99 protein-coding genes, 2 tRNA genes and 1 pseudogene are annotated in these 99,941 nt (G+C 63.0%); 40 read left to right on the top strand and 62 right to left on the bottom strand.

Annotated features, from left to right (window positions below; all coding sequences use genetic code 11):
- Positions 1-422 precede the first annotated feature (422 nt).
- The gene (locus JQ629_RS22490; RefSeq protein ID WP_212414495.1) at positions 423-833 is read right to left on the bottom strand and encodes a (deoxy)nucleoside triphosphate pyrophosphohydrolase; all 411 of its coding nucleotides are present in this window, start codon (positions 831-833) and stop codon (positions 423-425) included.
- Positions 834-985: 152 nt separating this feature from the next.
- Between JQ629_RS22490 and JQ629_RS22485 the strand changes: the two genes are divergently transcribed.
- Entirely contained in the window at positions 986-2,311 is a 1,326-nt protein-coding gene (locus JQ629_RS22485) for a TadE/TadG family type IV pilus assembly protein (RefSeq protein ID WP_212414494.1), read from the top strand.
- A gap of 113 nt (positions 2,312-2,424) precedes the next feature.
- On the opposite strand, the gene argJ is transcribed toward JQ629_RS22485, so the two are convergent.
- The gene (argJ, locus tag JQ629_RS22480; protein WP_212414493.1) at positions 2,425-3,666 is read right to left on the bottom strand and encodes a bifunctional glutamate N-acetyltransferase/amino-acid acetyltransferase ArgJ; all 1,242 of its coding nucleotides are present in this window, start codon (positions 3,664-3,666) and stop codon (positions 2,425-2,427) included.
- A gap of 163 nt (positions 3,667-3,829) precedes the next feature.
- Positions 3,830-4,744, bottom strand: coding sequence for a peptidylprolyl isomerase (locus tag JQ629_RS22475; RefSeq protein ID WP_212414492.1), 915 nt, complete (start codon positions 4,742-4,744; stop codon positions 3,830-3,832).
- A gap of 363 nt (positions 4,745-5,107) precedes the next feature.
- Here JQ629_RS22475 and secA point away from each other — a divergent pair, with 363 nt between their 5' ends.
- Positions 5,108-7,945, top strand: coding sequence for a preprotein translocase subunit SecA (gene secA / locus JQ629_RS22470; RefSeq protein ID WP_212414491.1), 2,838 nt, complete (start codon positions 5,108-5,110; stop codon positions 7,943-7,945).
- A gap of 164 nt (positions 7,946-8,109) precedes the next feature.
- On the opposite strand, the gene JQ629_RS22465 is transcribed toward secA, so the two are convergent.
- From JQ629_RS22465 to JQ629_RS22450, 4 genes are all read right to left on the bottom strand, one after another.
- A complete protein-coding gene (locus JQ629_RS22465) occupies positions 8,110-9,618 on the bottom strand; it encodes a L,D-transpeptidase family protein (protein ID WP_212414490.1) in 1,509 nt (502 codons plus the stop codon).
- A gap of 289 nt (positions 9,619-9,907) precedes the next feature.
- Complete coding sequence (locus JQ629_RS22460) at positions 9,908-10,870, bottom strand: acetyl-CoA carboxylase carboxyltransferase subunit alpha (RefSeq protein WP_212270154.1); 963 nt, start codon at positions 10,868-10,870, stop codon at positions 9,908-9,910.
- Between the two features lie 187 nt (positions 10,871-11,057).
- Positions 11,058-12,053, bottom strand: coding sequence for a site-specific tyrosine recombinase XerD (gene xerD, locus JQ629_RS22455; RefSeq protein WP_212414499.1), 996 nt, complete (start codon positions 12,051-12,053; stop codon positions 11,058-11,060).
- Positions 12,054-12,070: 17 nt separating this feature from the next.
- Positions 12,071-12,217, bottom strand: a complete 147-nt coding sequence (locus JQ629_RS22450) for a histidine kinase (RefSeq protein ID WP_209839018.1) — start codon at positions 12,215-12,217, stop codon at positions 12,071-12,073.
- A 189-nt stretch (positions 12,218-12,406) separates the two neighbouring features.
- Between JQ629_RS22450 and JQ629_RS22445 the strand changes: the two genes are divergently transcribed.
- The 3 genes from JQ629_RS22445 (at position 12,407) to JQ629_RS22435 (ending at position 15,634) form a co-directional block, all read left to right on the top strand.
- Entirely contained in the window at positions 12,407-13,084 is a 678-nt protein-coding gene (locus tag JQ629_RS22445) for a shikimate kinase (RefSeq protein WP_212414489.1), read from the top strand.
- Complete coding sequence (gene aroB, locus JQ629_RS22440) at positions 13,081-14,223, top strand: 3-dehydroquinate synthase (RefSeq protein WP_212414488.1); 1,143 nt, start codon at positions 13,081-13,083, stop codon at positions 14,221-14,223. The genes JQ629_RS22445 and aroB overlap by 4 nt, the downstream gene beginning before the upstream one ends.
- 64 nt (positions 14,224-14,287) lie before the next feature.
- On the top strand, positions 14,288-15,634 hold the full coding sequence (locus JQ629_RS22435; protein WP_212270157.1) for a hemolysin family protein: 1,347 nt from the start codon (positions 14,288-14,290) through the stop codon (positions 15,632-15,634).
- A 130-nt stretch (positions 15,635-15,764) separates the two neighbouring features.
- On the opposite strand, the gene JQ629_RS22430 is transcribed toward JQ629_RS22435, so the two are convergent.
- From JQ629_RS22430 to JQ629_RS22420, 3 genes are all read right to left on the bottom strand, one after another.
- Positions 15,765-16,208, bottom strand: a complete 444-nt coding sequence (locus tag JQ629_RS22430) for a hypothetical protein (protein WP_249135211.1) — start codon at positions 16,206-16,208, stop codon at positions 15,765-15,767.
- 148 nt (positions 16,209-16,356) lie between these two features.
- Positions 16,357-16,872: a P-loop nucleotide/nucleoside kinase family protein gene (locus JQ629_RS22425; protein ID WP_212414487.1), complete on the bottom strand. Its 516-nt coding sequence runs from the start codon at positions 16,870-16,872 to the stop codon at positions 16,357-16,359.
- 33 nt (positions 16,873-16,905) lie between these two features.
- Positions 16,906-17,184, bottom strand: coding sequence for a BolA family protein (locus JQ629_RS22420; RefSeq protein WP_212414486.1), 279 nt, complete (start codon positions 17,182-17,184; stop codon positions 16,906-16,908).
- Between the two features lie 108 nt (positions 17,185-17,292).
- On the opposite strand from JQ629_RS22420, the gene JQ629_RS22415 reads away from it, so the two are divergent.
- On the top strand, positions 17,293-17,949 hold the full coding sequence (locus JQ629_RS22415; protein ID WP_212037041.1) for a J domain-containing protein: 657 nt from the start codon (positions 17,293-17,295) through the stop codon (positions 17,947-17,949).
- A 140-nt stretch (positions 17,950-18,089) separates the two neighbouring features.
- Here the strand turns inward: JQ629_RS22415 and JQ629_RS22410 are convergent, their stop codons facing one another.
- Positions 18,090-19,181, bottom strand: coding sequence for a citrate synthase/methylcitrate synthase (locus JQ629_RS22410; RefSeq protein ID WP_212414485.1), 1,092 nt, complete (start codon positions 19,179-19,181; stop codon positions 18,090-18,092).
- Between the two features lie 74 nt (positions 19,182-19,255).
- On the opposite strand from JQ629_RS22410, the gene JQ629_RS22405 reads away from it, so the two are divergent.
- Positions 19,256-20,470, top strand: coding sequence for a citrate synthase family protein (locus tag JQ629_RS22405; RefSeq protein WP_212270163.1), 1,215 nt, complete (start codon positions 19,256-19,258; stop codon positions 20,468-20,470).
- Here JQ629_RS22405 and JQ629_RS22400 read toward each other — a convergent pair.
- Positions 20,463-21,125 carry a DedA family protein gene (locus JQ629_RS22400; protein ID WP_212270164.1) on the bottom strand — a complete coding sequence of 221 codons (663 nt, stop codon included), beginning with the start codon at positions 21,123-21,125 and terminating at the stop codon, positions 20,463-20,465. The two genes, JQ629_RS22405 and JQ629_RS22400, sit on opposite strands and share 8 nt — an antisense overlap.
- A 311-nt stretch (positions 21,126-21,436) precedes the next feature.
- Between JQ629_RS22400 and cobS the strand changes: the two genes are divergently transcribed.
- The 6 genes from cobS to JQ629_RS22370 all read left to right on the top strand — a co-directional run bounded on the left by cobS (position 21,437) and on the right by JQ629_RS22370 (position 28,069).
- Positions 21,437-22,435 carry a cobaltochelatase subunit CobS gene (gene cobS / locus JQ629_RS22395; protein WP_212270165.1) on the top strand — a complete coding sequence of 333 codons (999 nt, stop codon included), beginning with the start codon at positions 21,437-21,439 and terminating at the stop codon, positions 22,433-22,435.
- Positions 22,436-22,438: 3 nt separating this feature from the next.
- Complete coding sequence (locus tag JQ629_RS22390; RefSeq protein ID WP_212414484.1) at positions 22,439-22,849, top strand: GNAT family N-acetyltransferase; 411 nt, start codon at positions 22,439-22,441, stop codon at positions 22,847-22,849.
- Positions 22,846-24,747: a cobaltochelatase subunit CobT gene (cobT, locus tag JQ629_RS22385; protein ID WP_212414483.1), complete on the top strand. Its 1,902-nt coding sequence runs from the start codon at positions 22,846-22,848 to the stop codon at positions 24,745-24,747. Before JQ629_RS22390 ends, cobT begins: the two co-directional genes overlap by 4 nt.
- Before the next feature lie 4 nt (positions 24,748-24,751).
- The gene (locus JQ629_RS22380) at positions 24,752-25,822 is read left to right on the top strand and encodes an esterase-like activity of phytase family protein (protein WP_212414482.1); all 1,071 of its coding nucleotides are present in this window, start codon (positions 24,752-24,754) and stop codon (positions 25,820-25,822) included.
- Positions 25,823-25,900: 78 nt separating this feature from the next.
- Positions 25,901-26,863, top strand: a complete 963-nt coding sequence (locus tag JQ629_RS22375; protein WP_212414481.1) for a Bug family tripartite tricarboxylate transporter substrate binding protein — start codon at positions 25,901-25,903, stop codon at positions 26,861-26,863.
- 93 nt (positions 26,864-26,956) lie between these two features.
- Complete coding sequence (locus tag JQ629_RS22370; protein WP_212414480.1) at positions 26,957-28,069, top strand: NADH:flavin oxidoreductase/NADH oxidase; 1,113 nt, start codon at positions 26,957-26,959, stop codon at positions 28,067-28,069.
- Positions 28,070-28,381: 312 nt separating this feature from the next.
- Here the strand turns inward: JQ629_RS22370 and JQ629_RS22365 are convergent, their stop codons facing one another.
- A complete protein-coding gene (locus JQ629_RS22365; protein WP_212414479.1) occupies positions 28,382-29,506 on the bottom strand; it encodes a DUF2336 domain-containing protein in 1,125 nt (374 codons plus the stop codon).
- Between the two features lie 1,279 nt (positions 29,507-30,785).
- On the opposite strand from JQ629_RS22365, the gene JQ629_RS22360 reads away from it, so the two are divergent.
- The gene (locus JQ629_RS22360; RefSeq protein ID WP_212414478.1) at positions 30,786-31,451 is read left to right on the top strand and encodes a hypothetical protein; all 666 of its coding nucleotides are present in this window, start codon (positions 30,786-30,788) and stop codon (positions 31,449-31,451) included.
- A gap of 248 nt (positions 31,452-31,699) precedes the next feature.
- Here the strand turns inward: JQ629_RS22360 and JQ629_RS22355 are convergent, their stop codons facing one another.
- The 4 genes from JQ629_RS22355 to JQ629_RS22340 all read right to left on the bottom strand — a co-directional run bounded on the left by JQ629_RS22355 (position 31,700) and on the right by JQ629_RS22340 (position 35,695).
- Entirely contained in the window at positions 31,700-32,377 is a 678-nt protein-coding gene (locus JQ629_RS22355; protein ID WP_212414477.1) for a nitroreductase, read from the bottom strand.
- Between the two features lie 219 nt (positions 32,378-32,596).
- The gene (locus JQ629_RS22350; protein ID WP_212414476.1) at positions 32,597-33,418 is read right to left on the bottom strand and encodes a universal stress protein; all 822 of its coding nucleotides are present in this window, start codon (positions 33,416-33,418) and stop codon (positions 32,597-32,599) included.
- Positions 33,419-33,986: 568 nt separating this feature from the next.
- A complete protein-coding gene (gene tolA / locus JQ629_RS22345; RefSeq protein WP_212414475.1) occupies positions 33,987-34,826 on the bottom strand; it encodes a cell envelope integrity protein TolA in 840 nt (279 codons plus the stop codon).
- Positions 34,827-34,876: 50 nt separating this feature from the next.
- Complete coding sequence (locus JQ629_RS22340; RefSeq protein ID WP_212414474.1) at positions 34,877-35,695, bottom strand: aldo/keto reductase; 819 nt, start codon at positions 35,693-35,695, stop codon at positions 34,877-34,879.
- A gap of 476 nt (positions 35,696-36,171) precedes the next feature.
- Here JQ629_RS22340 and JQ629_RS22335 point away from each other — a divergent pair, with 476 nt between their 5' ends.
- Entirely contained in the window at positions 36,172-36,468 is a 297-nt protein-coding gene (locus JQ629_RS22335; protein ID WP_212414473.1) for a DUF1127 domain-containing protein, read from the top strand.
- A 277-nt stretch (positions 36,469-36,745) separates the two neighbouring features.
- Here JQ629_RS22335 and JQ629_RS22330 read toward each other — a convergent pair.
- A pseudogene (locus JQ629_RS22330) lies at positions 36,746-37,057 on the bottom strand (helix-turn-helix domain-containing protein); the annotation flags it as partial.
- Positions 37,058-37,185: 128 nt separating this feature from the next.
- Complete coding sequence (mgtE, locus tag JQ629_RS22325) at positions 37,186-38,619, bottom strand: magnesium transporter (protein WP_212266185.1); 1,434 nt, start codon at positions 38,617-38,619, stop codon at positions 37,186-37,188.
- Positions 38,620-38,720: 101 nt separating this feature from the next.
- Between mgtE and JQ629_RS22320 the strand changes: the two genes are divergently transcribed.
- Both JQ629_RS22320 and JQ629_RS22315 read left to right on the top strand, forming a co-directional pair.
- Complete coding sequence (locus JQ629_RS22320; RefSeq protein ID WP_212414472.1) at positions 38,721-39,545, top strand: polysaccharide deacetylase family protein; 825 nt, start codon at positions 38,721-38,723, stop codon at positions 39,543-39,545.
- Positions 39,546-39,735: 190 nt separating this feature from the next.
- Positions 39,736-40,953, top strand: a complete 1,218-nt coding sequence (locus tag JQ629_RS22315) for a polysaccharide deacetylase family protein (protein WP_249135210.1) — start codon at positions 39,736-39,738, stop codon at positions 40,951-40,953.
- A 36-nt stretch (positions 40,954-40,989) separates the two neighbouring features.
- Here JQ629_RS22315 and JQ629_RS22310 read toward each other — a convergent pair whose 3' ends face one another.
- From JQ629_RS22310 to JQ629_RS22290, 5 genes are all read right to left on the bottom strand, one after another.
- The gene (locus tag JQ629_RS22310) at positions 40,990-42,396 is read right to left on the bottom strand and encodes an aspartate aminotransferase family protein (RefSeq protein ID WP_212414470.1); all 1,407 of its coding nucleotides are present in this window, start codon (positions 42,394-42,396) and stop codon (positions 40,990-40,992) included.
- 180 nt (positions 42,397-42,576) lie between these two features.
- Positions 42,577-43,611 (bottom strand): histone deacetylase family protein, encoded by a 1,035-nt coding sequence (locus tag JQ629_RS22305; RefSeq protein WP_212414469.1) that lies wholly within the window; start codon positions 43,609-43,611, stop codon positions 42,577-42,579.
- A gap of 185 nt (positions 43,612-43,796) precedes the next feature.
- The gene (locus tag JQ629_RS22300) at positions 43,797-44,183 is read right to left on the bottom strand and encodes a hypothetical protein (RefSeq protein ID WP_212414468.1); all 387 of its coding nucleotides are present in this window, start codon (positions 44,181-44,183) and stop codon (positions 43,797-43,799) included.
- 209 nt (positions 44,184-44,392) lie between these two features.
- Positions 44,393-44,477 (bottom strand) — tRNA-Leu (locus JQ629_RS22295).
- A gap of 98 nt (positions 44,478-44,575) precedes the next feature.
- Complete coding sequence (locus JQ629_RS22290) at positions 44,576-44,818, bottom strand: FliM/FliN family flagellar motor switch protein (protein WP_074276133.1); 243 nt, start codon at positions 44,816-44,818, stop codon at positions 44,576-44,578.
- A 73-nt stretch (positions 44,819-44,891) separates the two neighbouring features.
- On the opposite strand from JQ629_RS22290, the gene lipB reads away from it, so the two are divergent.
- The gene (lipB, locus tag JQ629_RS22285) at positions 44,892-45,620 is read left to right on the top strand and encodes a lipoyl(octanoyl) transferase LipB (RefSeq protein ID WP_212414467.1); all 729 of its coding nucleotides are present in this window, start codon (positions 44,892-44,894) and stop codon (positions 45,618-45,620) included.
- 3 nt (positions 45,621-45,623) lie between these two features.
- On the opposite strand, the gene JQ629_RS22280 is transcribed toward lipB, so the two are convergent.
- A complete protein-coding gene (locus JQ629_RS22280; RefSeq protein ID WP_212414466.1) occupies positions 45,624-46,052 on the bottom strand; it encodes a tautomerase family protein in 429 nt (142 codons plus the stop codon).
- A gap of 106 nt (positions 46,053-46,158) precedes the next feature.
- Between JQ629_RS22280 and JQ629_RS22275 the strand changes: the two genes are divergently transcribed.
- Positions 46,159-47,025: a LysR family transcriptional regulator gene (locus tag JQ629_RS22275; RefSeq protein WP_212414465.1), complete on the top strand. Its 867-nt coding sequence runs from the start codon at positions 46,159-46,161 to the stop codon at positions 47,023-47,025.
- Between the two features lie 13 nt (positions 47,026-47,038).
- Here the strand turns inward: JQ629_RS22275 and JQ629_RS22270 are convergent, their stop codons facing one another.
- From JQ629_RS22270 to JQ629_RS22260, 3 genes are read right to left on the bottom strand one after another with little or no spacing between them, the layout of a single operon-like run.
- Positions 47,039-48,472: a TIGR01777 family oxidoreductase gene (locus JQ629_RS22270; protein ID WP_212414464.1), complete on the bottom strand. Its 1,434-nt coding sequence runs from the start codon at positions 48,470-48,472 to the stop codon at positions 47,039-47,041.
- Complete coding sequence (locus tag JQ629_RS22265; RefSeq protein WP_212414463.1) at positions 48,469-49,149, bottom strand: DUF4166 domain-containing protein; 681 nt, start codon at positions 49,147-49,149, stop codon at positions 48,469-48,471. Before JQ629_RS22265 ends, JQ629_RS22270 begins: the two co-directional genes overlap by 4 nt.
- Positions 49,150-49,183: 34 nt before the next feature.
- Positions 49,184-49,741, bottom strand: a complete 558-nt coding sequence (locus JQ629_RS22260; RefSeq protein WP_212388073.1) for a GbsR/MarR family transcriptional regulator — start codon at positions 49,739-49,741, stop codon at positions 49,184-49,186.
- A gap of 175 nt (positions 49,742-49,916) precedes the next feature.
- Between JQ629_RS22260 and JQ629_RS22255 the strand changes: the two genes are divergently transcribed.
- The 4 genes from JQ629_RS22255 (at position 49,917) to JQ629_RS22240 (ending at position 54,878) form a co-directional block, all read left to right on the top strand.
- Complete coding sequence (locus tag JQ629_RS22255) at positions 49,917-51,440, top strand: PAS domain-containing hybrid sensor histidine kinase/response regulator family protein (RefSeq protein ID WP_249135209.1); 1,524 nt, start codon at positions 49,917-49,919, stop codon at positions 51,438-51,440.
- Between the two features lie 172 nt (positions 51,441-51,612).
- Entirely contained in the window at positions 51,613-53,565 is a 1,953-nt protein-coding gene (locus JQ629_RS22250) for a diguanylate cyclase (protein ID WP_212414462.1), read from the top strand.
- Between the two features lie 190 nt (positions 53,566-53,755).
- On the top strand, positions 53,756-53,980 hold the full coding sequence (locus tag JQ629_RS22245) for a zinc-ribbon domain-containing protein (RefSeq protein WP_212414461.1): 225 nt from the start codon (positions 53,756-53,758) through the stop codon (positions 53,978-53,980).
- A 76-nt stretch (positions 53,981-54,056) separates the two neighbouring features.
- The gene (locus JQ629_RS22240) at positions 54,057-54,878 is read left to right on the top strand and encodes an RMD1 family protein (RefSeq protein ID WP_212414460.1); all 822 of its coding nucleotides are present in this window, start codon (positions 54,057-54,059) and stop codon (positions 54,876-54,878) included.
- A gap of 27 nt (positions 54,879-54,905) precedes the next feature.
- Here JQ629_RS22240 and JQ629_RS22235 read toward each other — a convergent pair whose 3' ends face one another.
- The 5 genes from JQ629_RS22235 to JQ629_RS22215 all read right to left on the bottom strand — a co-directional run bounded on the left by JQ629_RS22235 (position 54,906) and on the right by JQ629_RS22215 (position 58,792).
- Positions 54,906-55,046, bottom strand: a complete 141-nt coding sequence (locus JQ629_RS22235; protein ID WP_212414459.1) for a hypothetical protein — start codon at positions 55,044-55,046, stop codon at positions 54,906-54,908.
- A gap of 65 nt (positions 55,047-55,111) precedes the next feature.
- On the bottom strand, positions 55,112-55,411 hold the full coding sequence (locus tag JQ629_RS22230) for an acylphosphatase (protein ID WP_212414458.1): 300 nt from the start codon (positions 55,409-55,411) through the stop codon (positions 55,112-55,114).
- Positions 55,412-56,290: an isocitrate lyase/PEP mutase family protein gene (locus JQ629_RS22225; protein ID WP_212414457.1), complete on the bottom strand. Its 879-nt coding sequence runs from the start codon at positions 56,288-56,290 to the stop codon at positions 55,412-55,414.
- Positions 56,291-56,405: 115 nt separating this feature from the next.
- Entirely contained in the window at positions 56,406-58,421 is a 2,016-nt protein-coding gene (locus JQ629_RS22220; RefSeq protein WP_212414456.1) for an acetyl-CoA carboxylase biotin carboxylase subunit, read from the bottom strand.
- A gap of 161 nt (positions 58,422-58,582) precedes the next feature.
- Positions 58,583-58,792 carry a hypothetical protein gene (locus JQ629_RS22215; RefSeq protein ID WP_212414455.1) on the bottom strand — a complete coding sequence of 70 codons (210 nt, stop codon included), beginning with the start codon at positions 58,790-58,792 and terminating at the stop codon, positions 58,583-58,585.
- Between the two features lie 153 nt (positions 58,793-58,945).
- On the opposite strand from JQ629_RS22215, the gene JQ629_RS22210 reads away from it, so the two are divergent.
- From JQ629_RS22210 to JQ629_RS22195, 4 genes are all read left to right on the top strand, one after another.
- The gene (locus JQ629_RS22210; RefSeq protein ID WP_212414454.1) at positions 58,946-59,497 is read left to right on the top strand and encodes an HD domain-containing protein; all 552 of its coding nucleotides are present in this window, start codon (positions 58,946-58,948) and stop codon (positions 59,495-59,497) included.
- Positions 59,498-59,637: 140 nt separating this feature from the next.
- Positions 59,638-59,895, top strand: a complete 258-nt coding sequence (locus tag JQ629_RS22205; protein WP_212414453.1) for a hypothetical protein — start codon at positions 59,638-59,640, stop codon at positions 59,893-59,895.
- A gap of 68 nt (positions 59,896-59,963) precedes the next feature.
- Positions 59,964-60,731: a thermonuclease family protein gene (locus JQ629_RS22200; protein WP_212414452.1), complete on the top strand. Its 768-nt coding sequence runs from the start codon at positions 59,964-59,966 to the stop codon at positions 60,729-60,731.
- 67 nt (positions 60,732-60,798) lie between these two features.
- A complete protein-coding gene (locus tag JQ629_RS22195) occupies positions 60,799-63,252 on the top strand; it encodes a hybrid sensor histidine kinase/response regulator (protein WP_249135208.1) in 2,454 nt (817 codons plus the stop codon).
- A 16-nt stretch (positions 63,253-63,268) separates the two neighbouring features.
- On the opposite strand, the gene JQ629_RS22190 is transcribed toward JQ629_RS22195, so the two are convergent.
- From JQ629_RS22190 to JQ629_RS22170, 5 genes are all read right to left on the bottom strand, one after another.
- On the bottom strand, positions 63,269-65,983 hold the full coding sequence (locus JQ629_RS22190) for a bifunctional diguanylate cyclase/phosphodiesterase (protein ID WP_212414450.1): 2,715 nt from the start codon (positions 65,981-65,983) through the stop codon (positions 63,269-63,271).
- 93 nt (positions 65,984-66,076) lie between these two features.
- Positions 66,077-66,586 carry a hypothetical protein gene (locus tag JQ629_RS22185; RefSeq protein ID WP_212266157.1) on the bottom strand — a complete coding sequence of 170 codons (510 nt, stop codon included), beginning with the start codon at positions 66,584-66,586 and terminating at the stop codon, positions 66,077-66,079.
- 142 nt (positions 66,587-66,728) lie between these two features.
- Complete coding sequence (locus tag JQ629_RS22180; RefSeq protein ID WP_192733778.1) at positions 66,729-67,169, bottom strand: PPC domain-containing DNA-binding protein; 441 nt, start codon at positions 67,167-67,169, stop codon at positions 66,729-66,731.
- A gap of 90 nt (positions 67,170-67,259) precedes the next feature.
- Entirely contained in the window at positions 67,260-67,535 is a 276-nt protein-coding gene (locus tag JQ629_RS22175; protein WP_212414449.1) for a hypothetical protein, read from the bottom strand.
- 126 nt (positions 67,536-67,661) lie between these two features.
- Positions 67,662-68,039, bottom strand: a complete 378-nt coding sequence (locus JQ629_RS22170) for a tautomerase family protein (RefSeq protein WP_212266152.1) — start codon at positions 68,037-68,039, stop codon at positions 67,662-67,664.
- A gap of 93 nt (positions 68,040-68,132) precedes the next feature.
- On the opposite strand from JQ629_RS22170, the gene JQ629_RS22165 reads away from it, so the two are divergent.
- Positions 68,133-68,990: a LysR family transcriptional regulator gene (locus JQ629_RS22165; RefSeq protein ID WP_212414448.1), complete on the top strand. Its 858-nt coding sequence runs from the start codon at positions 68,133-68,135 to the stop codon at positions 68,988-68,990.
- Here JQ629_RS22165 and JQ629_RS22160 read toward each other — a convergent pair.
- The 3 genes from JQ629_RS22160 to JQ629_RS22150 all read right to left on the bottom strand — a co-directional run bounded on the left by JQ629_RS22160 (position 68,968) and on the right by JQ629_RS22150 (position 70,387).
- On the bottom strand, positions 68,968-69,186 hold the full coding sequence (locus JQ629_RS22160) for a hypothetical protein (RefSeq protein ID WP_349631307.1): 219 nt from the start codon (positions 69,184-69,186) through the stop codon (positions 68,968-68,970). The genes JQ629_RS22165 and JQ629_RS22160 overlap by 23 nt on opposite strands.
- Before the next feature lie 160 nt (positions 69,187-69,346).
- Positions 69,347-69,958 (bottom strand): LabA-like NYN domain-containing protein, encoded by a 612-nt coding sequence (locus JQ629_RS22155; protein ID WP_212414447.1) that lies wholly within the window; start codon positions 69,956-69,958, stop codon positions 69,347-69,349.
- Positions 69,959-70,123: 165 nt separating this feature from the next.
- Positions 70,124-70,387, bottom strand: a complete 264-nt coding sequence (locus tag JQ629_RS22150; RefSeq protein WP_212414446.1) for a hypothetical protein — start codon at positions 70,385-70,387, stop codon at positions 70,124-70,126.
- Between the two features lie 516 nt (positions 70,388-70,903).
- Here JQ629_RS22150 and JQ629_RS22145 point away from each other — a divergent pair.
- The 3 genes from JQ629_RS22145 (at position 70,904) to JQ629_RS22135 (ending at position 73,829) form a co-directional block, all read left to right on the top strand.
- Positions 70,904-72,655: a PAS domain-containing sensor histidine kinase gene (locus JQ629_RS22145; protein WP_212414445.1), complete on the top strand. Its 1,752-nt coding sequence runs from the start codon at positions 70,904-70,906 to the stop codon at positions 72,653-72,655.
- Entirely contained in the window at positions 72,652-73,317 is a 666-nt protein-coding gene (locus JQ629_RS22140; RefSeq protein WP_212414444.1) for a response regulator transcription factor, read from the top strand. Before JQ629_RS22145 ends, JQ629_RS22140 begins: the two co-directional genes overlap by 4 nt.
- A gap of 149 nt (positions 73,318-73,466) precedes the next feature.
- The gene (locus JQ629_RS22135) at positions 73,467-73,829 is read left to right on the top strand and encodes a response regulator transcription factor (RefSeq protein ID WP_212414497.1); all 363 of its coding nucleotides are present in this window, start codon (positions 73,467-73,469) and stop codon (positions 73,827-73,829) included.
- A gap of 916 nt (positions 73,830-74,745) precedes the next feature.
- Here JQ629_RS22135 and JQ629_RS22130 read toward each other — a convergent pair.
- The 4 genes from JQ629_RS22130 to JQ629_RS22115 all read right to left on the bottom strand — a co-directional run bounded on the left by JQ629_RS22130 (position 74,746) and on the right by JQ629_RS22115 (position 76,494).
- A complete protein-coding gene (locus tag JQ629_RS22130; protein ID WP_192733787.1) occupies positions 74,746-74,925 on the bottom strand; it encodes a helix-turn-helix domain-containing protein in 180 nt (59 codons plus the stop codon).
- Between the two features lie 145 nt (positions 74,926-75,070).
- Positions 75,071-75,307 carry a hypothetical protein gene (locus tag JQ629_RS22125; protein WP_212414443.1) on the bottom strand — a complete coding sequence of 79 codons (237 nt, stop codon included), beginning with the start codon at positions 75,305-75,307 and terminating at the stop codon, positions 75,071-75,073.
- A gap of 80 nt (positions 75,308-75,387) precedes the next feature.
- Positions 75,388-75,537, bottom strand: coding sequence for a hypothetical protein (locus JQ629_RS22120; protein WP_212414442.1), 150 nt, complete (start codon positions 75,535-75,537; stop codon positions 75,388-75,390).
- 378 nt (positions 75,538-75,915) lie between these two features.
- Entirely contained in the window at positions 75,916-76,494 is a 579-nt protein-coding gene (locus JQ629_RS22115) for a hypothetical protein (RefSeq protein ID WP_212414441.1), read from the bottom strand.
- A gap of 413 nt (positions 76,495-76,907) precedes the next feature.
- Between JQ629_RS22115 and JQ629_RS22110 the strand changes: the two genes are divergently transcribed.
- Positions 76,908-77,570 carry a peroxiredoxin gene (locus JQ629_RS22110; protein WP_212266143.1) on the top strand — a complete coding sequence of 221 codons (663 nt, stop codon included), beginning with the start codon at positions 76,908-76,910 and terminating at the stop codon, positions 77,568-77,570.
- Positions 77,571-77,692: 122 nt separating this feature from the next.
- Here the strand turns inward: JQ629_RS22110 and JQ629_RS22105 are convergent, their stop codons facing one another.
- The gene (locus JQ629_RS22105; RefSeq protein WP_502753234.1) at positions 77,693-79,429 is read right to left on the bottom strand and encodes a methyl-accepting chemotaxis protein; all 1,737 of its coding nucleotides are present in this window, start codon (positions 79,427-79,429) and stop codon (positions 77,693-77,695) included.
- 109 nt (positions 79,430-79,538) lie between these two features.
- On the opposite strand from JQ629_RS22105, the gene JQ629_RS22100 reads away from it, so the two are divergent.
- A complete protein-coding gene (locus tag JQ629_RS22100) occupies positions 79,539-80,978 on the top strand; it encodes a cryptochrome/photolyase family protein (RefSeq protein ID WP_212414440.1) in 1,440 nt (479 codons plus the stop codon).
- Between the two features lie 101 nt (positions 80,979-81,079).
- Here JQ629_RS22100 and JQ629_RS22095 read toward each other — a convergent pair whose 3' ends face one another.
- Positions 81,080-81,955, bottom strand: a complete 876-nt coding sequence (locus JQ629_RS22095) for a DMT family transporter (protein ID WP_212414439.1) — start codon at positions 81,953-81,955, stop codon at positions 81,080-81,082.
- A gap of 109 nt (positions 81,956-82,064) precedes the next feature.
- On the opposite strand from JQ629_RS22095, the gene JQ629_RS22090 reads away from it, so the two are divergent.
- Positions 82,065-83,192, top strand: coding sequence for an S-(hydroxymethyl)glutathione dehydrogenase/class III alcohol dehydrogenase (locus JQ629_RS22090; RefSeq protein WP_212414438.1), 1,128 nt, complete (start codon positions 82,065-82,067; stop codon positions 83,190-83,192).
- 40 nt (positions 83,193-83,232) lie between these two features.
- On the opposite strand, the gene JQ629_RS22085 is transcribed toward JQ629_RS22090, so the two are convergent.
- Positions 83,233-83,679 carry a hypothetical protein gene (locus tag JQ629_RS22085; RefSeq protein WP_212266139.1) on the bottom strand — a complete coding sequence of 149 codons (447 nt, stop codon included), beginning with the start codon at positions 83,677-83,679 and terminating at the stop codon, positions 83,233-83,235.
- A 232-nt stretch (positions 83,680-83,911) separates the two neighbouring features.
- On the opposite strand from JQ629_RS22085, the gene JQ629_RS22080 reads away from it, so the two are divergent.
- From JQ629_RS22080 to JQ629_RS22070, 3 genes are all read left to right on the top strand, one after another.
- Entirely contained in the window at positions 83,912-84,166 is a 255-nt protein-coding gene (locus JQ629_RS22080) for a hypothetical protein (protein WP_212266138.1), read from the top strand.
- Positions 84,167-84,219: 53 nt separating this feature from the next.
- Positions 84,220-84,296, top strand: a tRNA-Arg gene (locus tag JQ629_RS22075).
- A 57-nt stretch (positions 84,297-84,353) separates the two neighbouring features.
- The gene (locus JQ629_RS22070) at positions 84,354-84,743 is read left to right on the top strand and encodes a hypothetical protein (protein WP_409363289.1); all 390 of its coding nucleotides are present in this window, start codon (positions 84,354-84,356) and stop codon (positions 84,741-84,743) included.
- A gap of 55 nt (positions 84,744-84,798) precedes the next feature.
- Here the strand turns inward: JQ629_RS22070 and JQ629_RS22065 are convergent, their stop codons facing one another.
- Complete coding sequence (locus JQ629_RS22065) at positions 84,799-85,236, bottom strand: hypothetical protein (protein ID WP_212414437.1); 438 nt, start codon at positions 85,234-85,236, stop codon at positions 84,799-84,801.
- Positions 85,237-85,368: 132 nt separating this feature from the next.
- On the bottom strand, positions 85,369-85,944 hold the full coding sequence (locus JQ629_RS22060) for a hypothetical protein (RefSeq protein ID WP_212414436.1): 576 nt from the start codon (positions 85,942-85,944) through the stop codon (positions 85,369-85,371).
- Positions 85,945-86,191: 247 nt separating this feature from the next.
- Here JQ629_RS22060 and JQ629_RS22055 point away from each other — a divergent pair, with 247 nt between their 5' ends.
- Positions 86,192-86,575 (top strand): VOC family protein, encoded by a 384-nt coding sequence (locus tag JQ629_RS22055; protein ID WP_192733798.1) that lies wholly within the window; start codon positions 86,192-86,194, stop codon positions 86,573-86,575.
- A gap of 9 nt (positions 86,576-86,584) precedes the next feature.
- On the opposite strand, the gene JQ629_RS37780 is transcribed toward JQ629_RS22055, so the two are convergent.
- Positions 86,585-87,031, bottom strand: coding sequence for a hypothetical protein (locus JQ629_RS37780; RefSeq protein WP_212414435.1), 447 nt, complete (start codon positions 87,029-87,031; stop codon positions 86,585-86,587).
- A 228-nt stretch (positions 87,032-87,259) separates the two neighbouring features.
- Between JQ629_RS37780 and JQ629_RS22045 the strand changes: the two genes are divergently transcribed.
- Positions 87,260-87,607, top strand: a complete 348-nt coding sequence (locus tag JQ629_RS22045) for a GrlR family regulatory protein (protein ID WP_192733799.1) — start codon at positions 87,260-87,262, stop codon at positions 87,605-87,607.
- 26 nt (positions 87,608-87,633) lie between these two features.
- Here JQ629_RS22045 and JQ629_RS22040 read toward each other — a convergent pair whose 3' ends face one another.
- From JQ629_RS22040 to JQ629_RS22030, 3 genes are all read right to left on the bottom strand, one after another.
- Positions 87,634-87,987, bottom strand: coding sequence for a cupin domain-containing protein (locus JQ629_RS22040; protein ID WP_212414434.1), 354 nt, complete (start codon positions 87,985-87,987; stop codon positions 87,634-87,636).
- A 16-nt stretch (positions 87,988-88,003) separates the two neighbouring features.
- A complete protein-coding gene (locus JQ629_RS22035) occupies positions 88,004-90,685 on the bottom strand; it encodes a PAS domain S-box protein (RefSeq protein ID WP_212414433.1) in 2,682 nt (893 codons plus the stop codon).
- A 292-nt stretch (positions 90,686-90,977) separates the two neighbouring features.
- The gene (locus JQ629_RS22030; RefSeq protein ID WP_212414432.1) at positions 90,978-91,748 is read right to left on the bottom strand and encodes a helix-turn-helix domain-containing protein; all 771 of its coding nucleotides are present in this window, start codon (positions 91,746-91,748) and stop codon (positions 90,978-90,980) included.
- A 69-nt stretch (positions 91,749-91,817) separates the two neighbouring features.
- On the opposite strand from JQ629_RS22030, the gene JQ629_RS22025 reads away from it, so the two are divergent.
- Complete coding sequence (locus tag JQ629_RS22025) at positions 91,818-92,240, top strand: nuclear transport factor 2 family protein (protein ID WP_212387991.1); 423 nt, start codon at positions 91,818-91,820, stop codon at positions 92,238-92,240.
- Between the two features lies 1 nt (position 92,241).
- Here JQ629_RS22025 and JQ629_RS22020 read toward each other — a convergent pair whose 3' ends face one another.
- The 8 genes from JQ629_RS22020 to JQ629_RS21985 all read right to left on the bottom strand — a co-directional run bounded on the left by JQ629_RS22020 (position 92,242) and on the right by JQ629_RS21985 (position 99,297).
- Complete coding sequence (locus JQ629_RS22020) at positions 92,242-93,159, bottom strand: DMT family transporter (protein WP_212414431.1); 918 nt, start codon at positions 93,157-93,159, stop codon at positions 92,242-92,244.
- A 94-nt stretch (positions 93,160-93,253) separates the two neighbouring features.
- Positions 93,254-94,078, bottom strand: a complete 825-nt coding sequence (locus JQ629_RS22015) for an NUDIX hydrolase (RefSeq protein ID WP_212414430.1) — start codon at positions 94,076-94,078, stop codon at positions 93,254-93,256.
- Positions 94,079-94,205: 127 nt separating this feature from the next.
- Positions 94,206-95,159 (bottom strand): dihydrodipicolinate synthase family protein, encoded by a 954-nt coding sequence (locus JQ629_RS22010; protein WP_212414429.1) that lies wholly within the window; start codon positions 95,157-95,159, stop codon positions 94,206-94,208.
- A 71-nt stretch (positions 95,160-95,230) separates the two neighbouring features.
- Positions 95,231-95,683, bottom strand: a complete 453-nt coding sequence (locus JQ629_RS22005) for a GNAT family N-acetyltransferase (RefSeq protein WP_212414428.1) — start codon at positions 95,681-95,683, stop codon at positions 95,231-95,233.
- A gap of 28 nt (positions 95,684-95,711) precedes the next feature.
- A complete protein-coding gene (locus tag JQ629_RS22000; RefSeq protein WP_212414427.1) occupies positions 95,712-96,590 on the bottom strand; it encodes an SDR family oxidoreductase in 879 nt (292 codons plus the stop codon).
- Positions 96,591-96,699: 109 nt separating this feature from the next.
- The gene (locus tag JQ629_RS21995; protein WP_212414426.1) at positions 96,700-97,560 is read right to left on the bottom strand and encodes a MaoC/PaaZ C-terminal domain-containing protein; all 861 of its coding nucleotides are present in this window, start codon (positions 97,558-97,560) and stop codon (positions 96,700-96,702) included.
- A 199-nt stretch (positions 97,561-97,759) separates the two neighbouring features.
- A complete protein-coding gene (locus JQ629_RS21990) occupies positions 97,760-98,149 on the bottom strand; it encodes a Zn-ribbon domain-containing OB-fold protein (protein ID WP_212414425.1) in 390 nt (129 codons plus the stop codon).
- Entirely contained in the window at positions 98,149-99,297 is a 1,149-nt protein-coding gene (locus JQ629_RS21985) for a thiolase family protein (RefSeq protein WP_212414424.1), read from the bottom strand. The genes JQ629_RS21990 and JQ629_RS21985 overlap by 1 nt, the downstream gene beginning before the upstream one ends.
- Positions 99,298-99,941 lie beyond the last annotated feature (644 nt).

The raw sequence follows: 99,941 nt of genomic DNA, 5'->3' as shown, positions 1-99,941 counted from the left end.
CACCGGGGAGAGCGCGTTATAAGCCGTAAAGCCATTGCGCAGGGAATGTCGGATGCTCTCCGCTGCCCTGTATGCTCATGTGCAGCATTCTTATGCACAATCGCACATGAGACCGCGGGTGCAGCGCGCATCCGGCATTCCCTGCGCCCTCTGATTGGAGGGCAAGGAATTTCTGGCAAAGCTCGGGCGCAATGCGTCGCGAGAATGCGAAGGTGCGTTTGGAGCGCGGTGCAGCTACAAATACGCTGTCGTCCCGGCCTTGAGCTCAGATGCGCAATTGCGCATCGGGGGACCCATACGCCGCGGCCCATCGGTTGGAGCGCTGGCATTAGAGACCTTCGGTTACCACGGCCGCCGCGGCGTATGGGTCCCGGCGTTCGCCGGGACGACGAGAGAATTATGTATGAGCTCGCTCGCTCACCTCACAACAGCAAGTCCAGCAGATGCGGGATCAGCGGAATGTCCGCGGGCGGCATCGGGTAGGCGCGCAGTTTGCCCGCGCGCACCCAGGCCAGTTGCTGGCCTTCGCGTGCGATCACCTGGCCTTCCCAGCGCCGGCAGATGTAGAGCGGCATCAAGAGATGGAAGGTCTCGTAGGCGTGGCTCGCAAAGGTCAGCGGCGCCAGGCATGGCTCGCTGACATCGATGCCGATCTCCTCATGCAGTTCGCGGATCAGCGTCTGTTCGGGGCGTTCGCCGGGCTCGACCTTGCCGCCGGGAAATTCCCACAAGCCCGCGAGCGCTTTGCCTTCCGGACGCTGCGCCAGCAGCACCCGTTTGTCGGCGTCGACCAGCGCGCAGGCAACCACGAGGGTTAGTTTGATGTCGGCCATGAGGGGCTGTTTGCAAGATTTTTGGGCAGGCGTGGAAGATTTCATTAACGAGCCAACCTCATGTCGCCAAACGATTTGTTTGCGGCTCGGGAACCCAAATTTAATCTGATGTTGGCAGGGTGTGTCCAGTTCGGGCCCAGAACAGGCATCCTATGCGCGCTTTTACTTCTCTGCTCAACCGCTTTCGTCGCGACCGCTCCGGCAATATCGCCGTGATATTTGCGATCGCGGCGCTGCCCATCATATCGGCGGTCGGATGTGCGGTCGACTATTCGCGGGCCACCCAGTTGCGCAGCAAATTGCAGGCGGCGATCGACGCGGCCAGCGTGGGCTCGGTCGCCAAGAGCGCGCCCGGCTTCATCGCCGCGGGATCGATGACCTCGGATGGGCCGATCCCGGCCGGCGTCACCGATGCCACCAACATCTTCAACGCCAACATGAACGGCGTCACCGGCTACACGCTCAACAGCATGACGCCGGCAATGACCAAGGCCGGGAGCGTCATCACCTCGACGGTTCAGTTCTCCGCCACGGTTCCGATGTTGTTCCTCGGCGTGATAGGCAAGACCAGTGTCACCGTGACCGGCGCGTCGACCGCCACCACCAGCATGCCGCTCTATATCGATTTCTATCTGCTGATGGACAATTCGCCATCGATGGGCGTCGGCGCGACGCCGGCCGATGTAAGCAAGATGGTCAACAATACGTCGGACAAGTGTGCGTTTGCCTGTCACGATCTCAATAACAACAATAACTACTACAAGCTTGCAAAAACCCTCGGCGTGACTACGCGGATCGACGTGCTGCGCAGCGCGACCGAGCAGTTGATGGACACCGCGGCCGCTACCCAGACCTATTCGAGCCAGTTCCGGATGGCGATCTACGATTTTGGCGCATCTGCGGGCTCGGCCGGGCTAAGAGCTCTGTTTTCGCTGTCGTCCAGCCTGTCGAGCGCCAAGAGCGCGGCCGGCAACATCGACTTGATGACCGTCAACGGTCAGAACCAGAACAACGATCAGGACACCCAGTTCACCAGCATCATACCCGCGATCAACAGCGCGATCAGCGCGCCCGGCGCCGGCACGTCCTCGGCGCCGCTGAAGTATCTGTTCTTCGTGTCTGACGGCGTCGCCGACGAGTACAATCCGGGAACGTGCATCAAGCCGACCACCAGCAGCGGACGCTGCCAGTCGCCGCTCAACGCGGCGCTCTGCACGGCGATCAAGTCTCGCGGCATCAAGATCGCGGTGCTCTACACCACCTATCTCGCGCTGCCGACCAACGCCTGGTACAACTCGTGGATCGCGCCGTTCAATACCGGGCCCTACGGGCCGTCGCCGAACAGCCAGATCGCGCAGAACATGCAGAGCTGCGCCTCGACCGGATTGTATTTCGAGGTCAGCCCGACGCAGGGCATTGCGGAAGCGATGAACGCGCTGTTCAAGAAGGCCATCGCCGACGCCCGGATCAGCGGCTAGGACACGCTCAACTAGTTAATCCCGTCATTGCGAGCGAAGCGAAGCAATCCATGGCGCGGCATAGCGACTGTGGATTGCTTCGTCGCTTTGCTCCTCGCAATGACGAAACGCGCCTACGACCGGTAGTCGCCGTTGATGGCGACGTATTCCTTGGTGAGGTCGCAAGTCAGCACGCGGTCGCGGCCCTTGCCGAGGCCGAGGGAGACCTTGATCTGAATCTTCGGGCTCTTCATCGCCTCGGAAACCTCCGCCTCGTTGTAGGACGGATCGCGCGCGCCGCTTTTGGCGACGCGGATGCCGTTGAACGAGATCGACAGCTTGTCGCGGTTGGCGGGCTCGCCGGCCTTGCCGACCGCCATCACCACGCGGCCCCAATTGGCGTCCTCACCGGCGATCGCGGTCTTGACCAGCGGCGAATTCGCAATCGACATCGCGATCCGGCGCGCCGAAATGCTGGTGGTCGCGCCCTCGACGATGACCTCGACCAGTTTTCGCGCGCCTTCGCCGTCGCGGGCGACTTGCTCGGCAAGATCGGCGAGCACCGCGCGGAACGCCTTGGTGAAGGCTTTCAGCCTCGGATCGCTGGCGCGCGTGATTTTTGGGGCGCCGTGGGCGGCGGCCGTTCCGGTGGCGAACGCCAGCAGCGTGTCCGATGTCGAGGTGTCGCTGTCGATGGTGAGGGCGTTGAAGGTATCCTGGACGCCGCTCTTGAGCAGCGATTGCAGCACGGCCGACGACAGCGGCGCGTCGGTAAACACGAAGGACAGCATGGTCGCCATGTCGGGCGCGATCATGCCGGCGCCCTTGGCCATGCCGTTGATGGTGACCTTCGCCTTGCCGAGTTTCACGGTCGCGGTCGCGACCTTCGGGAAGGTGTCGGTGGTCATGATCGCCCGGGCCGCGCCCATCCAGTCCGCAGGCGCAGCGCTGTCGGCCAGCGTGCCCAGCACGCCGTCGAATTTGGTGGCGTCAAGCGGCTCGCCGATCACGCCGGTGGAGGCGAGAAACACCTCATTTGGTTTGCATCCGACCGCCTTGGCGGCAATCGACGCCGTCAAGGTCGTGGCCTGCCGCCCGGTCTTGCCGGTGAAGGCATTGGCATTGCCGGAATTCACCACCAGCGCGCGCGCTGCTCCGCCTTTGAGTTGGGCGCGGCACCATTCCACCGGGGCGCTCGGGCATTTCGATTGGGTGAAGACACCGGCCGCATTCGTTCCCTTGTCCATGATCGCGAGCAGCACGTCGGTGCGTCCCTTGTAGCGGATGCCGGCGGCGGCCGTGGCAAGCCGCACGCCCGCGATCACGGGCATGTCGGGGACTTCGGTTGGTGCGAGGGGGGAAACGGCTGATGACATGGGGGCGCATCCGGGAAGAGAAAAATGGATCGTCATGGCCGGGCTTGTCCCGGCCATCCACGCCCTTGTCTCGCTCAGCGATGCCTAAAGACGTAGATGGCCGGGACAAGCCCGGCCATGACGACTTTAGATACTATTGGCTTCACCGAAGTGACAGCGAATTTTACTTTTTCGCCGGCGCCATCTTGGAGGCGTCCGGCTTGGCAGCCTCGGCAGGCTTCGCCGCCGGCTCGGCCGTCTTGTCCATGCGCTCGACCTTGGCGGCTTCGCGCAGCTTCGCCACGTAATCGGCCTGCGCCTTGCGCGTCACGTAGGTTTCGATCTGGGGCTTGACCTGCTCGAAGTCGGGCGCCTTGCGGTTGCGCTTTTCCTCGACCTTGATGATGTGCCAGCCGAACTGCGATTTGACGGGATCGGAAATCTTGCCGGGCTCGAGCACGAACGCCACCGCCGAGAATTCCGGCACCATCTGCTCCTTGGTGAAGAAGCCGAGGTCGCCGCCGTCGGAGGCGCCGGGGTCCTTGGACTTTTTCTTGGCGAGATCCGCGAAATCGGCGCCCTTTTTCAGCTCTTCGGCGATCGCCTTGGCCTCGTCCTCGGTCTCGACCAGGATGTGCCGGGCGTGGACTTCGGCTTCGCCGGTGATCTGCTTGGAGGCCTCCTCATAGACCTTCTTCATGGCCTCGTCGGTGGTTGCCGCCTTGCCTTCGGTGGCCAGCAGGCTGTCCATCAAAAGACGGTTGCGCGCGAACGCTATGCGCCGCTTGAAGTCCTCGGAATTCTCGACCTTTTTATCCTCGGCGGCCTTGGCGACGATCTTGAGGTCGATCAGGAACGCCAGCACGTTGTCCTTCTTGGTCGCCGGGTCCATCTGGGCGAGGCTGGGGCCAAGTTCCTCTTCGGCCAGCGCGACGTCGCTCTGACGGATTTCCACGCCGTTAACCTTCGCCAGAACGGGGTTGTCCTGGGCGCGGGCCGGCAGGCCGGCGGCCAGAACCGCAGCCAGGCAGGTCGTCAGGGCCAGGGAGGCCAAGCCGAAGCGCAGGCCGGTTTTCGTTTCCGGGAACGGGAAGGTCATGCAAAATCCTTGTCTTGAAGATGGGAATGCCAAAGGCGGCGGGACACTCGCCCAATCATGGCACCTTGGCAACGCGAAAAGTCTGTCAAAATGATGAATTCCTTGACATCTTGGCGACGTTGACAAGCCTGTGGCCCAGCCATATCTCTGCCGGAACCAATCGATGGCGATAGCGCTTATTTTACTGGGCTTTTTGCCGTTGAACCTTAGCTTGCCTGAATCCCACTCACTTGGCGGATGACCCCCGGATCGGGGCGTTTGCCGCGACGCGTCACGGTGAGTTGATAGGCAACTTGGTGGATCACGTCACGGCTGCAACGCAAGACACGGCTTAGCAAGACACGGCATAGACAGGAACTCGGCATGATCGGCGCGCTCGCCCGCAAGTTTTTCGGCTCCGCAAATGACCGGCGGGTGAAGGGATACCAGTCCCGTGTCAACGCCATCAACGCGCTCGAGCCCACGCTCGCCGCGCTGTCGGACGAGGCGCTGAAGGCCCGCACCGCCGAGTTCCGCGAGCAACTCGCCAACGGCAAGACGCTCGACGAACTCCTGGTTCCGGCCTTTGCCACCGTGCGCGAGGCGGCCAAGCGCACCCTCGGCCAGCGCCATTTCGACGTCCAGCTGATCGGCGGCATGGTTCTGCACGAGGGCGACATCGCCGAGATGAAGACCGGCGAAGGCAAGACGCTGGTCGCGACGCTTGCGGTCTATCTCAACGCGCTGGCGGCTAAGGGCGTCCACGTCGTCACCGTCAACGACTACCTCGCCCGCCGCGACTCCGAATGGATGGGGCAGATCTATAATTTCCTCGGACTGAGCGTCGGCGTGATCGTCCACGGCCTCGACGATGCCGAGCGCAAGGAAGCCTATTCGCGCGACATCACCTACGGCACCAACAACGAATACGGTTTCGACTATCTGCGCGACAACATGAAGTACCGCCTGGAGGACATGGTCCAGCGCAGCCACTTCTACGCCATCGTCGACGAAGTCGACTCGATCCTGATCGACGAGGCGCGTACGCCCCTGATCATCTCCGGCCCGCTCGACGACCGCTCGGAGTTCTACAACACCATCGACACCTTCCTGCCCAAGCTCGACAAGACCGATTACGACGTCGACGAGAAGCAGCGCACGGTGACGCTGACCGAAGCCGGCATGGAGAAGATCGAAACCCTGCTGCGTGACGCCGGCCAGCTCAAGGGCGAGTCGCTCTACGACGTCGAGAACGTCTCGGTGGTTCACCACATCAATCAGGCGCTGCGCGCCCATTCGCTGTTCAACCGCGACAAGGACTACATCGTCCGCGACGGCGAGGTCATCATCATCGACGAATTCACCGGCCGCATGATGCAGGGCCGGCGCTATTCCGAAGGCCTGCACCAGGCGCTGGAAGCCAAGGAGCATGTCCAGGTCCAGCCGGAAAACCAGACGCTGGCCTCGATCACTTTCCAGAACTATTTCCGGATGTACGCCAAGCTCGCCGGCATGACCGGCACCGCGCTGACCGAAGCCGACGAATTGTTCGACATCTACAAGCTCGAGGTCGTCGAAATCCCGACCAACGTGCCGGTGGCGCGCCTCGACGAGGACGACGAGGTCTACCGCACCCAGACCGAGAAATACGCCGCGATCCTTGCCGAGATCGAACGCGCCAACGCGCGGCTGCAGCCGGTGCTGGTCGGCACCGCCTCGATCGAGAAGTCGGAAGTGCTGGCCGAGTACCTGAAGAACCACGGCTACAAGCAGATCGATTTCGGCTCGGAATCCGGTATGGAGAAGCTCTATGCCGCGGCGCGCGCGGGCAAGCCTGCGAAACTGTTCGCAGTGCTGAACGCGCGCTTCCACGAACAGGAAGCCTATATCGTCGCGGAAGCCGGCGTCCCCGGCGCGATCACGATCGCGACCAACATGGCCGGCCGTGGTACCGACATCAAGCTCGGCGGTTCGCTCGAGATGCGGATCCTGCAGGAGACCGCGCACATCACCGACGAGGCCGAGAAGGCCGCCAAGATCGAACTCATCAAGGCCGACATCGAGCGTTTCCGCGAGATCGTGCTGAAGGCTGAAGACGTCGTCGAAATCGAACCCGCCAAGGGTTCGAAGCCGGCCAAGACCATCACCAAGCCCGGCGGGCTCTACATCATGGGTTCGGAACGCCATGAATCGCGGCGCATCGACAACCAGCTGCGCGGCCGCTCCGGCCGTCAGGGCGACCCCGGACGCTCGAAATTCTTCCTGTCGCTGGAAGACGATTTGATGCGGATCTTCGGATCCGACCGGCTCGATACCATGCTGACGCGGCTCGGCCTCAAGGAGGGCGAGGCGATCATCCATCCCTGGATCAACAAGGCGCTGGAGAAGGCGCAGCAGAAGGTCGAGGCGCGCAACTTCGACATCCGCAAGAATTTGCTCAAATTCGACAACGTCCAGAACGACCAGCGCAAGGTGATCTTCGACCAGCGCGTCGACCTGATGAAGGACGACAGCGTCGCCGAGACCGTCGCCGACATGCGCCACGCCTTCGTCGAGGATGTCGTGACCAAGCACGTGCCCGAGCATGCCTATGCCGAGCAGTGGGACGTCACCGGCCTCAAGGACGAATTGAAGCGCGTGCTCGACGTCGACCTGCCGGTCGATGAATGGGCCAAGGAAGAGGGCATCGCCGACGAGGAATTGCTGGCGCGCATCGAGAGGCATGTCGACGAGCACATGGCGGCCAAGGTCGCGCAATGGGGCCCCGACGTGATGCGCTACGTCGAAAAGACCATTCTGCTGCAGACGCTGGATCATCTCTGGCGCGAGCATCTGGTGATGCTCGACCATCTGCGCCAGGTGATCGGCCTACGCGGCTACGGCCAGCGCGATCCGTTGCAGGAATACAAGTCGGAAGCCTTCAGCCTGTTCGAGGCGATGATCGCGCATCTGCGCGAGGCGGTGACGGCGCAGTTGATGCGGGTCGAGATCGTTCCGCCGGAAGAAGCGCAGCCGGCGTTGCCGGTGATGGAAGCGCACAAGCTCAATCCGGACACCGGCGAAGACGAGATGGCGTTCGCCAATGCCTCGCTGGTGCCCGAGGTCAGCGCCGCCGACCGCGATCCCAAAAATCCCGCCACCTGGGGCAAGGTCGGCCGCAACGAGGATTGTCCCTGCGGCTCCGGCAAGAAGTTCAAGCACTGCCACGGGAAGTACGGCTGAGCTGCTCGTGATCGTGCGCTGACGGCGCCTCTATCGTCGTCCCGGCGAAGGCCGGGACCCATAACCACGAATGTTGGTTATGGATGGGACCAAAGCCCCACTAATTTCGCGCAACATTGAGATCGGTGGCTATGGGTCCCGGCCTTCGCCGGGACGACAGCGATTTACTTCACCGCCCCGAAGCGGCTGTCGAACGAGTTCGACGAGACGATCGGCGCCGATCCGGCGACCTGCGCGGGAGCGGCCGGAGCCGGGGTATCGGTCACCGACGGTTTCAGCGGCGGCCGGGTTGCGGCTTGCTTTGGTTCGGCCTTCGGCGCTGACGTCTTCGGTACCGCAGCCTCTGCGCGGGGCGCAGGCTCGGACCGCTTGGCCTCGATAACTTTCGGCTTCGCGGGTGCGGGCGGCGGTGTGCTTGAGGTGCTCGCGGTTGCATCGCCGCCGCCAATGCCGACCTTGCGGGCCAGGCTGGAGAACCATCCGTCGGATTGTGCGGCCGGCGCGGCGTTGGCGACCCGTGTCGGGGCCGGGGTCGAGGCTGTCGGTCCGGCTGTTGGCGCGCTGGCGACCGCAGCAAGCTTCGGCTCCTGCGGCGCGCCGAGCAGGAGATTGTCGGAAGGCGCGCGCGGCGGGTTGACGTGGGAGGGGATGGTGCCGGGGGCGCGGGCCAGCGAGAGCGCCGCCAGTCCCTGGCTGTCGCCGCCTTCCGAGAGCCCGGTGCTGGCTTCAGGAACGCGCGCGGCGAATATCTTGTGCATGCCGCCGTCGATGCCGGTGTTGAGCCGCGCGACCGGCGTGCCCTTGGAAATCAGCTTGGCGGTTTCCGCGGCCTCGGTCTGCTGCTTCTCGCGCACAGCGTCGGCGACTCCCTCGGGGATTGCATAGGCCGGGCATTTGCCCGACGCGTCGAACACCGGGTCGCGCGTGGCGTTGGGCGCCCTGATGGCGTCGAACACGTATTTCTTCTCGCAGAAATCGACCTTCGGCTCGTGCTTCGTCACCTCGAAATGATCGTAGCCTTGCTTGATCATTCTCCAGAACGGCATGTTCGGATTGTTGCGATGCTTCGCCATGTTGATTGGCGTCATCTTGAACGGATAGGCCTGCAGCTGGAACGATTTCTGGCCGCCGAAGAAGGATTCGCGGCCCAGCGAATAGATTTCCGCGATCTGCTCGTCGGTCATCGCGTAGCAGCCGCGCGAGGAGCAGTCGCCATGCACCATCAGCTGCGATCCGGTGCGGCCGAGCGCCTTGTCGAATGCGTTGGGATAGCCGGTGTTGAACGACAGATAGTAGGCCGACTGCGGATTCATCTGCGCCGGCGAGATCGAATAGAAGCCTTCCGGCGCCTGGCGGTCGCCCTCTTTGATCTTCGGTCCGAGATCGCCCGACCAGCGGCAGATCGGATAGGTCTTCAGCAGCGCGAAGCGGCCGGAACGATCCTGCTTCCAGATTTCGAGTTCGGCTTCCTGCTTGAACAGCCGGACCAGGATCGGAGAATTCAGGTCCATATCCTTGGCGACCATGTCCGCGATCAGTTTCGGCGGAACCGGCTGGTTGGCCTTGGCATTGTTGGCCAGCGAAATCTCGTCGCTATTGCAGCCGGCCAGCATGACGCTGGCCGCGAGGGCAGCCGACGTGATGAGCGCGCGAACCAGCGAGCGATAAATCAAAAGCTAAGCTCCACACCCATCGGGCAATTTTCGCACCCCAACCACAGCGTCATGCCCTGAAGCCGATGTATAAAATCTTACCCTTTAGGCCGATTTGTCGCAACTCGAACCCGCCGCACAAGCCAGTACCTTGGCGGGCATGGTCAACAGACCTTAAAGAACGCGGTCGGGGCATAATTGCGGCTAAATTCAACGATTTGGCGAAAAATCGGCGATTTTGCGATCGGGCCTGCCGCTTTAGCGGCTCGCAACCGCTTGATCTCCCCAAAAGGCAGGGAATCGAGCCCGTTCAGCCCAGTTTGCGGCCGATATCGAGGAATTTCTGCCGCCGCTGCTTGCGCACCGCATCCGCATCGAGGTTGCGGAGGTCGTTGAAGGCCTGGGCGATGGCATCGCCGGTGGAGGCGATGATGGCGGCGGGGTCGCGATGGGCGCCGCCCGGGGGCTCTTTCAGGATCTGGTCGATGACGCCGAATCGCAGCATGTCCTGGGCGGTGATCTTCATGCTGGTGGCGGCTTCCTGGGCCTTGGTGCCGTCCCGCCACAGGATCGAGGACGCCGCTTCAGGCGAGATCACGCTGTAGATCGCGTGTTCGAACATCAGCACGCGGTTGGCGGTGGTGATCGCAATCGCCCCGCCGGACATGCCTTCGCCGGTGATGATCGCGACATTGGGCACGCCGAGCGACAGGCAGGCGTCGGTGGACCGCGCGATGGCTTCCGCCTGTCCGCGTTCCTCAGCGCCGATGCCGGGATAGGCGCCGGCCGAATCAACGATCGACAGCACGGGGATGCCGAACCGGTCGGCCAACTCCATCAGGCGAACGGCTTTACGATACCCTTCAGGGCGCGCCATGCCGAAATTGTGCTTGATGCGGCTTTCGGTGGTGGCGCCCTTTTCCTGGCCGACCACGCAGATGGCTTCGCCGCGGAAGCGGCCGAAGCCACCCATCAGCGCTTCGTCCTCGCCGAACTTGCGGTCGCCCGCCATCGGCGTGAATTCCGTGATCAGCGTGTTGATGAAATCGGTGAAGTGCGGCCGCTGCGGATGGCGCGCCACCAGCGTCTTCTGCCATGGCGTCAGGCTGGCATAGAGGTCGGTCAGCGCCTGCGACGCCTTGTCCTCGATTCGCGCAATCTCATCGCCGATGTCGCTGCCGGTCGCAGCCAGCGCGCGCAACTCGTCGACCTTGGCCTCGAGTTCGGCGACGGGTTTTTCGAAGTCGAGGTAGCTGCGCATCTGATCCGGCATCAAACCAATATAGGGAGGAACTTAGCTGCGGGCGAAGTGGTTTCGTCTTTGAGAAAGAAGATTAGTCTCTTCAACGATTTAGCTGACGTTCTGGGCGGAGGCCCATGGCGGGTAGCGATAGAGTGAGGCTGTTTCGGGGGAGAAGGCGTCGAAGTCAAGGCGGCATACTTGCTGGATACGCGGAAGTCTACTTCTCCGCCAGCGGATGCAGGTCGCGCACCAGGCTCTTGAGCCGCTCCTCGACCACATGGGTATAGATCTGCGTGGTTGAAATATCGGTGTGGCCGAGCAGCGTTTGCACGATGCGCAGGTCGGCGCCGTTGTGCAGGAGGTGGCTGGCGAAGGCGTGACGCAGCACATGCGGTGAGACCAGCCGCGGCGCCAGCCCCGAGGCGGATGCAAGCTCTTTGAGGTCGCGCGCGAAATGCTGTCGCGTCAGATGTCCGCTTTCGCCGAAGGAGGGAAACAGCCATTTCGAGGCGGGGGCGTTTTTCTTCTTCTCGGGCTTCAGTGCTTCCATCGCGGCGAGGTAATCGGCCATCGCCTGCCGCGACGCCTCGTTCAGCGGTACCAGCCGTTCCTTGTTGCCCTTGCCGCGCACCACGATCATGCGGGCGTCGCGGCGCGCCGCCGACAGCGGCAACGCCACCAGTTCGGAAACGCGCAGGCCGGTGGCGTAGAGCACTTCGAGCAGGCAATGCAGCCGCAGCGCGCGAAGCCGCTGCTGAGGCGAGGCGTCGGTTTCGGTGAGCTCCTTGGACCGCGTCAGCATGCGGTCGACGTCCGCGATCGACAGTACCTTGGGCAGGCTGCGGCCGCGTTTCGGACCGGACAGAATCGCCGCAGGATCATCGCTGCGGATTCGCTCGTTGAGCAGGAAGCGGAACAGATGCCGCAGCGCGGAGAGACGCCGCGCGACGGTAGTGGATTTGAAGCCGCGGGAATCGAGATCAGCGAGATAGTCCCGCAGCGTCTGGGTCTCGGCACCGGCAAAACTTTGGCCGGCGCGGCCCAAAAATTCGGAAAAATCCGTGAGGTCGCGGCGATAGGCGTCGAGCGTATTGTCGCCCGCCCCCTGTTCCGCCGCGAGCATGTCGAGGAACAGGTTGGTCAGCTTTGGGTCTGAATTCGTCTTCGAAGTGGTCTTGCTCGAAGTGGTCTTGGAAGTGTTCCTGGGGCCCATCCTTGAGACCATAGCGCCTATTTCTTGAGGAACTTATCCGGAGGGATCGTCACGATCATTTCCCGTGGCTTCGGATTGACGAAATTCGCCAGGGCGAAGACCACGCCATAGCCGATCCCGGCGATAATGCCGACGACCGTCAAAAAGCGGAACAGACTGGGCATCAGGGCGCCTTGAGGGCGGGCTTGAGAGTGACCTTGGGCCGCGAATTAACCATTGAAATCATCGGGGTTGGACGCACCTGACTACCTACATGTTCCCCTTGGCGTTGCAAGAGTCTCTGGCATGGGTATCGGCGGCGGTAGTATAGGTGGCGCAGAAACGCGGAAAATCCGCAGCTGACAGAGTTTGGGATGCCCGAGACCGCCATACCGGCACCAGCAAGCACCCCCCAGGAGGCCGAGATCGCGGCGGCGCTGGGGCGGCGTTCGATCGTGCTTGTCGGCATGATGGGCGCCGGCAAATCCACCATTGGCCGTCGGCTGGCGGCGCGGCTGCGGCTGCCGTTTTTCGACGCCGATATCGAGATCGAGGCCGCGGCGGGCATGTCGATACCGGACATTTTCGCGGCCCATGGCGAGCTCTATTTCAGGGATGGCGAGGCCCGGGTGATCGCGCGGCTGCTCGACAGTGGGCCGGCCGTGATCGCGACTGGCGGCGGCGCCTTCACGGAGCGCGAGGAAACCCGCAAGAGGATCGCCGACAAGGCGGTGTCGATCTGGCTCAAGGCAGACATCGACGTGATCATGAAGCGCGTCAAGCGTCGCGCAGACCGGCCGCTGCTCCAGACCGAGGATCCGGTTGCGACGGTCGCCCGCCTGCTCGAAGCCCGCGAGCCGCTCTATCAGGGGGCTGATCTGACGATCCTGTCGCGCGACGTGCCGCATGACCGGATTGTCGATGAATGCATGGACGCCCTGCGCGGCAGGTTGTGTGGCCACGCCGCGCCGCCAGCCCAGGAGTCAACGACTGAAGAGTCAACGACGACAGCAACGACGGCACCAACGGACGGGATAAGCGCTACCTCATGACGGCACCCCTGAAACACTCTGACCCCATCACCGTCGACGTCGCACTCGGCGACCGCGCCTATGATATTATCATCGGCCGCGACGTACTGCAGACTCTGGGCGCGCGGATCGCCGCGCTGCGGCCGGGCGTGCGCACCGCCATCGTCACCGACCGCACCGTTGCCAAACACTGGCTCGAACCAGCGCAAGCGTCGCTGGCCGCGGCCGGCATCCCGACGTCGCATGTCATCGTGGAGGAAGGCGAGGGGTCGAAAACCTATGCCGGACTGGAGAAGGTCTCCGAGGCGCTGATCGCAGCCAAAATCGAGCGCAACGACCTCGTGGTCGCGCTCGGCGGCGGCGTCGTCGGCGACCTTGCGGGATTCGCCGCGGCGATCCTGCGACGCGGGGTTGATTTCGTGCAGGTGCCGACCTCGCTGCTGGCGCAGGTGGATTCCTCCGTCGGCGGCAAGACCGGGATCAACTCGCCGCAGGGAAAAAATCTGCTCGGCGCGTTTCATCAGCCGGTGCTCGTTATCGCCGACACCTCCGTCCTGGACTCGCTGTCGCCGCGCCAGTTCCGCTCCGGCTATGCCGAAGTCGCCAAATATGGCGTGCTCGGTGATGAAGCCTTCTTCGCCTGGCTCGAGACCAGTCACTCCGGCATCTTCTCCGGCAGCGCGGCGCGCGAGCATGCGATTGCCACCTCGTGCCGCGCCAAGGCCGCGATCGTGTCGCGCGACGAGCGCGAAACCGGCGAACGCGCGCTGCTCAATCTCGGCCATACCTTCGGCCATGCGCTGGAAGCCGCAACCGGCTTTTCCGATCGCCTGTTCCACGGCGAGGGCGTTGCCATCGGCACGGTGCTGGCGGCGGAATTTTCAGCCACGCTCGGCATGATCTCGCCAGCCGACGCCGCACGCGTCGAGCGTCATCTGGCTTCGGTGGGCCTGCCGACCCGGTTACAGGACGTCGCCGGCTTCGCCCAGGAAGGGCTGGCGGATGCCGATACGCTGATGGCGCTGATGGCGCAGGACAAGAAGGTCAAGCGCGGCAAGCTCACCTTCATCCTGCTGGAGGCTGTCGGCCGCGCGGTGATCGCAAACGACGTCGAACCGGCATCGGTTCGCGACTTCCTGCAACAGAAGCTGTCGGAATGAGAACGGGACTGTCAGGGCGCATCATGGAGCCGTCGCGCGGGCTTGGTGCCGTCGCGAGGCAGTCATGAGTTCGACCGCGTTCAATCTGCTGCTTGCGTTCCTCCTGCTCGCCGCCAACGCGTTCTACGTGGCGGCCGAGTTTGCGCTGGTGAAGAGCCGGGGGTTTCGCATCAGGGCGATGGTCGAGCAGGACCGGTTCGGCGCGCGCCTGCTGCAGGGCATGATGGGCAACATCGAGGCCTATCTCGCGTGCTGCCAGCTCGGCATTACCATGGCCTCGCTCGGCCTCGGCTGGGTCGGCGAGCCCACCGTTTCGGCGCTGCTCGAGCCGTTGCTGATCCCGCTCGGAATGTCGCAAGCCACGTTGCACTTCGTGTCGTTCATCGCCGGGTTCCTGGTGTTCTCCTCGCTGCACATCGTGATCGGCGAGCAGGTGCCGAAGACGCTGGCGATCAGGCAGCCGATGCCGGTTTCGCAATGGATCGCGTATCCGCTCTATTTGTCCTATCTGGTTTTCTGGCCGCTGAACTGGCTCCTCAACAGCGCGTCACGCGGAATTTTGCGCCTGCTCGGCGTGCAGGAATCCTCACAGCATGAGATCCTCACCGACTCCGAGATCGAGGGGCTGGTGGAGGAATCGGCCGTGCACGGCGGCATCGAAAGCGGCGAGGCCGAATACATCCACAATGTTTTCCGCTTTGGCGACCTCGCCGTGTCTGACGTCATGGTCCACCGCACCGCCATGGTGATGATCAATGCCGATCTGCCGCCGGACGAACTGGTGCGCGAGGTGCTGGCGACCGAATACACCCGCATCCCGCTGTGGCGCGACAAGCCGGAAAACATCATCGGCGTGCTGCACGCCAAGGATCTGCTGCGCGCGATCCGCGCCTCCGACGGCGATACCTCGCGTATCAACGTTGCGGCCATCATGCTGCCGCCATGGTTCGTGCCGGAGATGCGGCCTCTGTCCGAACAGCTCAAGGCGTTCCGCCGCCGCAAAACCCACTTTGCGCTCGTCGTCGACGAGTATGGCGAAGTCGAAGGCATGGTGACGCTGGAAGACGTCCTGGAAGAAATCGTCGGCGACATTTCCGATGAGCACGACGTGGTCGTGGCCGGCGTCCGCGCCCAGCCCGACGGCTCCGTGGTGGTCGATGGTTCGGTGCCGATCCGCGATCTCAACCGTGCCATGAACTGGCATCTGCCCGACGAGGAGGCGACCACGATCGCCGGTCTCGTGATTCACGAGGCGCGTTCAATCCCCGAGCGCGGCCAGAGTTTTACGTTTCATGGCTTCCGCTTCCGCGTGTTGCGCCGCGAGCGCAACCGCATCACCGCCCTGCGGATCGTGCCGGTGCCGCGCGAGGCCGAAGAACAGAAGCCGAGGCGGGCGGGTACGGCGTTCTAGAGCGTTTTCGAGCGAAGTGGATACCGGTTCGCATAGCAATCAAGTTTACGCAGATTGCGTAGACTTATCTGCGGTAGAAAACGCGTCAAACAAAGGAATCTTGAGCGCCACGCGCCGCCTTCAGGCATTTCTATTCAATATCGATTGATACGCCGCTGAGCTTCCACGTCCCTTCGGATTCGATGAAGCCAAGCTGGTATTTGACCTGCTTGGGGGCCGTCTGGAAACGGCCTTTCAGTTTCAACACGCCCTGTTCGTCGATCCTGGCGTCTTCGTCGGGAATCAATTTTTGCGCCACCACGGCGTCGAACACGGCGTGCTTTTCGACCAGGTCCTTGAACACGGCCCGCAGCTTTTCCGGCGGGAACTGCTCGCGAAACGGTTTTGAGATCTTGGCGTGGAGAATGGTGAAATTGTCAGCGGCGACCGCGTCGTTCAGCGTCACCAGGATGCTTTTCACCAGCACCTCCTGGGCGGCGGGACCGGGCATGTCGAGCGCGAAAGCCTCGATGGGACACGTGGCCAGCAACGCCGCAACGGCTGCCGCCAACCCCTGATGTGCCCAATAGCGCATCGGACGACCCCATCACATGGCGATGGCATCGGGGTCAGTCCGACCCCGCGGACTCATGGAAACCGCACCATCGCGCGACTGATTGTCTCACAAAGATGAAAGCGCTGCCACCGTCCTGCGTCGATCTTCGCGTCGGCATGGCGTACGCTCAGGCCAGATAGCGGGTCGCTTCCGCGAGCAACCGTTCCGGCGGCTCCGCCGAGGTATCCAGCGTCAGCCTTGCATCGGTCCAGGCCTCATATTCGGCACGCCGTTGTTCGACCCTGGCCCATTCGATCTCGGCCATCCCGTCAATATTGCGGATACGGGCGTCGATACGGCGGCGGTGGATCGCCTGGTCGACGCAGATGCATTCGATGATCTTCAAATCCGCGCGATATTTTGCCGCAAGCTTTCGCCACGCCGCGCGCGGGGCCTTGACCGGATTGACCGCGTCGATCAGGACGGAATGATTGAGCCGCAATTGTTCTGCTGCCAGAGCTTGTGCGACCTCATAGGTCGCGATCCCCGTTTGATCCCGGGAGAGGCCGCCGCGCCACATCGCCGCCTCGATCGGATCGACCGACAATAGCGGCAGCGAAAAATGCCGGGAAAGGCCTTCCGCCAGCGTGCTCTTCCCGGAACCGGGAAGCCCGGCCAAAACAATGAGCTTCAGCGTGGTCATCGGACGCTTATATCTGTGGCAGGGGTGATAAAATCAGCGGCCCGTAGTTTCCCCGGGTGCCTGCGCCTTGATCGCCAGCGCGTGCACGGACCCCTTCAGTTCCGCCTCGAGCGTCGCATTGACCATGCGATGACGTTCGATCCGGCTCTTCCCTTCGAAGGCCGGCGACACAATATATACCCGAAAATGCGTCTCGCCGCCCGGCCTGTGGCCGGCATGGCCCTCATGCAGATGTGATTCGTCCGTTACGTCGAGGCTTTCGGGTGCGAAAGCTTCACTCAACTTGTTTATGATATCGTCCTTGGTGCTCATGACGGCGGCATTACGTCCGGGACAGTTTTTCGTCAATGCCGGATCGGAACAGAGGTATTCGCAATGTCAAGACTTGAAGCCATGGGCATTGCGTAGTCAAAGTCAGCCATGCCAATCGATTCATCCAAATTCTTCGACTCCATTCGCATCAAGCCCAACAAGCTGAGCGCGAAGCAGCAGGCTGCGGCGCGCGAAGAATCCGCCATGTGCGAATGGCCGGAGTGCAAGAACAAGGGCCCGCACCGCGCGCCCAAGGGCCGCGAGAACTCGAAAGAGTACTGGCACTTCTGTCTCAACCACGTCCGCGAATACAATCAGGGCTACAATTTCTTCCAGGGCATGAGCGCCGACTCGGTCGCGCGCTATCAAAAGGATGCGCTGACCGGCCATCGCCCGACCTGGAAGATGGGCGCCAACGGCGGCAAGAAGGGCAAGGCCGGCGCCGAGCCCGATATCGACGCCGCTTCCGATCCGTTCAGCATGTTCTCGGAGCTCAACGGCCGCGGCCGTTGGCGGCCCGGTCCGGGAGGCGCTGCCGGCGAGACCAAGCCCGAAACCCGAAAAGTGATGAACGCCGAGCGCAAGGCGCTGCAGGTGATGGGGCTCGGCCCCGATGCGACGCTGGAAACGGTGAAGGCAAAATACAAGCTGCTGGTGAAGCAGCACCATCCCGACGCCAATGGCGGCGACCGCTCCACCGAGGATCGCCTGATCGAGATCATCAAGGCGTATAATTATCTCAAGACGGTCGTGCGCGGCGCGTAGTCATCGTCGTCCCGGCGAACGCCGGGACCCATAGCCACCAGCGGTCCTTGTTTTGCACGCTGGTCGTTATCTTCTTTTTCCACAAATGCCGGCCGCGGCGTATGGGTCCCGGCCTTCGCCGGGACGACGCGTGGTTAGAGTCACGCCGGCATCGGCCCGATATAAGCCGAACTCGGCCGGATCAGCCGCCCGGTGCGCTGCTGCTCGCGGGCGTGCGCGGTCCAGCCGGCGGCGCGCGCCACCGCAAATATGGGCGTAAATGCCTGGCGCGGGATTTTCAGCGCGTCGAGCAGGATCGCGGTGAAGAACTCCACATTGGTGTCGAGCGGCCGGTCCGGATTTTTGCGCTTCAAGGCGTCGCGGATATAGGCCTCGACTTCGCCCGCGAACGGCAGATCCATGCCGCCGCCGGCGAGCCGTTCGATGGCGCCCTTGAGTACGTCGGCGCGGGGATCGCGTACCCGATAGACGCGGTGACCAAAGCCCATCAGCCGCTCGCCGCGCGCCAGTGCGCTGTCGACCCACGGCTTGATGCGTTCGCTCGAGCCGATGGCGTCGAGCATTTCCAGCACCGGCTCCGGCGCGCCGCCATGCAGCGGCCCCGTCAGCGCACAATAGCCGCCCGTCACCGCCGCAAACAGATCGGCATGGGTCGAGGCAATGACGCGCGTCGTGAAGGTCGAGGCGTTCATGCCGTGGTCGCACACGGTGACGAAATAGGCGTCGAGCGCCGCGGCTTCGCGCGCGTCGGGCTTGCGGCCGAGCATCATCGCCAGCGTGTCGGCGGCATGGCTGGCGGTCGGGTCGGGCATCACGGGATCATTGCCTTTGGCGCGCTGCACCAGCGCGGCTGCGATGACAGGAAATGCGCCGACAATGGTGGCCTCGTGCGTCAATCCCGCTTCCGCGCGCAGACCCGCGATGGCTGCGCGGAAACCATCGACGATCGACAGGCCTTGTGTGATTCCGAGCAACTCCGGCAGCCGGGTGAAGGCGCGTTCGCGCCCGGCGCCAAGCGCGGCACGCACCGCGGCCTCGCCGACCGGCTGGCCGGTACCGCCGCTCCACAGCCGGGCGGTCACCCCCTCGAACCCGGTCTTGCGGGCCAGTTCGCCGACGCGCTCGCCGGCAATGATCAGTTCGCCGCGCTCACCATCGACGTGGCTCAGCACGGTTTCGGCGGCGGGGACGCCATCGAGGCCGATCGGGGTCTTTGAAAGCTGAATGTTCATGGTCGGATCTCCTTTGTGCACCGCAAAGGTGGGTCCTCTCGACAGATTGATCAATCTTGATTATGTAAATCAATATGAAAAAATCCGCCGGCCTTTATCTCTCGGCCCGCGAGGCCTCCGCCGAACTCGCGATCTCGCAGGCGACGCTCTACGCCTATGTCAGCCGCGGCCTGATCCGCTCCGAGCCGTCGGCCGATTCGCGCAGCCATCGCTACCGGGCCGAGGACGTCCGCACGCTCAAGGAGCGGCGGGCGCCGGCGCCGGAGCCGCGCGGGATGCGCAGTTTCGATGCGGATTTGCCCGTGATGGATTCGGCGATCGCGACCATCACCGAGGACGGCCCGATCTATCGCGGCGTCAACTGCGTCGATCTCGCCGAGCGCGATACGCTCGAACACGCCGCGACGCTGTTGTGGGACGTCACCGGCGTCGATCCGTTTGCTCCGGACAATTGCCCGTCGATCTCGGATGAAATGCGCGCGGTGGCCGAGGCCGCCCGCGGCGCCAACGCGATCGATCGCGCCATTGCGGTGCTGGCGCTCGCGGCCGTTGCCGATCCACGCGCCTTTACCCGCGCGCCCGAGGGCCGCGCGATGGTCGGCGGCCGCATCCTGCGTCTGGTGGTCGCAACCATGCTGAACGCAAAGACCTCGCCGCAGCCGCTGCACCTGCAGATCGCCAGGGCCTGGGCGCCCGATCACAAGCACGCCGCCGATCTGATCCGCCGCGCGCTGGTGCTGCTGGCGGATCATGAATTGAACGCCTCGACCTTCACCGTGCGCTGCGCGGCCTCGACGGGCCTCAATCTCTACGACGCGATGATTGCAGGCCTCGTTGCCCTGAAAGGTCCCAAGCATGGCGGCGCCGGCGTGCTGGCGGCGCAGCTGCTCAAGACGCTGGCGAAGGGCGACGTCGCGCCCCTGATTCGCGAGCGGGTGGCGTTGGGCGAGCGTTTCGCGGGCTTCGGCCACGGCGTCTACAAGCTCGGTGATCCCCGCGCGCAGGCCTTGCTGGAGGCTTTGGCGCGCTCGGGCGCAGAGCGCAAACTGACTCACGAAATCCCGGAACGCATTGCGGAAGCGACCGGCGAATTCGTCAATATCGACTATGCGCTGGCGGTGCTCGTGCACACGCTGGGCCTGCCGCCGGGCCATGAACTGGTGCTGTTTTCGATGGCCCGCACGGTCGGATGGATCGCGCATGCGAGCGAACAATTGCGCCAGGAGCGGCTGATTCGCCCGCGTGCGCGCTATGTCGGCCCCGCCCCGGGACGCGCCCGGATTACTTGACCGGCTTGGCCGGCTCGATGACGCCGCCGCCCTGGCGACGGCGGATGATCCAGATCGCAAGCGCTGCAACCAGCGCACCGCCCAGCACCGCGAGCATCCAGAGATGCTTGGCCGTGCCGTGATGATGCGGCAGCCCGAAATATTCGTGCAGCACGGAGATCGCGAATACGCCCGGCAGCACATGCGCCATCGCCCAGACCAGGATGGCCGGAATATTCACGCCGTAAAACCGCAGCGGCGGCATGCCCAGCGCGCCCGCCGTGACCGGTACGAAGGCGCGGATCGGCGGCACAAAGCGCGCAAAGAACACCGCAAGCGCGCCACGGCTTTGGAAGAAGGCTTCGCTTTGCGCCACCACGGCGGGGTAGTTCTTCAGCGGCCAGACGCTGAGAATCTCGCGCTGCGAACGATGGCCAACCCAGAACGCGGTGCCGTCCCCGAGTGCGGCCCCGGCAATCGCCGCCGCCAGCACCGCCCACAATTTCAGTTCGCCGCCGGGCACCAGCGCGCTCAAGGCGAGGATGATGGTTGATCCCGGCACCAGCGAGCCGACCACCGGAACAGCTTCCAGCAGGGCGGCGAGGAACAGCGTCAGGTAAGCAAGCCACGGATGGGCCGAGACAAATGCGATCAGAGGGTCGAGGAAGGAGGCCACAAAATTCCCGTTTCAGCCGCGTGGGTTGCCTGTTTCCCAGACCTAACAACTCGCCAAGGGGGCGGGAAGGGCCGTCCCGAGGTGTCGGTTCCGCGGCGGGCTGGCCCGGCCGCCGGGCAAAAGTACGGCGTGATTCGCAGGGCTGCCCTCCAAAAATCGAGTTCAGTACCTATCTCAATGATAAGGCAGCGGAACTTTCATTGCGCGGCGGGCTTCTGCCGGCCGTTGCACTCTGCTAGGTTTGTGGCAACACCCATCCGCAGCCATTCAACAAATCTGGTTTCGGGAGCGCCCGGGACCTCGGAGGATTGATGACGACCGCCGCCATGCACAAAACTGTTGAGCCCGTCGGTTTGCCCGATATGAAGGTGTCGGTCCGGCAGGTATTTGGAATCGATACCGATCTCGAAGTGCCTGCCTATTCCGAAGTTGACCCGCACGTGCCGGACGTCGATTCGGATTACCGTTTCGATCGTGCCACCACGCTCGCGATCCTGGCCGGTTTCGCCCACAACCGCCGCGTCATGGTCACCGGCTATCACGGCACGGGTAAATCGACCCATATCGAGCAGGTCGCAGCGCGGCTGAATTGGCCTTGCGTGCGCGTCAACCTCGACAGCCATATCAGTCGTATCGATCTGGTCGGCAAGGACTCCATCGTCGTGCGTGACGGCAAGCAGGTCACGGAATTCCGCGACGGCATTCTGCCCTGGGCGCTGCAGCACAACATCGCGCTGGTGTTCGACGAATATGACGCCGGGCGCCCCGACGTGATGTTCGTGATCCAGCGCGTGCTGGAAGTCTCCGGCCGCCTGACGCTGCTCGACCAGAACAAGGTGATCAAGCCGCACCCGTCGTTCCGCCTGTTCTCGACCGCCAACACGGTCGGTCTTGGTGATACGTCGGGGCTCTATCACGGCACCCAGCAAATCAACCAGGGCCAGATGGACCGCTGGTCGATCGTCACCACGCTGAATTACCTGGCGCATGACGAGGAAGTCGAGATCGTACTCGCCAAAGCGAAGCACTATCGCACGCAGGAAGGCCGCGACATCGTCAACAAGATGGTGCGGCTCGCCGACCTCACCCGTAACGCGTTCGCCAATGGCGACCTCTCGACGGTGATGAGCCCGCGTACGGTGATCACCTGGGCGGAGAACGCCGATATCTTCTCCGACATCGGCTTTGCGTTCCGCGTTACCTTCCTCAACAAGTGCGACGAGCTGGAACGGCCGCTGGTGGCTGAATTCTATCAGCGCTGCTTCAACGCGGAGCTGGCCGAGAGTTCGGTCAACGTGGCGCTCAGCTAGCCCATGCCAACCATTTCCGTCGAGCGCACCATTGGAAAGACCAAGAAGGCGGTGCTCGGCGGACTCATCGGCTACAACAACGAGAAGATGGGGAAGCAGAAATACAAGCGCCTCGCCATCTCCTTACGCGAAGGCGACAAGATCGTCGGCGGGATTGTCGGTGAGGTCTGGACCACGGTGCTGTTCATACAGTTGTTCTGGATGGAGCAGAAACTTCGCGGCAAGGATTTTGGAACAAAGCTGATCAAGGCGATTGAAGACGAAGCGAGACGGTTTGGGGCCACGCGGTCCTATCTCGATACGATGAGTTTTCAGGCGCCGGGTTTCTACCGCGCCTGCGGTTATGAGGAATTCGGTTCGATCGAAGGTTATCCTGAAGGCGTGACGCGCCATTGGTTCACGAAAGCGCTATGAGCACATCCAACTCCAAATTCCGCACCGGATCCAAGGAAGCGCCGACCGAACCGTTCAAGCGCGCGGTGACGTCGTGCCTGCGCGCGATCGCAAAAGCACCCGAGCTCGAAGTGACGTTCGCCGCCGAACGTCCGGGTCTCGCGCCGGGCAAGGCCCGGTTGCCCGAACCTGCGCGCAAGATGACGAAACGCGATGCCGCGATTGTGCGCGGCCACGCCGATTCGATCGCGCTGAAACTCGCCTGTCACGATCCCAAGGTCCACCGCAAGCTGATGCCGGGCAATCCGCAGGCGCGCGGCGTGTTCGAGGCGGTGGAGCAGGCCCGCGTCGAAGCGATCGGCTCGCGGCGGATGGCCGGTGTCGCGAAAAACCTCACCGCGATGCTCGACGATCATTTCCATCGCGGCAAATTCGACGAGATCACCGACCGCGCCGACGCGCCGCTGTCGGATGCGCTGGCGATGCTGGTGCGCGAACGGCTGACCGGGTTGGCGCCGCCCACCGCTGCTAGAAAAGTAGTCGATCTCTGGCGGCCGGTGCTGGAAGACAAGATCGGCGCACGGCTAGATCAGTTGAGCCGCGTTACCGAAGACCAGGCCAAGTTCGGCGACCTCGTGCACGATCTGCTGTCGGCGCTCGACCTTGGCGACGACCGCAATGCTGATGCGGATGACGACGAGAACAACGAGGAGAATCAGGACGGCGAGAACGATCAGTCCGGCGCCGAAGGCTCGCCCGACTCTGACGCCGCGCAGGAAATGAGCGCCGATCAGGCCCAGGCCTCGACCGACGAGATGTCGGAGAGCGCGATGGAAAGCGCGCAGGCTTCCACGTCAGACACCTTCGACGACGGCGAACTCGGCGACGACGAAACGCCGGGCGAGGCGACGCGGCCGAATTCGCGCGGCGCCAATGAACCACGCGGGCCGGAATATCACGCCTTTGCGCCGAAGTTCGACGAGGTGATCGCGGCCGAGGATCTCTGCGACCATGACGAACTGGAACGGCTGCGCAGCTATCTCGACAAGCAGCTGGCGCACCTGCAGGGCATCGTCGCCCGGCTGGCCAACCGGCTGCAGCGCCGCCTGATGGCGCAGCAGAACCGCGCCTGGGAGTTCGATCTCGAGGAAGGCATCCTCGACCCGGCGCGGCTGTCGCGCGTGGTCACCGATCCCTATCATCCGCTCTCGTTCATGCACGAGAAGGAAGCGACCTTCCGCGACACCGTGGTGACGCTGCTGCTGGACAATTCCGGTTCGATGCGCGGCCGTCCCATTACGGTGGCGGCGACCTGTGCCGACATTCTGGCGCGCACGCTGGAGCGTTGCGGCGTCAAGGTCGAGATTCTCGGCTTCACCACGCGCGCCTGGAAGGGCGGGCAGTCCCGCGAGGCGTGGCTTGCCGCCGGCAAGCCGGCCAATCCCGGCCGGCTGAACGATTTGCGCCACATCATCTACAAATCCGCCGATGCCCCCTGGCGCCGCGCGCGGAAAAATCTCGGGCTGATGATGCGCGAGGGGCTTTTGAAGGAAAACATCGACGGCGAGGCTTTGGATTGGGCGCACAAGCGCCTGCTCGGACGTCCCGAACAGCGCAAGATCCTGATGATGATTTCCGACGGCGCGCCGGTCGACGATTCCACCCTGTCGGTCAATCCGGGCAATTACCTCGAACGGCATCTGCGTCATATCATCGAGGAGATCGAGACCCGTTCGCCGGTCGAACTGATCGCGATCGGTATCGGTCACGACGTCACGCGGTATTATCGCCGTGCGGTTACCATCGTCGATGCCGAGGAACTCGGCGGCGCCATCACCGAAAAGCTTGCCGAGCTCTTCAGCGAGACCCACGGCGCCGCGCCCACGACAACGCGCCGGCCACGTCGTCTGCACTCCTGAGAGTATGCGCGCACCGGTGAGCCGCCGTCGCTTTCTGAAAACTGCAGCGGCGGGGCTCTCGGCCGCGGCGCTGCCTGCGATCGCGCATGCGCAGACCGCAGTTCAGCGGCCGCCGAAGCCGGCAATCCCGGATGAATATTCGGTCACCGCGCCGGTCTCGATCGAGGTCAATGCAAGGCCGCTACCGTCGTTCGATACCCGTGACCGCTCACATGTGCGGTTTGGCTCGCTGGAATATCGCAGCGGGTTGATTCTGACCTCGCGGTTTCGCGGCTTCGGCGGCCTGTCGGGGCTGCGGCTCGACGCCAAGGGCGAGCGCTTCATCGCCATCAGCGACAAGGGCGGCTGGTTTACCGGCCGCATCGTCTACAAGGGCCGCGAGATGACCGGCCTCGACGATGTCGAAGCGTCGCCGATACTCGGTCCCGATGGCAAGCCGATCACCGCGCGCAACTGGTTCGACACCGAGTCGATCGCGCTCGATGGTTCTTACGTCTATGTCGGCATCGAACGGGTCAACCAGATATTGCGGTTCGATTTCGCCAAGGGTTTTACACGCTCGCTCGGTGAGCCGCTGCCGTTGCCGCCGGCGGCGCGCAAATTGCCGTTCAACAAGGGGATCGAGGCGCTGGTGATGGTGCCGAAGGGCCTGCCCCTGGCGGGGACGCTGGTCGCAATCTCCGAACGCGGGTTAGATGCCGCCGGCAACATCATGGGCTTTATGATTGGCGGCAAGACGCCCGGTCAGTTCGGCATCCGCCGCACCGAGAATTTCGACGTCAGCGACGCGGTGTTGCTGCCCTCGGGTCAATTGCTGTTGCTGGAGCGCAAGTTTTCCATGCTCGGCGGCATCGGCGTCCGGATCCGGCGCATCGCGCCAAATTCAATCGCCTCAGACGCCGTGATCGACGGTCCTACGATCTTCAACGCCGATCTCGGCAGTGAGATCGACAATCTGGAAGGCATCGAAGCCCATGTGACCGACGAGGGCGATACGGTGCTGACGCTGATCTCCGACGACAATTTCACGATGATCCAGCGCAATCTGCTGCTGCAGTTCACGCTGGTGGATTGAGGCAGGCGGAGGGCACTGCGTAACGCTGTTTTCGGAACGGTTCTTGCAACGATCCGGGCAGTGAAACCGGAGCATTTGATGACCAGGTCCATTCGCGTAGTTTTCATCCTTTCGATCGTTTTCACGGGTTTCGCCGCGCAGGCGGAGACCTGGCCTACCCGGATGATCAAGGCGACCATCCCATTTGGCGCGGGCAGTGCGGCCGACGTCGTGCCGCGGTTGTTGTTCGATCGTCTGGCGGTCGAGCTTGGTCAGCCGATCGTGATCGAGAACCGCGCCGGTGCGGGTGGAACGGTCGGTTCGGGCCTGGTGGCGAAGGCTGATCCCGACGGCTACAGCATTCTCTCCAACTCCAACGCGTTGACGATTGCACCGGCGATCTTTCCGAATCTGGCCTTCGATGCCGCGCGCGACCTCGCCTCGGTGCTGATGATCGGCTCCACCGCCAATGTGATGATCGTGCCGAATTCGCGTCCGTGGAAAACCATCCGGGATTTCATCGCGGACGCCAAGGGCAAGCCCGGATCGATCTCCTATGGTTCGGTCGGCATCGGCAGCGCGGTCCACATCAGTTCCGAGAAGTTCCGCCTCGCCGCCGGCTTTGAGGCCACCCACGTTCCCTATCGCGGCGGCGGCGAGGTGATCGCCGATATCCTTGGCGGCCGGATCGATTTCTATTTCTGTCCGCTCGCAACCGCGCTGCCGTTGATCCGCGAGGGCCAGGTGCGCGCGCTCGTGGTATCGACGGCCAAACGCGCCACCGAGCTGCCCGACGTGCCGAGCCCGGTCGATATCGGATTGAAGGATGCCGACAGCGCGATCTGGTTCGGCGTATTGGTGCCGTCGAAGACGCCGCGCGAGATCGTCGACAGGCTGCATGCGGCAGGCACCAAGGTGCTGGCCGATCCGGTGACGCAGGAGGGCTTGAAAAAGCTCGCCATCGAGCCGATGCCGATGACCCCCGGCGAGATGGATGCACTCCTCAAGCGCGAGATCGCGGCCAATTTTGAGCTGATCAAGGCCGCAGGGATCAAGCAGTAAGGGGGAGGGTTGCGCTGGCGGCGGGTTGAGGGGAGGGGCACGGCTCGCTACGCTGGAGACCAGCGTCTTGCCCTCCCAATCCGGACATCCCCCATGAGCAACCTGTTTTCCCCGATCCAGCTGCGTGGCCTGAAACTCGCCAACCGCATCATGGTGGCGCCGATGTGCCAGTATTCCTCTGATGATGGCGACGCCAATGACTGGCACTTCACGCATATCAATTCGCTGGCGCTGTCGGGCGCTTCGATCTTCTGCATCGAGGCAACCGCGGTCGAGGCGATCGGCCGGATCACGCCGGGCTGCCTCGGCCTCTACAACGACGCCAACGAGGCCGCGCTGAAGCCGATCCTGGCCTCGGTGCGCAAGCGCTCCAGGGCTGCCGTGATGATCCAGCTCGCCCATGCCGGCCGCAAGGCGTCGAGCCACACGCCCTGGGACGGCGGCCAGCTGATCCCGGTTTCCGAAGGCGGCTGGCGGGCGGAAGGGCCATCGGCGATTGCGCACAAGGAGAGCGAGACGCCGCCACTGGCGTTCGACGCCGCGGGTCTTGTCCGCGTGCGCGATGCGTTCGTCGCGGCCACCAGGCGCGCCGAGCGGCTCGGCATCGACGCCATCGAGGTGCACAGCGCCCACGGCTATCTGCTGCATCAATTCCTGTCGCCGATCTCCAACCAGCGCACCGATCAATATGGCGGGTCGCTGGAGAATCGCATGCGCTTTCCGCTCGAAGTGTTCGATGCGGTGCGCGCGGCGTTTCCGCACGACAAGCCGGTGGGCCTGCGGCTCTCCTCGACCGACTGGGTCGAGGGCGGCTGGGATCTGGCGCAGACCATCGAATGTGCCAAGGCGCTGAAGCAGCGCGGCGTCGACTGGATCGACGCATCCTCGGGCGGGGTCAGCCCGTTGCAAAAAATCCCGCTCGGCCCCGGCTATCAGGTGCGGTTCGCGGAGGCCATCAAGCAGGCGACCGGCCTCACGACGATTGCGGTCGGCCTGATCACCGAAGCCGGACAGGCCGAGGAGATCGTGGCCTCCGGCAAGGCCGACATGGTCGCGCTGGCCCGCGGCATGCTCTACGACCCGCGCTGGGGCTGGCACGCCGCCGCCGAACTCGGCGGCGAGGTGTTTGCGCCGCCGCAATATTGGCGCTCGCAACCCTCGACGCAAAAAGCGCTGTTCGGCGCGACCACGTTCGGCACGCGGTAGCACTTTCTTCCCTCTCCCCTTGTGGGAGAGGGTGGCTTCGCGCAGCGAAGACGGGTGAGGGGTTCTATCCGCGAGTACAGATATTGCGGAGACAGACCCCTCATCCGGCGCCATAGCCGATGCAAAGCATCGGCGTTCTAAGAACGGCGGCCGTAGGCCGCCTACGCCACCTTCTCCCACAAGGGGAGAAGGGAAGCACATCTCTAACGTCGTCATTCCGGGGCGCATCGAAGATGCGAACCCGGAATCTCGAGATCCCGGATTCGGTGCTTCGCACCGCTCCGGGATGACGGATGCGCTTTGGCGCATCCGTCAATTCACTCCCGGCGGTGCATCCGTCGCTTTCACCTGCCAGAACCGCAGCATGCGCTGCGCATTGTCCAGCGTCAGCTTGGCGTATTGCGATTTGGCCTGCGCCAGTTGGTGCGGGCTCATGTTGCCGGACGCGAAGCGGCTGTCGAGCACGGCGGCCACGGTTTCCCAGCTCAATCCTGCGACGCGGCAGGGAACCAGCAGGCCTTCGTCGCGCAGGCTTTGCATCAGCGGGCGGATGACGTCGATGCCGGAGCGCGACAATTCGGCGAGTGCTGCCACCGTCTCCTCGTATTTGCGCTGTCTGGCAAAACTCATCAGCGCGCCTTCGTTGAGCTGGCCGTTCTTGGCGAGCAGCGTCACGTAGCGCTTGGCGGAAGCGAAATCGCGCACGCGGGACATTTCGCGGCTGGCGCCGTCGGCGGCGGCCGCGATCGCGCCGCGGATTTCCTCGAACAGATGCGGCGGCGCGCGCGACAGCAGCCGCGTCCGCACCGCTTCGGTGGCGTCGCGCAGCAATTGCCGCCGGATATCCGCCGGCAGGTCGACGCGGATGCCGGTCTCGATCGCCAGCTCCGGATCGTGTTCGGCCTGCGCCAGCAGCACCGCGAAACCGTTCGTGGAAACCTTTGCGCCGGGATTGGCGACCAGCTTGCGGCTGACGCTCGGATAATGCCGCGCCAGCAGCGCGTCGGTGACGATTTCGGCGAGCCACCAGCGGCCGGATATCGCCAGCAGATGCGCCTCGCTTTTGGTCTGCGCGAGCTCGACCAGATCCTCCGCCGACAGCCGCGCGGATTCGGTCAGCACGGGCGCCGCGACCGAAATATCCTCGTTGTGGGCGAGGCGCCGGATCACGGCCTGCGGCGCCTGCTTCACCGACGCGAGCTGGCTGCTCATTTCGGCGAGCGCGATGCGCGCGCTGACGTCGGCGATGGCGCGCAGCTCGATGGTCCTGATCAGCCGTTCGAGCACGTCGCCGAACAGCTCGATCTGTTCGCCATTGAAGCCGTCGGCCGAGGTCAGGAACAGGTCCGTGACGCGGCGGAAAGTCTCGAGGTGTTTTTGCGCCGAGCCGGCCTTGATGGCGGCCTCGACTTCATCGGCGATGGATTGTTCTAGCATCGCTCGTCCTGAGCGTTCGAAGCCAATTCTGGCACAGGGAAAAAGCGTATGGGCAATAGCTGAACAGTCGGTAAAATTTGGGGTGTTGGGCTGGCCTCTCACCATCATTGCGAGCGAAGCGAAGCAATCCATGGCGCGAGATACTCAGTGAAACTACGGAGATTTGGGTCGCCGCGTTCAATGCTGCGCTGACGGGGAAGGTGAGGTATGGGTTCTCGCGTCATTCTCCGCTGTCGTCCCGGCAAAGGCCTCTCCATGCGTCGTCCCGGCGAAGGCCGGGACCCATACGCCGCGGCGGTTGTTGTTGCAGATGGTCTCTGACGCCGGCGTTCCTATCGATAGGCCGCGGCGTATGGGTCCCGGCCTTCGCCGGGACGACAAAAATCATTCCCGCGGCAGGTTTCGCCCGGGTTGTTCAAATCGTTCGCCCCCGAAAATCCAGAGGGCGCAGGGAATGCCGGATGCGCGCTGCACCCGCGGTCTCATGTGCGATTGTGCATAAGAATGCTGCACATGAGCATACAGGGCAGCGGAGAACATCCGACATTCCCTGCGCAATGGCTTTACGGCTTATGACGCGCTCTCCCCGGTGAGACGGCCTCTATTGCCACCGTCGCCCCTCGGAAGCGTTGGCTTCCGAAAGGCTTGACGCCGTTACGGGCGCCAGGACCACACGCTTTCACCGTACGCATCAGCCGCGACCGTCAATCGCAACGTCAACGTCCACCGCATCCCCGCCCCTCGTCATGACGACGGCCGACGCCCCTCTGAGTGGGACGGGATGGCGATAGTTGTGCAGGTGATTTGGGGGCGAAGGAAAGCGAAATATTTTCGATTTTCGGAAATTTAGGGCTTGACATGATTTCCGTAAATCGGAAGTGATTTGCCCGTCGGGTCGATTTTTCGCAGTTTCTCGTCGTCCCGGCGAAGGCCGGGACCCATAACCACAGGATCGAGTGGCTTAGGCGAAGTCGTTGATCAGCGCCTCTCAACACAAACGCCGCGGCGTATGGGTCCCGGCCTTCGCCGGGACGACGCAAGATGTTAGGCCTCACACCTCCGCCGGCATCTCCACCGCTTGCGCCTTCACCGGCATCGGCCACGTCTCGTATTTCTCTGGCAGGTTCAATTGGGCTCGCCCGCTCCTTCTGCCAGCTTCCGGTCAAGTCGTATCAGTGCACGGGGGCTGGAGCAGCCATTGAACTTTCAAGCCGCGTTGAGCGACAGACGCAAACGGATGATAGCGGGTTGGGATGGCCAATCGCATAACGGACAATCCATGCGTATTCTTCTCATATCGCTTTTGCTGTTTGCGAGCTCCGCGTCTGCGCAATCCGCGCCTGCCGTCGACTGCAACGCGATCAAGAACTCCACCGTTCCCGTCGAGTTGGCCTATCATGGTCAGGACGGGACGAGGAAAGTCGTTCAGGCCTATCGAGACACACCGGGCGGTAACGTCGTCTGGATTCGGGAGATACCGCCGTCGACCCGCCCAAACCCACCCGTTTTCGTGACGAAGGCAATTTATGTCGATGGAGCCCTCGCATCGTCGGAGTGGTGGACGACTTATGTCGGCAAATATTCGCATCGCACAGCGAAATATTCGGCCGATGGACTGCCCAGGAATTTTGATCGTCGATCGGACGTGACTTACACGATGCACACGCTGACAACGGACGGTGAGAATACCACCGAGGAGAAAACCAGCACGACCTCCTACAGATTCAGATCAGAAGGAACAACCGCGGTTGGATCCTGTGTTCTCCAGGTGATCCGTGGCGAGAGCGAAAACACCAACGATGCCGGCCGCACCCGCCGTACCTTTCAACTCTACTTTCCCGAACTGCGGATATCCGCCACGGCAACCGATGCGGAGCCCATCTTGGACGGGCTCAGCACGGATTTTTCCGAGATCAAGCCGGTAAACGCTCGCAGGGTGGATTGAGCTGCGGAACTACCGGGCCCCCTCTGCCCGTCATTGCGAGCGAAGCGAAGCAATCCATATCGCCTCGACCCAACTATGGATTGCTTCGTCGCTTTCGCTCCTCGCAATGACGGCAATCTGCGAAAGGCCCGCAGGGCGGATTAGCGACACGTAATCCGCCGTTCGATCGAAAAAAAAGCGCCGGATTACGCCTTCCGCCTTCGCTCCGCGAGCTACGGCGGACAAGTCGGCTCAATCCGCCTCACAAGCTAATTCTCGAAACCGACGAATACCGTGGCTTCCTCGACAGACTTTCGTTCGGACACGACCGCATTTGCCGGGAAGCTTTCATCCGGCCAGCCCAGCGCGATGCTTTTCATGATGACCTGATCGTCGGCTATGCCGGCGTGCTCGCGTACCACGGGTGATTGCATGATGCCCTGACTGTTGATCACGGCGCCCAGCCCGCGAGACCAGGCAGCATTGACCAGGGCGGTCGCCACGGCGCCGCAATCGAAGGGCGTATCGTCGCTACCGTCAAGCACACGGTCATAGGTCACGATCACGCATACAGGCGCGTCGAATTGACGGAAGCCGCGCAATACCCAGTCCTGGCGCCTGTCCTTGTCATCGCGCGCGATCCCCATTGCGGAGAATAACTGCTTGGCTACCCCGACCTGCCTGTCGCGGTGCGGACCTGCAAAGGCCTGACCGGTGCGGAATTCGCGCGACTGCGGTATGCCCGCTACCATCCGCTCGGTGTTGCCGGCGCGGATTCGATCCAGCGGTTCGCCGGTGACGATGTAAAAATTCCAGGGCTGGGTGTTCATCGACGACGGAGCGCGCATCGCCAGAGCGATGATTTCCTCAATCAGCGCCCTGGGTACCGGATCGGGCTTGTAACCGCGGATGCTTCGGCGACCAAGGATAACGTCATCAAACTGCATATGTCCAAGATTCCCCAGATCACTTTTGAAGGCTCGATTTTTGAAGGCTGGATTTTCGCGGTTTCTTCGCCTTCGTGCAAGTAAGACGTAAGGTTCGGACGTACCGTCACCTCGGGCAGTCTGATCCGGCAGTGGCATCCGGTTTGCGTCAAAGCAAGCCCGTAGGGCGGTTTGAGCAGACTTGTCCGCCCTACCAGCTGTCACCGTAACAAGATCCGATCAATGCGACATCAATGTCGGCTTGGTCATCGAGGCAAGCATACCACGCGTCGTCCCGCCAAGAATAAATTCCCGCAGCCGGGAATGCCCGTACCCGCCCATGACAATGAGGTCGGCACCTGTATCGGCTGCATATGACAGGATTGCATTGTAAACACCGATCTTGCTGACGGGGATGCGCTCAATCCTGGCGTTTACTCCGTGACGGGTCAGATGGGTCGCGATGTCAGCACCCGGAAGGTCTGCGCTTTTGGCGCTCTGAGTGTCCGCAACAACAATACTCGTCGTGCCGGAGCGGGTAAGAAACGGCATGGCATCGGCGACCGCTCGGGCGGCTGCCCGGCTGCCATCCCAGCACACCATGACATGATCGAGTTTGAGGCGCTCCTTCTGAATGAAAGGCACGATCAGCACCGGCCTTCCGGATTCGAACAGCGCGGCCTCAAGGACGATATTCGTGGTTCGATGATCCCGGTCCCCTTCAAATTGGCCAATGACGGAAAGATCGAATCGTCTTGCGATATGCGCAAACCGGGTTGGTCCGTCGCCGACATCAGTTTCAATTCTGCGTGTTTCGGCTGAAACGCCGGCGCGCCGCGTCGCCTCGTCAAACGCGGTGGCCACGGACTCTGCGCGTTTGTGAGCTTCAACTTGCTGGGCTCGAATAAAGTTAGCGGACAGGTCAACGTCACCAACCACTGCCGGATAGAAGGCGGTCCCCATGACGTGGGCGCCGAATGTTTCCGCAACCGACAAGGCGTAATTGGAAACGCCATCTTGCGATGTACCGTAAGACAGGTTGACAAGAATATCTTTGATCATGGCTCTGCCTCCAGTGAGGTGATCGCGTAACTACGCTAATTCCAGTGCCCATCTTTATCCCGGCGGCGCACCATTCCCTTGTCCCGGGAGCGGCGTGCGGATTCGAGTAACAGGGCAAACGGGTCCACGCTGCATGCCATCGAGACACTCCTGATCCGGCCGTCACCAGATGGCGGTCAGGCTGAGACTTCAAGCGATCGTGTCAGCGGTTGAAATCACGACCGGTCATCCGTTCCCAGGCTGCAAACGAGATCACCAATATACGGGACGGAAGTTCGATTTGATCGCTCTGTCTCCATGAGTGCAATGTGACTAAACGTATCAGTGCCGATCGCCTGAATTGATTCCTCGTGTCGCACGCGCGACATTGCCAAAATGCAAACGCATTGCTCAAAACTCAAAATGTCATCTTTGCCTTCCGTATTTTGGGCGATTTCAGTATTTCTAATTTCACGAGTCGTAATCGCGCGGCCCGGGCAGTATGGTTTAACGTTTTCGAGCGAGGCATGCCCTCGGACTTGATCCGGGGCTGAATGCTGTGAGCGCCAACAAAACGCTTCAAAAAATATCACGAACCCGCAAAATCCCGCGGCGTGAAGTTGAGGTCGAGCACCTTCCATTCGCCGTAACGGTCGACCGGCAGCATCGCATAGGGCTGGCAGGCTTCCAGCGCGCTGATGGCGCTGCGCATCAACAGCGGGCCCTTGGCGGAAGCGCTGGCCTCGATCAGCTGCGGCTCCGCCGCGAGCTTGCCGTCCTGGCCCATGAACACGCGCAGCTTGACCTTGACGTCGTCGGAGCCTTTCAACGCGGGCGGAAGTTTCGAGCAGGTCCGCAAGTGCCGCCGGAACGCCGCTACGACGCTTGAATTGACGTCGGCGGATGTGGTCGCGGGCGCGTCGAAATTGTCCGAGCCCTTGTCGCCGGATGACGGCGCGCTCGGCGAAATCGGCGGCGGCAGACCGAGCAGGACGTTGTATTTGAGTGTCAGGTCAGGCTCGGGCGGCTTGTAGGCCGGCGTCTGCGTCACTCCCTGCGGTGGCGTGGCTGGCAGCGGCGCCGGGCTCGGTGCGGCCAACGCCTGCTTCTGCGGCGGCGGCGGAGGTGGTTGTGGAACCGCAGGTGGTTGAACCGCAGGCGCCGGCGGGACGGGCTTGTCGAGCGCGGTGAAATCAGGTTGCGGCGTCGGCGTCGCAACCGGTTCGGGCGTCTTCTCGATGTCGGCCTTCTGGGGGATGTCTTGCTTTTCAGGAATATCCTGCGGCGCGACGATATCGACCGCGATCGACTCAGGTGTGACAGCGCCGAACGGATGCACGTCGGAGAACACGAACAGCAACGCCAGCAGCGACAGATGGGCAATCGCCGATGCGGTCATGTCCGAAGGTATGATCTGGCGCAGGTTCATCGTACCAAGACAATCGATGGGCTTCGAGCATACCGCGGCGCGACCGCCGCTCAATCCCATTTCGGCGCAAAGCCGAAATTGGTGAGCCGGCCGCTGGCGCTGCCCATCCCGGAAATCTCGCGCATGTCATCGTCCGACAGTTCGAAATCGAAGATCTCGATATTTTCAGACAGCCGCTCCAGCTTCGACGTCCGCGGGATCGCCGCCACGTTCTGCTGCACCAGCCAGCGCAGGCACACTTGCGCTGATGTCTTGCGATAGCGGTCGCCGATCCGCAGCAAGGTCTGGTCGTTCTTCACGCGGCCCTTGGCGACCGGGCTATAGGCCACCACCGCCATGCCATGGCGTGCGCAGGCTTCCCTCACCTTGGCCTGGTCCAGATAGGGATGGTATTCGACCTGATCGCAGACCAGCGGCTCCGGGCACGCCGCCACCGCCTCCTCGATCAGGGCCACGGTGAAATTGGAAACGCCGATATGCCGGGCAAGCCCAAGCTGCTTGACCCGCGCCAGCGCGCCCAGCGTTTCCGACAGCGGCACCTGCGGATTGGGCCAGTGCAGCAGCAACAGGTCGATCTCGGTCAGGCGCAATCTGGCGAGACTTTCCTTCGCCGATCGCTCGAGATCGTTGGGCGCAAAATGCGTGGTCCAGATTTTCGTCGTGACGAACACCTCGCCGCGCTTGACGCCGGAGCCGCGCAGCCCCTCGCCCACTTCGCGTTCGTTCTCGTAGACCTGCGCGGTGTCGATGTGCCGATAGCCGAGCCGCAGCGCCTGCTCGACCAGGCGCGCGCAGGTTCGCCCGCGCAATTCCCAGGTGCCGAGCCCGACCGCCGGGATTTTTGCGCCGTTGGCTTCGATGAAATGCATCGCCCATTATGGGCCGTCGGCAGCTCAGTGCCAACACATAACGTTTTCGTGCGAGGTGGATTGCGGCTCGCACAGCAATCAAGTTTACGCAGATTGCGTAGACTTATCTGCGGCAGAAAACGCGTCAGAATCTGGGCCGTGTACCCATAAACCGGCGGCGTGATGCGACGAAGGCCACGTCCGCTCTGCCCGTAAGGCGACCAAACTCGTGCGACCGCGCAATATGTCGCTCGCCTCCAGGATGCGGGCCACAGCGGCACATCCCTTGATTTGGCGCGATCTTCGTGGTAGCTACGCTTCATGATCAACGTCGTACGCACCGCGAACCGTAAAAACATGACCCGCTCTCGCTGGGCCGTGGAAGGAGTCGTGCGCTAGAAATTCGACGACGCGATCTTTTCACCAGGCCCCGCCGGCATCGGACGGGGCCTTTTGTTTGGCCATGTTCCCTGCCGGCGCAACAGCAGGAGCATCCGATGCCACCCCAACAGACGAACATCACATCCGGGACCGAGCGCGATGCCGCAGGGCTCGGCCTCGACCTGCCCGTCGCATTACCAACGGCCGCATCGACGCGGAACGTCCTCGGCTTGCTCAAGCGATATTGGCGTGCGATTCAGGAGCGGCGCCAACACCAGAGCTTGGCCTACCTGAACGACAGGGAACTGATGGACATCGGCCTGACGCGCGGTGATATCGACCACATCACACCCCAACGCGCTATCGACAGGATTAGAGATAGCGCGATGTACCTATTGAGCCGTGGGATGTAACCGATCAACCGTCACATGCGGACTGCGCTTTGCGAACAAGCAGCCGTCAGCGCGGCTGCTTGCCTGTTGAGTTTGCGTCAATCAGGCTGTGGCTGCGCCTTGGTGAGTCCGCGTCCTAGAGCCTTTTCCGTTCCGATGGAATCGGAACGGGGCTCTCGATTCTTGTTTTGACGCGTTTTCTACCGCAGATAAGTCTACACAATCTGCGTAAACTTGATTGCTGTGCGAACCGGTATCCACTTCGCTCGAAAACGCTCCAGATGGTAGCCGATTCCGTGGCGAGCGCCGCGAACACGGTCTCCGGCGAATGGGCGATGACGGCAAGCAGCGCCCGCGCCGGTCCGCGCGGCGCGCGTTTGCCCTGCTCCCAGTTCCGGATGGTCTCGACCGGCACGCCAAGCCGGGCTGCGAATTCGAGCTGAGTCAGGCGCGAACGGCGGCGCAGGTCGCGCACGGCCAGGAGCGGCGGTGGGTCCGCCGCTGGTGCGGAGGCCAGTTCCGACATCGCGCTCGCCGGCGCGAGCGGGAACTCCTGCCCGTCCCGCAGTTCCACGATCCGTCCGTCTGCCTTGAGCCGCAAGCGCTGCATGTTCGATTCCCGATCCGGGAATCATCGGCCAAGCGCGTTAAGGCCCGATTAACGATAGCCAGAGCGTTTTCAAGCGAAGTGGATACCGGTTCGCGTGAAGAAAACGCGTCAAATAAAAACCACCCAGCTCACTTCAGCCCGAACCACAGCGTGGCGATGCCGAGGAACGAGAAGAAACCGACCACGTCGGTGATCGTGGTGACGAAGGTGCCGGACGCCACCGCCGGATCGGCCCGCACCCGGTCCAGCACGATCGGGACCAGGATGCCGCCCAGCGCGCCGGCGATCAGGTTGCAGATGATGGCGAGCCCGATCACGATGCCGAGGCCGGGGATCTTGAACCACGCCACCGCAGCGACGCCCGTGATAACGGCAAAGGCGAGCCCGTTGACGAGACCGACCATCGCCTCGCGCAAGACCACGCGAAGCGCGTTGTTGGAATGAAGTTCGCGGGTGGCCAGCGCCCGCACCGCCACCGTCATGGTCTGGGTCGCGGCGTTGCCGCCCTGGCTCGCCACGATCGGCGCCAGCACGGCCAGCGCCACCATCTTTTCCAGCTGGCCTTCGAACAGGCCGAGCACCGAGGATGCCAGAAACGCGGTCGCCAGATTGACCAGCAGCCAGTTGAAGCGGGCGCGCGCGATGGTCCAGACGGTGTCGGACAATTCTTCGTCGCTGGTGACGCCGCCGAGCGCCTTCAGGTCCTCGTCGGCCTCTTCCTCGATCACGTCGACGACGTCGTCGATGGTGATGACGCCGACCAGCCGGTTGGTGGTATCGACCACGGGGGCTGCGACCAGATTGTATTTGCCGAACATCCGCGCGACCTCTTCCTGGTCGTCGAGCACGGAGACGCGGCGGCGGTCTTCCTCGATCAGGTCGGCGAGCGGCACCGGCCGCCTTGCCCGCAGCAGCGTGTCGAGCGAGACGGCGCCCTGCCAGTGCTGGTTGGCGTCGACAGCGTAGATTTCATAGAACCGGTCCGGCAGGTCCGGGGTGTCGCGCATGTAGTCGATCGCCTGCCCGACGTTCCAGTCCGGCGGCACCGCGATGAATTCGGACTGCATCCGCCGGCCGGCGGAGTTTTCCGGATACAGCAGGCTGCGCTCCAGCGCGTCGCGCTCGGACGGCGGCAGCTTTTCGAGGATTTCTTCCTGGTCCTCCTCGTCGAGGCCTTCGAGCAGTTCGACGGCGTCGTCCGATTCCAGTTCGCGAACGCCCTCCGCAACCGTCTGCGGTTCGAGCTCTTCGAGGATTTCCTCGCGAACGGCGTCGTCGACCTCGTTCAGCGCCGAGAAGTCGAAATCGGTGCCTGTCAGCTCGACGAGATGGACGCGGTCGTCGGGTTCGAGGGCGCCGATCAAATCGCCGAGATCGGCCTCGTGCAACTCGGCGACGACCTCACATAGCAAGGGGCGATCAGCGGCCTTGATGGCGCGTGTGATTTCCTCGACAAACTCGTGACGGATCTGGCCCTCTTCATCCCGCATCAAGGCGGGATCGAGCGCCGACCCGTCAACGGGTCGCGCAGCGGCTTGGGCAACGTCGATATCCTCGGCCATGCCGCGCCTCGCCGGTTTGACAGAACTTGCGTTTGAGTTATCGCTGCACGCATTACCCAATCGGCGACGCAAAGCGCAATGCTAAAGATGCACAACGGCTGATGACCCCAGGATTCACCAGGACGCTCTGCGCAGCCGTCGCGGCCGCGACGGTGTGGGCCACAGCGGCCACGGCCGCCGAATGCCCGCGCAAGGACGCGCTCGGCACCTCACGGGTTCTGCGCGTCGATGCCGCTACCTCACCGCGCGTCGGCCTGAAGAGCTTTCCGCAGACCCTGCCGCTGCAAGACCACGAGGTGGTCCTGACCTTCGATGACGGGCCGTGGCCGGGCACGACGCCCCAGGTGCTGGCCGCGCTCGCGCGCGAATGCGTGCTCGCCACCTTCTTTCTGATCGGCAGGTCGGCTTCGGCGCACCCGGAACTGGTGCGCAGGATTGCAGCCCTTGGCCACACGGTCGGGCACCACACCTGGTCGCATCCCAATATCAAACACATGAAGCCGGATGCGGCCGTGGCCGACATCGACAAGGGCTTTGCGGCGGTTGAAAAGGCGCTTCACGGCACCGCCACGACGACCCCGGGGATCGCAAGCGCGACCCCGGGCACGCCGTTCTTTCGCTATCCCTATTTCGAGATGACGCCGGCGACGCTGGACCTGCTGCAAAACCGCGGCATATCGGTATTCGGCGCCGACCTCTGGGCCAGCGACTGGGAGCCGATGAAACCGGCCCAGCAGTTGAAGCTGCTGACCGAGCGGCTGCAGGCCGCCCGCAAGGGGATCATCCTGCTGCACGATCCCAAGGCGCAAACCACGGCCATGCTGCCGGCGTTCCTGCGCTATCTGCGCGACAACCATTACCGCGTGGTCCATATCGTCCCGGCAGCCGCGGCGAGCACCGCCAGAGCTGTCCAAAACCCGAAATAAGTGTGGTATTTCGGCTATTAAGGCGGCATTCATGGCCCGCCGTTAAGGATTGCAAACAAGGCATTTTTCGAGTGAACCGAATACCGGTCCGCGCGGACCAACGTTCGATTGGGAATGAAGCCGGGGTTCTATGATCGCTAGCGCAGGTATGGGGCTCCGTCAGCGGGCATCGATTACTTTTTCAGCCGCAATGTTTCTGGGAATGCTGACCGGCACCACGGCGCAGGCCGCCCCGGCTGCCAATTGCCCCGGGCATCCCGATGCGCTGGGCACGTCGCGCACGTTGGTGGTCGATCCGCGGCAATATCCGCTGATCGGCACCATGCAATATGCCAAGACGCTGCCGCTGGAAGATCATGAGGTGGTGCTCACCTTCGACGACGGTCCGCTGCCGAAATACAGCAACCAGATCCTCGATATCCTCGCCGCCCATTGCGCCAAGGCGACCTTCTTCCTGGTCGGACGGCAGGCGAACGCCAACCCCGAAGGCGTGCGCAAGATGCGCGATGCCGGCCACACCATCGCCACCCATACCCAGAACCATCCCGGGAACATGAACCGGCTTTCGATCGATGGCGCCAAAAAAGAGATCGAGGACGGCATCGCGTCGATCACATCAGCGCTCGCCGACGGCACCGCGCCGTCGCCGTTCTTCCGCATTCCGGGCCTCGGCCGTTCCGATGTGATCGAGGCATATGCCGAAGCAAAAGGCCTGCAAATCTGGAGCGCCGATTTTCCTGCCGACGACTGGCGTCCGGTCTCCTCGCAGCGCGTGTACGACCTCGCGATGCAGCGGCTCGAGGCCAAGGGCAAAGGCATCCTGCTGCTGCACGACATCCAGGCGCGCACCGTCGCAGCCTTGCCGCGAATCCTGAGCGATCTGAAAGCCCGCGGCTACCGCCTCGTCCATGTCGTGCCCGCGACGCCGGGCCGGCCGGCGACGCCGACCGAGCCGTCGCAATGGCAATTGCATCCGATATCGGAGCAAGTGGCCACGTCACGCTGGCCCAAGATTCCGAATTTCGCCTATACCGCGACCGCGGCCCTGCCTGCGCCCGCGTTGTCGGACTCCGATTGGCGCAACACGGCCCCAGTGGACCGCGCGCAGCGCCGCGCCTTGCGCGACGCCTTGTGGTCGCGGCAGGTGGCGCTGGTGCTTGATCCGCCTGCGCTGCCGGTCCCGTCGTCGAGTGTGTTCAAGCTTCCGGAATCGATCCGCGTGACGATGCTGTATTCGCCACCATCCGCACGCAAGATAGAACCGACCGCGCCTGCCGCGCACGAAGTGTCAGCCAAGCAGGCCGCGCGCCCTGCCAAGCATGCAAAACATGGTGGCAAGGGCGCCGCCAAACATGTGCAGGTCAAGCCGGCCAAGAAGGTCCGCATGGCCGGCCTGAAGAAGCGCTAGACTCTTTTTGACGCGTTTTCTTCGCTCGAAAACGCTCTAGCCCGCCGCCGACTGCGCACGGCCCAGCAAGCCGCGCTGTTCGGCCACCGCGTGCGCCTCGTCGAGCGCCGCCGCCACGGCGTCCATCATCTCGTCGATCTGCTCCGGCGTGATGATCAGCGGCGGACAGACGAACACCGCGTCGGGACCGGCGCGGACGATGACGCCGCGCGCCATCGCGCCCTGCTGGATCAAGGCGCCGATACCTTCGGCCGGCGGCAGCGGCCGGCGTGTGGCCTTGTCGGCGACCAGTTGCAGCGCGCCGATCAGTCCAACGCCGCGCGCCTCGCCCACCAGCGGATGCGAGCCGAGCGCGCGCAGCCGCGATTGCAGATGCGGTGCGAGCGCCTTCACCTGCGAGACGATGTCGCGCTCCTTGTAGATGCGCAGCGTTTCCAGCGCGACGGCGGCGGCGACGGGGTGACCGGCATAGGTGAAGCCGTGGGCGAAATTGCCGAGCTTGCCGGCATGCTTGGTGATGGTTTCGGCGATGGTGTCGCTGATGATGGTGGCCGAGATCGGCAAATAGGCCGATGACAGCGCCTTGGCGACGGTCATGATGTCGGGCTCGATGCCGAACGTATCGCAGCCGAACATCTCCCCGGTGCGGCCGAAGCCGCAAATCACCTCGTCGGCGATCATCAGGACGTCGTACTTGCGCAGCACCTGCTGGATGCGCGGAAAATAATCGGCCGGTGGCACGATGACGCCGCCTGCCCCGTTCACGGGCTCGGCGATGAAGGCGCCGATCGTATCCGGCCCCTCGCGAATGATCATGTCTTCCAGATTGGCGACGAGGCGGTCGACGAACTGCGCCTCGCTCTCGCCCGGCCGGCCGTACAAATAATGGCTCGGGCAATCGGTCCGCAGGATGCCGCCGACCGGCAGATCCCATTCGACGTGGTTGGCGGCCAGCCCGGTCATGCTGCCGGAAAACACCGTGATGCCGTGATAGCCGCGCACGCGGCCGATGATGCGCTTCTTGCGCGGCCGGCCCAGCGCATTGTTGTAGAACCATACGATCTTCGCCGCCTGGTCGTTCGCCTCGGAGCCGGAATTGGCGAACAGCACCTTGCCGAGCCCCTTGGGCACGATCTTCAAAAGCTCCTCCGCGGCCTCGATGCTGGGCTCGGTCGAGCGGCTGTTGAAGATGTGGTAGGTCGGCAATTGCTCCATCTGGCGGCGCGCGGCTTCGACCAGGCGCTTTTCGCTGAAGCCGAGCGAGGTGCTCCACAGCCCGGCCATGCCCTCGAGATAGCGCTTGCCGGTTTCGTCGTAGACATAAACGCCCTCGCCGCGCGCGATGACGAGCGGCCCGTCGGTCTTGTGCTTGTCGAGATTGGTATAGGGATGGATCAGCGAGGCGACATCGCGAGCCGCCAGGGAGTTGGGTCTGCCCGTCATTGGATTAATGCTCCGTTTCTTGTTGATCGGTGGGAGCAGACCACGAAAAGCGTGTTCCCGCCATTTCGCATTCTAGAGCCTTTTCCGTTCCGATTGAATCGGAACGGGGCTCTAGATTCTTGATTTGACGCGTTTTCTTGACGCGAACCGGTAGCCACTTCGCTGGAAAACGCTCTGCCCTCAGCCACCGCGCGCCGACAGGAATCCGTTGAGGAAACTGCCGAGATTGCGGCGCAGGGCGTCGACGGCATAGCCGCCTTCCTGAATGATGACGCTGGGCAGCTTTTGCGCCCCGACCCGCGCCCCGATGGCGCCGAAGCCCGCGGTGGTGACCCGCATCATTTCTGACGAATCTTCCTCGAATGCATCGAGGCCGAGCGCCACGACGCAAGCCTCCGGCTCGAACGCCCTGACGGCTGCGAGCGCGTGGTCCAGGGCCTCCAGATAGGGCTCGTCTGATGTGCCTAGCGCCAGCGGCAGATTGAGATTCTTGCCGAACCCCTCGCCCTCGCCGCGTTCTCCGGCATAGCCGACCTGCCAGGGATAACCGGTATTCGGATCGCCATGGATCGAGACGGTCAGGACGTCGCCACGTTCCCAGAAGATGCCCTGCGTGCCGTTGCCATGGTGCACGTCGACGTCGAGCACGGCGACGCGGGCGAACCGGCCGCGCAGATGCTGGGCCGCGAGCGCGGAGTTGTTGAGATAGCAATAGCCGCCGGCCAGATCGGAATAGGCGTGGTGGCCGGGCGGTCGGCACAGCGCGTAGCTTTCGGACGCGCCGCTGCGCACGGCGTCCGCCGCTTCCAGCGCGCAATTCGCCGAAGAGGCGATCGCGCGCCAGCTGTGCGGGCCGATCGGCACCGAATTGCCCGAGAGGAAGAAGCCGAGCTGGCCCTCGAAACTTGTCGGCAGCGTCTTCATCTGCCGCATGGCGTAGCTGTTGGCCAGAACGAACGGGCCGCGCGGCTCGGGCAAGGTCTGCCAATTGTCATAGGCGTTGGCGAGGAAGTGGATATAGCGCGGGTCGTGCACGCTGAGCAGCGCGTCGCGGCCAAAATCGCGCGGCGTGCGGATCTCGTGCGCGCCATCGCGCAACGCCGCCAGCAACTGGTTGGCCCGCTCGGGCGATTCCCGCACCGCGATTTTTACGCCGCGCGAGATGAAATGATCGGGATCGTGCAGCGCATTGTCATCCGAATAGACGGCCAGCATCGAATAGAAGACTCCTCGTAATCCTGCGTTCCGAGCGGAGCAAATTCTATGCCGCGTGCCAATCCCTCACGCAGGGCATGGCCGCAAAAGTGTCGCCAAACATCAAGTCAAAAGAATGCGTGCGGTCCGCGCTGCCGGCGTGAAGAGGCGCGGGATCGTGAACGCCCGTGGAATTCAGGGTTGGTTCAGTTCGTCACGATCTTGGCGATGCAGAGCAGGATGACAAGGGCGAGGAACAGCAGGTCGATATAGGCCTTGATCTCGCCGGCGTGGCGGAGCCCGCTGACCTCAGCGACGATCTGCTTGCGCGAGGCCGCGGCGGCAGCGGCGGTGCTCGGCCCCTCGGCGGCGACCTTGGCCAGACGCCGCGCCTCGATCTCCAGCCGCTCGATGCGCTGGAAGAAATAGAACGAACGCAGCGCCGAGGTCGCGTGCATGGCGGCATAAACCAGCACGAGGATCGCCACCACCGCGCGCTGCGGATATTTGTCCAGGAAGTTAAGGGCGAAATAGACCAGCGCCAGGAACACGAAGTTGGAGACGAATCGATAGGCGTAGCCCAGGAAAATCATTCATGTGCCCCGGATAGATTTGGAAGTGCCGAATTACGGTCATCGGACCGGGTGGCCGGCGATGCCCTGTTGTTTTACGCGAACGGTGTAACAGCAAGGCTTCTTCCGCCTGCCCGGGCGATTCCCAACTGTTTCGCCACCGTGGCACTGCGAAGAATCACGCGTTTCTCACCGAATCGATTGGGTTGGGCCCAAACTGCATGATTTTGTGGTGCGCTCGGAGGGACTCGAACCCCCACGATTTTACTCACTGCCACCTCAAGGCAGCGCGTCTACCAATTCCGCCACGAGCGCTTGGGATACCGGCTGGAAGGATTTAAGGCCTGCCGGATCAACGGCGCCGATGTAACAAATCAGAGATGGAGGGACAAGGCGGTTTTGCGACCGAATAACTACCTAACACCCGGTAATTTCGGCAGCATTTGCTTGACTTCGACCGCGATCCGGTTGCGATCGACCAGGACCACGCCGGAAGCCACCGGAAGGTTGTTGGCGAGGATCTTGACCTCGTCCGCCTCGGTGGCGTCCAGTTCGATGATGGCGCCGCGGGAAAGCCGCATCACCTGGTGGATGGGCATCGTGGTGGTGCCGAGCACCACCATGAGATCGACGCTGACTTTATCGAGGGTGGCCACTACGAAACCGCCAAACTTGGACTAGATCTTGGACTAATTGGGTGGTTTCACCTGACCACGTTATGGTTAGCCAATGGTTAATGACCGCCAAAGCCTTGATTTGACGACCTTCGCGCAAGCCCCTGATGGCAGCGATGTCGAATGGTGGATTGCGGCCAAAGCGGTGCCCTACCCCGACGCCGTGGCCGAGATGGAGATGCGGGCGGCTGCGATCGCGGCCGGGCAAGCGCCCGAGCTGGTGTGGCTGTTGGAGCATCCGCCGCTCTACACGTCCGGAACCAGCGGCAAGGCCGGCGATCTCCTGGACCCGCGCTTTCCGATGTATGAGACCGGCCGCGGCGGCCAGCTCACCTATCACGGCCCCGGCCAGCGGGTGGCCTATGTGATGCTCGATTTGAAGCGGCGGCGGCCGGACGTGCGGGCCTATGTCGCTGGGCTGGAGGAATGGATCATCCGCACGCTGGCCGCCTTCAACGTGCGCGGCGAACGCCGCGAGGACCGCGTCGGGGTCTGGGTCAACAGGCCGGACAAGGGCCACGGCCATGAGGACAAGATCGCGGCGATCGGCGTGCGGCTGCGGCGCTGGGTCTCGTTCCACGGCATCGCCATCAATGTCGAGCCGGAGCTGTCGCATTTTTCCGCGATCATCCCCTGCGGCGTCGTCGATGCCAGATACGGCGTCACCTCGCTGGTCGATCTCGGCCTGCCCGTGACGATGGAAGACGTCGACGTCGCGCTCCGGCAGGCCTTTGAGGACGTGTTCGGCGCGACCAGGGCCCGACTGCCGGAAGCAACTATCTAGGACTTACGCCGCCTCTTGCTGCGGCGGCACCTCCAGCTTGCCCGCGATGTAGCGGCGCTCCTGCGTCAGGCCGCCGAAACCGTAAGCATCGCCCTTGACCTCGTCGACATGCGCGTAGCTCTCGTGGTGCAGCGGCCCGAGCAGTTCGCCCATGCGCTGGAAAACCGCGGCGAGATAAGCGGCCTTCTCATCCTTGGTGTTGGTGCCCTCGCTGACATGGACGTCGAGCCAGAAGCTGGCGAGGCTCTGTTCGGCCAGCGACTTTCCGCCGGCGAACCAGTCCGCGGCGTCGACCGCGCGGACGATCACGGCTGTGACCTTGGGATCCTTGCGCAGGATTCGCGCAGTGAGATCACTGACGGCGGTGGCGATTTCGGCCTTCAATGAAGGTGCCTTGCGGAAGCTCGAATAGGTGACGGTGATGAGCGGCATGATGGTTCTCCCTGGTGTCGTTTGCGTCCCCCATACCTAGACTTATCAGCATCATTTTGGTATCTTATCTCTGTTCATAACAATGATAACCATTAGTGATGATGCCATGGGCACGCTGGATATCGACACCGTTCAGGCCTTCCTGCTGGTCGCCGAGCTGCAGAGTTTTACCCGCGCCGCCGAGGCGCTCGGCACCACGCAGGCCGCCGTCAGCCTGAAGCTGCAGCGGCTGGAAAGCGTGCTCGGCAAGCGGCTGGTCGAGCGCTCGCCGCGCGCGGTGACGCTCACCGCCGATGGCACGGCGTTCCTGCACCATGCCCGCGTGCTGATGGAGGCGCATGACCGCGCGCTGTCGGGCGAAAAGCCGGCGCGGCAGCAATTGTCGCTCGGGATCAGCGATCACGCCGCGGGTGCGGAACTGGTGCCGCTGCTGGAACGGCTGCATGCGATGTCCTCGCAGATGTCGCTGGCGGTGACGATCGGCTTTTCGCGGGCGATGCTCGATGCCTACGATTCCGGCGAACTCGATGCCGTGGTGGTGCGGCAGGAGGGCAGCCGCCGCGGCGGCGAGCAACTGACCGAGGACGAATTCGGCTGGTTCGCCGCGCCGCGCTTCGTCTGGCCGCGCGGTGACGCCCTGCAACTGGCGACGCTGGCACCACCCTGCGGCGTCCGCGCCATCGCCGTCCGCGCGCTCGACAAGGCCGGCATCCCCTGGATCGAGGCGTTTGTCGGAGGCGGCGTCACGGCGGTGGTCGCAGCTGCCCAGGCTGGGCTTGCGGTCGCGCCGCTCGCCCGGAGGATTGCGCCGGCGGGGCTGGTCGATATCGGTTTGGTGCAGAAGCTGCCAAGGCTTGGAACGTCCAAGGTAATGTTACACTCGAAGGTCAGTGATCCCGTCAAACTCACCGCGCTGCGGACGCTGGCGGCGACGTTTCGCAGTGTGGTTACGGTTTCCCGCGCAAGCACTTGAGTATCCCCGCATTCTACAAGATCGCGTCGAACGCGCTGCGCAGCGTTTCGTGGCGGAACTTGAAGCCATTCATCAGCGCCTTGTTCGGCAACACCCTCTGCCCGCCGAGCAGAAGCTCATTGGCAAAATCGCCGCCGACCCAGCGCAGCAATGCATCCGGAATCCGGAACACCGCGGGCCGATGCAGCCGCCGGCCGAGTTCTTCGGTGAACTTCAAATTGGTGACCGGTATCGGCGCGGTGGCGTTGATCGGCCCGGAGATGCCGGGGCTGGCGATCACATGGGCGATCAGGCGCACGAGATCGTCGCGCTCGATCCAGGACATCCACTGCTTGCCTGACCCGAGCGGTCCGCCGAGGCCGAACTCGAACGGCGTCAGCATCCGCGTGATGAAGCCGCCATCGGTTCCGATCACGAGGCCGATCCGCAAGTAAGCTACACGCACGCCATGTTCGGCCGCCGGGCTCGCCGCACGCTCCCAGGCGTCGCACAATTCATGGCTGAAGCAGGCGTGGGATTTGGCGGACTCGGTCAGCACCTGATCCTGCCACAGCCCGTACCAGCCGATCGCGGAGCCGGACACCAACACCTTTGGCTTGCGTTCGAGACGGCCAATCAAATCAACGACATCGCTGGTCATCTGAATCCGGGATTCGAGGATCTTGCGGCGCTTTGCCTCCGTCCACAGCCCGTTGCCGATCGGCTCCCCGGCGAGATTCACGATGGTGTCGATTTTGGCATCGGCCGGAATCTGATCGAGGCTGGTGATCAGCGTGATCGGCAGCGGCAGTTCCGCTTTCGCCGGGTTACGGACCAGCGCAATGACCTGATGGCCCGACGCGGTCAGACTCGCGACCAGGCGGCTGCCGATGAAGCCGGTGGCGCCGGTGACGAGCACGGTCTGGTGATCAGGCAGTTTCTCCACGAGGCCAGCCGCAGGCGCGCTGGTCATCCGCCCGAGACGCCGGGCCGCGGTAAAATCCCGCAATCCGCACAACGCCGCGCCGACGGCAGCCGCCGCCGCTGTCATGCTGAGCCATCCCGTGTAGGCCGATTTGACCCCGGTCGGCTGCATTGCCCAGTCGATCAGGACCGGCAGCAGCAACACCAGGATGGCGCCGTAATTGATCGCCAGCAGCGTGTGGTTGATGCGCTCGCTCGCCGGCAGTTTCCGGCTCATGTCCTCCTCGACAAAATCCAGCAGCGTGATGATGACTTCCGCGACCAGCACCGCGATGATGGCCATCGCGAAAATGCCGTACACTTCCAGCCAGCCGAGCACCAGGAACAGGAACGCGTACATCATGTTGCGCACGCCGTGCAGCTGCAGCTCGTAGCGCTGCGACGGGCGCCAGGCCAGCCGCTCGGTCAGCTCATGGTGATAGAACGTGTCGAACACGCCCATCACGATCTGAATGGCGATCAGGGTCCATAGCAACGATGTCATGACGCGGCCTCCCGGAACACGGCGGACTGACGAATGAGCCTGCCAAAGCGCGGATGAACGATATCGAGCGTGAAGCGGAACGTGCCGCCGCCGAGATCGGAATGGGTTACGGTGAGATCGCCCGGCGTCAGCCAGTCCGGCAACGCCAGCCGCAGCGGCCCGACCTGGAACGAGTAGCCGACACTGCGAAACACCAGCGCTTCGTGCTCGACGAAGATCCGCAGCGCCATGCTGATGCCGTGGCCGACATATTCCTCGAGCCCGGTCGGCCCGGCGAAGCGTTTCGAGGAGTGAATGACTTGCGGAAATCCGTGCGAGCGGGCGCAGATGCGGGTCCAGATCTGGCCGCCGCTCGCTGCGTCCTCCGTCACCGTCACCACCATCGGGACGCCGGTCTCCGCCCCGGTCGGCAGCGGCCCGCCGACGAGCCGCGCCAACTGCGCGAGCCACCAGCCAATCCTGTTGAAATAGGCCTCCTCGACCTCGCCGACATAGACGACGGTTGCACCATCAACGTGGCGCTTGGAGAAGCGCCGCCAGATCGCCAGCGGCAATCGCCCCCAATCGGCATCGGACAGCAGCGCGTGGAACCTGTTGTCGTCGAGCAGTATGTCGCTGGAAGGCTTGTGATGCGGATGGGACGCTGGAAGTCTTGAGATCCTGATTGCTGACGCCATCGAACGCTCCTGCTACTCTCCCGCCACTCGCTGCCTATTTGGTTTTTCCCATCGGCAGGAAGCTGACGATCTTCTCGCCAAGCTTGATCAGGGCGACCAATCTCGGCCGCGGCACTTTCAGCATCTGCATGTACCAGCGGTCGACCAGCTCGGTGAATTCCAGCATCTCCCTCAGCCGCTTGCTCGCGACCGCGCTGATGGTCGGATCGTCGGCGGCATCGGAAACGCAGGCGCGCAGCGCATCGACCGCAGGGTCGATCTCGCGCTCCTTGCGGCGGGACGCGATCCGCGCCGCCACTTCCCAGATATCGGTCTCCGCCTCGTAATGATCGCGGCGGTCGCCCATGATCGGCACCCGGCGGATCAGGTTCCAGGACAGCAGCTCCTTGATGGAGTTGGAGACGTTGGACCTGGCCATGCCGAGCGTCTCCGCGATATCCTCGGCCGTCATCGGCGCCTCGGCGAGGTACAGCAGGCCGTGGATCTGGCTGACCGAGCGGTTGACGCCCCACTCGTCCCCCATGTCACCCCAGTGCAGGATGAACCGCTCGACGGCGGCCGGGAGTTTCTTCTTTTCGGTTATTTCTGTCATGACAGAAACATCTGACATTTCTGGATCGACGTCAAGACCCTTCATCGGACCGAGCCTTCGCCAAAGCGAGCCGCGCCTGCCCGATCGCGCCCCGGCTAAAATGTGCCTAAAACTTGTCCATTGCCGGAACCATCCGGCATCCCGCGCGTTTCGGCCCACTAGGTTAGGGATTCAAATGTCTGAAAAAGACCAGCGACAGCAGCGGGATCTGTTCGAAAGCGAACGCAGTTTCCGGCTTCTGGTCGAGGGCGTCGCCGACTACGCGCTGTACATGCTCGACCCTACCGGCATCGTCACCAGCTGGAACATCGGCGCTCAACGCATCAAGGGTTATGCACCCCAGGAAATCCTGGGCCGGCACTTCTCCGCTTTTTACACCGATACCGATCGCGCCAATGGCAAGCCCACGCGTGCGTTGCGCATCGCGCGCGAAACCGGCCGCTATGAGGAGGACGGCTGGCGCGTCCGCAGGGACGGCACCTTCTTTTGGGCCAGCGTTGTCATCGACCCGATCTACGAGGACGGCAGGCTGGTCGGCTTTGCCAAGATTACCCGCGACATCTCCGAACGCCGCGAGGCCCAGCTCAAGCTCGATCAGATGCAAGCGCAGTTGGCGGAATCCCAGAAGCTGGACGCGCTCGGCCAACTGACCGGCGGCGTGGCGCACGATTTCAACAATCTCCTGATGATCGTCAGCGGCAGCCTGCATACGCTCAGGAAGGGAGCCTCCGACGATCCCAAGATGCAGCGCGCGCTAGCCGCTATCGACGGGGCGACAAAGCGCGGCGCCGCACTGACCAGCCAGCTGCTGACATTCGCCAGGCGACAAAGCGTCAATCCGCAAACGGTCGATGTCACCGAAAGAATCAAGACGGTGCGCGATGTTCTCCACACCGGCGTCGGCGGCACGGTGACACTGCAATTCGACCTCGACCGCAGCGTCTGGCCGGTCATGGTCGATATCACCGAACTCGAGACCGCGCTCGTCAATCTTGCGATCAACGCCCGCGACGCCATGCCCGACGGAGGCATCATCAAGGTTGCTGCCCATAACACAGGGCTGAGCGAGGAAGCCCATAGCGGCGACTATGTCGCCATCTCCGTGACGGATACCGGCACCGGCATCGCGCCTGACGTGCTGAGCAAGATATTCGATCCCTTTTTTACGACCAAACCGATCGGCAAGGGCACCGGATTGGGTCTTTCGCAGGTGCACGGTTTCGTTCATCAGGCCGGCGGAACGGTCAGGGTTGCCAGCGAACTCGGCAAGGGTACCAAGATCACGATCCTGCTGCCGCGACAGCATGGCGGCCTGGCGGTTGACGATGTCAGCGTAACCGAATCCAGTGGAAGCGGCACCGTGCTGCTGGTCGACGACAATCCGGAAGTCGCCGCTGTCAGCACCAGCCTGCTCGAACAACTCGGCTACACCGTCCGCAGGGTAGAGAATGCCGAGGCCGCCCTGCGCGAGATCGAGCGCGACGGGATCGACCTCGTATTCACCGACATCGTGATGCCGGGCAAAATGGACGGCCTCGGCCTGGCGCGCCGCCTCAAGGCGATGCGGCCCCAGCTGCCCATTCTGCTGGCGACCGGCTATAGCGATGCCGCCTTGAACGTGCGCGGCGATTTTCCCATTCTCCGCAAGCCCTACGAGATCCATCAGTTGAGCCAGGCAATCGCAAAATTGCCGCGGTGACCGGCGGCCCGCGCCGTCCGGGTTCCACCGGGATCCCGGCCGAAATGCCGGCTTCTCCGTTGTTTTCCTGACCTATTCATTAACCGCATTGCCACCTATTGGCCGGTAGATTCCGGCCACGCATTCAGCTTGCCGGTCAGAATGATTTGGCGCTCCCCCATCAAGGCGGAAGATGCCCGATCGACACCTCGCAAACCAAAGCGGCCTCCTGCGGCGGATCACCCCGGGGATGGTCGTGGTGTTCTTTGCGCTGGTCATGACGGCCTGCATTCTGGGCGTCGTGGTCTGGAAGGCGCTCGAAGCCAAGTCGGCCGCGCTGTCGCGCGGCTCCACCGACATCAAGAACCTCGCCCATTCCCTCGCCGAACACGCCGCACACACCATTCAGGCGGCCGACATCGCGATGGGTGGCATGGTCGACCTGCTCATGTATCAAAGCCCCCTGCCGGAGCGGTTCAACAAATACATGGCCGACACCGTGGCCGCGCTGCCGCAAATACGCGAAATCGGCGTGCTCGATACCAACGGCAATTGGCGCTACTCATCCCTGCCCGAGACTCCGCGCTACAACAATGGCGACCGGCCGTACTTCGCCTACCATCGCGACACCGCCGGCAAGGCGCTTCGTATCAGCGAAATGTTTCAATCCCGCCTTACCGGGCGACCGACCATCCTGCTCTCAAAGCGTGTAACCAAGCAGGACGGCAGCTTTGGCGGCGTGCTGACAGCCGCGATCGATAGCGATTACTTCAGCGGCTTCTACAGCGCATTCCAGCTCGGCCCCGACGGCGGAATCAGCCTGCTGCGCAATGACGGCGCCGTCCTGTCCCGCTGGCCGCTTTCGAACAGGAGTGCCGACCTTTCCAAAACGGACTTGTTTACGAAACACCTCAAGCTGAGCCCGGTCGGGTATTATAAGATCACCTCGCCGTTCGATGGCGTCGTCAAATATTTCGGATACGAGGGAACGCCGCAATATCCGCTGATCATCACGGTGGCGATGTCCGAGGACTGGTTGCTCTCAGCCTGGTCGACCGCATTGCGCACCGACGCGCTTGTGGCAACGGTCCTCCTCTGCATGATCGTCCTGCTCGCGGCATTGCTTTCGGCGCAGTTCAATTTTCGGATCAAAACCGAACGCGCGCTGCGGCAGAGCGAGTCGCACTATCGCCTGCTCGCGGACAATATCGCCGACGTCGTCATCCTGCTCAATGGCCGCGGCACGCTTCGTTATGTGTCCCACTCTGTCGAACAGATGCTGGGCGTTCGCCCGCAGGACCTCGTCGGCAAATCCTGCTTCGACATGGTTCACGCCGAGGACAAGCAAGGCGTGATGGCCGCGAGCGCCCGGCTGAACGGTTCGGGCGCCGTCAGCACAGCCGAGTTCCGGACCTACCGTGCCGACGGATCGATCGTGTGGGTCGAAAGCAACTTCAAGCAGGCATCGGAACGCGACAATCCCGCCGAGGCCGAATTTGTCGGCGTGCTGCGCGACATCACGGAACGCAAGCGGATGGAGGATGAGCTGAACCTGCTCAACCGCCGCCTGACCCAGCTCGCGGCCACCGACGGCCTGACCGGATTGACCAACCGCCGCACCCTCGATGGTTTTCTGGCGCGCCAGTACGAAGCCTGCGAAGAGATCTCGGTGCTGCTGTTCGATATCGACAACTTCAAGGGTTACAACGACACCTACGGACACCAGGCCGGCGATCGCTGCCTGCAGGCCGTCGCCCGCGCCATCGGCGATGCGACATCGAATACATCGGGCCTCTCCGCGCGCTATGGCGGCGAGGAATTCGCCGTCGTGCTGCCGAACATTTCCGAAGACGATGCATTGAAGGTCGCCGAATCGATCCGGCTGACCGTGCGCGCCCTCGGCCTTCCCAACACCGCCGCCACCCGTGGCTTCGTCACCATCAGCGTCGGCATTGCAAGCCGGACGCGCTCGACGCCTGGTGAAGCCGCGCTGGTCGGAGAAGCCGACGCCGCGCTTTACGAAGCCAAGCGGCTCGGCCGCAATCGCAGCTTCGTCTATTCATCGCCGGTCCTGCGATATGTCGAGGCCGGGTCGATCCAGCACGATCCGGAACCGGCGCCCGGCGAACGGAAGCTGGCGCATTAACGCGCGTGATCGCGGATCAAGGTCTTCGACGAGACCGTCCACATATTAGTTCTGCATATCAGCCCCGCTGCCATAGCAACCGGATTTAGCGCGTGCGCACAAATTATATGCGGCGCGCGTCAGCCTGGACCCTTCTCGTGCCACATTGATCCAGAACAATCGTTCTGCTGAAACACCACAGGTTCCGCCAATGAAAATATCAGATTTCACCTGCCCATCCTGCACATCGGCTTACGAGGTCGCTGAATCAAGTTTACCGATTGGACGGCCGGGTCGGGTTGAATGCGCGACCTGCGGCCAGCTTCTCGATATGTGGCAGGATCCCAAGCTGAGAGCCTATCGGCTGGTGATGTCGTCGGAACACAAGTACCGGCACATCGATGTGCCGCCCTCTCCGATTCGCGCGACCGCATAGACTGACACCGCATCGCGCCTGTCATCGAACGCGCGTAATCTCCGCCGGCCAGCATCGGCCATGAGGAGACGGCGAGATGACCAAACCCGAATTCATTTCCGCTGAAATCGGGACGCGGGTCACGGCACACGCGCTGCATGTTGGCGACCGCATCAATACGATCGGCTTCGAAACGGAAGCGCTCTCGGCGATCCCGCTTGCGATCAGGGTTGACACGAGCGGCGTCGCAGTTCTGTTCCGCTACGGTGTGGCGGTGCTGATCGGCCTTGCGTCGGAAGAACAAAGCCGCTTCCTGGAAACACTGAAACCCCGAATCGACGGCAAACTGGCGCGCCGTGAAGAGGAAGCCGCCATTCTCGCCTTCGCCGGTGAGGGTGAGACCGAGGATCAGGTCCTGTCCGGCGGCCCTATACAGTTGCGCGACATGTCGCCGGCAAGGCTTCTTGTCGTGGCCGACGTGCTGGCCAAGAGCGTCGTGCTGGCGCACGACGAGCGCGAAGTGGCGAAGGTATTCGAGATCATCGAACCGTTTGCCAAGGAGCTGGCAGATCACGGACGAACTAGGCGTGATCGAAAAGGCGTCATGCAACTGATCGGAAGCGCCCTTCTGGTCCAGCACAGGGTATCCGGCCGCGTTGCGATCGGAGAAAAGCCTGACGCTCTGTGGGATCGTCCCGACCTCGAGCGGCTTTACGCCCGGCTTGAAGACGAATACGAGCTCAAGGAGCGCCTCGATGCCCTCAACCGGAAGCTTGCTGTGGTCGCGGAGACGGCCAACACCCTTGCCGATATCATCGACACGCGCCGAACCCTGCGCCTCGAACTCATCATCGTCGGGCTGATTGCGTTCGAAGTCATCATCACGCTGTATCAACTTTACACCGGCAAGGGTCACTGACGCCGGGCTTGGCCAGACTCCCCCTCGCTATCGCGTCCCCGGCCGCCACGACAGATCATCCGACCACAGATAGATCGCGATCGCGGCAAGGCACAGCACGAGGCCGACCCAGAACATCGGCGAATGATGGACACGCCTCCAATCGCGTTCAGTTGTTGGCGGCTTCATGGATCACCTCGTTGGCGGGTTTCGGCCAGTGGCAACTATGGCAACGAACTTGATCCGCGCCAATGTCAGATCGTCGGCAACAGCGAGAAACGCTCCCCCGGCCGCAGCAGTTTCAGCGCGTCGGGATGAGCGTCCTCTTCCCTTACCGCGTCGACCCGCGCCATCGGCGGCCCGCGCCGGCACGCTGCGATCATGTCGGCGACGACGTCCGCAGGCCCGGCGAACAGCGCCTCGACGCTGCCGTCCCTGCGATTGCGTACCCAGCCCTCGACATCACGTGTCATCGCCTCGTCCGCGACCCAGGCACGGTAGCCGACGCCCTGTACCCGGCCCGTGACCGTCACATGGCGGATCGCGCCGCTCATCTATTTCTTCAGCCCGAGAAATTCGGCGCTGCGCGCCTTCACATCGGCTTCGCGCATGGCCCGGCCGGTCAACTCAGTTGATGCGAGGCCTTTGAGGTTCTTCGGCGAGGTGCCCTCGCGCAGTGCTTTCAACGTTTCGTACACGGCCTGCGTGGCGGCGGCGAAAGGCGTGTGTCCCTGCAGCGCAATCTTCACCCGCTGACTGCTGAGAAAGGCCGCATCATCGAGTTCGCCCTGGGTATTGCCGAGCACGATCGGCAGCGTCGTCGCCGCTGCAATCGCCTCGACCTCCCGGCGCGTCGTCAGCCCGGTGAAGAACAGCGCATCGACGCCGGTGGCGTTGTAGGCCTTGGCGCGCACCAGGCATTCCTCGAAGCTCGCCGCCGACGGGCCACCGCCGCGCGTTCCGGTGCGGCCCATGATGACCAGCGCGGGATCGCTGCGCCCGTCCAGCGCCGCCTTCATCTTGCCGACGCCCTCCTCGAGCGGGATCAGTTGCGGCTCCGAGACGCCAAAGGCCTGCGGCAGCAGCGTGTCCTCGATGGTGAGGCCCGCAGCACCCGCGGTCTCCAGTTCCTGCACGGTCCGGCGGACATTGAGCGCATTGCCGTAACCATGGTCGGCGTCGACCAGCACCGGCAACGCCGCGGCGCGCGACATCCGGCGCATCTGTTCGGCGAGTTCGGTGAGCGTGATCAGCGTGATGTCGGGATCGCCGAGCACCGCCAGCGAGGCGACCGAGCCGCCGAACATGCCAAGTTCGAAGCCCAGGTCTTCGGCGATACGGACGGAAACCGGATCGTAAACCGAACCCGGGCGGATGCAGGTCGATCCGTTGAGGATGGAACGCAATGCGGCGCGGCGTTGGCGGAAGGCCATTGGGCTACCTCAGTTCTATCCGCCGTCATTGCGAGCGCAGCGAAGCAATCCATTCTTTCTTTATGCCGCGCTATGGATTGCTTCGCTGCGCTCGCAATGACGGTGGTTGTGTTGCCTAAGCAAACTCCAAAATCAGCGCGTCCACCGCGAGCGTGGCGCCGGCGGCGGCGTGAATCTTCTTCACGGTGCCGTCGCGTTCGGCGCGCAGCACGTTCTGCATCTTCATCGCCTCGACCACGGCCAGCGTTTCGCCGGCCTTGACCTCCTGCCCTTCGACAACCGCGATCGACACCACGAGACCGGGCATCGGGCACAGCAGCTTCTTGCCGGTATCGGCCGCCGACGTCACCGGCATCAGCCGGGCGGCCGCCGCCTCGCTCTCGGTGAAGACGTTGACCGGGACTTCAAAGCCCTGATGCGCCAGGCGGATGCCGTTCGGGATCGCCCGCACCTGCATCGCCACATAATGGCCGTCGATGGTGCCCTGCCAGACCGGCACGCCCGGCGTCCAGTTCGAGACCAGTTGATGCGGATTGCCCGGCAGATCGTCGGCGCCGATGAAGCGCACCGTGATGCCGTCAGCCTCGCGCGCGACGTCGAGCGCGATTTCCGCGCGGTCGAGCCACACCGCACGCCGGCGCTCGCGCTGTACCGGCCGGCCGTTCAGCTGGCCGGAAATCTGCCGCTTGCGTTCGCCGATCACATGATCGATCGCAGCCCCGACCGCCGCCAGCCGCCGCGCGATCTCGCCTTCGGGCGGCCGCGCCGCAAATCCCTTCGGGAACTCCTCGGCAATGAAGCCGGTGGACAAATTACCCTCGCGCCAGCGCGGATGGCTCATCAGCGCCGACAGGAACGGAATGTTGTGACGGATGCCGTCGATATAAAACGAATCCAGCGCCGCCGACTGCGCCTCGATCGCGGCCGCCCGCGACGGCGCATGCGTCACCAGCTTGGCGATCATCGGATCGTAATGGATCGAGATCTCGCCGCCCTCCTGCACGCCGGTGTCGTTGCGGACCGTGATGCCGTCATGGCTCGCTTCCGCGGGCGGGCGGTATTTCACCAGCCGGCCGATCGAGGGCAGGAAATTGCGGAACGGATCTTCGGCATAGACGCGCGATTCCACCGCCCAGCCGGTCAGCGTGACGTCCTTCTGCGCGATGACAAGCTTTTCGCCGGCGGCGGAGCGGATCATCTGCTCGACCAGATCGATGCCGGTGATCAGTTCGGTGACGGGGTGCTCGACCTGCAGGCGGGTATTCATTTCCAGGAAGTAGAAGCTCTTGTCCTGGCCGGCGACGAACTCCACCGTGCCGGCGGAATCATAATTCACGGCCTTGGCCAATGAGACCGCCTGCTCGCCCATCTTGCGGCGGGTGGTCTCGTCGAGCAGCGGCGACGGCGCCTCCTCGATGACCTTCTGGTTGCGGCGCTGGATCGAACATTCGCGCTCGCCGAGATAGATCACGTTGCCATGCTTGTCGCCCAGCACCTGGATCTCGATGTGGCGGGGATCGACGATGAATTTCTCGATAAAGACGCGGTCGTCGCCGAACGAGGATTTGGCCTCGGCCTTGGCCAGATTGAAGCCTTCGGCGACTTCGGATTTCGAATGCGCGATGCGCATGCCCTTGCCGCCGCCGCCGGCGGACGCCTTGATCATCACGGGATAGCCGATCTCGTCGGCGATCTTCACCGCATGCTTTTCGTCCTCGATGACGCCGAGATGTCCCGGCACCGTCGAGACCTTGGCCTTGGCGGCGGCCTTCTTGGATTCGATCTTGTCGCCCATCGCGGCGATGGCGCCGGGGTTCGGACCGATGAAGACGACGCCCGCCTCGGCCAGCGCGCGCGGAAAGGATTCGCGCTCGGACAGGAAGCCGTAGCCCGGATGTACCGCCTGCGCCCCGGTCTTGCGGCAGGCCTCGACGATCTTCTCGATCACAAGGTAACTCTCGGACGCGGCCGGTGGGCCGATCAGCACCGCGTCATCGGCCATTTCGACATGGACCGCATCACGGTCGGCCTCGGAATACACGGCTACCGTTTCGATCCCCATGCGCCGCGCAGTCTTGATGACCCGGCAGGCGATCTCGCCGCGATTTGCGATCAGAATTCGTTTGAACATGTGCTTCTTGCTTGAGCTTTACTTGAAGGCTTGGGGCAGGATCCTCACCCGCAATGTGACATGCGGGGACGCGGCTAACAAACCCGTCGTACAGCAAAAATCGACCGAGGCAACGGTCCAGTTTCGAGCCGGCTTCTCAAGGCTGCCGCCGCCGGCGCCAGTCAGCCCGAATAGCTGTGAAACCGGCCGCGCGTATAGGCGTGCGACACCGCTTTCATCAGTTCGCCGACCTCGGTTTCCAGATATTCGTTGGCCACGATCAGCGCGCGGATGGTCGCGCGCATATCCCCGCCACAGGCCGAAATGGCCTGATCCACCGCCATTTCCAGTTCGTCATTCGGTTCGGTGGCTGGCTGGGAGGAAGGGGGCATGGAGTTGATCTCGCGACGGAGCGCTATGTTCCTATTTTGTTCTCATGAAGTCAATGAATATGCGCAGCGCATGACGCGATGTCACTCGCTTGTGGATGGAGCAGCACGGCCTCGGCCATTTCCGCCGCGTCCGCGTTGCATTACATCTTGTGGATGTCCAACGACGCATTGATTGCCGCCTATTCGGCTCCGGGTCGGCACTATCACAATCTGGCGCATATCGAAGATTGCCTCGACCTATTGTCGTCCGTCGATAACCTTTCCGTGGCCGAGCGTGATCTGCTTGTTCAGGTCATCTGGTGGCACGACGCGGTTTACGATCCTAAGAAATCGGACAATGAAGAACAGAGCGCCCTGCTTGCCGAGCAAGCCGTGTCATCGGATATCCGAGAGCAAGTCGGCCGGCTAATCCGCCTCACAAAGTCCCACCAGGTCGCGCCCGGCGACCGCCTCGGCGCGATTCTGATTTCGATCGACCTCAGCATATTGGGGGCTGAACCAGACCGGTACGACGCCTATGCCGCGTCGATCCGGAAGGAATTTTCTCATGTTCCGGATGCCGCCTACCGGTCCGGGCGCTCCGACGTCCTCCGGCGCTTCATGGCGAGGCCCGTCATCTTCCCAGACCCCGGTTTTGCAACGCGATACGACCAGCGCGCCCGCGCGAACATGGCGAGAGAAATCGCTTCGCTGAATGGCTGGTGACCCCCCTATCCCGACGCCGGCATGTGCTAAGAAGGCTCCCTTCGCCAGGTTGCAAATGATCCTTTAAGTCTCTCTGGAGTGGTAGCGTCCTAATCGGCCCACGATTTCCCCGACCAATCACCAAGAGGCCCCCGCGACCAATGGAACCGAATATCGAGATCGCGAAAGCTCAGGAGCGAGAGACCCGGATTCGAAAGCGGACCGGATGGCTGGTGGCCGTCATCGTGTTTTTGGCGATGTACGCGGTAGCCGCCAGCAGCGATCACACCTGGGGCCTGGCGCTGGGATGGCTGCCTTCGGCTTTCCTCGCTGCACCATTAGGCTGGACGGTATACTGCGTTCCCTGGATCTTCAGTGTGATTGCGGCCCTCATCGCGCTCCTTGGCCTAGGTGCATAGTTATTCCTCCCATTGCACGCGCCCGTGCTAGAAGGTCGTGCCCGCCGAAATGCATTTGAAGTGAGACAATGCGATTCCTGATTTTCTTTGTCGCGATGCTGCTCGCGACATCTCCCCCCGTATCTCAGGCTTGGGCCGCCACGGCGACCGTCAGGGATGGCGGCACGCTTCAACTGGGCAACGTTACCTACCGGCTCGACGGGATCGACGCCCCGGCGTTCGATCAGCTCTGCATCGACGAACACGCCGACAGCTGGGCCTGCGGCATCGAGGCGCGCGATCAACTGGTCAAGCTGATCGGTGGCCGCCAGGTCCGCTGCGACGATCTCGGCGCCGATCCCACTTTCAAGAAGCGGCGCCTCGGCGTGTGCAAGATCGAGGGCGGCGACCCCACCAGCCTCAGCCAGTTGCTGGTCCGCCAGGGCTTCGCCCTGAATATCGACGCCTCTGCAACCGGGCGTTTCAAGACCGACGAGGCCCGCGCCAAAGACGACCGTCAGGGACTTTGGAAAGGCTGTTTCGCAGCGCCGCAAGATTTCCGCCGCGGCCAGAAGGACGGCACGCTGCTCGGCGCCGCATGCCGCGCCGACCGCGACCGCCAGATTCGCGAGGCGCTATTCCCCGAGGATTTCGTGATGCCGTCCGGCTGCAACATCAAGGGCAAGTTCGCGGTCCGCGCCCGCGTCACCGGCAATCTCGGCATCTATCATCTGCAGGCCTGCCGCAGCTATCCGGGACTGACCAATCCGGACCGGTGGTTCTGTTCCGAAGAGGACGCCCAGGCCAGCGGGTTCCGCAGAGCCTATAATTGCCGGCCCCCCGCCAAGAGCAAATGAAAGCAAATGATGCTGGCAAACCTTGCGCCTCTTGTGTGAGAGTGCCGCAAGAGGCTTGCGGGCGCGTATGACTCCTCCTGATCATTCCAACCCACTTCCTGAAGCAGCCGCTGCGGAAAGGCTGCGTCAACATCTCGAAGAAATCGCGCGCGAGCGCGACCGGGCTCATCGCGCGCTGCAGGAACGCGAGGCGGAGCTGGCGCGGATCCAGCGAATAGCCCGTGTCGGCGGCCTCGAAATCGATTTTCGCGACGGCGTCAAGAACCACCGCTCTCCGGAATACCTCCTCGTTCACGGGCTGCCGCCTGAGGCGGCCAGCGAGACCTATGGGGACTGGGTCAGCCGAATCCACCCCGAAGATCGCGAGCGGACGATCAAACATCTGTTCGGCGTGCTGCGGAGCGAGAGCCAGGACTATTCGGCCGAATACCGCATCATCCGGCCGAATGATGGCGACATCAGATGGATCCGTGTCGTTGCCAAGATCGAGCGCGGCCGCGACGGTCGCGCGCTGCGCCTGGTCGGCGCCGATCTCGACGTGTCAGGTCAAATGCTGGCCCAGGAAACGCTGCGCGAAAGCGAGGAGCGCTTCCGCCTGATCGCCGACAGCGCCCCCGTCCCGATCTGGGTCACCAAGCTCGACCGCACGCGCTCTTTCGCCAACCAGGCCTATGTCGATTTCCTAGGATTGCCGTTCGAGCAGGCGATCGGGTTCGACTGGCGCAAGGTGCTGCATCCGGACGATCTGCCGCGTATCCTGCAGGAATCGGTCGCCGGCGAGGCCTCACTGAAGCCGTTCGTGCTGGAGGCCCGCTACAAGCGCGCCGACGGCGAATGGCGCTGGCTGAGGTCGGAATCCCAGCCGCGCTGGGACCCGACCGGAAACCACATCGGCTTCATCGGCGTCGCCCACGACATCACCGCCGCCAAGCAGGCCGAAAGCGATCTGCGGAGGCTGAACGAAACCCTGGAACTGCGGATTACCGAGCGGACGGCGCAACTGGAATCCAACGAAGCCCAGATGCGCGCGATTTTCGAGACCAGCCATCAGTACCAGGCGCTGCTCAATCCACATGGCGATGTGCTCTACGCCAACAAGACGGCGCTGGACGGCATTCGCGCCGACGCCGCCGACGTCATTGGCAAGCCGTTCTGGGAAACGCCGTGGTTTGGCGCCACCGAGGGCATGCCTGACGCCGTCCGCAATGCCTTCGTCGCGGTCATGGGAGGCGACGAGGTGAAGACCGAGATGCGGCTGCATCTGCCGGTCGGCGAGCGCTATTTCGACTTCGCGATGCGCCCCTTGCGCGACCAGCACGGCGCGGTCATCGGTGCGGTTCCGGAAGCCATCGATATCACCGAGCGCCGCAAGGGCGAGGAAGCGCTGCGGCAGTCGCAGAAGATGGAAGCGGTCGGCCAATTGACCGGCGGCGTCGCGCACGATTTCAACAATCTCCTGACCATCATCCGCTCGGCCACCGATTTTCTGCGCCGCCGCGACCTGCCGGATGAGCGGCGCCGGCGTTACATCGATGCGATTTCCGATACCGTGGAACGCGCCTCGAAACTGACCGCGCAATTGCTGGCGTTTGCCCGCCGGCAGCCGCTCAAGCCCCAGGTGTTCGATGTCGGCGCCCAGGTCGAAGCCGTCGCCCAGCTGGTTCGTCCGCTTGTCGGCCCCCGAATCAGGATCGAGGTCGATATTTCCGCGCCCGACTGCTTCGCGATTGCCGACATCGCGCAGTTCGAGACCGCGCTGATCAATCTCGCGGTCAACGCTCGCGACGCCATGGAGGGCGAAGGCCGGCTCGCGATAAGCGTCAGGAAGGCTCATTCCATCCCTGCCCTGCGTGCCCAGAGCGCGCGCAGCGGCGACTTCGTCGCCATCGCCATGACCGACACCGGCCTCGGTATCACCCCCGAGCACATCGAGGCGATCTTCGAACCGTTCTTCACCACCAAGGAAGTCGGCAAGGGAACCGGGCTCGGCCTCAGCCAGGCCTTCGGCTTTGCCAAGCAATCCGGCGGCGATATCGCTGTTATCAGCGAGCCCGGACAGGGCGCGACCTTCACCATCTACCTGCCGCAGGCCGCGGTGCCGACGCAGGCGGCGGAAGCCGCGGCCGCAGGCCAGGAGCCCGGCCCGCGCGGACGCGGCTACCGCGTTCTCGTGGTCGAGGACAATGACGATGTCGGACAGTTCTCCACCGAGCTGCTGGAGGACCTCGGCTACATGGTGCGCCGCGCCGACAATGCCGACACCGCGCTGGCGATCCTGGCCGAGGACGAGTTTGCCGCCGATCTGGTATTCTCCGACGTCATCATGCCCGGCATGAACGGGGTCGAGCTCGCCGGCGTCATTCGCGAACGTTATCCGGGCCTGCCTGTGGTGCTGACCAGCGGTTACAGCAACGTGCTGGCGGAAAACGCCCATCGCGGCTTCGAGCTGATCCAGAAACCCTATTCGGTCGAGTCGCTGTCGCGCATCCTGCGGAAGGCGATTTCAGACGCGCGGCTGTAGCGGCGGTCGGCAGCCGTTACGCCGCATCCGCGGCCGGGCACGCGGCCAGCAGCGCGCGGATTTCCTGCGCCGGGCGCGCCGCGCTGAACAGGTATCCCTGCATCTGGGTGCAGCCCAGATTCTGCACGGTTTCGCGCTGCTGCAAGGTCTCGACGCCTTCGGCCGTCGTGATCATGTTGCGGTCGGCAGCGATGCTCACCACCGCCTTGATGATGGAGGCCGAACTCGAATTGCAGGTGACTTCCTTGACGAAGCTGCGGTCGATCTTGATCTTGTCGAACGGGAAGCGTTGCAGATATTGCAGCGAGGAATAGCCGGTTCCGAAATCGTCGAGCGCGATGTGAACCCCGAGCGCGCGGAGCTGGTTCAGCGCAACGAGCGCGGCGTCATCGTCCGCGATCAAGACCGCCTCGGTGATCTCAAGCTCCAGCCGGCGCGGATCGAGCCCGGTGTCGGCGAGTACGGCGGCGACCTTCAGTGACAGCGACTGCGAGCGGAACTGGACCGGCGAGACGTTGACGGCGACGCGCACATGCGCGGGCCAGGTGGTCGCTTCGGCGCAGGCGGTCCGCAGCACCCACTGTCCGATCTCCTCGATCAGGCCGGTCTCCTCGGCCACGGGAATGAAATCGGCGGGCGAAACCATGCCGCGCAGCGGATGCCGCCAGCGCAGCAGCGCTTCGCACCCCCTGACCTCGTCGTTGCGCAAATCGACCAGCGGCTGGTAGTGCAGTTCGAACCCGCCATCGACCAGCGCCGCGCGCATATCGCTCTCGAGCTCGCGGCGATGGTTGGCCTGCTTTTCCATGGTCGGTTCGAAGAAGCGATAGGTCCGGCGGCCCGCCGCCTTCGCCGCATACATCGCCAGATCAGCGCTCTTCAGCAGCGCAAACAGATCGGAGCCGTGACGCGGCGCGACTGCGACGCCGATGCTGGCGTCGCTGGAGAGGCGATGGCCGTTGCAATCGAACGGCGTGCGCAGCCGATCGTAAATCCGCGCGACCAGAATGCTGACGTCATTATCACACGTGACGTTACGCTGAACGACGGCGAACTCATCGCCACCGAGACGGGCGATGAAGTCTTCGGGCCCGACCGACTGGCGCAGGCGATCCGCGACGCCCTTGAGGAATTCGTCGCCGATCAGATGCCCGAGCGAATCGTTGATGCGCTTGAACTCGTCGATATCGATGTAGAGGATTGCGAATTGCGCGGCTTCGGATCCTCCGAGCAGCGCCTCGGCATGGCGCTGGAACAGCGTTCGGTTCGGCAGATTGGTCAGCGCGTCGTAATGCGCCAGATGCTGGATCTTCGCCTGGACGCGCCGCCTCTCCGTCACGTCTTCCAGCGTGGTCGCCCAGCCGCCATCGGGCGAGCGCTGGTAGATCAGCTGGATCGTGCGTCCGTCAGGCGTCGTCGTCTCGGTGATCCGAGCGCCGTCGTCCGTGGGGTTGAGAAATCTTGCGCAATAGGCGTCGACGTCGCCGACAAAGCTTCCCTGCTCCTGGCGATGCAGCACCAGATCGCGAAGATGGCAACCGGGCCTGGCGACATCCGGTGACATGCCGAACATGTCGATATATTGCTGGTTGCAGACGACGAGGCGGGCCGAAGCGTCGAACAACAGCAGACCCTGGGTCATGTTGTTGATGGCGGTGTCCAGATGCTGGGTCTTTTCCGACAGCTTGTACTGGGCTGCCGCATGCTGGCTGCGCAACTGGCGCACGATCAGGAAGATCATGACGACAACGACGATGATCGCGAGCGCCGCCGCGCACAGCTGCAGCTTGGTCTGCGCCCGCCAGTCGGCCAGCGCGGTCTCAGTCTTGGTGGTCGCAACGATCAGGATCGGAAAATGCATCAGCGAGCGGACCGCACCGACCTTGTCCTCATTCTGCGACGAGCTGGTGAAGCGTCCCGAGATGTTGCCGTTCAGCGCGAGCGCCCGCTGAAACGACGGCGACTTGGCGACGTTCACGCCGAGCACCTTTGGGTCTTTCGGATAGCGGGCGATGATGGTGCCGTCACGGTGGATCATCGAAATCGCGGTGTCGTTGTCCAGCGCCAGCGACGCGACAAAATCCTCGAAATGCGACGGCTCGACGCCGCGGCTGGCAAAGCCGATGATCTCGCCATCGCGGCCGACGATCTTGCGCGCGAACACCGTGGTCCAGACTTTGGTGACCTTGCTGACGACCGGTTCGACGATCACGTCGGGCGTCGGCTTTCCCGACGTGAATTCCTGGAAATAGCGCCGGTCGGAAATGTTCACGTCCCCCACCGGCCACATATGGGAAGTGTTGATCAGCCAGCCCTTGGCGTTGAACAGGTTCAGGGCGCCGACATGCGGTAACGCCGCAAGCCTTGCACGCACCATCTCATGCGCGCTCAAGGTCGACATTTTCCTTTCGAATTCGTCTGGTGTGTTGACCCCATCTGCCCGGATATAGTTGAGGACGTCGTCGTGCACGTGCTGGAGATCGCTGAGCTGCTGGTCGAAATGACGCGACAGCAGCAGCGCGGTATTGTTGAGTTCGCGCTCGGCGACTTCCAGCGCCCGCTCGCGGAATTGCAGCGCGAAATAGCCGGTGCCGAGCATGATCGCGATCACCATCGCCGCGGCGCACAGAATGAGCCACTGCACCACGCCCAGGCGCATCCGGGACAGCACGCCGGCGATCGACCGCCGCAGGCTCCCCGCGATGACGCTATCCGATGCACTACCCGGCATTTTGCCTGCCCCCACGGTCGCTTTTGTACGGGAAGACAACCCAAGAGGGCGTTAGCAAAATCAGTTATTGCGGGGTTAAAGCGTGCGCCCGGATCAGGCCATTTCCGGAACTTCCGCCTCTTTCAAACTGCACTCGATCAAGGCCCCGTCGATCGCGAATGCCGAGAATGGCGAAAGCTCGGTCACGACCTGCAGCGCCGCGAAGAACTGCGCATCGCCGGGGCTCTTGAGGAAGAACCGGACATGACCCGCCGACAGCGTGTCGCGCGACAACCAAACGATCCCGGAGAACAGGGCGACCATGGTCTGCGCGTATTGGCCCGCGGTAGCGACCCCGAGTTCATAGAGCGGCGAGACCACGACAAAGCGCGCGCGCAGGATCGGGGTCGGGAATTTGCTCATCATCAGGCGGCTGACCTGACAGGCCGCGTGAATCTTCTCGCCGTCCGAAAGGCAATACAGCGTCGGGTTGTCGCCGTCCTTGGTCAGGGCGTCGAACGCCGCGTAGCTTCCGTTCGAAAACGTGGAAAAGTCTTCGCCGACGCTTTCAGCGTCCTTCTTCCATTGCGCCTTGATCGAACGCCAAGACTTGTCGGAGCTCATCGGCTGGAGGCGCATGATTAACCGGTGGTTAACACAGGACGTGATCACCGGTATTTTATAGGCCTCGGCTAAACGTTTGCTTACGGCCTGGGTCCGGCGGCAAATATTTGTGACGGCTTGCGTTATACCACCGAAGCGCCGATCAGCCGATATCGATGAGGGCAATGCCGAGGTCGGCCCGCTTCTTGCGCCGCAGCCGGGTCGGGACTTCGGTCAGGACGATCTCGAGTGTCGGCCTGACCGTGCCCGCGATCAAGTGCCCGCCCCGCGTCGAACCGTCGGACAATCCAAGCACGATATGAATGTGAAGGCTGGCTTTGCCGTCGTCCCCAACGGCAACGTCGCCCATCGCGCTCAACACTTCGCATTGCTCGGCCACTTCGATCTTCTTGTAGGTCTTCGAGGTGAAATCGAACCAGCCGACGGTTGCCTTCTCGAACGCCCCGATCGCCGTCACGGACGCCGCTTCAATTTTCGTCTCGTTCGCAAATCGCGTCAGCGCTGTGAACGCCTCCTCTCCGGAATCCAGGATGACGACGTGGATCCGCCCGCCGGGGTCGTCGGAAACAAGCTTGGTTTTCATCTCAATATCCTGCATTCGGTCCGCTGCACGGGACGGATTGCGTATGCGGCTATTCACACCGCGTGTTTCGCCTCATCGGCGAGCGAGCGCCTAGGCCTTCTTGCCGGGCGGATCGCCGCCCTTGTCCACGCGGCTCACCTGCTGGGCGCGCGCCTTGTCCTTTGGCTGCTCCTGTCCGCGCTCATCGCGGACGATGCCCTGATCCGCACCCTCGTCTCGAACTTTGGCCCGATCCTCAGAGGGTACAGCCTCACTCTCCGCTTTCCGCAACCGCGACTGGCCTTCTCTCACCAGCAACTCATCGCCGAGCATCTGTCCAATCACCTGCTCGGTCTGCGCCTCTGCTTTCTCTCTGAAGGTGCTCATGGCAATCTCCTTCCATGGAGAACGGCCGGGAGCGGTAATGTTTCCGACCCTACCGATCAAAGATCTGCATGCGAATGGGTTCCGTCTGCATACGAGTCGGTTCCGAGCTGACTAACGATCCTCTGCTCACGCGAATTGCGCGAGCCCGTGGCCGACGGACCAATTCTCCTTCGCGGCGTCGAGCACGTTCACGAACACGTCCTCCGGCCGTATGCCGGGGCGCTCGCCAAGCAAATCCGCGATCCGCCGGAACAGCGCCTTCTTCTGTTCCGCGGTGCGGGTGTCGAACACGGTGATCTGGATAAACACGAGATCGTCACTCCGGACGATGCCAAAGGCGGTGCCGTAGCGGAAGTTCGCTGCGTCATGCTCCGTGATGGTCATGAACTGGTCGTCTTCGGGCACGTTCAACGCTTCGCGCATCGCGCGATAAAGGCTGTCGAGAATCGCCTGACGGTAGGCTGCCGGCTTTCCGGCGCGCAGTGAGATGTGAAGCAGCGGCACAGCTGATCCTTTCCATTTTGTCCTGACCTAGCTAAACGCCATCCGACTATTTTGATATGCTATGGATACTGATATCAGCTATAATCACTGGAAATGACCGAACGCCCCCTCGACCTGGATGCCGTCCTGGCTTTCGTCCGCATCGCCGAACTTGGCAGCTTCACGCGCGCGGCTGAGGCCATGCGGACGACGCAGGCCGCGGTCAGCCTGAAGCTGAAGCGGCTCGAAGAGAGGTTCGGCTGCCGGCTCATCGAGCGGACGCCCCGTTACGTTCAGCTTTCGGCGCAGGGCGCGGCCTTTCTCGAACACGCCCGCGAACTGCTGGCGGTGCACGATCGCGCGCTCACCGTATTTGCCGGTGCCCGGCAGCGACTCACCATCGGCATCAGCGACCATGTTGCGGGGCCGGAGCTCCCGGCGCTGATCGCACGCATGAACGCGCAAGACCCGCAGCTGTTGATCGAAATCCGGATCGGGTCGTCGGGCGACCTGCTGCAAAGCTTCGACCGGCGCGAGCTCGACACGGTGATCGTCCGCCTCGAGGCCGGGCGGGACGACGGGGAAGTGATAACCGAAGAGAAATTCGGCTGGTTCGCAGCACCTGGCTGGCAGTACCGCGCGGGCGAGCCCTTGCCGCTTGCCACGATGGCCGAGCCCTGCGGCGTGCGTGCGATGGCCGGGCGGCTGCTCGATGCGGCGAACGTGCCCTGGACGGAAATCTTCGTCGGCGGCGGCGTTGCGGCGGTCGCAGCCGCCGTCATGGCCGGGCTCGGCGTTGCTGCATTGGCGCCGCGCATGCTTCCATTCGGCGCCGTTGAGGTCGGGCCCAGGCTCGGGCTTCCCGATCTGCCGCGCTTGCCGGTCTTGCTGCACTCCAGGGTCAAGGACGGCCGGCCGCGCGATGCGCTTGCCGCGCTTTCGGCTGCCTTCAGGAGCGTGGTCCGAGGTTAGCCAACGCCTCTGGTTCATGGGGCAAGACGCTGGCTCGCGAACTCGCGTCCGGCTCAAGCGGCTTCGCCGACGGCTGGCGCAGCCACTTCAGCAGCTCGCGGGCGCTGAAGGCGATCACCACCTCATGGTGCCGCATGCCCTTGCCGCCCTTGACCAGGCCGAGATCCCGCACCAGGCAAAAGCGCCCGCTGCTCATGCGGGCCAGGCGGCAACCTTTGAAGAAACCGAACATCGCACAATGATGCATCGGGACGCGATCCCGTCAATTCTTGACGGTACGCGAATCCCTTTTGCGCGCGGGGATTCGTCGTTGGAACAAACACAGCACGGATGAGCGGGACGACATCCCGAAGGCATCATGACCTGAGGTCATTTCCATTGATCGTCGCGTGCGACGGGATTTGCGACGATTGCTGGCGTATCTCACGTGCCGCCGGCCGTTCCGACGGATCACGCCCGAGCATTGGCTTCAATTCGGCAAGATCGATGAAGGCGTCCGCCTGACGCCGCAGGTCGTCCGCCACCATCGGCGGCTGGCTGACAATGGTAGAGATGACGGTCGCGTGGACACCGCGGCGCTGCACCGCTTCCAGCAGCGAGCGGAAGTCGCCGTCGCCCGAGAACAGAAACATCCGGTCGACATGATCGGCAAGCTCCATCGCATGGACGGCGAGCTCGATATTCATGCTGCCCTTCACCTTGCGACGGCCGCTGGGGTCGATGAACTCCTTGGTGAGCTTGGTGACGACGGTGTAGCCGTTATAGTCGAGCCAATCGATAAGGGGGCGGACCGATGTGTATTCCTGATCCTCGATAATGGTCGTGAAATAGAACGCCCGCAGCAGCGTACCGCGGCTCTGGAATTCCTTGAGCAGACGCTTGTAATCGACGTCGAAACCAAGCGCTCTGCAGGTCGAGTAGAGATTGGCGCCATCAATAAACAGCGCGATCCTGTCGGACGATAACATCAGGCACCAGCCCCCCAATTTGAGATGCGCAGCTCAGCAGAGTGACCAGCTTCGGCTCTGCGGACAAGTTGAAGGACACCGTAGCTGGCCGACGCGGGTGGCGTTGACGCCCCGGAGCAAGGGATCGTCGATGCACCACGCGTGGTTCGGGCGTGCCTTGTCAATCTAGCGGGTCTTTTCATGATTAGTCCACTTGGAGCCGCCGAGAATGGCCGCACTCGCCTGAAGGAAGGCAAGATAGTTTTCATAGCAAACCAAAACGCCAAAATCGACCAGATCAAGCGCGGCCTCCCATGAACGCTCGCCCGGCACGGATCGCGCGCCTCCAAGAATAACGTATGGTTGGAAGCTGGTGCTGTCCTGCCGGCGTTTTGCACCCGGTCGAATATCGTTCGAGCAGTGGATCAATTGCAGGCTTGGCTTTGGCATCTCAATCCCCGAATTTGTGGCGGCACGAGACGGCGGTCGTTACGCAAGCGATGTTTACAATGCGGCTATCCCGGACAGCGGCGCCGAGGTTCAACGTTCAATCAGCAAGAGCGATGGCGCGAGATACCTGCTGCCGCTCGGCTATCGCGCCAGCCTAGTCGCCGAGACTCGCCGAACCATTGAACGGAGGTTGATATGCACGTTACATTTGGGTGAGAGGAGCATACTTAAGTTTAGGATCAGCCGCCCGAGCCTTGCGAGGGACCAGGAGTGCCACCTCCTCCCGCAGCGATATCCAGTTGTCGACATTGCGCGTTCCGCGATCGTCAACCGGGGCTTGCAGGCGCGACGAACGGCCGCGACCGTCAAGCGCTCTGAGCCACCTGCGTATCGCGATGCACCATACCTCCGGGCCTGGAAAAGCTGCTAGGATGCGGCTCATTCGTGGGGCCACGTGTTGCCGTCGATGGTGATGATCACCTGACGACGCGGCGCGGGGCCGGACGGCCCAATGCCATGCGTAACCAGATACTGAAATCCCGGCGCTCGGCCGAGCAATCGCTGCTCGGCGGCATGGCTTTGGCATCGTTGACGGCGGCTTGCATCTGGCTCGTGCTCGGTCCCGCCCCGGAGGTTGCCGACTATCTGATTGCCGTCGTGCTGCTTTTCGCCCTGTTTCTCGCCTCATTGATCGTGATGCACCTGGTAGGCAGCACCCGCAGGCAAATGGAAGCCGCGCTTGAGAGCCGGGCAAGCGCTGAACAACGCGCGATAGAAGCCCTGCGCGAGAGCGAGGCGCAGTGGAAGGAGGTCTTCGAGCACAACCCCGTCATGTACTTCATGGTCGATGCCGATGGCATCGTCCTGTCGGTCAACAGTTTTGGCGCCGCCCAGCTCGGCTATCTCGTCAGCGAATTGCGGGGACAACCGGTGCTCGGGGTCTTCTTTGAAGCCGACCGGGACACGGTGCGAAAAAGCGTTGAAATCTGTCTGGCGCATATCGGGCAAACGCACAGTTGGGAGATCCGAAAGGTCCGCAAGGACGGTTCGGCGCTGTGGGTTCGTGAAAACGCGAAAGCCGTCCGACGGCAGGATAACCGGCTGATCGTCCTGATCGCATGCGAGGACATCACCGAGCGCAAGGAGGCAGAAAACGCCTTGCGGCAGAGTGGGAACTACCTGGCCGAAGCACAGCGATTGAGCCACACCGGCAGCTTCGGCTGGCGCGTCGCCACCGGCGAAATCATCTGGTCGGACGAAACCTTCAGGATATTCGGCGTTGAAAAGGCACCTTCTGTCTCACTCGACACGGTCGTTCAATGCATTCATCCCGACGATCGAGCGGGCGCGCAACAGACCATCGACCGGGCGTCCCGCGACGGCAGGGATTTCGATCACGAATATCGATTGCTGATGCCGGGCGGCTCGGTCAAATATGTCCATGCAGCGGCGCATGCCGTAACCGATGCATCTGGTGGCATCGAATTTGTCGGCGCGGTGACGGACGTCACCGCACGAAGGCGAGCGGAGGAGAAACTGCACGAGGCACAGGCTGAACTGGCGCATGTCACGCGCGTGACGGCGCTCGGGGAGCTGGCCGCGTCGATTGCCCATGAAGTGAACCAGCCGCTGGCCGCCGTCGTCGCCAACGCCTCGGCCGCCCTGCGTTGGCTCGACCGCGATACTCCCGAACTGCAGGAAGCGCGCAGCGCTCTGGCCTCGATTGTCGATGACGGCAACCGGGCGGGCGAAGTGATCCAGCGCGTCCGCGGCCTGGTAAGCAAGACCGCCGATCAGAAAGCGCCTCTCGACATCAATGCGGTCGTCAATGAGGTCGTCACCTTGCTGCACCGCGAACTGTTCAGCCACCGGATCGTGCTGCGAAAGGAACTCGCTCCCGCTCTCGGCCCGGTCCTCGGCGATCGGATTCAGCTGCAGCAGGTCATCCTCAATCTCGTCATCAACGCCATTGAGGCGATGCAACCGGTCACCGACCGACCGCGCAAGCTGGCGATCCGGACGCACGAGGACGCCCACGAGATTCTGGTCACGGTGACAGACTCCGGTATCGGATTGGCCGTTCAAAATGCTGACCGACTGTTCGCCCCCTTCTTCACCACCAAATCCGACGGCATGGGCATGGGCCTGTCGATCTGCCGATCAATCGTCGAGTCCCATGGCGGGCGACTGTCGGCCTCCATCAATGTCGGGCCCGGCGCGACGTTACAGTTCAGCCTGCCGATGCATCAAGAGGACCATACGCCGTGACCGGCCGCTCAAACTCGCCTCGCAACGTTGGCGGCCCGGACGAGCCGATCGTCTATGTTGTCGACGATGACCTGTCGGTGCGTGAAGCGCTCCGGAATCTTTTCCGCTCGGTGGGCTTGCGGGTCGAAGTGTTCGGTTCGGGCGCTGAATTTCTGCAGAGCAAGCTGCCGGACGTTCCGAGCTGCCTGATCCTTGACATCAGGTTGCCTCGGCTGAGCGGCCTCGACTTTCAGGCCGACCTTGCCAAGGCAGGCATTCACATTCCCATCGTCTTCATGACGGGCCACGGTGATATCCCGATGACGGTCAGGGCCATGAAGGCCGGGGCTGTCGACTTTTTGACCAAGCCGTTCCGCGATCAGGACATGCTGGATGCCGTGACGGCGGCCATCGAACGCGATCGAAACAGCCGGAATGAAGCAAAGATCCGCTCCGACCTGCACGCGCTGTTCGCGACCTTGACTGCCCGGGAGCGCGAGGTGATGGCGCTGGTCACGACCGGGCTCATGAACAAACAGATCGCGGCCGAAATCGGCATTGCCGAGATCACCGTGAAGATACACCGCGGAAACATCATGAGAAAAATGGCCGCGAAATCGCTGGCCGACCTGGTGAAGATGGCCCAGGCGCTCGAAATACAGCGCCCGGCGCCGCCGCAATAGCGGCGGGTCGTTGAGCGATCCACCCCCCGTCCTGCAAACCTAAGTATGATTTTCCGCCCCTGATTTGCGACGCACTCTGCCCTCAAGCGGCTTGCAGCAAGAGGCATTCTGCCGGCACGTCAGGAAGCACCGCTTTGGCCAACCCACCCGTGATTTCAATCATTGACGATGACGGCTCCGTTCGCACCGCGACCTACAATCTCGTGCGAACGCTTGGATACGTCGTTCACACCTTTGAATCGGCCGGGGCGTTCCTGCGGTCGCCTCATCTGCATGACACCTCGTGCGTGATCGCAGATATTCAAATGCCGGTCATGAGCGGTCTCGAGCTGCAAGCTCACTTGGTTGCCGACGGATACCGGCTGCCATTCATTTTCATCACCGCTTTCGCGACCGAGAGCGCGCGCATGCAAGCGCTGAAGGCCGGTGCGAGCTGCTTTCTCACCAAACCCTTCACGGGAGAGGCGTTGATCAACTGCCTCGACGTCGCGCTGCGCGGGCACGGCGCGTAAAAAAGCAGATGACCCGATCCGATTGGGTTAGCACGGCATCTGGCGCCGCTATTCCGATCGGTCCGGCGACAGGGCCAAAACAACAATTCCATCCCACCGAAATGACGGTTTCGAGCCGGTCATACCTAGGGATAAGCCGATCAACCATCTAGACAAGTTGAATATGAGGCGGGACGGAACGAGAGTGAGGCATCGTCGCCCTCCGGTAAATCCGACGGCACGACAACCAGTACACCACGATCAGTGAATGGCAATTCCTCAGGAGGAGGTCGCCATGCGTACAGGCCCACGCTGTTCCGAATGCGACAGTGAAGAACCCAAGATAGTATGTCTGCGAAATCCGGCGCGTGAACGTTACTGCGGACGTTCTTGCCTCGGCCAAGGCCAGGAAAAATTCATTCGCCTGATCCTGCGAACGAACGCGGAGGCCGCATCATGACAAATCGTTGCGACAATCCGAACTGCGACCGCCCCTTCGGGCTGGTCCGTTTCAGCTGGCGCTTCGGGCAATTCTGCTCGTCCAGGTGCCGCGAGCACTGCAAGCGTCAGCGGGATCGTAACAAGGCCTACTGGAGATGGCTCTACAAATGCCCCGAGCCGTCTGTCGCAAACCAAAAATAATCCAGCGATGCGGCAGGTCGGGGACTGCAGACCGTCTCTCGGACGTAGATGAGCCGAAACCGTTGAGCTGGAATTGTCGATAGAGTAAGCGGAGGAGCCATCATGACAAGCGCGCAAGCGATGTTGATCGGAGCACTACTCGCCTGGACGCCTTCGGTTCTTGTGCTCGCCTGGCTCTTGCGGGACATTCGAGACACACGCGGCCAGGATTAGCCGCGATCCAGATTCGAGCCGACATCGATTTTCGGCGCGGCGACTTGTCGTCCGCGCCGCGCCATCATCCGGCGAGCCGCCATCATCCGGCAAGCCAGCGTCCCTTGTGAATGTCGAATTTCACCAGACCTTCGTCGCGCATTTTCAGAAGCAGCGACTGGCAGGCTTCCTCATTCGGAAGATTGGCGCGTTTCATGATCTCGTAGACCTTAAGCGGCTTCTCGCGAAGCGCATTCAGGATATTCTCGCGATCCTTGAGCATGACTATTTCCTGTAGACCAAAACCGACATTGATTGTTGAACGAACTATAGCGTTTTCGAGCGAAGTGGACACCGGTTCGCATAGCAATCAAGCTTACGCAGATTGCGTAGACTTATCTGCGTAGAAAACGCGTCAAAACAAGATTCTAGACCATGGCCAGTTTGATTTGACCATCGTCAAGGACTCCGGTCGCGAGAGCCTCGCGCGCCCTGCGTTCGATAACGGGCCAATTGGTGAGCAGATATTTGTGGGCCAGCGCCTGCGTCGGAAGATCGGTTTGCAGAAGGCAGCGCTGCCGCGCGTTCCCGTTCGCGATCTGAAAGGATACCGCTTGCGGCCCCTCGATGATCTCTTGTTCGGTGGGTTTGGCAACCAGCCGCATACGCTATTCCCTGTGAAACTTGTCAGGCCAAGCTGTTCGGATCGACCGCAACTGCCGCGGATATATCGTCGGGCGGCCCGTCAGGGCTGCTCGTTCTCGACCTTCGGGGAGCGTTTCGGCTTTTTGTCAGCACCGGGCTGCGTGTTGCGGACCGCGGCGGTCAGCATCTCCCGCAGTTCCGCCTTGGTCTTCGGTGGTTGCCGCGCGACAGATGCTTTCCATTGTGCCATGGGACTCTATATGGGGTGCCGGATCGGGAATTAAAGGCCTGTGGCTCGCGATGTGGTGCAATGCCCGTTCGAGGTCAGACCGGAAAGCGGCGGCCCGGGCAACGGCTTGGGCACAACGTCCCGCGAGAATGTCGAGCTGTGTTCGCCGTGCCGTCATTGCCTGCGACAAACGCAAAGTTTTTGCGCAAGGGAGCACTTGCGACGAGGCAATCCATATCTTTGCGTGGTGCGATGGATTGCTTCGCGGAGCCTGTCATTCGGGCGCGCATTCGCGCGACCCGTTGGCTCGCAATGACGATTTAGTAGCCACCCTGCCCCATCAAACAAAAACGGCGGGGAAATCCCCGCCGCTTTGAATTCAACGATGCGAGAATGACGTTACATCATCCCCATGTCCAGCATGCCCGGCAGCTGCGCGAGCGGCAGTGCGGCGGCGCCGACCAGGGTCGCGACCATCGCCGCCAGCGCGTGGTTGGAGCGGCGCTTGCCGCGCATCTGGGCGGCAATCCACTCCAGCACCTTGGTGTCGATGTTGACGGCCTTGGCCGGGGCCCAGCTTTCGATGTCGGTGTCCGGCGACAGGGCAATCGTGCGCGGCGGCACGGGCAGTCCGGATTCGGACGCTGCATGATGGGCGATCGCCTTGGCCAGCAGATCGTCGAAACGACCATCGTCGCTGCGCTCGGCGGCAGCGTCGCTGATTTCGAACAGCGCCTCGGCTTCGGCGCGGCTGACCGGCTGATGCTCGACGGCGGTCGCGGTCAGGATGCGGGCGCACCAGGCGGCATCATCGGCATCGAGCGCGCGGGAAAAATGGATACGGCCCTTGGTGGTCGGGCCCTCGCCGGTGATGACGCCGTCGCGCACGATGGTGAGCGCGTGGGCAGCGGTCTTGCGGCACGAAGGCTGGAGAACGGCGAACGCTTCAATGGATTTGGTAGTACTAGGGGCAGACATAGCTTGCACTTCTCAATTTCTTTTTCTGGTCCAGCATTGCGACGCTGGCGTAAACGAGTGGTTAACGATTCGGAACTTGCATTCCGAGATTTTTAGATGGTTGCCATTTAGTCGCTGTGACTCCAATTAGTCGCTGTGACTGATGTCACGGTTCGGTTGAACGACCGATGAACGCCCCGGGCAACCGGGACCGGGGTCTTGCGGACCATAAAAGGCGATATCGGGGCGATCCGGGCGATTACCGCCGCTGTGGATTTTTCGTCGCAGGGGCGCAGATCGAAAGAAGGTGCTAGGAGTTCCCTATTCGCGGAGAAGGATCTCGCCTTTTTTGGCGGGAGGTTCACTTCCACCCTGCTAGGGCTTATACAGATTAACAGAAATTCTCCTGCAACTTGAATAAGATGAGGTGTACCATGGCACTCCAGATTGGCGCAGTCGCCCCGGACTTCGAAGCCCAGACCACCGAGGGCAAACTCAAATTCCACGACTGGATCGGCTCAAATTGGGCGCTGTTATTCTCGCATCCGAAGGATTTCACCCCGGTTTGCACCACCGAACTCGGCGCTCTCGCAAAGTTGAAGCCTGAATTCGACAAGCGCGGCGTCAAGCTGATGGGGCTCAGCGTCGATCCCGTCGACAAGCATTCGAAATGGTCCGAGGACATCAAGGAGACGCAAGGCGCGGCGCCGAACTATCCGATGATCGGCGACACCGATTTCAACGTCTCAAAACTCTACGACATGCTCCCCGCCTCCACCTCGGGGGATGCCGCAACGCGGACCGCTGCCGATAACCAGACCGTGCGCAACGTCTTCATCATCGGACCGGACAAGAAGATCAAGCTGGTGCTGGTTTATCCGATGACCACGGGCCGCAATTTCCAGGAAATTTTGCGCGTGATCGATTCCCTGCAGATGACGGCCAAGCATCGGGTCGCGACCCCGGCCGACTGGAAACAGGGCGAAGACGTCATCATCGCAGGCTCGGTCACCGACGACGAGGCCAAGACGATCTATCCGCAGGGCTGGAAGTCGCCGAAGCCGTACATCCGGATCGTGCCGCAGCCGAAACAGTAACTCGACACGTCATTCCGGGGCGATGCGCAGCATCGAACCCGGAATCTCGAGATTCCCCGGTGCGCAATTGCGCACCTGAGGTTCGCTTCGCGCCCCGGAATGACAGCGTCTTGTACTTGCGATCAGGCCGCGCGAACGCGGGCCAGGAACTTCTCGACCTCGGCCTTCAGATGCAGGCTCTCGCCCGACAGCGCCTGCGCCGAGGCAAACATGCGGTTGGAAGTCTCGCCGGTCTCGCCCGCGCCCTGAGCAGCGTTGCGGATGTTGACGGCGACGTCGGCGGTCCCGCTCGCGGCGGCCCGGACGCTCTGGGCGATGTTGGCCGTCGCACCGCGCTGTTGTTCGACCGCGGCCGAAATCGAGGTCGCGATATCGCTGATGCGCTCGATGGTCTGGCCAATCGCCTTGATCGCGCTGACCGACTCTTCGGTGGCAAGCTGCATGCTGCCGATCTGACTCGAGATCTCCTCAGTGGCCTTGGCGGTCTGGCCGGCGAGGCTCTTGACCTCCTGGGCCACCACGGCAAACCCGCGGCCGGCATCGCCGGCGCGGGCGGCCTCGATGGTCGCGTTGAGTGCCAGAAGATTGGTCTGCTCGGCGATCGAGGTGATCAGCTTCACCACGTCGCCGATCCGCGCGCCCGCCTCCGACAGCTCATTGATGCGCTGGTCGGTGGCCGCGGCCTGCTTGACGGCGTCGGCCGCGATCCCGTTCGATTCCTGGACGCGGCGGGTGATCTCGGCAATCGAGTTGGAAAGTTCATCGGAAGCAATTGCTGCGGTGCGGACATGCTCGGAGGCGGTCTCCGACGCGCCCGCCGACTGGCCCGAAAGCCCGGCGGTGGTCCGCGCGGTCTCGGTGAGTTGCTTGGCCACGCGCTCGAATTCACCCGAGGAATTCAGCACCTTGTCGAGGATACCGCCGACGCTGGTCTGGAACTCGTCGACGAACCCGCGCAATTCGGCCTTGCGCTGTTCGACGGCTGCAGAAGCGGCCGCGGTCTGTTCGTCGCGAAGCCGGCGGCGCTCGAGCGAGTTGTTCTTGAACACCGCAACCGTGCGCGCGATCTCGCCGATCTCGTCCATGCGCTCGTCGCAATCGATCTCGACGTCACTGTTGCCGTTGGCGATGGCGGTGAGCGAGGCCGTGACCGAGATCAGCGGCTTGGTCACGCGGCGCACGATCAGCATCGTCAGCAACATCACCAGAAGCGCTGCAATGGCCGCTGCGATCGCCATGTTCTGAATGGCATGCGACAGCATGGTCTCGAACTGCGCCATCGGAATGCCGACATAGAGAACGCCGATGACCTTTCCGGTCGAATTCGCAATCGGGTAATAGGCCGTCATGAACGTCTTGCCGAACAGCGTGGCCGGCCCCTTATAGGCCTCGCCGCGACGCAGGATCGGTTGTCCGGGATGGTCAGGTGCAAGCTGGGTGCCGACGGCGCGGTCGCCATTTTCCTTCTTCACGTTGGTGGAGCGGCGGACGAACTGGTTGCTGGCCTCGTCATAGACGAACAGCGTCGCGTTGCCGCCGACATAGCCGACCGAGCGATCGACGATCGCGTGGTCCTTGAATTCGGGCATCTTCGCCGCTTCGGCCTTGGCGACCATGCCGTCTTTCAGCGTGATCTTGGCGTCGGGATAGGTCTCGGCAAAGGACAGCGCCAGCGTGCGCAGATTGACCTCGATGTCGCGAAGCGCCCGGTCACCGAACTCAGAGTTGAGCGACCAATAGGCCGCGCCTACAACCAGCGCGGTATTCACCGCGATCAGGAGGACGGCCGAAATGACTGCCTTGGTGCCAAGACGAAGTTTCAGCGACGGCAGGAGTTTTCCAAACGACGGCATGGACATGTGCAATTTTCCCCAAAATCGGGCTCAATTTGACGGTTCTTGCTTACGATCGCATTAATGGATGCAACCCTAGGCAAAGGCTTGGGAATTTGATGAAATTGATGCGTGCATGACGAGTCCTCGCCCTGCCATCGTCTGGTACCGTGAGGATCTGCGCCTTTCAGACCACCCCGCCCTGCTTGCGGCCGCCAACACACAAGCGCCGGTTGTATGCCTTTTCGTGCTCGACGAGAGGACGCCGGGCGTTCGTCCGCTCGGAGGTGCTGCCCGCTGGTGGCTGGCGCGGTCGCTGCGCGCCTTGCAGGAGAGCCTCCGGGGTCGGGGCGTGTCCCTGGTGTTGCGCCGGGGGTCGGCTTCCACGGTCATTGCCAGCCTTGCGCGCGAGGTCGATGCCGGCGCCGTCTATTGGAACGAGATTGCGCAGGCACCCCACCAGCGGGTGGCGGATCAGGTCGCGGCGGCACTCGGTGGTGTTGCCACTCACAAATTTCCCGGCGACCTGCTGGTGGCGCCGAGCCAGATCCGCAACAAGGAGAACCGCGGCCTGCGGGTGTTCACGCCGTTCTGGCGGCGGGTGCAATCCCTCGGCGATCCGCCAAAGCCGCTGCCGGCACCGAAGAAGCTGAACGGCATATCCGCTATTGCCAGCGATGCGCTGGAAGACTGGCATCTCGAACCAACCCGCCCCGATTGGGCTGGCGGCTTGCGCGAAAACTGGCGGCCTGGCGAAGCCACGGCGCAGGCGCGGCTCAAGGCATTCCTCGCCGGCGGTATCGCCGGCTATTCCGGTGATCGCGACCGCCCCGACCGCGAGGGCACCTCGCTTCTGTCGCCGCATCTTCGCTTCGGCGAGATCAGCCCGCGTCAGGTCTGGCACGCCGCAAAATTTGCCGCGGCCGAGCACCCTCCCCTGTCATCCGATATCGATAAATTCCTCAGCGAACTCGGCTGGCGCGAATTCTGCCGTCATCTGCTCTATGACGTGCCGGATCTCGCAACGCGCAATCTGCAGCCATCGTTCGACGCGTTTCCCTGGAAGCACGACACCAAGGCATTGCGCGCGTGGCAGCGCGGGCAGACCGGATACCCCATTGTCGACGCCGGCATGCGCGAACTCTGGCACACCGGCGTGATGCACAACCGTGTGCGGATGGTGGTGGCCTCGTTCCTCGTCAAGCATCTCTTGATCGACTGGCGCGAGGGCGAGCAATGGTTCTGGGACACGCTTGTCGATGCCGATGCCGGCAGCAATCCGGCCAACTGGCAGTGGGTCGCCGGCTGTGGCGCCGATGCCGCTCCCTACTTCCGCGTGTTCAATCCAATCCTGCAGGGCGAGAAGTTCGATGCCGATGGCGTCTACGTCAGGCGCTGGGTGCCGGAGCTGAAGCAACTGCCTGACAATTTGATCCATCAACCCTGGACCGCGACACCGCTTGAACTGGCAAGCGCCGGCATCGAACTCGGCAAAAACTATCCGCGGCCGATCATCGAGCACAAGGTTGGTCGTGAACGCGCGCTCGCGGCCTATGCGAGCATTCGCAATCGCTGAACTAGAGCGTTTTCCAGCGAAGTGGACCGGTTCGCGTCAAGAAAACGCGTCAAATCAAAAATCTAGAGCCCCGTTCCGATTCCATCGGAACGGAAAAGGCTCTAGGCAGTGCGCCGGTTGACCAGAAACACCGCAGCCGCGCACGCGGTCATGCCGACAAGCGCTACTCCATCGAGCTGCTCGCCAAACAGCACATAGGCCATCAGCGCCGTCACCGCCGGCACCAGATAGAACAGGCTCGCCACCGACGTCGCCGCCGAGCGGCGGATCAGCCAGTACAACAACCCGATCGATCCGATCGAGAGCACCACGACCAGCCAGCTCAGCGCGAGCACGAACTCCGTGGTCCAATGCACCACATTGTCCTCGAACAGCCATGCCCCGAGCCCGAAGAAGATCGTAACCGCGATGTATTGCACGAGATTACCCGCACGCCAGTCGATTTCGTTGCAGTACCGCCGCTGGTAGAGCGTGCCGAGCGTGATGCTGATCAGCGACACGCCGGAGGCAAGCCAACCCCAGCCCGCGTCGCCGCTCATCGGCCGATTGTGCAGGATCAGCACCACGCCCGCTAGCCCAAGCAAAAGGCCGGCCCATTGAATGGCCGTGACGCGCTCGCCGAGCCAGCGGTTGGCGATGGTCGAGGTCAGGATCGGCTGCAGGCCGGGGATCAGCGCGGACAGCCCCGCGGGAATCGAATGCGCAATCGCAATCGCGGTGCCGCCGAGATAGAACCCGTGCACCAGAATGCCGGCGACGGCGCTGTGGAAGATGCCGATCCGATCCGGCCAGCGGGGCCGTGCGATCGCGACGATGCCAGCCATCAAGACGACCACCAGCGCCATCCGGATCGCGAGATAGGTCAACGGATCGGCGTTGTTGACGACGTATTTGGTGGCGATGAAGCCGGTGCTCCACAGCACGACGAAAATCGCCGGCGCCGCACGCGCGGCAAGATCTTCAAGGTCACGGTTCATTTGCGGAAGCGTAGTGCCCGATCATATGCTATGCGGCAAGGACTGATCGCGCGGGTCGCTCGCGCGCTACGACATGACCACATCGCAATACCTTGAACGAGGAATAACCATGGATGTTCGCGCCGCCGTTGCCACCGCCGCCGGCAAACCGCTGGAAGTCACGACGGTCCAGCTTGAAGGGCCGCGCGAAGGCGAAGTGCTGGTCGAGATCAAGGCCACCGGGGTCTGCCACACCGATGAGTTCACGCTGTCGGGTGCCGATCCCGAGGGATTATTCCCCGCGATTCTCGGCCATGAGGGTGCGGGCGTCGTGGTCGACATCGGCAAGGGCGTCACCAGCGTGAAGAAAGGCGATCACGTCATTCCGCTCTACACGCCGGAATGCCGGCAGTGCCCGTCCTGCCTGTCGCGCAAGACCAATCTCTGCACCGCGATCCGCGCAACGCAAGGCCAGGGCCTGATGCCCGACGGCACCTCGCGTTTCTCGCTCGGCGGCAAACCTGTTCACCACTACATGGGCACTTCGACGTTCGCCAACTACACCGTACTGCCGGAAATCGCGGTCGCAAAAATCCGCGAGGACGCGCCGTTCGACAAGGTCTGCTACATCGGCTGCGGCGTCACCACCGGGATCGGCGCCGTCATCAACACCGCCAAGGTCGAGCAAGGCGCCAAGGCGATCGTGTTCGGCCTCGGCGGCATCGGGCTCAACGTGCTGCAGGGACTGCGGCTCGCCGGCGCCGACATGATCATCGGCGTCGATATCAACAACGACCGCAAGGCGTGGGGCGAGCGCTTCGGCATGACCCACTTCGTCAATCCAAAGGACGTCGGCAAGGACCTCGTGCCCCACCTCGTCAACATGACGAAGTCGGGCGCGGACCAGATCGGCGGCGCCGACTACACCTTCGACTGCACCGGCAATGTCACCGTGATGCGGCAGGCGCTGGAAGCCTGCCACCGCGGCTGGGGCCAGTCGATCGTGATCGGGGTCGCGCCCTCAGGCGCCGAGATCGCCACGCGACCGTTCCAGCTGGTGACCGGCCGGGTCTGGAAAGGCACCGCGTTCGGCGGCGCGCGCGGCCGCACCGACGTGCCGAAGATCGTCGACTGGTACATGCAGGGCAAGATCCAGATCGACCCGATGATCACGCATGTGATGCCGCTGAGCGAGATCAACAACGCGTTCGAGCTGATGAAGCGCGGGGAATCGATCCGTGGCGTGGTGACGTTTTAGGGAGTGGTGATGACACACAGCCAGCGCGATTGCGCTCGGTTCAAAACGCTTCCGGACAGGGATCGACGATCTTCCAGAGCTCGCCACCGTTCTTGATCTTCTTCATCTCGGTGGTGAGCCCGCCATTGCGGCGGATCCAGTCCTTCACGGTGTCCGGATAATAGGACATCAGGTCCGACGTTCCGTCGGAGCTCGTGACCTTGATGCCGAAGGTGAAGGCCTTGTCGTAATAGGCCTGGTGGAAGCCGAGGCTTGCCTTGGGCGTCACGCAGATCTTGTTCATCGGCACGATGCCGAACACCAGTGTGCAGGCCGAGTTGCAGATGCCGTCGATGATGACGCGTTCCTTGCGCTCGCGGATCCGCTTGTACTTCGTCTTGTATTCCTCGACGTAGCCGCCATGGTCGCGCGTGATGTGCAGATCGGCCCGCGCCGGGGTCGCGACCAGAACCGAGAGGGACAGCAGGGCAAGGGACGTGATGCGCATGGGTCGATTCGGAACCGGATAGCCTTGTAAAGCGGAAGGTGGTCCTTGAGGTCCAGACCACACCGCAGAACCTTGGCCGGACTGTGTTGGGATTTCGTTAAGCATCCTTTAGGGGCCAAAAATAGGCAAGCTTCCGCCAGTTTTCCGGAGCTTTTCCTGTCGTTTTGCGTAAAATTCCCCCCGGACCGGCCAAAACTGTCTAGTTTCCAGTGGGATTTTCCGGAGAATCAAAATGCCCAAAGCCAAGTCTTTAATCGCCGCCGCCCTCTTTGCTGCCGCGGCCCTGGCGCCGAGCCTGGCGGACGCCCGCCATAACCGGCACCACCGCCAGCACTGGCCGTTGCCCTACCCGATCAGCTACCTGCACAATTACGGGCCCGGCCCCCAGCCCGGCACTTTTGCCTATTATGACGGCCCCTCGACCAACCACTGCCGCCAGGGCGCGGCCGCCTACATCGGCCAGGGCGGCCGGCACCCCTGTTACTAAACGTTCCGCTGCTGGCCCTGCCCGGACAAGTCTGATAATCGGGCGGGCTACAGGCACTCGTAGCTCAGCTGGATAGAGCATCGGATTTCGATTCCGAGGGTCGGGAGTTCGAATCTCTCCGAGTGCGCCATTTCGGCGCAAGGCCGGGCCGCCCACCACGCATTCGAGAGCGATTGATATGAGAAAGATGATCCTGGCGCTGGCGATCCTGTATCCGGCCGCGGCGTTTGCTCAGGGAACGGCCACGCCCGCCCCCGCGAACCCGGCCCCTCCTCCGACGGTTGGCGACAAACCGCTGGTGCAGGTCGGGTCGAAAAAACCTCCAGCCGAGAAGAAGTCGGCAAAGGCGGCGCCCGCCAAGCCCCTGTCCATCGCGCAGAAGCTGCAAGCCTGTCAGGATATCGACGACGCGACGAAGGAACGCCTGACCTGCTATGACGGCGTCTATGCGCCGCAGCCGAAACCCAAGCCGCCGGCCGCCAAGAGCGCCAGTGAATGCCGGTTCGTGAAGGAGGAAGACGAGCGGCTGACCTGCTTCAACCGTTTTGTCGACAAAATCCCGCAATTGCCGCGGTAACCGTCAAAACCGCCCGGCCTGGGGGCGGCGCAGTCGCAAGCGGCGCATGAGACCCTTACCAGGTGTTGCTCCCGAAGAAGCCAAAGCCAAAGTGCTGCTGCTGGGCGACGCGCATCGGCGACGGCTGAACCGAGCGAGCCTTGGCGACCTTGCGCTTGCGCGGAGCCTGCGGCTCCACCTTCTTGGCTTCAGCCGGTACGAACTGGGCAAAGGTGTCACGCACCCGAGCCTGGGCGTTGATGTCGGCAATCGGCGCAGCCGGAGCCGCCGCGACCTGGGTGGTCAAAGCCGGCGGAACAATGGTGGGAAGGCTCATGTCATAAACCACGCGTTCCGGCGGTTTCTGGTCGGAACGGATCCGCACCACGGTCTTGTCGATCGAGCCTGTCGAATTGCTGGCCACGGCGACCTGTTGCGGGGCAAAGGCATCGAGCGCGAACAACAGCGCGAGCAGCGCTGCGCCGACAAACAGGAAATAACGCGCTACGGGCATTGGCGTGGCTCCCCCCGCACCATTCGCGCGGTTCAATCGCCTAACAGGAGATATGGTGATTAGTTCCTGGGGCATCCCCAAGGTTCAACGGCGGCGATCACATTTTCGGGTTCGCAAGTCAGGTTCGCAGCGCTAGGTTCGACTTGCCGTCACCAGCGCACATTTCGCCTTGTTTGCGTTAACATTGACGAAGCCGACCAGCACACCTGAATAGTGCTTCCGGCTCCTGGTGTTCACGGTGTCCGGGATCACCCGCCGCCGGTCGGTCAAATGGCTGCCGTCCCTGCGGGTAAAGGCACAGGCAATTTCGACATCCTTCACCGGATAATCATTGGCGTTACGCAGCGTGAAGGTAACGAGCGCCTTCGAGCCGAGGCCGCCCCTTCGCCATGATTGCGAGGAAATCCTCAAACCCTCGATCGGCGACTTCGATTCCGGCGCAATCGACAACGGTGCGGTCACCGCGGCGGGCGTCGCCATCTGGTCTGGATTTGCCAAGGAACTCGCGGCGGGAGCCGCCCCATCTTCAACCAGGGATACATTCTGCGCGTAGATGGTCGGGGAAGGTTCCGCTGCGGCGTTGCCCTCGGCGTCGCTCGGTCCGGGAAGCATCATCCAGATCGCGCATCCCGCGATTGCGATGGCCGGCAACGCGAGCAGTCGCGCTTGCGGGGCTCCGAACGACCGTCCAGCGATCATCATGGCCATGCCCTCACCCGGCGGCGATAGCGGTCGCCGCACCCGCACATGAAAAAGGCCCCACGGGCGTTACACCGTACGGCCTCTCACACGACTGCCGCTGTACGGTTCCGCCGCTAGCTCAATAATCACCCACGGCCAGAATGGTTGCACGCAAGCTCGACAATTCTGCGGTGCCAGGCGCACGACAGGGGATGGAATTGCGGACGGCCGGCCGCTAGATTGGCGGCGCGAAGACGCTTGGGGGAGACCGAATATGCCGACAGTAACTTGGGACCATGTCCATTTGCGCAGTCCCGATCCGGAAGCGACCGCAGCCTGGCTTGCCGACATTCTGGGCGGCGAGATCGTCCGCGGACCAGGCAGGATCGACGTCAAGCTCGGCGGCGCCAACGTGTTCATCGCCCCTGTTGCGGCCGGAGACGGCGTCAACACGCCGCCGGTGACGCCGTATCAAGGCCTCGATCATTTCGGGCTGACGGTAAAGGACATCGACGCCGTCGCCGCCGAGATCAAGGCCAAGGGCGTCGAGTTTACCAAGCCACCGACCACGATCCGGCCCGGCGTACGCATCTGCTTCATCCGCGGACCGCAGGGCATTTCCATCGAGCTCCTGGAGCGCGACCAGAAATACGCGTGATTCACCGCGCTACGTCATTGATCCCGGCATAAAGCAGCGGATGGTCAATCCGGCGTAGCCACGAATCGGCCATACCATGGTTCGGCCGACGCGGTTGGGTTCCGTAATCACCGCGTCTTCGGGCACATCGAACCATTCGCCCTCGATGCGCACGCGGTAACGGCCGTTGCTCGATTCCCAATCGACATCGCTGACTGCGCTGCCGTCGGCATCGGAGCAACACGGCCCCTTCCCGCTTCTCAAGGAGTCGAACCATTCCTTGAGCGGCGAATGGGCGTAACGGCCGTCCAGATCGCGCGTATGCCCGACCTGCGCGGCAATAGCCCACAGCGCCACGACACCCGATCTCAGCAGTGTCTTTCGCCAGCCCCCATGGCGGTTGCCCGAAGTTCCGCGGTTGTCATTCTCGGTGTTAAGACGCGGCGCATGGCCGCCGGAATTGATCCAGTTGCTCACCTGTCTGTTGCTCCAACACCCACCGGCCGGTGCGCAACAGGCGATGCATTTCGCGGGCCAACCTGATTCGGAACCCGCCGCCAGTCATCCGCGTGTCATGGCGGCGTTGGGCTCGCGCCGGTATATTTGCGGCCGGTATTTGCGGCCTGCCACGTTGACGCCGCAGGTTCCGCTTTGGCATAAAAGATAACCGGGTTCCGTGGGCGCGGAGGCCGGGATTGGGACGTCATGAAGAACGGTCTGTATTCGATCCACGTCAGCCTGCTGGACGGGCGATCCGGCAAGGGCAGCGGTGTGATTCTGTTCCGGGATGGCCAGATCCTCGGCGGCGATGCCTATCTGTTTTACACCGGCAGCTACACCGTGAAGGGCGATACCTTCAAGGGCGAGGTGCTGGTGCAGCGTCACACGTCGAGCCCCGATGCCAATCCGCTGTTCGGCGGGCCGGCCCCCGTCGGCATTGGCGTATCCGGCACCTTCACCGATACGCGCGGAACCATGAACGGGACGGCGCTGGTCGGCAAAGCCAGCCAGATTTTCGGCGCCACGCTGCGCAAGCTGGCCGATACGAACTAGGCCAGCCGCCGCTCATCGGTAGAATATCACACCGTCCTGCGCGGTGCGGCTGTTGCAGCATCGCCAGTGTTGGGCGTGCCGATGGGCTCGATCAACAGTAGATGGACCTCTTCCCTCGCAACGGGCCGATGCTCGACGCCCTTGGGCACCACATACATCTGCCCCGACCCGAGCGTGATCGTTCGATCGCGCAGCTGAATATCCAACACGCCCTTCAGCACGAGAAAGAAATCATCCGTGTCATCGTGCTTGTGCCAGACGAATTCACCTTTCACTTTCACAACCATGACGTCGCAATTGTTGAACTGCGTAACCGTGCGTGGCGACCAGTGCTCGGAGAATGTGGACAGCTTCTCCGACAAATCAATTCCATTGCTCATCGATGATACCCGATTGCTACTCTGCCGCCATTTCAAGCGGCGCGATGCGCGGCAGGATCATCTGGATCCGCGTGCCGCCTCCCGGCTCCGAATCAAGGTCGAGCCGCCCGCCGAGTCGGTTGGTCACGATGCTGTAGACGATGTGCAGGCCAAGCCCGGTGCCGCCCTGGTCGCGCCGTGTCGTGAAGAACGGATCGAACGCGCGGCGACGAACGTCGAGGGTCATGCCGCATCCATTGTCGGAAAACAGAACCTCGACATTGTCCTTGCCTGACTCGCGCACCTGGATATCGACCGTGCCCGGCTTGCCGTCAGGGAACGCGTGCGCCACCGAATTGAGAAACAGATTGGTCAGCACCTGTCCGTAGGGCCCGGGATAGCTGTTCATCGTCAGGTTAGGCTGGCAATCGACATTGAGCGTCAGATTGTGTTTGCGAAGGCCCGGCCGCAAGCTCATCACCACCTGCTCGGTGAGATCGCCAAGATCGAAGCTGCGCTGGTCGGAATAGTTGCGGTCGGCGGCGACCTGCTTGAACGACTGGATCAGTTCGGCGGCGCGATTCAGATTGGCGACGAGTTGCGACGACGCGTCGCGACTGGTCTCGAGAAAATCGGTCAAACTGGAACGCCGCAGCTCGCCACGCGCCACCTCGGCGGTGAAATTCGCCGCCTTGCGCTCCAGCGCGGAGGCGACCGTGAGACTAATGCCAACGGGATTGTTGACCTCGTGTGCGACGCCCGCCACCAGCCGCCCGAGGGCTGCGAGTTTTTCGGCTTCGATCAGCGAATTCTGCGTTTCCCGCAAATTTCGCAGCGCGCCTTCCGCGGCGTCCTTGGCCTTGCGCATCTCGAGTTCGACGCGCTTGCGCTCGCCGATGTCGAGCGCGACCGTGACGATGTTCTCGATCTCGCCCGACGCGTCCAGTAGCGGCAGCTTGTTGACCAGCCATTGCCGCATATTGCCGGTGGAATCCTTGTACTCTTCCTCATAGAAGCCGAGTTCGCTGCCGCCGGCCAACACGCGCTTGTCCGGCTCATCGGTCTTCGCCGCGCCATAGCGTGACATCAGGTCGGCCGTGGTGCGACCGATGGCTTCCCCAGGCTCGATGCCAAAAATACCGGCCATATAGCGGTTCATCAGGAGATAGCGGAGCTGCTTGTCCTTGACGTTGATCACCGCGGGCACGGTATCGATCACCTGCTGCAGCAAACGGCGGCCTTCGGCGACCGCGTCCTCGGCCCGTTTTTGGTCGGTGATGTCGCGGACCGTTCCCTCGTAACGGACCAGTTCGCCATCCTCGTTGCGCACGGCGCTGGCGCTGTCCGAGAGCCAGAGCACCGTCCCGTCGCGCGCGCGAACCTGGTATTCGTACTCGCGTACCATGCCGTCGCGTTCCATCAGCCGCTCATATTCAACCCGCGCCTGCGGATCGACATAGACGGATTCGGAGACGTCGCCGAGGCCGTTGATCAGATCCTGCGGCGTGGCGTAACCCATCATCCGCGCCAGCGCCGGGTTGGCGTTGAGCAGTGCGCCTCCGGGCGTGGTGACGTAGATTCCGTCCACCGACGCCTCGAACAATTTTCGATAGCTTTCCTCGGCGAGACGCTGTTCGGCCAGCGCGCGTACCGCCGCCTCGCGCGCCGCGTCGGCATCGACCAGCGTCTGGCGAAACACTTCGGCGGCTCGCGCGATATCGCCGATTTCGTTGTCGACATCGGTCTGCGGGATCGAGGTGCTCTTTTCTCCGCCGGCCACCTTGCGGATCGAGGTTGCGATCGTCGCGAGCGGACGCACCGTGCGCCTGACCACCAGCAGCGAGGCGAACAGCCCGATCAGGACACCGGCGGTGCCGAGCACGATGCTCTGCCATTTTGCTTCCGTCAGCGTCCGGGCGAAATCGCGGGACAACACATGGCCGCGACGCGCGCTGACCTCGCGCAATAATTCGGTCACGCGCTGGATCAGGCGGCCCTCCGCGCCCAGGACCTCCTTGTCGATGTCGGATATCTGCCGCTCGCGGGTCGAGATGTTGATAATCGCGAGGGCATAATCATCGACGGCCGCGCGAAGCTTCGGCTCCGCCATCGTCATCGAGCGCATGCTTTGCGCCGCCAGTTCGGCGGCGGACGGATTTCGCGCCAGCAAAGCCGAGGTAATCTGGCTTTGGGTCTGAAACAGGGCCGACGCGATCAGTGGATCGGGGGTGTCGGCGATCGCGGCATCGAATTTCTCGCGCAGCGGCGGTAGCCCGACAATCAGCTCCGCGCGGCGGTTGATCAGGGCGGAAATACGTTCGATGCCGCTGCGGTAGGTCGACAGGCGCTCGGTGACGCCGTCGATCATGTCCTGCTGTTCGGGAGCAAGCTCCAGCCGGGTTTTCTTCAGGACCTCGCCGAGCGAGGTCGCCGCCTCGCCGACCTGGACCGATTGGGTGCCGGGGTCGGTGACGAAATCCCGGGCCGCCAGACGCAACTCGTTCATGCGCCGGTCGATATCCTCGGCGAGGTCGCCGACGCTTTGCAGCCGCTGCAGCTCGCCGAAGGTCGCATCGATGTGGCGGATGGCGATGACGCTGGCGGTGGAGGTGATGATAATCACCGCCAGCACCAGCATGAAACTGCCGAATGTCAGCTGGCCGATCGACAACGAGAACGATCGCGTCATTGGCGAATTCGGCGGCAATTCAGAGGTCATGTTATTGAGGCCGGGCTCCTATCGGCCGCAATATACGACGTTATTCGGGTCGTGGGGAACATGCTGAAATAGCTCGCGAAGCCGGCCAGACCGGCCGGGCGGTGCGCCGGTCCACGCCCGCTGGGTCACGCTGGCGTCACACTGCCAGTCCAGGCTGCCCCAATCCGGGATTCCGGCCGCGGCGGGGGCTTCGCCGTGCGGCAAAATGGCCATAGCTGGCCTCCGGCCCCGGTCGGCATGATGCCGGCCACCTTGGCCCACACCGCGACATCGGACCTGATCGCACCTCACCCTAGCCCTCCACAGGCCGCAACGCCTTTAGCAGGTCGGACGGCATCATGCCGAACATGTCCCGAAAGGCGCTGCTGAAATGCGCCGAACTGGCAAAGCCGGCGGCGTGGGCGGCTTCCGTCAACGATGAGCCCTCGCCGCAGGCGCGCACCGCAGCGCCCATCCGGTTCCAGATCCGGTAGCGCCGCAACGGCACGCCGGTCTCCGCCTTGAACAGATGCAGGAATCGCGACGCCGACAGGCCCGCATGTTCCGCCAACTCCGTCAGGCGGTGCGCCCGGTGCGGTTCGTCCCGCATCAGCCGCAGCGCCGCCGAAATCCGTGCGTTGGCTTTGGTGCCCGTGCCCACGCCCAGCAGTTCGCTGAGCGACAAACGTCCGTCGCGCGCCGCGATGCGGTCTTCGGCAAGGCCGGTCATGATCTCGATCACCGCGGATTCTTCCCGCAGTTCAAACGCCGCTCGCGCGCGCGTATCCGTCATTCGCGCCAGCAATGCCTTGAGGTCGCGTCCGAGCGGATCGACATAGAGGAACGCCATGCGCCCGCGCGCAATCCGCAGATGATGCAGGCTGTTGGGCAATATCAATACGCTACGGGTGGAACGATAGTCGGTCGCGGTGTCCGTGGGGTCGTCGGCCACTTCCAGCGCCGCATCGAGGCCGATGGCAAGTACGGCGGTCGCATTGCGGTGCGGCGTCAATCCGAAGGCCGGGCCGAGATAGAGCACGCGGGCGCCCCACCCCAACAATTTCGCCTCGCCGATTGCGCGCATAGCCAGTTTCTGAAAGCCCGGATGGTTCCGGCGAATTTAGGGTGCCGGACCGCAACAGGACCCAGCACGATGACAGATAAGCCTGATGAGACCGACAGCCAAGCCGCGATCGAGCGCAACCGAGAGGCCGTGACGCGCTATGCGCGCGCCTGGCTTGCCGGCGACCGCGCCGCGCTCGCGGCTTGCTACCATGAAGATTTCACGCTGCACTATTTCGGCCGCAACCCGCTCGCCGGCGACCACAGGGGCAAGATGGCCGCGCTCGCGATCCTGGCCGAGGTCACCCGCCGCACCAGCCGAAAACTGCTCGGCATCGTCGACATCATGGCCGGCCCCGAGCGCGGCGCGCTGCTGGTGCGCGAGCGCTTTGAGCGCGACGGCAAGGCTAAGGAATTCGAGCGGCTGCTGGTCTATGCCGTGCGCGATGGGTTGCTGGGGGAATGCTGGGTGTGGGACCAGGACCAGGCGGCGGTCGACGCCTATCTCGCGTGAGCTACGCCGGCACCGGTTTCGGCCTCCGCGCCGGGATCGTCATCGCGGCGACGCCGACAACCACGCAGGCTAACCCGATCCATACCGTCGAGCTCAATTGCTCGCCGAGGAAGGTCACGCCAAACGCCACACCAATGGGCACGCGCAGATAGGCCTGCGCGGTGGCACCGACTGATCCGAGCGTCTGGATCAGACGGAAATAAATGACGAACGCGAGCGCGGTCGAGAATACGGCGATCGCGAGCAGCGCCAGCAGCGAATGCATCGACGGCGCCAGCGTCCAGGGACGGTCGACAACGAGACTGAGCGGAATCAGGATCGCGGCGCCTGACAGCAGCGATCCCGCCGCCGGCGCCATCGGATCGAGCCCCCCGAAATTGCGGCCGAAGATCGCCGCGCCGGCATAGCAGACCGCGGCAAGGACACAGACGATCTGCGCGATCAGTTGCTCACCAAGGCCGCCCAGCGCCTGCACGCCGACGATCAGGCAGATGCCGGCCATGCCAGCGATGACGCCGATCAGCTTCCGTGAGGTTACCGCCTCGTGACGGGTGATCGCGAATGTCAGGAAAAACGTGAATATCGGCGCGGTCGAATTGAGGATGGTGGCGACGCCGGCGTCCAGCGCCTGTGCACCCCAGGCTACCATGGTCCAGGGAATGACGCTGTTGAGGCAGGCCTGGAACAGGAAGCGGCGCCAGTTCGCGGCATCAAGCGGCAATTTCACCCCGCGCCAGTGCATGATGACGACCAGCAGCAGCCCGGCGATCAGCGTACGGCCCGCGATCAGGGTGATCGGCGGGATCGTCTCCACCGCTACTTTCAGGAACGTGTAGGACGCGCCCCATGCCGTCGCGAGCAGGAGCAATAGCCCGAGTTCGCTCGCGATCGCCTTGTGTTGCGGTTGGCTTTCGCCCATGTCGGTGATTCCGGTCCTGATCCATGCCAGGGCCGGACATTACAGACTGCAGACTTGCGATACTTCGTTCATCACCGAAGTGTGCATGCGTGCATCAGCCGACCGAGCCGACCTCGAACACGTCGCCGTCATAGCCGGCCTCGAGCGGAATCCGCAGCTGACGGCCGCCATTGTTCCTGGTCATGATCGGCGTCACCGTGACGACGGACTTGCCTCTGGAATCCTCGAGCGCGGCCTGCACGCTGTCCTGCTTGCCGAGCTTGATCAGGTTGCGCGTGGTCGGGAATGGCAGCTTGAATCGGCCGCTCTCGCCGCCTTCCAGCGCCTCGCGCGGCGACACCCAGATCGAGTCGGTGGATTCCTTGCCGTCATGGGCGCCGACCTGTTCGGGCGGCGCGGCGGCGAGGAAGAACCAGGTATCAAAACGCTTCGGCATGCCTTCGGGCGTGATCCAGTGCGCATAGGGCACGAGTTCATCGAGCGCCAGCACCATGCCGTTGTCGGTCAGAACTTCTCGGAAGCTGATCTTGCTGTCGCAGAGATCGGCGCGATGTGCGGTCTCGATCTCGCTGGCCCTGACGGCGTCGACCAGCGTCTTCGATCCCTTCGGCCGCGCCAGCAGGATGCCGCTCTCCTCAAAGGTCTCGCGGATCGCCGCGATGCGGAAGCTGAGCGTGGCCTCGTCGAGCCCCTCGCCGCCCGAATAAAGTTCGGGCGCCGCGATGATCTCCTGGTCGCCCTTGTCGACGCTGCCGCCGGGAAACACCAGCGCGCCGGAATTGAAGTCGATCTCATAATGGCGAACCATCATGAAGACCTCGATTTCGGCGCGGCTCTTGCCGTCGCCCTTCTGCGCCGTGGCGTCGCGCAGCAACAGGATGGTGGACGCAGGGCGCGGTGCTTTGGCGGGTTCGGTCATAACACTCAACTCCTCAAAACCTCATCCTGAGGAGCGGCCTCTTGGCCGCGTCTCGAAGGATGATTAGGAAGCACCGGGGCCTCATGGTTCGAGACGCCGCTTGGCGGCTCCTCACCATGAGGGACAATCAACCCGCCGCACTGGATTGCGGTTGCAGATTGGCGCGGCGGTCGACCCGCGCCACCCGCGACAGCAGATACTCGACTTCGGCCTTTGCCGTCGCGGTGATGGTCGCTCCCGGCTTGCGCTGCGCGCTGGAGGCAATCACGCCGCGCTTCTGCAGCACATATTTGCGCACCGCGAGACCGGCGCCCGGCTGCTGCTCGTAACGGATCAGCGGCAGATGCGCATCGAACAGATCGTGCGCGGCGTCGCGCTTGCCGGCCTTCTGCAGTTTTACGACATCGATCAGCAATTCCGGGAAGGCGTAGCCGGTCATGGCGCCATCGGCGCCGCGCTCCATCTCGAAATCGAGGAACATACCGCCATTGCCGACGAGAATGGACATCGGCTTCAGCGAGCCGTCTTTCTGGAAACCGCGCAAGGTGGAAATCTTCTCCAGCCCCGGCCAGTCCTCGTGCTTGAGCATCACGCAGGACGGGCTATCCATCACGATCTTGCGGATCACCGCGGGCGTGAACACGACGTTGAGCGTCAGCGGATAATCCTGCAGCACCCAGGGAATTTCATCGCCGATGGCTTCCTGCGCCTGCTTGAAATAGCCCGTGATCTGGTCGTCGGTGCGTAAGTGCGGCGGCGGCGCGATCATCACGCCGGCAGCGCCCGCATCCATCGACGCCTTCGCCAGCGAGCGCATGGTGGCAAAGCCCGGCGCCGAAACGCCGACGATGATCTGCATGTTCTTGGCGCGCTTGACGAAGCGGATCGCCACCTGCTCGGCCTCTGCCGCATCGAGCTTCGGCGCCTCGCCCAAAATGCCGAGCACGGTGACGCCGTCGCAGCCGACTTCGGCATAGAAATCGGTCAGCCGGTCGATCGATTTCTCGTCGATGCGGCCGTCATCGTGAAACGGGGTCGGCGCAATCGCAAAAGTGCCTGCGGCCTGGGCGGTGAGCTTCATGGTCAATTTCCGTAGTTAGGAGTGAGCGAGCGATATCCCTGATCCAGTGATACCACCTACTTGCGGCCGTCTCAAAGCGAGAGATTGAGCCTGGGAATGAACCTGCCGGGGATCGAGCCGGATGGAACAACGCCATCGTCGACCGCCCCCATGCGACGGTAGAACGGGGCCGCGTCCGGATCGGCGTCGATCAGCATTGTCGTGGCCCCGGCGGCGCGTGCCGTGGCCTTGGCCCAATCGAGCAGCTGTCGGCCGGTGCCGGCGCGAAGCATGCCCGGTTCGACAAACAGCCTTTCGAGCTGCGCGACATCGCCTTCGGACTTCACCTCGGCAACGCCGGCAAGACGGCCATCGACTTCAGCGACCTGAACGCGGGATGACATGATGACCGCAGGCGTCATCGTCAGCTCCCTTCGGCAAGCCTGCATGAAGGCCGCGTCATAGCCCCAGACGGCCTTCGAGCGCAGGCACAATTCGGTAAGTGCCGGCGCTTCCTCGGGACGAGCGGGCCGCAGTGCGAGCATAGCGCCTCCTTCGGGGATGAGACGGGCGTCAGAAGCGGCGTGCGCCCATCTTGATCTGCTCCTCGGAGAAGAAGATCTCCTTGGCATGCTCGACGATATCCTGCGCCTTCCAGGCCTCGCCCGGCGGCTTCCAGCCTTCCATTTCCATCATCCGCATCTCGCGGACGCCGCGGGGACCGGAAACACCGAGCGTCTTGCCGGTCTGGTCGCCCGAGAGATCGCTGACCATGTATAGCACCGCCGGCGCGATGCCGTCGGGCCCAAGGGCCGCCTTTGGGTTCTCGATGTAGCGCGGCAGGTCCGCGGTCATGCGGGTTAGCGCACCCGGAGCGAGCGTCCAGATCCGGATGTTGTATTTGCGGCCCTCGATCGCCAGCACATTCGACAGTCCCCAGATACCGCCCTTGGCGGCGCCGTAATTAGTCTGGCCGAAATTGCCGATCAGGCCCGAGGTCGAGGACGTGTTGACGATGACGCCGCCGCCGTTCTCGCGCATCCATTTGAACACCGGCTGGGTGCAGCAGAAGGTGCCTTTGAGGTGCACCTTCAGCACCTTGTCCCAGTTGGCCTCGTTGGCCTTGGCGAAAGTCTCGTCGAGCAGGATGCCGGCGTTGTTGACCAGGATGTCGGCGCGGCCGAAATTCTTGATGGCGTCGTCGAACACCGACTGGCCACCGGCCATGGTCGAGATGTCGGCGCCGTTGGCGACCGCGCGGCCGCCCTCGGCCTTGATCGCCTCGACCACTTTCTGCGCCATGGACTGGTCGCCGCCGGAGCCGTCGCGGGGACCGCCGAGATCGTTGACCACGACCGCCGCCCCTTCGCGCGCGAACAATTTGGCGTAGGCCTCACCCAGCCCGCCGCCCGCACCGGTGATGAGCGCGACCTTGCCGTCGAGTAATCCCATGGTGGTTTCTCCTTTTTATTTGTTGCCGTCATTCCGGGGCAGCCCGCAGGGCTGAACCCGGAATCTCGAGATTCCGGGTTCGCGCTATCGCGCGCCCCGGAATGACGGGCTAACCCAGCACCGTCTTGCCGCTCTTGATCACCGTGACGTTCCGCGACTTCACCTTGGCTTCGAAAGAAACGACGTTGCCGTCCTTCCACAATTCCATCGTCACGGTCTCGCCGGGATAGACCGGCGAGGAGAATCGCGCCGCGTGCTGCCGGAAGGCGGACGAGTCATAATCGGCATAGGTCTGCAGCACGCCGCGGCAGGTGATGCCGTAGGTGCACATGCCGTGCAGGATCGGTTTTGGGAAACCGGCCTTCCTGGCGAATTCGGGATCGCTGTGCAGCGGGTTGCGATCGCCGCACAGGCGATAGACCAGCGCCTGATCCGGGCGCGTGGAAATATCGACGATCTTGTCGGGCGCGCGGCTCGGCACCTTGTGCGGCTCGGGCTGGCCTTCGGACGGTCCGCCGAAGCCACCATCACCGCGCGCGAAACGCGAGGCGACCAGTGTCGCAAGCTTCTCGCCCTTCTCGTCCCTGAGCACGGTCTGGTGGCGGATCACCGCGCCCTTGTCCTTGCCCTTGTCGAACACGTCGAGCACGGTCGAGTCGGCCGTGATGTGCGCCGCGCCGGGCAGCGGCTTGTGGAAGGTGATGTCGCGCTCGCCATCGACCACCATCACGCGATTGAGATTCATCTCGCCGGGACCCGCCCCCCAGGCCGCCACCGAGGCGAACGTCGGGACCACCTTGAGCGGACGCGGCGTCAGCGTGCCCTCGTTGACGAAGGCCAGTTCGTTCTCGTCCATCGGGTCCGCGCCCATCCCGATGCCATAGGCGTAGAGCATCACCTCGCGGTCGGTGTAGGCATATTTCTGGCCGAGATTTTTCAGGGCCATCAGCTCTTCATACTTGATCGGCATTTTCGCGCGTCCTTCCCGAATTCTTTCTTTTCACCGCGCCCGTTAATGCGCCCTCTCCCCTTGTGGGAGAGGGCAGCACCGGCGCTCGTTACAAACTCACTTGGGTGAGGGGTTGCTTCAGCGAGCAGATGAGCCAGCCGATAGAACCCCTCATCCGGCGCTTCGCGCCACCTTCTCCCACAAGGGGAGAAGGGAAGAATTAAGCCGGCGTGAAGAACGGCAATGGCGCGCCGTCGGTCGGCTTGAACACGACTTTGACCTTCTGGCCGATCTTGAGCTTGTCCATGTCGCAGTCGACGATGTTGGTCTGCAGCGACGGGCCTTCCTTCAGCGTGACATAGGCGATCGCGTAAGGCCCGGTGGGGGATTTGCGCATCAGGCTGAAGGTGTAGATCGTCGCCTCGCCGGAGCTCTCCTCCCACTCGGTCTTGTCGGAGAAGCAGAACGGGCAGATCGAGCGCGGGAAATAATGCGGCTCGCCGCAGGCGGTGCAGCGCTTGATCAGGAACTTGCCCTGTTTGGCGGCTTCCCAGAACTGCGCGGTCTCGGGGTTGCCTTGCGGCACGGGGAGTTTCTTTGCTTCGGCCATCACGCACGCTCCAGAATGCAGGTTGAGGCGGCATGGCGCACGCCGAGAAGTCCGCCGGTGCCATGGGCGACCGCTAGATCGCAGTTTTGCACCTGCACCTTGGGATGCGCTTCGCCGCGCAGCTGGCGCACCGCTTCGATGATTTTTGTCATGCCACCGCGATTCACAGGATGGTTGCTGCAGAGGCCGCCGCCATCGGTGTTGAACGGCAGTTTGCCGACGCCGGAAATCAGATTGCCGTCGGCGACGAACTTGCCGCCCTCGCCCTTTTTGCAGAAGCCGAGATCCTCGAGCTGCATCAAGACCGTGATGGTGAAGCTGTCATAGATCGAGGCGTATTTGATATCCTTCGGCGTGACGCCTGCTTCCTCGAACGCGCGCGGGCCGGACCAGACGCCGGCAGAATAAGTGAGATCGAGATCCTTGCCGCCGCGCGGGCCCTTCATCGCCTCGCCATGGCCGATCAGGCGCACCAGCGGCTTCTTCAGGCTCTTGGCGATTTCCGGCGTGGTGACGATCAGCGCGCCGCCGCCATCGGTGACGACGCAGCAATCCATCCGATGCAGCGGATCGGAGATCATCGGCGAGTTCAAGACGTCCTCGACGGTGACGACTTCCTTGAGCATCGCGTGCGGGTTGTACTGGGCGTGATGCGAGGCCGCGACCTTGATCCAGGCGAGCTGTTCGCTTGTGGTGCCGTAGTCGTACATATGGCGCATGGCACACATGCCGTAGGCATTGTGGGTGGTCGCGCCATAGGCGGCCTCGAAATCGGCCTCGGCGCCGGCGGCGCGCGGCGGCATCGGGCCGGTGCGCGGCTTGCCGGCGAGCGTGATCAGCGCGATCGAGCATTTGCCGGCGGCGATCGCCTCGGCGGCGTGGCCGAGATGGATCAGATAGGAACAGCCACCGGTATCGGTGGAATCCATGTGGCGCACTTTGAGGCCGAGATAGTCGACCATCGGCCACAGGCCGCCGGGGGCATCGCCGGCGCAGAAATAGCCGTCGATGTCGGCCTTGGTGAGCCCGGCGTCCTCGATCGCGCCCTTGGCGACCTCGGCGTGCAACTGCGCGGTGGATTTATCGGGTGCGTGCCGGGTGGGATGTTCGTAGATCCCGGCAATGTAGGCTTTGCCCTTGATGGTCAAATCATTCTCCGCTGGCGTTTCTTATTTCCAACGTTTTTCTGGCCTGTCGGGAGGGCCTTGGCAAGCGAGGAAATATTCCGTCAGGCGAGACGGTAGCGACTGGACTCAAGTCGGGATGATTATGGGCGAACATCGTATCAGGTCGGGATGGCGACAGCGTCATACTCACTCGTCGTCCCGGCCTTGAGCCGGGACCCATACTCCGTGGCGCTCGTGGTTGCAGAAGGTCTCTAACGCCGGCGATCTCACCGATGGGCCGCGGCGTATGGGTCCCGGCTCAAGGCCGGGACGACGAAGACATGATCTCGCATTCTCGCGGCGCTGATCGCCCGAAGTTTTGCAAATCGTTTCGCCCTCTCAAATCAGAGGGCGCAGGGAATGCCGGATGCGCGCTGCACCCGCGGTCTCGCGTGCGATTGTGCTAAGAAAGCTGCACACGAGCATACAGGGCAGCGGAGAACATCCGACATTCCCTGCGCAGTGGCTTTACGGCTTATGACGCGCTCTCCCCGGTGAGACGGCCTCTATTGCCACCGTCGCCCCTCGGAAGCGTTGGCTCCCGAAAGACTTGACGCCGTTACGGGCGCCAGGACCACACGCTTTTGCCGTACGCCTTTGCCGCGACCGTCAATCGCAACATCAGC

Origin of the sequence: Bradyrhizobium sp. AUGA SZCCT0222, from assembly GCF_018130205.1 — a bacterium.
Lineage (GTDB): Bacteria > Pseudomonadota > Alphaproteobacteria > Rhizobiales > Xanthobacteraceae > Bradyrhizobium.
This window is presented reverse-complemented; position numbering and strand designations above follow the sequence as displayed.

Coding starts and splice junctions, on each gene's coding strand:
- JQ629_RS22490 (WP_212414495.1), bottom strand. CDS start 833: ATGGCCGACATCAAACTAACCCTCGTGGTTGCCTGCGCGCTGGTCGAC.
- JQ629_RS22485 (WP_212414494.1), top strand. CDS start 986: ATGCGCGCTTTTACTTCTCTGCTCAACCGCTTTCGTCGCGACCGCTCC.
- argJ (WP_212414493.1), bottom strand. CDS start 3,666: ATGTCATCAGCCGTTTCCCCCCTCGCACCAACCGAAGTCCCCGACATG.
- JQ629_RS22475 (WP_212414492.1), bottom strand. CDS start 4,744: ATGACCTTCCCGTTCCCGGAAACGAAAACCGGCCTGCGCTTCGGCTTG.
- secA (WP_212414491.1), top strand. CDS start 5,108: ATGATCGGCGCGCTCGCCCGCAAGTTTTTCGGCTCCGCAAATGACCGG.
- JQ629_RS22460 (WP_212270154.1), bottom strand. CDS start 10,870: ATGCCGGATCAGATGCGCAGCTACCTCGACTTCGAAAAACCCGTCGCC.
- xerD (WP_212414499.1), bottom strand. CDS start 12,053: ATGGGCCCCAGGAACACTTCCAAGACCACTTCGAGCAAGACCACTTCG.
- JQ629_RS22450 (WP_209839018.1), bottom strand. CDS start 12,217: ATGCCCAGTCTGTTCCGCTTTTTGACGGTCGTCGGCATTATCGCCGGG.
- JQ629_RS22445 (WP_212414489.1), top strand. CDS start 12,407: ATGCCCGAGACCGCCATACCGGCACCAGCAAGCACCCCCCAGGAGGCC.
- aroB (WP_212414488.1), top strand. CDS start 13,081: ATGACGGCACCCCTGAAACACTCTGACCCCATCACCGTCGACGTCGCA.
- JQ629_RS22435 (WP_212270157.1), top strand. CDS start 14,288: ATGAGTTCGACCGCGTTCAATCTGCTGCTTGCGTTCCTCCTGCTCGCC.
- JQ629_RS22430 (WP_249135211.1), bottom strand. CDS start 16,208: ATGCGCTATTGGGCACATCAGGGGTTGGCGGCAGCCGTTGCGGCGTTG.
- JQ629_RS22425 (WP_212414487.1), bottom strand. CDS start 16,872: ATGACCACGCTGAAGCTCATTGTTTTGGCCGGGCTTCCCGGTTCCGGG.
- JQ629_RS22420 (WP_212414486.1), bottom strand. CDS start 17,184: ATGAGCACCAAGGACGATATCATAAACAAGTTGAGTGAAGCTTTCGCA.
- JQ629_RS22415 (WP_212037041.1), top strand. CDS start 17,293: ATGCCAATCGATTCATCCAAATTCTTCGACTCCATTCGCATCAAGCCC.
- JQ629_RS22410 (WP_212414485.1), bottom strand. CDS start 19,181: ATGAACATTCAGCTTTCAAAGACCCCGATCGGCCTCGATGGCGTCCCC.
- JQ629_RS22405 (WP_212270163.1), top strand. CDS start 19,256: ATGAAAAAATCCGCCGGCCTTTATCTCTCGGCCCGCGAGGCCTCCGCC.
- cobS (WP_212270165.1), top strand. CDS start 21,437: ATGACGACCGCCGCCATGCACAAAACTGTTGAGCCCGTCGGTTTGCCC.
- JQ629_RS22390 (WP_212414484.1), top strand. CDS start 22,439: ATGCCAACCATTTCCGTCGAGCGCACCATTGGAAAGACCAAGAAGGCG.
- cobT (WP_212414483.1), top strand. CDS start 22,846: ATGAGCACATCCAACTCCAAATTCCGCACCGGATCCAAGGAAGCGCCG.
- JQ629_RS22380 (WP_212414482.1), top strand. CDS start 24,752: ATGCGCGCACCGGTGAGCCGCCGTCGCTTTCTGAAAACTGCAGCGGCG.
- JQ629_RS22375 (WP_212414481.1), top strand. CDS start 25,901: ATGACCAGGTCCATTCGCGTAGTTTTCATCCTTTCGATCGTTTTCACG.
- JQ629_RS22370 (WP_212414480.1), top strand. CDS start 26,957: ATGAGCAACCTGTTTTCCCCGATCCAGCTGCGTGGCCTGAAACTCGCC.
- JQ629_RS22365 (WP_212414479.1), bottom strand. CDS start 29,506: ATGCTAGAACAATCCATCGCCGATGAAGTCGAGGCCGCCATCAAGGCC.
- JQ629_RS22360 (WP_212414478.1), top strand. CDS start 30,786: ATGCGTATTCTTCTCATATCGCTTTTGCTGTTTGCGAGCTCCGCGTCT.
- JQ629_RS22355 (WP_212414477.1), bottom strand. CDS start 32,377: ATGCAGTTTGATGACGTTATCCTTGGTCGCCGAAGCATCCGCGGTTAC.
- JQ629_RS22350 (WP_212414476.1), bottom strand. CDS start 33,418: ATGATCAAAGATATTCTTGTCAACCTGTCTTACGGTACATCGCAAGAT.
- tolA (WP_212414475.1), bottom strand. CDS start 34,826: ATGAACCTGCGCCAGATCATACCTTCGGACATGACCGCATCGGCGATT.
- JQ629_RS22340 (WP_212414474.1), bottom strand. CDS start 35,695: ATGCATTTCATCGAAGCCAACGGCGCAAAAATCCCGGCGGTCGGGCTC.
- JQ629_RS22335 (WP_212414473.1), top strand. CDS start 36,172: ATGCCACCCCAACAGACGAACATCACATCCGGGACCGAGCGCGATGCC.
- mgtE (WP_212266185.1), bottom strand. CDS start 38,619: ATGGCCGAGGATATCGACGTTGCCCAAGCCGCTGCGCGACCCGTTGAC.
- JQ629_RS22320 (WP_212414472.1), top strand. CDS start 38,721: ATGACCCCAGGATTCACCAGGACGCTCTGCGCAGCCGTCGCGGCCGCG.
- JQ629_RS22315 (WP_249135210.1), top strand. CDS start 39,736: ATGTTTCTGGGAATGCTGACCGGCACCACGGCGCAGGCCGCCCCGGCT.
- JQ629_RS22310 (WP_212414470.1), bottom strand. CDS start 42,396: ATGACGGGCAGACCCAACTCCCTGGCGGCTCGCGATGTCGCCTCGCTG.
- JQ629_RS22305 (WP_212414469.1), bottom strand. CDS start 43,611: ATGCTGGCCGTCTATTCGGATGACAATGCGCTGCACGATCCCGATCAT.
- JQ629_RS22300 (WP_212414468.1), bottom strand. CDS start 44,183: ATGATTTTCCTGGGCTACGCCTATCGATTCGTCTCCAACTTCGTGTTC.
- lipB (WP_212414467.1), top strand. CDS start 44,892: ATGGTTAATGACCGCCAAAGCCTTGATTTGACGACCTTCGCGCAAGCC.
- JQ629_RS22280 (WP_212414466.1), bottom strand. CDS start 46,052: ATGCCGCTCATCACCGTCACCTATTCGAGCTTCCGCAAGGCACCTTCA.
- JQ629_RS22275 (WP_212414465.1), top strand. CDS start 46,159: ATGGGCACGCTGGATATCGACACCGTTCAGGCCTTCCTGCTGGTCGCC.
- JQ629_RS22270 (WP_212414464.1), bottom strand. CDS start 48,472: ATGACATCGTTGCTATGGACCCTGATCGCCATTCAGATCGTGATGGGC.
- JQ629_RS22265 (WP_212414463.1), bottom strand. CDS start 49,149: ATGGCGTCAGCAATCAGGATCTCAAGACTTCCAGCGTCCCATCCGCAT.
- JQ629_RS22260 (WP_212388073.1), bottom strand. CDS start 49,741: ATGACAGAAATAACCGAAAAGAAGAAACTCCCGGCCGCCGTCGAGCGG.
- JQ629_RS22255 (WP_249135209.1), top strand. CDS start 49,917: ATGTCTGAAAAAGACCAGCGACAGCAGCGGGATCTGTTCGAAAGCGAA.
- JQ629_RS22250 (WP_212414462.1), top strand. CDS start 51,613: ATGCCCGATCGACACCTCGCAAACCAAAGCGGCCTCCTGCGGCGGATC.
- JQ629_RS22245 (WP_212414461.1), top strand. CDS start 53,756: ATGAAAATATCAGATTTCACCTGCCCATCCTGCACATCGGCTTACGAG.
- JQ629_RS22240 (WP_212414460.1), top strand. CDS start 54,057: ATGACCAAACCCGAATTCATTTCCGCTGAAATCGGGACGCGGGTCACG.
- JQ629_RS22235 (WP_212414459.1), bottom strand. CDS start 55,046: ATGAAGCCGCCAACAACTGAACGCGATTGGAGGCGTGTCCATCATTCG.
- JQ629_RS22230 (WP_212414458.1), bottom strand. CDS start 55,411: ATGAGCGGCGCGATCCGCCATGTGACGGTCACGGGCCGGGTACAGGGC.
- JQ629_RS22225 (WP_212414457.1), bottom strand. CDS start 56,290: ATGGCCTTCCGCCAACGCCGCGCCGCATTGCGTTCCATCCTCAACGGA.
- JQ629_RS22220 (WP_212414456.1), bottom strand. CDS start 58,421: ATGTTCAAACGAATTCTGATCGCAAATCGCGGCGAGATCGCCTGCCGG.
- JQ629_RS22215 (WP_212414455.1), bottom strand. CDS start 58,792: ATGCCCCCTTCCTCCCAGCCAGCCACCGAACCGAATGACGAACTGGAA.
- JQ629_RS22210 (WP_212414454.1), top strand. CDS start 58,946: ATGTCCAACGACGCATTGATTGCCGCCTATTCGGCTCCGGGTCGGCAC.
- JQ629_RS22205 (WP_212414453.1), top strand. CDS start 59,638: ATGGAACCGAATATCGAGATCGCGAAAGCTCAGGAGCGAGAGACCCGG.
- JQ629_RS22200 (WP_212414452.1), top strand. CDS start 59,964: ATGCGATTCCTGATTTTCTTTGTCGCGATGCTGCTCGCGACATCTCCC.
- JQ629_RS22195 (WP_249135208.1), top strand. CDS start 60,799: ATGACTCCTCCTGATCATTCCAACCCACTTCCTGAAGCAGCCGCTGCG.
- JQ629_RS22190 (WP_212414450.1), bottom strand. CDS start 65,983: ATGCCGGGTAGTGCATCGGATAGCGTCATCGCGGGGAGCCTGCGGCGG.
- JQ629_RS22185 (WP_212266157.1), bottom strand. CDS start 66,586: ATGAGCTCCGACAAGTCTTGGCGTTCGATCAAGGCGCAATGGAAGAAG.
- JQ629_RS22180 (WP_192733778.1), bottom strand. CDS start 67,169: ATGAAAACCAAGCTTGTTTCCGACGACCCCGGCGGGCGGATCCACGTC.
- JQ629_RS22175 (WP_212414449.1), bottom strand. CDS start 67,535: ATGAGCACCTTCAGAGAGAAAGCAGAGGCGCAGACCGAGCAGGTGATT.
- JQ629_RS22165 (WP_212414448.1), top strand. CDS start 68,133: ATGACCGAACGCCCCCTCGACCTGGATGCCGTCCTGGCTTTCGTCCGC.
- JQ629_RS22160 (WP_349631307.1), bottom strand. CDS start 69,186: ATGAGCAGCGGGCGCTTTTGCCTGGTGCGGGATCTCGGCCTGGTCAAG.
- JQ629_RS22155 (WP_212414447.1), bottom strand. CDS start 69,958: ATGTTATCGTCCGACAGGATCGCGCTGTTTATTGATGGCGCCAATCTC.
- JQ629_RS22150 (WP_212414446.1), bottom strand. CDS start 70,387: ATGCCAAAGCCAAGCCTGCAATTGATCCACTGCTCGAACGATATTCGA.
- JQ629_RS22145 (WP_212414445.1), top strand. CDS start 70,904: ATGCGTAACCAGATACTGAAATCCCGGCGCTCGGCCGAGCAATCGCTG.
- JQ629_RS22130 (WP_192733787.1), bottom strand. CDS start 74,925: ATGCTCAAGGATCGCGAGAATATCCTGAATGCGCTTCGCGAGAAGCCG.
- JQ629_RS22125 (WP_212414443.1), bottom strand. CDS start 75,307: ATGCGGCTGGTTGCCAAACCCACCGAACAAGAGATCATCGAGGGGCCG.
- JQ629_RS22120 (WP_212414442.1), bottom strand. CDS start 75,537: ATGGCACAATGGAAAGCATCTGTCGCGCGGCAACCACCGAAGACCAAG.
- JQ629_RS22115 (WP_212414441.1), bottom strand. CDS start 76,494: ATGTCTGCCCCTAGTACTACCAAATCCATTGAAGCGTTCGCCGTTCTC.
- JQ629_RS22110 (WP_212266143.1), top strand. CDS start 76,908: ATGGCACTCCAGATTGGCGCAGTCGCCCCGGACTTCGAAGCCCAGACC.
- JQ629_RS22105 (WP_502753234.1), bottom strand. CDS start 79,429: ATGTCCATGCCGTCGTTTGGAAAACTCCTGCCGTCGCTGAAACTTCGT.
- JQ629_RS22100 (WP_212414440.1), top strand. CDS start 79,539: ATGACGAGTCCTCGCCCTGCCATCGTCTGGTACCGTGAGGATCTGCGC.
- JQ629_RS22095 (WP_212414439.1), bottom strand. CDS start 81,955: ATGAACCGTGACCTTGAAGATCTTGCCGCGCGTGCGGCGCCGGCGATT.
- JQ629_RS22090 (WP_212414438.1), top strand. CDS start 82,065: ATGGATGTTCGCGCCGCCGTTGCCACCGCCGCCGGCAAACCGCTGGAA.
- JQ629_RS22085 (WP_212266139.1), bottom strand. CDS start 83,679: ATGCGCATCACGTCCCTTGCCCTGCTGTCCCTCTCGGTTCTGGTCGCG.
- JQ629_RS22080 (WP_212266138.1), top strand. CDS start 83,912: ATGCCCAAAGCCAAGTCTTTAATCGCCGCCGCCCTCTTTGCTGCCGCG.
- JQ629_RS22070 (WP_409363289.1), top strand. CDS start 84,354: ATGATCCTGGCGCTGGCGATCCTGTATCCGGCCGCGGCGTTTGCTCAG.
- JQ629_RS22065 (WP_212414437.1), bottom strand. CDS start 85,236: ATGCCCGTAGCGCGTTATTTCCTGTTTGTCGGCGCAGCGCTGCTCGCG.
- JQ629_RS22060 (WP_212414436.1), bottom strand. CDS start 85,944: ATGGCCATGATGATCGCTGGACGGTCGTTCGGAGCCCCGCAAGCGCGA.
- JQ629_RS22055 (WP_192733798.1), top strand. CDS start 86,192: ATGCCGACAGTAACTTGGGACCATGTCCATTTGCGCAGTCCCGATCCG.
- JQ629_RS22045 (WP_192733799.1), top strand. CDS start 87,260: ATGAAGAACGGTCTGTATTCGATCCACGTCAGCCTGCTGGACGGGCGA.
- JQ629_RS22040 (WP_212414434.1), bottom strand. CDS start 87,987: ATGAGCAATGGAATTGATTTGTCGGAGAAGCTGTCCACATTCTCCGAG.
- JQ629_RS22035 (WP_212414433.1), bottom strand. CDS start 90,685: ATGACCTCTGAATTGCCGCCGAATTCGCCAATGACGCGATCGTTCTCG.
- JQ629_RS22030 (WP_212414432.1), bottom strand. CDS start 91,748: ATGCGCGCAATCGGCGAGGCGAAATTGTTGGGGTGGGGCGCCCGCGTG.
- JQ629_RS22025 (WP_212387991.1), top strand. CDS start 91,818: ATGACAGATAAGCCTGATGAGACCGACAGCCAAGCCGCGATCGAGCGC.
- JQ629_RS22020 (WP_212414431.1), bottom strand. CDS start 93,159: ATGGGCGAAAGCCAACCGCAACACAAGGCGATCGCGAGCGAACTCGGG.
- JQ629_RS22015 (WP_212414430.1), bottom strand. CDS start 94,078: ATGACCGAACCCGCCAAAGCACCGCGCCCTGCGTCCACCATCCTGTTG.
- JQ629_RS22010 (WP_212414429.1), bottom strand. CDS start 95,159: ATGAAGCTCACCGCCCAGGCCGCAGGCACTTTTGCGATTGCGCCGACC.
- JQ629_RS22005 (WP_212414428.1), bottom strand. CDS start 95,683: ATGCTCGCACTGCGGCCCGCTCGTCCCGAGGAAGCGCCGGCACTTACC.
- JQ629_RS22000 (WP_212414427.1), bottom strand. CDS start 96,590: ATGGGATTACTCGACGGCAAGGTCGCGCTCATCACCGGTGCGGGCGGC.
- JQ629_RS21995 (WP_212414426.1), bottom strand. CDS start 97,560: ATGCCGATCAAGTATGAAGAGCTGATGGCCCTGAAAAATCTCGGCCAG.
- JQ629_RS21990 (WP_212414425.1), bottom strand. CDS start 98,149: ATGGCCGAAGCAAAGAAACTCCCCGTGCCGCAAGGCAACCCCGAGACC.